The following is a 113072-nucleotide window of genomic DNA, read 5'->3' as shown; positions in this document are numbered from 1 at the left end:
TGACGGTGGAGTTGATCAACCCGATCGCGATGGATGAGGGGCTGCGGTTCGCCATCCGCGAGGGTGGCCGCACCGTCGGCGCCGGCCGCGTGACCAAGATCATCAAATGAGCTGCGGTGGTGTCCGCCGGGGGCTCAAGCCCTGAGCGCCTCTGGGTGCGCCCTCGGGCTCCGCAAAGACCAGTCGCCCTACGGGCGACACCCAGAAGGCCGACACCCAGAAGGCGGTGACGACCGCGGCCGCGCAGAATGGCGGACCGCAGGAGAGAAGAAGACAGATGGCAGAGCAGAAGATCAGGATCCGGCTGAAGGCCTACGACCACGAGGTCCTCGACCGCTCCGCGCGCGAGATCGTCGACACGGTGGAGGCGACCGGTGCCCACGTCACCGGACCGGTTCCGCTGCCGACCGAGCGCAACGTGTGGTGCGTGATCCGGTCGCCCCACAAGTACAAGGACTCACGCGAGCACTTCGAGATGCGCACCCACAAACGGCTGATCGACATCCACATGCCGACGCAGAAAACGATCGACAAGCTGATGGGCCTGTCGCTTCCGACGGGTGTGGACATCGAGATCAAGTTGTAGCTCGGTGACCCACCTCTGTACCGCAGACGTTGACAAGAGTAGGAAGAGGGCGAGACATGGCATCAAGAGGGATCTTGGGCAGCAAGCTGGGGATGACCCAGGTCTTCGACGATGACGGCCGTGTGACCCCCGTGACGGTGATCCAGGCCGGTCCGTGCACGGTGACGCAGGTCAAGACGGTCGAGACTGACGGCTACAACGCCCTGCAGCTGGCGTACGGCACGCGCCGGAAGGTCAACAAGCCACTCGCCGGTCACCTGGCCAAGGCCGGGGCCGACGGCGCACGCAGCATCGCGGAGATCCGGTTGGACGCCGCGCCGGACACCGACCTCGGCGCCACGGTCACCTGTGACGTGTTCGCCGCCGGTGACCTGGTCGACGTCACCGGTCACGGCAAGGGCAAGGGCTTCGCCGGCGTGATGAAGCGCCACAACTTCGCCGGCATGGGCGATGGCCACGGCGTCAAGAAGAAGAACCGCCACCCTGGCGCGATCGGAGCCTGCGCCACCCCATCGCGCACGTTCCCTGGCCAGCGGATGGCGGGCCGGACGGGGAACCAGCGGGTGACGATCCAGAGCCTGGAAGTGGCCGACGTCGACCCCGCCCGCAACCTGCTCCTGGTGAAGGGAGCCGTGCCCGGCGCCAACGGGTCCGTCGTCCTGATCCAGGACGCGGTGAAGGCGCCGGCGCGGACGGGAGCTGGGCGATGACCGGGCAACCGCACGTATCGTCGCTGACGGCTGACGTCAAGGACCTCTCGGGTGAGACGGTCGGGACAGTCGAGCTCCCCGCGCAGTGGTTCGACGGCCAGGTCAACGTGCCGCTGATGCACCAGGTCGTCACGGCACAGCTGGCCAACGCTCGCCAGGACTCGGCCAGGACCAAGACCCGCGGCGAGGTCCGTGGCGGTGGCCGCAAGCCGTGGCGCCAGAAGGGCACCGGACGGGCGCGGCACGGCTCCATCCGTTCCCCGCAGTGGGTCGGGGGTGGCGTCGCGCACGGCCGTACGGCGGACGAGAACCACAGCCAGCGCATCAACAAGAAGATGAAGCGCGTGGCGTTGAGCTCGGCCCTGACCGACCGCGCCAACGGTGGGGACGTGACGGTGATCCGTGGCCTGGCGATCGATCAGCCACGCACCAAAGAGGCGGTCGCGGCGCTCACCAGCTGGGGCCTCGACGACCGCAAGGTCCTGGTGGTGCTGGGCACGCTGCACCTTCCGACCTTCAAGTCCTTCCGGAACCTGCCAGAAGTCCATGTCCTCACGGTCGATCAGCTCAACACCTTCGACGTGCTCAAGAGCGACGTCGTGGTGTTCGAGGAGGCCGCCCTGCCGCTGATCGGGACGGGCCGGCGCACCGACACCGCCCCGTCCGCGGGGTCCGCTGCACCCGACACCGGCGGGGCCGAGGAGGTCACGGCGTGAAGGACCACCGTGACGTCATCATCCGGCCGGTTGTCTCCGAGAAGAGCTACGGCCTGCAGGATGACAACAAGTACACCTTCGTCGTCCACCCCTCGGCGAACAAGACCGAGATCAAGGTCGCCGTCGAGAAGATCTTCGATGTCAAGGTCGTCAGCGTCAACACGCTCAACCGGCGCGGCAAGCGCAAGCGCCGGGGATGGACCTGGGGGAAGCGCCCCGACGTCAAGCGGGCGATCGTGACCCTTGCGCCCGGTGACGAGATCGAGATCTTCGACGCCGGCGTGTGACGAACAAGGCGGGTGCCGGCACACGCGGCGCGCGCACCGAGGAGCAGATGATGCCGAACCGTAAGTACAAGCCGACGACCAACGCCCGCCGCGGCATGTCGGTGTCCGACTTCGGCTCGATCACCAAGACCGAGCCGGAGAAGTCCCTGCTGCGTCCGCTGCCCCGGACGTCGGGGCGGAACGTCCACGGCCGCATCACCAGCCGCCATCGCGGCGGGCGTCACAAGCGCCAGTACCGCCTGATCGATTTCCGCCGGGACAAGGACGGCGTCCCCGCGACCGTGGCCACGATCGAGTACGACCCCAACCGGTCCGCGCGGATCGCGCTGCTGCACTATCACGATGGCGAGAAGCGCTACATCCTCGCGCCCAAGGGGCTGGTCCCAGGGATGCGGGTCGAGTCGGGCGAGGGGGCCGACGTCCAACCTGGCAACGCGATGCCGCTGCGCAGCATCCCCCTGGGGACCACCGTCCACGCCGTCGAGCTCCGCCCCGGCGGGGGCGCGAAGCTTGGACGCTCGGCGGGGACCCAGATCCAGCTGTTGGCCAAGGAGGGCCGCAACGCCGCCCTGCGGCTGCCGTCGGGCGAGATCCGCCTGGTGGACAGCCGCTGCCGCGCGACCGTGGGCACGGTCGGGAACGAGGAGCACGAGTTGGTCAGCGCCGGCAAGGCCGGCCGGTCGCGCTGGAAGGGCCGCCGCCCGCAGACCCGCGGAGTGGCGATGAACCCGGTGGACCACCCGCTGGGCGGTGGCGAGGGCAAGTCGTCGGGCGGCCGGCACCCGACCGACCCGTGGGGCAACCCCCAGCGACGGACCCGCAAGAAGGGCAAGGCGTCCAACAAGCAGATCATCCGCCGACGCGGCGGCCGGCGACGCTAAGGAGGCTCGAGACACCATGCCACGCAGCCTGAAGAAGGGACCGTTCGTCGACGACCACCTGATGAGGAAGGTGGACGAGATGAACGCCAGAGGTGACAAGCGCGTGATCAAGACCTGGTCACGCCGCTCGACGATCTTCCCCGAGATGGTCGGACACACGATCGCGGTCCACGACGGCCGCAAGCACGTCCCGGTCTACATCTCGGAGAACATGGTCGGGCACAAGCTCGGTGAGTTCGCCCCGACCCGCGTGGTCAAGTGGAAGGGCGCCGGCGAGAAGTCGGCACAGACCCGTCGACGGTGACAGCCGGCGACGCCCGGCGGAGAGGATGACGGCGACCCATGGCACAGACCAAGGCGACGGCGAAGTACGTGCGTGTCTCGCCGACCAAGGTCCGGCAGCTGACGGACCTGGTCAAGGGCGAGCACGTCGAGGAGGCACGCCGTATCCTGGACTTCTCCGGGAAGGGCGCCGCCAGGCCCCTGCGGAAGGTCCTGGACTCCGCGATCGCCAACGCCGAGAACAACGACGGCCTCGACCCCGACGAGCTGTGGGTCATGAACGCCTACGCCGACGACGGACCGACCTTGCGTCGCTGGCAACCGCGGGCTCTGGGACGCGCCTACCGCATCCGCAAGCGGACGAGCCACATCACGGTCGTCGTGGGCACACGCGAGCCCGCCCGGCCTGCCGGCGCACCACAGGACTGAGCGCGCCCCGGACCACGAAGGAGAATTGAGAGTGGGACAGAAGGTACACCCGTACGGATTCCGGCTCGGTGTCACGACCGACTGGAGATCCAAGTGGTTCGCGGACAAGAAGTACGCGGACTACCTGCATGAGGACGCCCGGATCCGTGAGTACATCAAGGAACGGGTGCGGCATGCCGGGATCTCGCGGGTGGAGATCGTCCGGAGCGACGACCGGGTCGACATCAACGTCCACGCGGCCCGGCCGGGGATCGTGATCGGACGCCGGGGTAGTGAGGCCGACGCGATCCGTGGCGCGCTGGAGAAGATGACCGGCAAGCAGATCAAGCTGAACATCCTCGAGATCAAGAACCCGGAGCTCGACGCGCAGGTGCTGGCCTTCAACACCGCCGAACAGCTCCGCGGCCGGGTGTCGTTCCGGCGCGCGATGCGCCGCGCGGTGCAGTCGGCGCAGAAGGCCGGCGCCCAGGGGGTCCGCGTGCAGGTGTCGGGCCGGCTCGGTGGCTCCGAGATGAGCCGGTCGGAGTGGTACCGCGAGGGCCGGGTGCCGTTGCACACGCTACGTGCCGTGGTCGATTACGGCTTCGACGAGGCCCGCACCACGTACGGGCGCATCGGCGTGAAGGTGTGGATCTACAAGGGCGACCAGCTGCCGTCGGCCGAGGACATCGAGACCCAGCGCGCCATGCAGCGTGCCAAGGCGGCGGCTGAGGGACGCCCCACCGAAGACCGCCCCAGCCGCCGCAAGGCCGCCCGCAAGGCCGCCCGCGCTGCCGCCCGGGCCGCCGGTCTCGGCGACGAGCAGGCCGAACGGCGGGAGCACGCCCAGAGCACGTCGCCGGCCTCTCCACCCGATGAGGGAGCCGCCGAGCACGTGGCGAAGGAGACGCCCGCGGTCCCCGCGCCCGAGCAGCAGGACACCGCCACCCCGGCTCCTGACGTGGCGGCCGGGCACCGCGGCGGAGGGCAGGCCGCAGAGCCCCACCCGGTCACCGTGGACGAGCGCGGCAAGACCGCCAGGCACGACGTCGAGGAAGCCACGACCGACGCCGCCCCAGCGCAGTCGGGGCCGATGTCGGTCGCCGACGTGGCGCCAGACGCGGTACCGGAGCCGTCCGTGGAGGACACGGAGTTCGTCGAGACCAAACCGCACCGCGGCTCCACCGACGAACCCGAGGACCCGTCGAAGACGCCAAGGGAGGGTGGCTGATGCTCTCGCCCAAGCGTGTGAAGCACCGCAAGCAGCACCGCCCGAAGCCGCTACGCGGGCTGGCGAAGGGCCACACCGAGGTCCACGTCGGCGACTACGGCTTGAAGGCCACGACCCACGGGTGGATCACCGCCCGCCAGATCGAGGCCGCACGTGTGGCGATGACCCGCGCGATCCGCCGCGGAGGGAAGGTCCGGATCACGATCTTCCCCGACCGTCCGGTGACCAAGAAGCCGCTCGAGACCCGCATGGGATCCGGTAAGGGCTCGCCTGATCACTGGATCGCCGCTGTCCGTCCGGGTCGGGTGATGTTCGAGCTGTCGGGCGTGTCGGAGGAGCTTGCCCGCGAGGCCATGCGCCGCGCCAGCCACAAGCTGCCCGTCCAGACCAAGTTCGTGACGCGCGAGGAGATCTGACCGTGGACGCCACCGAACTGCGCGAGCTCCCCGAGGCTGAGCTACGACAGCAGCTGACCGAGCACAAGGACGAGCTGTTCAACCTGCGTTTCCAGCACGTCACCGGTCAGCTGGACAACCCGCGCCGCCTCAAGGAGGTCAAGCGCGAGATCGCCCGCTGCCTGACCGTGCTCCGCGAGCGCCAGCTGGCCGCGGACGCCGCCGAAACGCCGAGGTGACCGACGTGAGCGACACCACAGCAGCCGTCTCCGGCCGGGCCCGCCGCAAGGAACGGACGGGGTTGGTGGTCAGCGACGCCGCCGACAAGACGATCGTCGTCAGCGTCGACCGGCGAACCACCCATCCGCTGTACGGCAAAACGATGCAGCGCTCGTCGAAGCACCACGCCCACGACGAGCGCAACGAAGCAGCGATCGGCGACCGTGTCCGGATCGTGGAGACCCGGCCCCTGAGCAAGACGAAGCGTTGGAGGCTGGCGGAGATCGTCGAGCGGGCGAAGTAGCCGCTCGACGGGTGCCGTTGGTCGACCGCCCGATGACGGACCCGATGGCAGACCCGATGACAGAAATGACCCTGAGATGATCCAGCAAGAGTCACGCCTGCGCGTGGCCGACAACAGCGGGGCCCGGGAGGTGCTGTGCATCCGCGTCCTCGGAGGGTCGGGCCGGCGCTACGCGTCGATCGGTGACACGTTCATCGCCACGGTCAAGGACGCGATCCCGGCTTCCAACGTCCGCAAGGGCGACGTCGTCCGGTGCGTCGTGGTGCGCACCCAGAAGGAGAAGCGTCGTCCTGACGGGTCCTACATCAGGTTCGACGAGAACGCCTGCGTCGTGATCCGTCCTGACGGAACCCCCCGCGGCACGCGCATCTTCGGGCCGGTCGGCCGGGAGTTGCGGGATCAGCGGTTCATGCGGATCGTGTCGCTCGCCCCGGAGGTGCTGTGATGCAGCGTGTGCGCAAGGACGACCGCGTCCGGGTGATCGCCGGGAAGGACCGCGGCAAGGAGGGGCGGGTGATCCGCATCCTGCACGATCGCGGCCGGGTCCTGGTCGAAGGCGTCAACTTCGTCAGGAAGCACGAGCGCCTGCGGCAGACCGCACGCGGAGCGCAGGAAGGCGGCATCATCGAGACGGAGGCACCGGTCCACATCTCCAACGTCCAGCCGGTGTGCCCGTCGTGCGGGGAGGCGACCCGCGTGGGGTTCGCCCTGGCCGAAGACGGCGAGCGACGCAGCAAGGCGCGCGTCTGTCGGCGTTGCGGCGGAACCTTCTAAGACGAGGACCGATCATGAGCACCATCACCGACCGGTACGTCCCGCGGTTCAAGCGGCGGTACCACGACGAGATCATCCCCGCCCTGATGGAGCGGCTGGACGTCACCAATGTGATGGCCGTGCCCAGGCTGGAGAAGATCGTCGTCAACGTGGGGCTCGGGGAAGCCATCAACGACGCCAAGGCGCTGGAGGGCGCGATCAACGATCTGTCGGCGATCACCGGCCAGCGGCCGAAGGTCAACCGGGCGCGCAAGTCCATCGCCGCCTTCAAGCTGCGTGCCGGCATGGCGATCGGCGTGAAGGTGACGCTGCGCGGAGACCGGATGTGGGAGTTCGCCGAGAGACTGCTGACGATCGCGCTGCCGCGGGTCCGGGACTTCCGGGGGCTGAACCCGCGTTCGTTCGACGGCCGTGGTAACTACACGTTCGGCGTGACCGAGCAACTGATCTTCCCGGAGATCGACTACGACGACATCGACGCGGTACGCGGGATGGACATCACGTTCGTCACGACCGCGGATACCGACGAGGCCGGACAAGCGCTGCTCGAGGAGCTCGGCGTGCCGTTCGCCCGGCCCGCCACTTGAGCCACGTACGAACCGCTGGGCCCCAACAGGTGAAGAGCAACCCACGAGGAACGACCATGGCGAAGAAGTCGCTGATCGCGAAGGCGAAGCGCGAACCGAAGTTCTCGACGCAGAAGAACACCCGGTGTGCCCAATGCGGACGCTCACGGGCGGTGTTCCGTCACTTTATGCTGTGCCGGGTGTGCTTCCGTGAGATGGCACACCGCGGCGAGCTGCCGGGGATCCGCAAGGCCAGCTGGTAGCCATCTTTGACCGGCGGGTTCGCTGGCGCTCCCGACCACTTTCAGGAGATGCAACCGTGACGATGACCGATCCGGTCGCGGACATGCTCACGCGTCTGCGGAACGCCTCCATGGCGTACCATGACGAGGCCAGCATGCCGTCGTCCAAGATGAGGGCGTCGATCGCCGAGATCCTCGCACAAGAGGGCTACATCTCCGGCTACGAGGTCGAGCCGACCAGGCCCCAGGCCACCCTCCACGTGCGGATGAAGTACGGAGCCAACCGCGAGCGGGTGTTGACCGGGTTGCGGCGGATCAGCAAGCCCGGCTTGCGCGTGTACGTCAAGCGCTACGAGATCCCCCGGGTCCTGGGCGGGCTCGGCATCGTGATCCTGTCCACCAGTGCAGGGCTCATGAGCGACCGTGACGCCCGGCGGCAAGGACGCGGCGGCGAGATCGTCGCCTACGTCTGGTAGAGGAGTCCCAGCATGTCCCGTGTCGGCAAGTACCCGGTGCCCGTCCCCGACGGCGTGACGGTCGACATCGCCGATCTCACCGTGACGGTCCGCGGTCCCAAGGGCGAGCTCGTGCGCGAGATGCCGTCCGGGGTGACGATCTCCCGCGGCGACGACGGGGCCGTGATGGTGGCCCGCACCAGCGAGGAGCGTGCGAGCCGAGAGCGTCACGGGCTGGTCCGTTCCTTGATCGCGAACATGGTCCGGGGCGTGACCGAGGGCTACTCGAAGACGCTGGAGCTGGTGGGAGTGGGCTACCGGGCCGCAACCAGCGGCACCGGGGTCCAGCTTCAGGTGGGGTTCAGCCATCCGGTTACCGTGGAGGCTCCGGACGGCATCGAGCTGCAGGTCCCGGCCCCCAACCGCGTCGTGGTGAGCGGCATCGACAAGGTCCTGGTCGGCCAGACCGCTGCGAACATCCGAGCCGTCCGCGAACCCGAGCCGTACAAGGGCAAGGGGATCCGGTACGAAGGCGAGCAGGTCCGTCGCAAGGCGGGGAAGGCCGCCGGTCGCTGAAGCAGGAGCCACGATGGACACCAACGTCAAGCGCGCGGGGCGGCGTCGCCGGGCCGCCCGGATCGCCAAGCAGATCCGAGGCACGGCCGACAGGCCGCGCCTGTCGGTGTACCGCAGCAACAGCGCGATCTACGCGCAGGTCATCGACGACGACCGCGGCCACACCCTGGTGGCCGCTTCGTCGCTGGAACCACAGGCGGGCGACGCCGACGCTGGCAGCAAGAGCGATGTGGCCCGGCGTGTCGGCGAGGTCGTCGGCGAGCGCGCCAGGCAGGCTGGGATCACGCGGGTCGTGCTCGACCGTGGCGGCTTCCGCTACGCCGGCCGGGTCAAGGCGCTGGCCGATGGCGCCCGCGAGGCGGGACTGGACTTCTAGTTGACGACGAGCCCGGCTGCGCGCCAGCCGGACTGAGGAGCGGATACGACATGGCACGTCCCAGCAGGGGTCGCGGCCGCGGCCGCGACGACGCCCGTGAGCAGTACGACGAACGCGTCGTGGACATCAACCGCGTGGCCAAGGTGGTGAAGGGAGGCCGGCGGTTCCAGTTCACCGCGCTCGTCGTCGTGGGCGACGGCAAGGGGACCGTCGGGGTTGGCCACGGCAAAGCACGGGAGGTGCAGTCGGCGATCCAGAAGGGCGTGGAGGAGGCGAAGAAGAACTTCTTCGAGGTCCCGATGGTCGGACGGACCATCGTGCATCCCATGGTCGGCCACGCGGGAGCCGGGAAGGTGCTGCTCAAGCCAGCGGCACCCGGGACCGGCGTGATCGCGGGCGGTCCGGTCCGTGCGGTGGTCGAGGCCGCGGGGATCTCCGACGTCCTGGCGAAGTCGCTCGGCACGCAGAACCCGATCAACGTGATCCACGCCACGGTCGCCGCCCTACAAGGTCAAAGGCGCCCCGAAGAGGTCGCGCGGCTGCGTGACAAGTCGCTGGAAGAGGTCGCCCCCAAAGCGATGATCGAGACGCTCCGCGAGGGGGCGTGACGTGGCCGAGCCCAACGCTGCGCTGCGCATCACGCAGATCCGTTCGCTGATCGGCCGGCCCAGGGATCAGCGCGACACCGTGCGTACCCTCGGGCTGCGCCGCATCCGCCACACCGTGGTGCACCCCGACCGTCCCGAGATCCGCGGGATGATCCGCAAGGTCGCTCACCTCGTCGAGTTCGAGGTGGTGGAGGCCGATGCCCGCGCCAACGACAAGGACAGCTCATGAAGGTCCACCACCTCAAGCCCGCCGAGGGTGCGACCCGGTCCAAGCGGCGCGTCGGCCGCGGTGACCGCGGCAAGGGCGGCAAGACCGCAGGCCGGGGCACGAAAGGCACCGGCGCCCGCGGGACCGTCCCCGTCGGCTTCGAGGGCGGTCAGATGCCGTTGAAGCGTCGCCAGCCGAAGCTGCCCGGTTTCGGCACCCCGCGCAGCCGCGTGGAGTACGCGATCGTCAACGTCGCCAAGCTCGATGCTGCGTTCGCGGACGGTGACGAGGTCACCCCCGACACGCTCCGCGAGCGCGGACTGGTGGGCAAGAACAAGCATCCGGTCAAGGTGCTTGGCCACGGCGAAGTGTCCAAACAGCTGACCGTGCGTGTCGATCGCGTCTCGAGGTCAGCTCGCGACAAGCTCACGGCCGCGGGGGGATCCGTGGAGTCCGGCGAGAGCCGGTAGGCTCGCCACTCCTCCCGGCCGCTTGGAAGCGGTCGGTCGTCGAACGGGTCGGATCGGATGCTCAGGGCCTTCATCAACGCCTTCAAGGCGCCGGACCTGCGGCGCAAGATCCTGTTCACCGTGGCGATCATCGGGGTCTTCCGGCTGGGGTCCTGGATTCCGGTGCCGGGTGTGGATTTCGACCTGGTCCGCGCCGCCGCCGGTGACCAGTCGGGCCTGACCGCCCTGATCAACATGTTCTCCGGTGGGGCACTCGGCCAGATGGCGGTGTTCGCGCTGGGGATCATGCCCTACATCACCGCGAGCATCATCATGCAGCTGCTGGCCGTGGTGATCCCACGGCTCGAGCAGTGGCAGCGCGAGGGCGAGCAGGGACGCCGCAAGATCACGCAGTGGACCCGGTACGTCACGGTGGCGCTGGCACTGCTGCAGTCGAGCGGGCTGACCGTCCTGGCCCGCCAGTCGGGTCCCAACTCCCTGTTCGGTCAGAACGTCCTGCCGGACGCCGACGCCTGGACGATCGCGCTGATCGTCCTGACGCTGACCGCCGGCACGTCGTTCATCATGTGGCTCGGCGAGCTGATCACCCAGCGTGGGGTCGGCAACGGCATGTCGCTGTTGATCTACATCTCGATCATCGCGGCGATGCCCGCGCAGGGCGGTAACGTCCTGGCGACCCGCGGCGGGTTCGTGTTCACCATGGTGATGGTCCTGGGCATCTTCCTCACGATCGCGATCGTGTTCATGGAGCAGGGCCAGCGACGCATCCCGGTTCAGTACGCGCGGCGGCAGGTCGGTCGGCGGGTCTACGGTGGCCAGAGCACCTACATCCCGCTGAAGGTGAACCAGGCAGGCGTCATCCCGATCATCTTCGCGTCGTCGATGATGTACCTCCCGACGCTGGCCGCCTCGATCACGGCGTGGCAGCCCATGGTCGAGTTCAACGACCGCTACCTCGCCAACCCGAGCAGCTTCGTGTACATCGCGGTGTTCGCCGCGCTGAACATGTTCTTCACCTACTTCTACACGGCGATCGCGTTCAACCCGGTTGAGGTCGCCGACAACATCAAGCGCTACGGCGGCTTCATCCCCGGCATCCGGCCGGGTCGCGCCACCGCCGAGTACCTGGACCGGGTGCTGAGCCGGATCACGCTCCCCGGTTCGCTGTACCTCACCACCGTCGCGGTGATCCCCTTCGTGGCGTTGGCGCTGGCCAACGTGACATCGTTCCCGCTGGGAGGGATCTCGCTGCTGATCGTGGTCGGGGTCGCGCTCGAGACCATGAAGCAGATCGAAAGCCAGCTGCTGCAGCGCAACTACGAGGGCTTCCTGGCATGACTCAGGAGGTGGCGGAAGACGAGGCGTTGCGCGTCATCCTCCTCGGCCCGCCCGGGGCGGGGAAGGGCACTCAGGCCAGGCGTGTCGCCGACGTCTACGACATCCCCCACATCGCGACCGGTGACATCTTCCGTGCTCACGTGCGCAACGGCACGGAGCTGGGGCAGAAGGCCGAGGAGTACATGAGCTCCGGTGACCTCGTCCCCGACGACGTGGTGGTCGCCATGGTCCGCGACCGGCTCGACGAGGACGACGCCGCGAACGGGTTCGTGCTGGACGGTTTCCCGCGGACCGTCCCTCAGGCGCAGGCGCTCGAGGGGCTCCTAGCCGATCTGCGACAGCCGTTGGATTGCGTGCTGCGGTTCTCGATCGACGAGGATCAGGTGGTGCAGCGCATCACCGGCCGACGGGTGTGTGACAACTGTGGTCGCAACTACCACGTCGACTTCGATCCGCCGCCGGAGGACGACGCTTGTCCATGCGGCGGAGAGGTGGTCCACCGCAAGGACGATACGGAGGACGTCGTGCGCAACCGGCTCGACGTCTACCACCGTCAGACCGAGCCTTTGGAGTTCTTCTACTGGCAGCGCGGACTGCTCCGCGACGTCGACGCGGTCGGGTCGGTCCAGGACGTCCTCAAACGTGCGCTCGGGATCCTCGCCGAGTACGTCGCCCCGCCGGAAGCCCATCAATGATCATCCGGAAGTCCGCCGACGACATCGCCAAGATGGCCAAGGCCGGCCAGGTCGTTGCCCGCACGCTGGAACGGCTGATCGCCACCGTCGAGCCGGGTATGACCACACTCGACCTCGACCGGATCGCCGAGGAGGTCATCCGCGGACACGGCGCGGTGCCCTCCTTCAAGGGGTACCGCGGCTTCCCGGCATCGCTGTGCACGTCGGTCAACCACGAGATCGTGCACGGCATCCCGTCCAAGCAGGTGGTGCTGGCCGAAGGAGACCTGCTGTCGATCGACTGTGGTGCGATCGTGGACGGCTTCCACGGCGATTCGGCGATCACCATCCCGGTCGGCGGTCAGGAGAGCCTCAAACCGGAACTCCGCGATCTGCTGACGACCACCCGTCGGGGGCTGTGGGCGGGGTTGCAGCAGGCCGTCCACGGGCGGCGGCTGGGAGACATCGGCGCGGCCATCGAGTCGCACGCCGCCGAACACGGCTACGGCGTAGTTCGTGAATACGTCGGGCACGGCATCGGCCGGTCGCTGCACGAGGACCCGGCCGTCCCCAACTACGGCAGCGCCGGGCGGGGCCTGCGGCTGTCGCGCGGGTGGGTCCTCGCGATCGAACCGATGTTCAACCTGGTCGCCGCGCGGACCCGGACTCTGGAAGACGGCTGGACGGTGGTCACCGCCGACGGCCGCCCGTCCGTGCACTGGGAGCACACCGTGGCGATCACCGAGGACGGACCATGGGTGCTCACCGCGCGCGACGACGAGCCGGCGCGGCCGTTGGACGAGCCTCTACCCGACTGGTAGCCTCGGTCCGAGGCCCGGCCTGACCGGGCCATACTCTCGTTCCGACCCGACCGCGTACCGACGTGTTTGCGGCCGCGTCGGGCGGCAGGACCCGCACGACGTGAGGAACCCGGCTTTGGCGGAGAAGGAAGAGGCCATCCAGGTTGAGGGCACCGTCCTCGAACCGCTGCCCAATACCATGTTCCGCGTCGAGCTCGACAACGGGCACAAGGTGTTGGCCCACATCTCGGGGAAGATGCGGATGCACTACATCCGGATCCTCCCCGGCGACCGGGTGGTCGTCGAGCTCAGCCCCTACGACCTCACGCGTGGTCGCATCACCTACCGCTACAAGTAGCGGCCAGCCGGCGCGCCGGCCGTGAGAAGGACACGTCCGTGAAGGTTCACCCATCCGTGAAGCGGATCTGCGACAACTGCAAGATCATCCGCCGCAAGGGACGCGTGATGGTGATCTGCACCAACCCGCGCCACAAGCAACGCCAAGGCTGAGACGAAGGAGGACAGCGTGGCCCGTATCGCCGGTGTCGACCTTCCCCGCGACAAGCGGGTGACGGTGGCGCTCACCTACATCTACGGCGTCGGCGGGAGCACCGCCGAGGAGATCTGCGTCGCGGTCGGGTGCAACGGTGACACGCGCGTCCGTGACCTGACCGACGACGAGGTGCAGCGCATCCGACTGTACATCGACAACAACCTTCGGGTGGAGGGCGACCTGCGGCGTGAGGTCGCCAACAACATCAAGCGCAAGATCGAGATCGGCAGCTACCAGGGCATCCGCCACCGTCTCGGTCTGCCGGTTCGAGGTCAGCGCACCCACACCAACGCCCGCACCCGCAAGGGTCCGCGCCGCGCTGTCGGCGGCATCCGCAAGCATCAGCGCAAGACTTGAGGGAGCACTGATCATGGCAGCACCCAAGAAGGGACGCGCGAAGAAGCGCGAGCGGAAGAACGTCGCCCACGCCCAGGTCCACATCACGTCGAGCTTCAACAACACGATCATCACCTTCACCGATCCCCAGGGCAACGTGATCGCGTGGAGCTCCGGCGGGAACGCAGGCTTCAAAGGCAGCCGCAAGAGCACCCCGTTCGCGTCGCAGCTCGCCGCCGAGCAGGCCACCAAGGCCGCCTACGACCACGGCGTGCGGAAGGTCGACGTCCTGGTGAGGGGCCCGGGCGCCGGACGCGAGACCGCCATCCGGACGTTGGCGGCACAGGGACTCGAGGTGCTGTCGATCAAAGACATCACGCCCGTGCCGCACAACGGCTGCCGTCCGCCGAAGCGGCGGCGCGTGTGACCGCCCGGCGGACGACGAGGAACGACTGACACATGGCTCGATACACCGGCCCCGACTGCAAGCTGTGCCGCCGTGAGCGGCAGAAGCTGTACCTCAAGGGCACCAAGTGTGACTCGCCGAAGTGCCCGGTCGAGCTCCGCCCGTATCCGCCGGGCGAGCACGGCCGTGGCCGCATCAAGGAGAGCGAGTACCTGCTGCAGCTGCGCGAGAAGCAGAAGGCGCGTCGCATCTACGGCGTGCTCGAACGGCAGTTCCGCAACTACTACGAGGACGCCACCCGGATGGAGGGCCTCACGGGGGAGAACCTGCTGCGGCTCCTGGAACTCCGCCTCGACAACGTGGTGTTCCGCGGCGGTCTCGCGCGCTCGCGCGACGAAGCGCGCCAGGTGGTGCGCCACCGCCACGTGGCTCTCAACGGGCGCACCGTCAACATCCCGTCCTACCGGGTCAGGCCAGGCGACGTCGTCGAGTTCCGTGACCGTTCCAAGGACATCACTCCGGTGATCGGTGCGTTGGAGATCTTCGGACGCCACCCCGTCCCCGACTGGCTTCGGACCGACCCCGACGCGCGACGCATCGAGGTCGTCGGCCTGCCCGAGCGGCGCATGATCGACGTGCCCGTGCAGGAGCAACTGATCGTCGAGCTGTACTCGAAGTAGGCGTTGGGCGCCGCCGGCACCGCCGGGCGGCGCGACCGTTCACCAGCAGCGGTGGCTCCGATGGCCTGGACGGGGCCGCCCGAGCACGCGGGGCGCGTGCGCGAGAGACGAGGAGAAGTGCCAGATGTCCGATTTCGACTTCTACAACGACGAGATCTCGCTGGGCCGGACCACAGCCGGTTCGCCGTTCATCGCCTACCGGCCGCGGCTGGAGGAAGAGGTCGTCGAGGAGGGCACCCGGTCGCGGTTCGCGATCGAGCCGCTCGAGCCCGGCTTCGGGTACACCCTGGGCAACTCGCTGCGCCGCACGTTGCTGTCATCGGTCCCGGGCGCTGCGGTGACCAGCATCCGGTTCACCTCGGCCGAGTCCGCCGTGGGCGGTCAGGTCCTGCACGAGTTCGACTCGATCGAAGGTGTCAAGGAGGACGTCACCGACATCATCCTCAACATCAAGGAACTCGTCGTGCGCTCCACGTCCGACGAGCCGGTCGAGATCTTCCTCGGGGGCGACGGGCCGGGCGTGCTCACCGCCGAGAACATCTTCGCGCCGACGCAGGTCGAGGTGGTCAACGAAGGTCTCCACATCGCCACGCTCAACCAGAACGGCCACCTGGAGATGTACCTCACGGTCCAGCGTGGCCGTGGCTACCGCACCGCCGACGAGAACAAGCGCGGCACGGAGCCGATCGGCGTGATCCCGATCGACTCGATCTTCAGTCCGGTGCGTCGGGTCGCGTACAAGGTCGAGTCCACCCGTGTCGAGCAGATGACCAACTACGACAGGCTGGTGATCGACGTGGCGACCGACGGTGCCGTGTCACCCGGGGAGGCGCTGTCGTCTGCCGGTGAGACCCTCAAGGTCCTGTTCGAGCAGTTCGCAGCATTCGAGGTCGGCGGCCCGGGTGGCATCGTGGTCAGCCCCGAGGAGGCGTTCGAGGCGCTGTCCCCGGACCTGATGACGCCGATCGAGGATCTCGACCTGTCGGTGCGGTCGTACAACTGCCTCAAGCGCGAGGGCGTCAGCACAGTGGGAGAGCTGGTCTCCAAGACCGAGAACGATCTGCTCGAGATCCGCAACTTCGGGCAGAAGTCGGTGGACGAGGTCAAGGAGAAGCTGACCGAGATGGGCCTGTCCCTGGCCGAGTAGCAACAGCCCGGCCCGGTCCGCTGGTCGCCGATCTGCCTCGACCGAAGAAGGGAACGACATGCCCAAGCCCAAGCGCGGGCCGCGGTTGGGTGCCGGGCCGGCGCATCAGAGACTGCTGCTGGCCAACCAGGCCCAGGACCTGTTCCTGCACGGCCGCATCACGACCACCGAGGCGAAGGCCCGGACCCTGCGCCCGTACGCGGAGCGGCTGATCACCAAGGCGAAGCGCGGCGATCTTCACGCCCGCCGGCAGGTACTGGCACAGATCCGCGACCAGGACGTGGTCGCGTACCTGTTCGAGGAGATCGCGCCGCGGTTCGCCGACCGACCCGGCGGGTACACCCGAATGCTGAAGCTCGGGCCACGTCGCGGCGACCACGCCCCCATGGCGATCGTGGAGCTCGTCGAGCAGGCCCATGCGGCTCCCGAGGAGGTCATCGAGGAGGGTAAGGCCCGCCGTCGCCGCGGCCTGTTCCGCCGCCGTCGTCCCCCCGACCGCGCTGACGCGGCCGCAGAGCGGGACTTGGACTTCGAGGAGCAACCCGCGGGGCGCGAGCGCGAGGTCGAGGACGGCCTCGACGAGACGGTGTCACCCGAGGTGGTCGAGGAGGCGGAGGCCCCGCCCGACGTCGACACCAAGCCCGCCGCCAGCGACCGTGCCGCACAGCAGCGCGGCGATCAGATCCCCGAGCAGGAGGTCGGCCCGCCGACCGCCAAGGGCGAGGACCTGACGATCCCCGACGAGGACCGCGACACCCGCCCCGACGCCGGTGGCGCCACCGGAGGGTCTACCTGACGTCGGTCCGCGGTCGCGGCGCTGGCTGCGCCCGTGGGTCACGCCAGCGCGCGTGACTCTCCCACCATGAGGATCAGGGTCGACCTGGCCTACGACGGGGGGCCGTTCCACGGCTTCGCCCGGCAGCCGGAGCTCCGCACGGTGCAGGGCACCCTCGAGGATCGTCTGTCGCGCGTGCTCGGGCAGGACGTCGACACGATCGGCGCGGGGCGCACCGACCGTGGGGTGCATGCCAGCGGACAGGTCGTCCACGTCGACGTCGACGAGGGTGTGGCCGCGGCGGCACGGGCGTTGGCCGACCTTCCTGGCTTGCGTGGCCGGCTCGACCGGATGGTCGGCGAGGCCATCACGATCTGGCGGGTGGGGTCCGTGGACCCGGCGTTCGATGCGCGGTTCTCGGCGACCGAGCGCCGCTACCGCTACCGGCTCGCCGACGCACCGGCGCTGCATCCGCTGCGCCGGTTCAACGTCTTGCACGTCGGTGAGGCGCTGTCGGTGGACCGGATGCACGCCGCGTCCAGGCACCTGGTGGGCGAGCACGACTTCGCATCGCTGTGCCGCGCCGCAGAGGGCCGCAGCACCGTCCGGCGAGTGGACCACATCGAGATCGCCCGCGCGGATGGGCTGGTGGACGTCGCGGTCCGCGGACCGGCGTTCTGTCAGCAGCAGGTCCGCTCGATCGTCGGGATGCTGGTCGAGGTCGGTCGGGGTCGCCGCGACCCCGACTGGGCCCTCGACGTCTTGGCGGCTCGCGATCGGTCAGCCGCGCCGCGGGTCGCACCTGCGCACGGTCTGACGCTGGAGGCGGTGTCCTACGGTCGGCGGTGGCCGGCGGCGCCACCCAACGACGTGCTGGACGCGGTGTAACCACCGCCGCCAAACGACACGGCGACGTCAGCCGCGGCGACCGGGCGCCGGCGCACGGTTGCTGCCGGCGGGGGACGGCGGTAGTCTCGGCGTGCGGCCCGTAGCGGGCCGCTTTCCGTGGCCAGGCTGGCCGGTCTGTTCGAACCTCTTGAACGTCGCCGGTCCGCTTGGCCGACACCGTCCGAGCAGCGAGCCCGCGATGCCCACGTACACGCCGAGCGCTGACCAGATCGAGCGTGACTGGTACGTGGTGGACGCCCGGGGACAGGTGATGGGGCGGCTGGCGTCCCGGATCGCACACGTGCTACGTGGCAAGCACAAGCCGACCTTCGCGCCGCACCTCGACTGCGGCGACTACGTCATCGTGGTGAACGCCGCCGAGATCGAGCTGACCGGTGACAAGGCGTCCAAGAAGCTGTGGCACCGCCATTCGGGGTTCCCGGGCGGCCTGAAGTCGGTCCCGTTCGCCCGGCTGCTGGCAGAGACACCCGAACAGGCGGTCTACAAGGCCATCACCGGCATGCTCCCGAAGAACAAGCTCGGCCGGCAGATGGCCCGCAAGCTCAAGGTCTACGCCGGTCCGGACCATCCCCACGCCGCGCAGCAGCCCAGGCCGCTGCCTGACCACCTCACCTGACGCGCTCGCCCAGGAGTACCCCAGGAGTACCCATGGCTGACGAGATCTACGTTGGGCGCCGCAAGTCCGCGGTCGCCCGTGTCCGCCTCCGGCGGGGCAGCGGCGAGTTCGCGCTCAACGGTCGCACGCTGGAGGACTACTTCCGCACGGAGAAGCACCGCCATCACGCCGTCGAGCCCCTCGCTGTCGTCGAACAGCAGGGCCGCTGGGACGTCGTCGCCCACATCAACGGCGGCGGTATCACCGGTCAGGCCGGGGCGCTGCGGCTGGGCATCGCGCGGGCGCTCGCCGAGCACGACGACGACTGGCGGAAGCCCCTCAAGGAAGCGGGGTTGCTCACCCGCGATGCTCGTCGCGTCGAGCGCAAGAAGTACGGGCTGAAGAAGGCGCGCAAGGCCCCGCAGTTCTCCAAGCGGTAGGTCCCGCGTGGGCAAGCTCTTCGGGACCGACGGGATCCGCGGCGTCGCCAACAGCGAGCTGACGCCCGAGCTGGCCCTGTCGGTCGGGCGGGCGGTGGTGACCAAGCTCCGCGAGGACGGCGTGCGCCGCCCCGCGGTCCTCGTCGGGCGCGATCCGCGCTGGTCAGGAGAACTGCTCGAGGCGGCGCTCGTGGCGGGCATCGCAGCGGCGGGCGGCGATGCGATCACGGTCGGGGTCGTGCCGACCCCGGGGCTGGCGTACCTGACTCAGAGGTCCGACGTCGCCGCTGGTGCGATGATCAGCGCGTCGCACAACCCCGTCGGCGACAACGGGATCAAGGTCTTCGCCGGGGACGGCTACAAGCTCGCCGACGACGACGAGGACCGGCTCGAGCAGCTGATGGGTCGCGACGACCTGCCGCGTCCAACGGGGACGGCGGTCGGGCGCATCGTCGACGACCGCAGGCGCACCACCGCCTACGTCGAGCACCTCGTTCAGGCCGCCGAGGAGGACCTCACCGGGCTTCGGCTCGTCGTCGACGCCTCCAACGGCGCGGCAAGCACGATCGCCCCGCTCGTCTACAGCCGTCTGGGGGTGGACGTCGCCGCCGTCCACTGCACCCCCGACGGGGCGAACATCAACGCGGGGGTCGGCTCGACACATCCGGAGGTGATCACCGCGGCGGTCGGCGAACACCGCGCCGACGTCGGGCTCGCCCACGACGGCGACGCTGACCGGTTGATCGCCACAACCGCCCACGGCGACCTGGTCGACGGCGACATCATCCTCGCGATCCTCGCGCAAGCGCGGCAGAAGGCGGGGCGGCTGGGCGGCGACCGGGTCGTCACCACGGTGATGACCAATCTCGGGTTCAAGCGCTCGATGCAGCGCCTCGGGATCGACGTGATCGAGACCCGCGTCGGCGACCGGTACGTGCTCGAGGCGATGCGCCGGCACGATGTCGTGCTCGGCGGCGAACAGAGCGGGCACATCATCCAGCTGGACGAGGCCACCACTGGTGACGGCGTCCTGACCGCGGTCAAGCTGCTCAGCGCGATGCGACAGTCAGGACGGTCGCTCGCCGAGCTGGCCACCGTCATGGAGCGCCTGCCGCAGGTGCTGGTGAACGTGGCCGTGGCCGACAGGAGCGGGCTGGCCGACGCCGACGCCGTGTGGGAGACCGTCCGGTCCGAGGAGGAACGTCTCGGCGACGACGGGCGGGTCCTGGTGCGTCCGTCGGGGACCGAACCAGTGGTCCGGGTGATGGTCGAAGCCGAGACCGAGGACGACGCGCGAGCCGTCGCCGACCGGATCGCTGCCGTCGTGCGCTCGAGGCTCGGCGAGGAGTGACGGCCACCCGCGGGCTGGCGATCGGCGGCCCCTACCCCGTCCTGGTGCAGCTCGCCCGGGATGCCGAGCGGCGCGGCTTCGATGCGGTGTGGATATCGGAGACCACGAGCGATTCGATCGTGGCCGCCACGGTGCTGGCCCAGCACACCGAACGGATCCAGATCGGAACCAACGTCACGCTGGCGTTCCCCCGGTCGCCGACGATCACCGCGATGGCGGCGTGGGACCTGAACGAGCTGTCGGGTGACCGGTTCGTCCTCGGTCTGGGCAGCCAGGTCCGCCGCATCATCGAGGAGCGGTTCTCCGCGGCGTTCGACCAGCCGGCCGCCAGGATGGCCGAGTACGTCCAAGCGATGCGGACGGTGTGGCGCCAGCGCCGCGGCGAGGACGTGACGTTCGATGGGGACATCTACCGCGTGCTGCGTGGCCCGCTCGGCGGGGCGTCGCCCGCTGTGGATCGCGCCATGCCCCGGGTCTACGTCGCCGCGGTGGGACCCCTGATGACGGCGACAGCGGCCACGCACGCCGACGGGTGGCTCGGCCACCCCTTCACGTCGCTGGCGTTCGTGGACCTGCAGCGGCCGAGGATCGACGAGGCGCTCGCCGCAGCCGGCCGTCCCCGAGACAGCTTCACGGTGTGCACGTCGCTGATCGTCTGCATCAGCGATGACCGCGACACGGCGGTTCGTGAGGCCAAGGGCCAGATCGCCTTCTACGGCACCACTCCCAACTACCGCCGGGTGGTGGCTTCCGGCGGGGACGGCCACCTCACCGGGGAGCTGCGCCGGGTGTGGGCCACGACCGCCCATGATCTCGACGCGCTGATCGCTGCGGTCCCCGACGATGTGGTCGAGCGGTACGCGGTGGCCGGGACCCCCGATGAGGTTCGCGACCGTCTGGAGGCCTACGCGCACCGGGTCGATCACGTGATCCTCGGCGGTGCCTGGTACCGGGTGCCCGCGGGGCGGATCGCCGAGAACCTCTCCGCGATCATCGACACGTTCGGCCCCATCTGAGTGGCGACCGCCGGCCGTCCCGCGAAGGCGTCGCGTGAGCGCGGTGGAGTTGCTATGTTCGTCTATTGTTAGGCGTGGGGGCACGGAGGGCCGGGGAGGAACCAGATGATCACCGGGCTGATGCAGGCGGAACCGGTCCGCATCCGGCAGCGCCGCCGACGGCTGGAACGGCCGCTGGCGGCGGCCGTGGCGTTGGTGGTCGTCGCCGGGCTCGCGGCGGTCGCGGTGCAGCAGGCGCAACAGCCTGCTCCCAGCGACGCTCAGCTGGTCGACGCCCTGGTCGCCATCGAGGACCAGGTCGCTGACGTCCCGCTGCTGCCGGACGCCACCGTGTCACCCGACGCCACGTGGGGTGACATCACCGGCGACTTCGTCGGTGCGGCCATCCAGCTCGAGGAGATCGATCCCGAGCTACAGACGCTGGTCGCGCAGGCATCCGAGGCGCGGACCCCTGTGGCCGATGCCGTCGAGGCGGTCGCGTCCGCCTACCGCACCATGCGCGAGGGCTACACGTTCCTGTCCGCCTACGAGCAGGCCGGCCTGGTGGTCGCCCCGCTGCCTCCCCCGGCCGCGGCGGAGACCCCCGAGCTGGCCGCAGGAGCCGATGAACCACGTGGGCAGGCCCAGGTCGGGATGGTGCTGCTGCTCGAGGCGCTCGCAGGATTCCAGGAGGGGTACGCGGTCCTGCGCGACGCCGAGGCGGCGGGCGAGGCTCGCACCCTGTTCCAGAGCCGCTACATCGCGGTGCAGCAGGCGGCACAGACGGAGGCCGACGACGTCCGCGACGCGTTGTCGCTCCCGGCGACCGAGCGGCTGGTCCCGGTGACCCGCTTCGAACCGCGGTTCACCGGCGAGGAGCCCGAACGGATCGTGCGCTACGCGTGCGTGGACTGGGACGACTACGTCGAGGTCCGACCCGAAGGCCCGCACCCGTCCCTGTCGTTGCCGGAGGGCGACCAGGCTGACCTGCCGATCCCCGACTGCCCGGACGTGGACAACGGCAACGAGGTCCGGCTGCTCGAGCCGGGGACGCCCGCCTGAGGGACCGGCGTCGGGTAGCGTCGGGCCGTGGAGACCATCCCCAAACCCGACGAGCTGCTGGCGCTTCACGACGTCACGCAAGAGCTGTTCACCACGCTACGCGCATGGTTCGACGTCCCCCCGCGTGCGCTGATCGACCTGCGTGAGATCGATTCGGCCGTCGAGGAGCTGGGCGACCCGACGCTGATCGCCGCGATGGCGATGCGCAAGCTGCAGGCACTGCACCTGCTGTCCACGCCGGGCGTGGTGACCAGCACCGACGTCGTGATCACGATCGTGCAGGACCTCGACCGGGCTCTCCTCCAGGCTCCGACCATGCGACTGAAGGTCCAAGCAGAGGCCACGGACTGGGACGCGGCCCTGGCAGACCTCGCGGTCGACGACAGCGACGCTCCCAGCCAGGCCGACGACGTCGACGAGGAGGCGCTCCGGTTCCGCTCGTTGCACCGCAAGCTCCACGAGGCGGTCCACGCGGTGCTGCGCGCCTCCGAGGGCGAGATCCGCTACCTCGTCTGACGCCTTGACCGACCCGCAGCGCATGTCGCCTGACACCCCGCCCGACCACGAGCGGGCGATCCTGCCCAGCGCCATCCGGCCGAGCTGGTCGGAGTCGTCTCGGACGATGCCCACGGCGGTCGTCCAGCCCGTCCTGGCGTTCATGCGCACGGAGGCGTCCGGCGGGATCGTCATGCTCGTCGCCGCCGTCGCGGCGTTGATCTGGGCCAACTCCCCGTGGAGCGCGTCGTACGAGGCCCTGATCTCGACGCACCTCACCCTCGAGCTGGGGGGGATCGACGTCCTGGACCACACCGTCCAGGAGTGGGTCAACGACGCGTTGATGGTGATCTTCTTCTTCGTGGTCGGTCTAGAGATCAAACGCGAGCTCGTGGTCGGCGAGCTCCGCGACCCCCGCGCCGCCGCTCTCCCCGCGGTGGCGGCGTTGGGCGGGATGGTGGCCCCGGCGCTGATCTACCTCGCCTTCAACGCCGGCACCCCCGCCAGCCGGGGCTGGGGGATCCCGATGGCGACGGACATCGCGTTCGCGATCGGCGTGGTGTCGCTGGTCGGCACCCGGGTCCCCATCAGCGCCAAGCTGTTCCTGCTCGCGCTGGCCATCGTCGACGACCTCGGTGCGATCCTGGTCATCGCCGTGTTCTACACGGCCGACGTGTCGGTGGGCTGGCTGGCCGTCGCGGTCGCCGGGCTCCTGCTGGTCGTGGTCATGCAGCGCCTCCACGTCCGCGCTGAGCTGCTGTACCTCCTCGCCGGGACGGTGGTGTGGCTCGGGATGCTGGAGTCGGGCGTGCACGCCACCATCGCCGGTGTCGCGCTGGGGCTGCTCACGCCGACCGCGTCCTTCTACCGACCCGAGGAGTTCACGTCGGCTGCTCGCCGGCTCGTTGACCGCGTCGACGCGTACACCGGCCACCCCGGTGCACCCGAGGACGCTCGGACCACGGAACGCACGCAGGCGTTGTCCCGCGACGTCGAGCGCCTCGCTCACGAGTCGGTCTCACCACTGCACCGTCTGGAGCACAAGCTCGCGCCGTGGAGCAGCTTCCTCGTGGTGCCGATCTTCGCGTTCGCCAACGCCGGGGTGCGGATCTCGCAGGAGGAGCTTGCGGGGGCGGTCGGCGACTCCGTGGTCGTCGGGGTGTTCCTGGGTCTGCTGGTCGGGAAGGTGATCGGCGTCACCGGCGCGGCGTGGCTCGCCGTGCGACTGGGTGTGGCACGCCTGCCACACGGCACCGGATGGGGGCAGATGGCCGGCCTGGGGCTGCTGGCCGGCATCGGGTTCACCGTGGCGTTGTTCGTGACGGCGTTGGCGTTCGACGATCCCGACCTCGTCGCCAGCGCCAAGCTGGGGATCTTCGCGGCGTCGCTCGTGGCCGGTGCCGTGGGCTTCGCCTGGCTGCGCTTCGTGCCGCGCGAGCCTCGGGCGGGGACCCAGCCGGGAAGCTGACGTCTACCCGACCAGCGCCTGCGTCAACCGCTCCAGCCCTTCGATCAGTTCCTCGTCGCCGAGCGCGTAGCTGATCCTCAGGCACCCCGGGGCGCCGAACCCCTCGCCGGGGACGACCGCCACCTTGGCGACGTCCAGGAGGGCCTCGGCGAGCTCGACGGTGGAGTCAACACGACGGCCGCCGACCGCCATCCCCAGCAACCGCGAACAGTCGGGGAAGACGTAGAAGGCACCGTGGGGCTCGGGACAGACCACCCCGTCGATCGCCCGGAGCCGATCGACGGTCACGGTCCGCCGCCGGTCGAAGGCGGCGCGCATCTCGGCGACCCGGTCCTGGGGTCCGGTGAGCGCGGCGACGGCGGCAGCCTGGGCGACGTTCGCGACGTTGCTGGACAGGTGGCTCTGGACGGTGGCGGCCGCGTCGGCCACCTCGACCGGCGCGATGATCCAACCGACCCGCCACCCCGTCATCGCGTACGTCTTGGAGACGCCGTTGACCACCACGCAGTGGTCGGCCACCTCCGGGGCCACCACCGGCATGGACACGACGCGGGCGTCGCCGTAGACCAGATGCTCGTAGATCTCGTCGGTGACCACCCACAGGCCGCGCCCTGCCGCCCACCGACCGATCGCGGCGACCTCCTCGGGGGGGTAGACCGCGCCGGTGGGGTTGGATGGCGAGACGAACATCAACGCCTTGGTGCGGTCGGTGACGGCCGTGTCGAGCTGGCCGACCGAGGCCCGGTACCCGGAACCGGCGTCGGTGGGGACCACGACGGTCCGGCCTCCGGCGAGTGCGATCTGCTCGGGGTAGGTGACCCAGTACGGGGCCACCAGCAGGACCTCGTCCCCAGGGTCGAGCAGGACCTGGAACGTCTCGTACAGGGCCTGCTTCGCCCCGTTGGTCACGACCACCGCGGCCGGGGACACCTCCAGCCCCGAGTCCCGCGCCGTCTTCTCGGCGATGGCCTCGCGCAGGCTGGCCAGTCCCGGCGCAGCGCTGTAGTGGTGCATCGCCGGGTCGGCGCAGGCGCGCTGCGCCGCCTCGACGACGTGGTCGGGGCTGGGCAGATCCGGCTCTCCGGCACCGAAGCCGATCACCGGTTCGCCGGCGGCCTTCAGCGCCCGAGCCTTGGCCGTCACCGCGAGCGTGACAGAGTCCTCGATGCGACGGACACGTGCGGCCAGGGCGGTATCGGGCATCGCGATCCCTTGAAAGCAGGTCGCCGCAGGATAACCACCGGCCAGCTGGCCCCCGGCGGACGTCAGGTGGTTCACTTCAACGTCCTGCCCTCCCCGACCTCGCCGTGGCGCTCTCGCGTCGCGTCCTTCAAGCCCGCAGCGGAGTCGCCATGATCGACCTCACGATCCCCCCCGAGCTGCTCCCACGCGACGGTCGCTTCGGGAGCGGGCCGAGCAAGGTCCGACCCGAGGCGGTCGCTGCTCTGGCCGAACGCGGGGTCGCACTACTGGGCACGTCGCACCGGCAGGCCCCCGTCCGTGGCCTCGTGACGCGGTTGCAGGAGGGCCTGGCCAGCCTCTTCGATCTCCCGGACGGGTACGAGGTCGTGCTCGGGGTCGGCGGGGCGACCGCGCTGTTCGACGCCGCTGCGTTCGGTCTGGTGCGCCACCGCAGCCTGCACTACGTCTTCGGTGAGTTCTCGAGCAAGTTCGCCGCTGCGATCGAGGCTGCGCCTTGGCTCGACGATCCCGTGCGGGTCGCGGCGGACCCGGGCACCCGGCCGGACCTGATCGGCCACGACGGCGTCGACGTCCAGGTCCTCACCCACAACGAGACCTCCACCGGGGTCGCGATGGACGTGATCCGTCCCGACGGCGAGGCGCTCGTGGTGGTGGATGCGACCTCCGGCGCGGCGGGGCTCCCGGTCGACATCTCCGAGGCCGACGTGTACTCCTTCAGCCTGCAGAAGGGCTTCGGGTCGGAGGGGGGACTGTGGGTCGCGCTGGCTTCGCCCGCGGGACTGGCACGCATCGAGGAGCTTGGCGCCCAACGGTACGTCCCCGCGTTCCTCGACCTGCGAACGGCGGTCGACAACTCGCGCAAGCATCAGACGTACAACACGCCGGCCATCGCCACGGTCTTCCTCGCCGTTGAGCAGGTCGAGTGGTTGCTGGCGCGCGGAGGCCTGAACTGGGCGACCCAGCAGTGCGCCACGAAGGCGGAGCACCTGTACGGCTGGGCGGAGAAGGTCGACTACGCCACACCGTTCGTCGCCGACGCCGCCGCGCGCTCTGCCGTCGTGGGGACGATCGACCTCGCCGGAGTCGCGGCTGACGATGTCAACGGGGTCCTGCGCCGCAACGGCATCGTCGACACCGGCGCCTACCGCAAGCTCGGTCGCAACCAGCTGCGGGTCGCGATGTTCCCGTCCGTCACGCTGGAGGACGTCGTGGCGTACACCGCCTGCGTGGACTGGGTCGTCGAGCGGCTCGCGTGACGGGCCGAGCACGATGCACGTTCATCGTCGCTGGGTGTCGTGGGTCACGACGATCCTTCGGTGGGGGCCGCCTGCAGCAGCTCGGCGAGGCTGTCGGCGAGGTGCTCGCCCAGCCGGGACACGTCCGGGACGCTCTCGCGGCAGGTGACCAGCCCGAAGAACAGCCCGTCGCGATAGCTGACCACGCTGATGTTGAGCGCGCCCCCGTCGATGATCGGGCCCAGCGGGTGGTAGCTGAGCAGCTCGGCGCCGGCGAAGTACAGCGACCGTCGGGGCCCAGGGACGTTGGAGACGACGACGTTGTACAGAGGCCGGTGCCGTTCGGCCATCCCGGTGGCCGAGTACAGCCGGGCGGCCCGCGCGAACATCGCCGGCGCGGCGAACTCCGCCCAGTCGGTCAGCGTGGTGGCGCCGATTGCCAGGTGTTGCCGCTTGGCGTGCTGGGCGCTCCGCGACACCCGACGCAGACGCTCGGCCGGGTCCGCTGTGGCGGTGGCCAGCGAGGTGATCATCGCCGAGACCGCGTTGCGCTGGTCGTCGCCGCCGCCGGGGCGGACCGCGATCGGGACCCACGTGACCAGGTCGTCGGCGGGGAGCTCGCCGTGCTCGGCGAGGTAGCTGCGGAGAGCTCCGGCGCAGACCGCCAGCACCACGTCGTTGAACGAGACGTCGAACGCGCGCTTGACCTGCTTGACGTCGTCAAGTGCGAGCGAGACGAACGCGACCCGGCGGTGGGGTGTGATCGACGCGTTGAAACGCGTCCGCGGGGCGGTGAACGGTGCCGGCGGCCGGTCGCCGTTGGGCTGATCGCTGTCGTCTCGTCGGGCTTCGAACTCCAGAGCGCCCAGCTTCAACGCGCCTCGGACGGTGCGGTAGGCGGTCTCGGCCAGCTCGACGGGCAGACTGGCCCGGTCAGCGGCAGCACGCGCCAGCAGGCGCAGGTCCGACGGGATCGGCTCGGGATCGAACGTCCCCTGCGGGGCGCTGACCTCGGGATCCGGGTCGGTGTCCAGCAGCGTGGTCGCGATCTCGCGGCCAGAGACGCCGTCGATCGCGGCGTGGTGGATCTTGGTGACCACGGCGATGTGGCCGTCCTCGAGCCCATCGACGTACCACATCTCCCACAGCGGCCGGTCGCGATCCAAGGGCCGGCTGATCACGTCGGCCGCGAAGTCGGCCAGCTGGTCGAGGCCGCCGGGGCTGGGCAGCGTCGTGGACCGGATGTGGTACTCGAGGTCGAAGTCGGGGTCGTTCACCCACACCGGGTGATGCAGGTTGAACGGGACGAACACCAACCGCTGCCGGAACGTGGGGATCTCGTGCAGGTGGGCCTCGACCGTGTCGCGCACCCGCTGCAGGGAGTAGTCCACATCTGCCGTCGACGGATCGAACAGCATCGCGGACCCCACGTGCATGTGGGCGCTGGACGTTTCCCCGTACAGGAACGCAGCGTCGAGTCCGGACAGGCGCTCCATCGCGGCTCCCTTCACCGTCCACGGCTCACCGCGGTCAGGGGATCATCACGAGACTACAACCGCCAGGAGCGAGGTTGGCTGTCGTTCGCCGTCAGTTGCGCCCGTGATCGCGACGTCGCAGTTGGGCACGCAGCGACTGATTGTCATCGTCGAGCTCACGGATACGCACCCGAGCCGCCTCGAGGTGGCGCATCAGCTCGTAGTTCGCCGCCCTGATCCGGTCGATCACATCCTGTGCATGGGTCAGACGCGAGGAGAGATCCTCGACCGTCGCCTCGTGCACGTCGGCCGCGACCAACTCGCCCGCGTCGATCTTGGCCTCGATGGCGTCTTCAACAGCGTCGTGGTGGGATCTGCTGTGCTCGCGCGAAATGTTCACGCGAGCCACAGTACGGGTTGGAGTCGACTCCAAGGCCAACGTCGGCGGGGCGTCCGAACGTCCGCGTCTGCCGCCCGACCCGGTCAGACGCGGGCTGCGATGTGTGGGGCGACGTCGTCGGCGGCCTCCTGCCCGTACGCGCGTGCCAGGCGCTCCACGAACGCGTTGGGCTCGACCACGTACTGCTGGGTACCGAGCGACTCGAGGACGAGCGTCGCGAGCAGACTGCCGATCTGCGCCGAGCGTTTCGCGGTCAGGCCCCAGGCGTGGGCGGTCAGGAACCCCGCCCGGAAGCCGTCCCCGACGCCGGTGGGGTCCACGACCTCGTTCTCCGGGCACGCCGGCACGTGCAGTGCCTGCCCCCCGGCGGTCTCGATCTCGCAGCCGTTGGACCCGTGTGTGGTGACGCGGACCCCGACCCGTGCGAGGACCTCGGCGTGTGACCAGCCGGTCTTGGACTCCATGATCGTGCGTTCGTAGTCGTTGGTGATGAGGTACGCCGCGCCGTCGACGAGCCGGCGGATCTCGGGGCCCGCCATCCGGGCCAGCTGCTGGCTCGGGTCGGCCACGAACGCGATCCCGGCTCGGCGGGCCTCGTCGGTGTGGCGCAGCATGGCCTGGGGATCGTTGGGCGAGATCACCACCAGGTCGATCCCGCCGACGCGCTCGAGCACCGGTGCAAGCTCGATCAGCCGGGCTTCCTCCATCGCCCCGGCGTAGAAGGACGCGATCTGGCGGTTATCGATATCGGTCGTGCAGTGGAATCGCGCGGTGTGCTTGAGCTCGGAGATGTGCACGGAGTGTGCGTCCACGCCGTGTCGCTCCAGCCAGGCGCGGTAGTCGGCGAAGTCGTGCCCCGCGGCTCCGACCAGGACGGGGCGGAGACCGAGCTGTGCCATGCCGAAGCAGATGTTCGCCGCGACGCCGCCGCGCCGCACCTCGAGCTCGTCAACCAGGAAGCTGAGCGAGAGCCGGTCCAGCTGGTCGGCGAGGATGAGTTCGCTGAACCGCCCGGGGAACCGCATCAGGTAGTCGTTGGCGATCGAGCCGGTGACGGCGATCCGCATACTCTCCCCTGGATCGGTCCGCGGCACCGTAGCGCAGGGGTGCACTCGGCCGGTCGAGTGCCGGCGTTGCCTCATGACCGGGTGAGGACCCGATCGATGGCGTCGACTCCGACGCGGAGCTCGCCACCCTCGATCGTCAGCGGAGGACGGAAGCGCAAGCTGCGTTCACCGCAGCCGAGCATCATCACGCGTTCCTCGTCGAACAGCCGTTGGCGGACCGCGTCGCGGGTCGAGCGGTCCGGCAGGTCGAAGGCGCACATCAAGCCGCGCCCGCGGACGTTGCCGACCATGTGCGGGTGTTCCGCGGCCAGTTGCATGAGCAGCTCGACCAGGACCTTCCCGGACGCGGCCGCCCGCTCGGCCAGCCGGTCAGCGTCGAACAGCTCGAGGATCCGCGTGGCGCGGACCATGTCCGTGAGGTTCCCACCGAAGGTCGAGTTCAGCCGGGATGGCGTCCGCAAGGCGTTCGACGCGACGTCCTCGACGCGCCGCCCCGCCATGATCCCCCCGACGTGCACCTTCTTGCCGTAGGCGACGATGTCGGGCTCGAGGCCCAGCTGCTCGTAGCACCAGCGCGAACCGGTCAGACCGACGCCGGTCTGGACCTCGTCGAGGACGAACAGTGCATCGTGCTCATGGCACAGGTCCTGCATCCGCTGCAGGAACACGCCGCGCATGTGGTTGTCGCCACCCTCACCCTGGATCGGCTCGGCGATGAAGCACGCGATGTCGTGCGCGTACCGGGCGAACGCTGCGGCGGCTTGTTGAAGCGCTCGCTCCTCGGCGTGCTCGAGTTCGGCCAGGTGGTCCTCGAGCGGGAACCGCACCGCCGGGACCGGTACGCGTGGCCAGTCGAACCGGGGGAAACGGGCGGTTTTCATCGGCTCCGTGTCGGTGACCGACATGGTGTACCCGCTGCGGCCGTGGAACGCCCCCTGCAGGTGCAGCACCCGCGTCCCCAGGTCGGGTGACCGGCCGGCCTGCTCGTTGCGTTGTGACTTCCAGTCGAACGCGACCTTCAGTCCGTTCTCCACCGCCATGGCCCCGCCTTCGATGAAGAAGTACCGGGGCAGCGCCGGATCACCCAGGACGCGCTCGAACGTGTCGGTGAAGCGGGCGAGCTCCACGCTGTAGATATCCGAGTTCGACGGTTTGTGCAGCGCAACGTCCGCCAGCCGCTCACGGAACTCGTCATCGGCGACCAGGGCAGGGTGGTTCATCCCGAGCGTGTTCGAGGCGAAGAACGAGAACAGGTCGAGATGCTCACTGCCGTCACGGGCGTCCACAAGCCACACTCCGTGACTCGCCGTGGCATCCAGGACGAAGTCGAAGCTCTCGGTCAGCATGTGCCGACCCAGCGTGTGCAGCACGTCGCGAGGATCGACCCGCGGATCGACCATGGATCATCCCGTCGTCGCGGAACGTGCCGCCATGCCGCCCGCAGGGTAGGTCCGCCGACGTGGCGCTCGCCGGGCGCTCATCTGTGCCCAGCGGGATCAGTGGTCGTCAGGCTCGCTCTGGCGCCGCAGGAACTGCTCGAACTCCGCAGCGATCTCGTCGCCGCTGGGCAGCGGTCCGAAGCTGGCTTCGGCCTCGACATCGGCGTCGTAGGCGGCCTCCAACTGCTGGATGTGCGACGAGATCTCGTCGCTGCTCCGCGCCGCGAGGTCCAGCCGCTGACGGTGGGCGTCGGCGTCGGCGCGCACCTCCGACAGGTCCACGTCCGCCTCGACGATCGCGGCGAGCTCGTCGAGTAGCACCAACGCCCCGGCGGGGTACTCCCCGGCGACGTAGTGGGGGATGCGGGCCCACAGGCCCAACGTGCGCAGGCCTGCGTCGCGCAGGGCCGCTTCGATGATCACCTGGCAGGACGCCGGGACCGTCAACCGCTCGTGGGGGCGCCCGAACCGGTCGAGCAGCTCTTCGTCACTCCCGGTCGTGGTGAGCCGGGTCGGGCGGGTGTGGGGGACCGGTGCCGGGACCGCTCCCAACCCCACGTATCGCTGGGCACCGGTGTGGGCGGCGAGCTCGACGATGTCGGCGCACAGCTGCCGCCACGCGAAATCGGGCTCGCCGCCTTGCACCAGCAGCACGTCCTTGTCCCCCCCGGCGTGCAGGTGGAAGACATCGAGCGACGGCCACGTCGGCTCGCCGAGCAGCCCGCGATCGATGGACAGGATCGGACGCCGGTCGCGGTAGTCGTACAGGGCGTCGCCGTCGAAGGACGCCACGACCTGGGCGTGCCACTGCGCCTGCAGGCGCTCCGCCGCCACCGACCCGCACCTGCCCGCGTCGGTCCACCCGTCCAACGCCACGACCATGACCGGCTCGACCAGCGTCTCGTCGAGTGGCCCATCGAAGCGGAGCAGTTCCATGCGGATCCCATGGTAGGAACGGTGGGTCGCGACCGCTGCCGTGACCGGAGTGATCCCACCGGCCGACCGTCGATCGACGTGGCCGCGGGCCGACGTGCGTGAACATCAGGGCGGCGCAGTGCCTGATGTCACTTCGTCCGGTCTCGCCTCACAGGTCGTGCGGTCGGACGGTGCTGCGCTTGTTGGACCTCGCACGTTCCGCGGCCTGACTCAGCATGTTCTGGACCCGCCGGTTGACCTCGTGCGCGAGCTCGCTGTCCATGCGCATGTCGAGGTTGTTCAGCGTCTGCTTGACCCTACTGGTGACGACGACCGAGATGTCCTCGGCCGCGCCCCGGGCCTTGGCCGCCGCTGAACGCACCGACGGCTGCTTCGCCGCGCTCTTCTTGGCGGCCTTCTTGGCCGGCGCTCTCTTCGTCGCAGCCTTCTTGGCTGTGGCCTTCTTGGCTGTGGCTTTCTGGGCTGTGGCTTTCTGGGCGGCCGTCTTCTTGCCCGCGGACTTCCTCGGTGCTGCCATCGGTGCGTCGCCTCCATCTCGCCGGTTCGTCGCCGCCCGCGGCGGCACGCATGGGGCAGACTAGGCGACAACCCGCGCAAGTCGAGGGAACAGCTGCGTACAAGGCCGGTTGTGGCGGTCCGGTGAGCGGTTCGCTCCCGCCCGACGTCGCCCGTTGGGTCGCCGGTCCGCAGGGGTTGGCCGCGGTCGCGGACGCCACGGCACGACTCGACCGGGGCGAGGATCCTCTCCAGGTCGGGTCCGACCTGCGCGCAGATGGGCTGAGCCCGACCCGCGGCGCCGCTGTGATGGCATGCGCGGATGCGCGCCGCCGAGCCAGAGGCGTCCACCGCGACGCCGACGCCCTGCTGTTCACACCGGATGCGTTGGAACAGGCCAGCCACCCGGCCGTGTCGGCGTGGCGTGCGACGCGGTTCCGCGACGTCCCGTTCGTCGCGGACCTGTGCAGCGGCGTCGGCGGTGACGCCCTGGCGATCGCCCGCCAGGGCAGCGTGGTCGCTGCGGTCGATCGCGACGAGGCCCGCCTGGTCCTCGCCCGGCACAACGCCACGGTCCGGGCCGTTGCCGTCCGGCCGGTGGTGGGTGACGCGCGACGTCCTCCGACGCGACCTGGCGTCGTGGTGCACGTGGATCCCTCGCGGCGTGGCCCTCGTGGGCGGGCCCGACGACTGGCTGCGTACGACCCGCCGTTGGATGCGTTGCAGCCGGTGCTGGCGGCGGCACGCGGGTACGCCGTGGTGCTCTCGCCGGCCGTGTCGCTGGACGACCCCGATCTTCCACCGGGGGAGCTGGAGTTCATCCAGGTCGGTGCGGAACTGGTCGAAGCGGTGGTGTGGGGTCGTCTGCTGCGCCGCAACGGGCAGGTCGCCACCGCGACGCTGTTGCGTGCCGACGCCCCGCCGTTGACCTGCTCCCGCGACCGCGACGCCGAGCATCTACCGGTCCGGCCAGCCGGGGATTGGCTGGTCGAGTGCGCGCCCGCCGCGGTCCGCGCCCGCCTCCACGACGCGCTCGGCGCAGGTTTCGGCGGCTGGCGCATCGCCCGCCATCGGGCGCTGCTGTCGGTCGGCCAGCGGCCCGACCGGTCACCGTGGTGGCGGACGTGGGCGGTCGAAGCCGAGCTCCCGCTGCGCGCCCGCGCCGTCCGCGCGTGGCTGGCTGCGCACGGGGATGTCCCGGTCGAGATCCGCACCCACGGTGTCGACGTGGACGTGGAACGTTTCTGGCGCGACGTGGGACGCCCCCGACGCGGCCCACGGGGACGCACGCTGCACCTGGTCCGCCTCGATACGGGGGCGCGGGCGTACGTCTGTCGACGGGCATGATCCGTGACGCCGGGGGTTGCCTAGACTCGGTGACGCTCCCCGACCGCCACGCCCGGGACAGGGAACCTTCGTTCGAACGACCGGGACCCGACACGGAGGTCGCAGGTACGGTGAGCACATGAACGACACTGGCACGCTCGAGCGGACCGTCCCCGACCAGCGGCCCTGCACGCGTTGCGACGGGACGCAGTACCTCGTCGCGACCCAGCAGGGACTCGGCAAGTACCGCTGCGACCAGTGTGAGCTGGCCGTCGGGTTCGACCTCGAAGCGCAGCCGGTGGAGTTCCTCCTGCGCCGTGGGCTCCCCAGCCGTTACTCCAAGCAGTGGTTCGGCCAGCGCCTCGCCCCGCAGGAGCTGCGGCTCGACCGCGAGGTCGCCGCCGACCGTTCGTAACGCGTGCGACACGCGGCCGCCCCGGAGATCGGGGCGATCCTCGCACAGCAGTCCGGGACCGGGGATGTCCCGCTGTGGGCGTGGGTCGCGTTCATCGCCGCGACGGTGGCGTTCCTGCTGCTCGACCTGTTGGTGTTCCACCGCGAGGCACATCGGGTCACCACCCGCGAGGCCGCGGTGGCGTCCGCGGCGTGGATCGGGCTCGGACTGCTGTTCGCGGTCGTGGTCTGGATGTGGCTGGGTGGCCAGGCCACCCAAGAGTACCTCACCGGGTACCTGATCGAGAAGAGCCTGTCGGTCGACAACCTCTTCGTGTTCGTCCTGATCTTCAGCTACTTCCGCGTCCCCAACAAGTACCAGCACCGCGTGCTGTTCTATGGGATCCTCGGCGCGTTCGTCTTCCGGGGCCTGTTCATCGCGGTCGGCGCCGCCCTGCTGGCCAGGTTCTCGTGGGTGGCGTTCCTGTTCGGGGGCTTCCTGATCTACACCGCGTACAGGCTCGGCAGACACGAAGGGGTCGAGGTCGACCCGGCCGACAATCCGGTGCTGAACCTCGTCCGACGTGTGGTCCCCATGACCCACAGCTTCCACGGTCAGAAGCTGTTCGTGCGCGGGTCCGAGCTCACCGAGGAGGAGGCCGGGCGCCCCTCCAGCCGCCGAGCTGTGTGGGCCACGCCGCTGTTCGCGGTGCTGGTCGTGATCGAGACGACCGACATCATCTTCGCCGTCGACTCCATCCCGGCGATCTTCGGGATCACCCGCAACGCCTTCCTGGTGTTCTCGTCCAACGCCATGGCGCTGCTGGGACTGCGTGCCCTGTACTTCCTCCTGGCGGACCTGGTCGCGCGGTTCCGCTACCTCGATACCGGCCTGGCGCTGATCCTGGGGATCGTCGGGGTGAAGCTGATCTACGAGGAGCTGGTGCACCTCCAGGACGCGGGACGTGTCCACCTGCCGGAGTGGACGATCGTGCACATCCCCCCGTGGGCGCCGCTGGTTCTGGTCGCCGTCGTGCTGACGGTTGCGACCGTCATGTCGGTGCGCAACCCGCTCCCCGACGCGGAGATCGAGCGTCGGCTGCAGCAGGCGAGCCCGTCCGAGTCGCCGATCGAGAGCTCACCGCAGGAGGCGGGGGCGACACCGGGGGAGTAGAGCCGGGCAGCCGCCGACTGCTTACCCTGGCCGCATGTCCGAGTTGACCTGCGAACGCTGTGGCACGAACTTCTCGGTCCCCGACGACGTGCGCAGCCGGTACCCGGGCTGGACGCCGCGCCACTGCCGGTCGTGCCACCAGGATGTGTCCGGCGCTCCCGGGGGGCAGGCCAGAGGCGACAGGCCGGGACATGGTCTGCAGGAGAACCTCACGCTGGCCGAGGTGCTGTCGCGGTACAGCGGCGGGCCCGACAGCGGTGTCTTCACCGACGGCAGTGCCAACCCCAACCCGGGGCCGGGTGGTTGGGGGGCGGTGTACGTGGTGGACGGTGAGATCGTCGTGCAGAGCCACGGCCACGAGCCGCACACCACCAACAACCGGATGGAGTTGACGGCCGTGATCCGCGGCTGCGATCTCGTGCCCTCAGCGACGTCGGCGACGGTGTACACCGACAGTCGGCTGGTGCACGACACGATCACCAAGTGGGCCGCCGGCTGGGAGAGACGAGGCTGGACCCGCAAGACCGGCGAGGTCTCCAACCTGGATCTCGTCAAGGAGGCGTACCGCCGGTTCCAGGAGCGTCCCGAGCTGCGGATCGAATGGATCCCCGCCCACGCCGGGAACCGCTGGAACGAGTACGCCGACTCGTTGTCGACCGCCTACACCCGACAACAGCTGTGATCGCTCAACGGGGCTCGTTCGGCATGGCGATCCACAGGACCAGGTAGGCCACCAGGCCAGGGCCGAACGCGAATGCCCCGACGACGAACACCACCCGCACGATCGTGGAGTCGACGCCCAGATAGCGGGCGATGCCTCCACAGACCCCGGCGATCATGCGGTCGTCGCGGCTGCGGACGAGCCGGCGTCGCCGTGATGGCGCAGGGGGGCCGCCGCCCGCGGGCTGCTGCGTTGGAGCGGTCGAGGCGGCAGTGTCGTCGCCTGACGCTGGCGCCCCCCCGAAGGCGGCGGCCCCGGTGGGGCGCCGAAGCGGCTCGTCGTCGACGGCGTCTTGCAAACCGGTCGGTGTCAGCCGGTCACGCATCTGCTCGCGGTCGCTCATCGGATCGGCTCCTTGGGCGCCGGTGGCGGGAAGGCACGCGCGGTCGAGGTCACTGGTTCACGACTCGTCGGGGGCTTCGATGTGGTAGTAGACCTGCCAGAACCCGAGGTGTTCGGGTCCGCTCGCGTCCTGCGGCCCGTACCGTCCCAGCCACGACTGCGGGTCGCCCTCGAACTCGCGCGTGTAGGTGTCGACCGCCTCTGCGGGGCCGTCGGCATCGTGCGGCAGCGCAGCGATGCGGACGGCGAGGTGGTCCTCGATGTCACCCTCGAAGACGGGCTCCTCGATGCGGATCGAGTACAGCGACCGCGGTTTGTAGTACCGCTGGCGCGGCAGGCGGATGTGCTGCTCGACGCCGTCGTGGTTGCGGGTGTGCACCCGGACGTCGAGGTGGAGGCGCGTGTCCGCCGGGCGGGTCCCGCGGTCGGCCTCGCGGAGCCGCAACGGCTCCATCGCAGGATCGCGGTCGTTCATGATGCGCACGCTGTCCAACACCACGCGGAGCTTCATTGCCTCCCTCTCCTTTTGCGCCATGTTCCCATGGTCGTCATGAGATCGCAGGTCTGCTACCGCCAGACCTGGCCGACGCGACCGCCCGTCGCGACTCCCTCCGCCGCACGTGTCGTCTGGACGTCCCGGGTGGTGCGTGGATGTGTCCGGGATTGGAGGATGCGGCGAAGCGTCCCCGTGGCGGGGGTCGCCAGCCGCGTGTCGGATGCGAACGAGGAGGGATCGATGACGTTCTACGCCGAGCACGTGACGGTTCGCGTGCGACAGGTCGCTGGCGACGCCGCGGTCGCGCTGTGGGTCGTGGGCGTGGTGTGGATCGCGCGTGGCTTCCACCGCGTGGTGCGCCGCCTCGCGGAGCCCGGCGCGAGGATCGAGCGCACCGGTGCGCGGTTCGCGGACGGCTTCGACAGGATCGCCGACCAGATCAGGGAGCTGCCGCTGGCCGGGGCGCCGCTGCGCACGCCGTTCGCCGTGGTCGCCGACGCGGGACGCGGTCTCGAAGCGGCGGGGCGGAGCCACCAGGAAGCGGTGGCGACGCTGGCGATGGTGCTGGCGGTGGCCAGCGCCACGGTCTTGATCGTCGGCGTGCTGGCCTGGTACGTCCCGGGGCGGGTGCGGTGGGTCCGCGAGGCCACGGCCGCCGTGCTGCTCCGCGACGAGGGCGCCGATCTGCGGCTGTTCGCCTACCGGGCCGCGGCCAACCGCAGCCTCGCCGTGCTCCGTCGCGCGGTCGACGACCCCGGCGCAGCACTCGCCGCCGGCGACTACCGCGCGCTGGCAGCGCTGGAGCTCACAGCGCTCGGCCTGTACACCGACGGCAGACGCTGACCCCCGTGCGGGCCGACGCCTGCGTCACTGTGGGGGTGGTGCCTGCGGTTGTTCGGGGGGCGGAGCCGACGCGTCAGCGGCCGGCGGCGGGTCGTCGCCGGCCGGCTGCTCCGGGGCGGGAGCAGGCGGCGGGGCGGCGCGGTCGTTGCGCTCGACGATCTCCAGCGGCGCCTCGTAGCGGGTGAAGATCCGCTGCTCGGTGCTGCGACCGTCACGGTCGATGGTCCTGGTGACGGTCACATCGAAACCACGGCCGCCCGCCTGCACCCGCCGGGAGCTGCCCGGTCGCAGGCTCGGGTTGTCGCGGTAGACGGTGCGGTGGTCGCGCCAGTTCGTCGGCTGTCCGTGGACGGCCGTCACCCGGCGGCCACCGTTGTCACCGAACAGCGACACCGTGATCGACCTGTCGGTGTACGAGGTATGGATCAGGATCCCGTTGTCGCTGTCGTTGCGCAGCTTCAGGTCGACCCCCGGGTAGTACAGGGTCGCCTCGCGGCCCATCGGGTACCGCGAGATGAAGTAGCTGTGGGCCTTGTGCTCGACGATGTCGATCCCGGCGAAGAACGCCGCGTTGTACGCGGTCGTGGCGAACTGCGACACCCCACCCCCGACCTCGTTGACGTACTCGCCGCCCACGATCGTGCCGTCGGCCGCGAACCCCTTCGCGCGGGTGCGTTCCCCGACGTGGGCGTTGATCGAGAAGGTCTCGCCCGGCCGCAGCACCTTCCCGCGGATCAGATCCGCCATCCGCTGGATGTTACGGACGCGGTTCTTGCAGCACTCGTGGTAGGTGGTGAACGTCCCGATCAGCTTGGTGACGCCAAGCCCCCGGGCCTGTTCCGTCGTCAGGTCCGGCTCGACGACGACCAGGTCGAGGGCGGCTCGGCGGGTTCCGCTCGTCAGCAGCTCCGTGAGCTGGCGGGCGGTGCGCTCGGGGTCGAACTCGGCGCCGTCCGCGCTGGGGACGAGGCGGAGGTCCGCCGGCTTGGGCTCCCAGGTCGCGTCGTCCTTGTCGTCGAAGGCCACCAGGCCGCCGATGACCTCGAACGTCGCCGAGCGGGGCGCGACGTTGAGCCGGTCGAGGTAGGGCGCGAACGCGGAACGCACCGCGTCGACCGGCACGTGAAGGACGAACGCGCCGGACTCGTTGACGGTTGCCGCGATCAGCGGAGCGACGTCGCCGGGATCCAGCACCGCCACCGTGCTGCCGTGGGCGGTCAGCCTCAGCGGCTCGGCGAGCGCATGCCGCGCCTGCGCGGCGACACGGTCGACCTGCTCCGGGGCGATATCCACCGGCAGGACCTCGGCCGGCAGCGGCATGGACTGAGGCCCGGCCACACGGATCGCCGCCAGGAGCTGATCCAGCGCCTGTTCCTGCTTGACGCGGACGCCGTCGGCGGGCGGCTCGGCGGTCACGACGAGGGTGTCGGGATCGGCGGTGACCCGACCGACGAACGGTTCCCGGTCGACCTGCTCGGCCACGTCGGTGACGAACGCACGGGCACGTTCCTCGTTGGAACGGTCGACGAGGCTGACCTCGATCCGGCGGCCCGACAGCGACGCCACGTGCGTCCAGCTGTCGGCGAGCACGTTGCGGTCACGCCCGGGCGCCATCGCCCGGTCGACCGCTGCGGCCAGGTCGGCCCCGTACCCCTCGGTACCCGGGACGTAGGCGAACTCACGCCCCTCGAGGGTGAAGGTGACCGGGTCGCTCTGACGGGCCGCGACGAGCTGCATCAGCGCCGCGTGGGCATCCTGGCGGCCCAGGCCGCCGACCTCGACGCCGTCGACCACGACGCCGGGGAGGACCTCTCCGCGGTGGACCAGGCGGAGCGCCCCGACGAACGCGATCACGACGACCGCCAGCACCGCCGCGGCGACGATGACGCGGCGGCGGGCGAACGGCGGCGACGGTGGCGGGATCGCGTCCTGGTCCGACGTCGTGACGGCCGTCTCCGGTGAAGGAGGGCGGTGCATGGTGCTCATCGAGATCCCCGTGTCGGCGGGGGAAGCCGCACCACATCGCGCGACGTCCGAGCGCACACAACCTGCGCCGACCCGCAGATGTTCCCGCCGGATCCGCGGAGGATAACAGAGAGCCAGCGCGGTTCGTGATGTTCGCTCTCCAGCCAGCTGCGAGCCGTCAGCTGACACGCCGGGGATGTCCGGCGGCAACTGCCCGAGCACGTCGCAGAGCTCTCCCTCGCTGATCGCGGCCCGCACCGCTGTGCTCCCGCGGGCGACCGGGCTTGCTAGGGTCGCTGGCCGACCAGCGCCGCGGGGTGGCGGCGCCTGCACCCACCGCGAGGAGCAAGCGGTTGACGGCTGCCCGTCGCGTCCAGGCGTTCGCCGCCGCAGCGGTCGCCAGCCTCGTCGTCGCCCTCGCCCCGTCGGTTGCCTCCGCCCACGGCACCGGCCACGACCAGCGGGCTCTGGACGACGCCCGCCGGAAGGTGTCCGCGGTCGAAGCGCAGCTGAGAAGCGCCCGCGCGGAGCAGCGCGACGCGGACCAGGCGCTCCGCGACGCCGACGCCCGCTTGTCGCTCCTCGAGGAGGCCGTCAACGAGGCGGCCGCTGCCCTGGACCGTCAGCAGCTCGCGGTGGACGAGGCGGCGGGGCGGGTCGCTCAGCTACAGGACCAGATGGCCGCCCAGCGTGACGCGTTCGCCAGCCGCGCAGCGACGCTGTACAAGCGGGGTGCCGGCCTGCCCTTCGAGGCGGTACTGAGCGCCGGCTCGCTCGGCGAGGCGCTCGATCGCGGGGCGTACGTCCAGGCGCTGTCGTCGTCGGACCGGGCCGCCCTCGAAGGCCTCGTCGCCACCCGGACCGCCACCGATGCCGAGCGCGTCCGCCTGGCTGCCGAACGCGACCACCTGGCCGCGATGAAGGTCGAGCAGGAGCGGCTGCTGGCACAGGTCGCCGAACTGCGCCGAGACCGCGCCCTCCAGGCCGCTGCGGCCCGCGCCAACGTCGCTGGGCTCGAGGAGCAGCGCGAGGACCTGGAGGCGGAGTCGCGGCGCGTCGAGCAGCTGATCCGCCGAAAGGAGGCGGCCGCCCGCGCCGCGCGGTCCGCCGCCTCGGCCTCCTCCACCCGCTCCGCGCGGGGGGCCGTCCCCGCCGCCGTCGGCGTCGGCGGGTACGCGTGGCCACGCTGCGACCGGGTCACATCCGGGTTCGGCCGCCGCTGGGGACGGATGCACACCGGGATCGACATCGACGGCAACACCGGCGACCCGATCTTCGCTGCCAAGGCCGGGCAGGTCCTCTTCGTCGGTTGGCAGGGCGGGTACGGGCGCCTGACGCTGATCGCGCACGGCGACGGGGTCGTCACCGCCTACGCGCACCAAAGCGCGTTCGCCGTCGCGGACGGCCAGCGGGTCGCCCAGGGCCAGCGCATCGGCAGCGTCGGGAGCACCGGGTACTCGACCGGTTCGCACCTGCACTTCGAGACGCGTGTGAGCGGCACACCCGTCGATCCGCGTCGGTACCTGCCGGGCAGGTGCTGACGCTGGCCGTGCTCCTCGTGGCCGACCTGACCTGGCCGATCCTCGAGCGCATCCCGATCGCGGGAGACCTCGCCGTCTCCCCTCACGGCATCGGGACCGCCGCGGGGTTCCTGGTCGGGGCCGTCCTGCTGCTGCGCCGCACGGAGCGACGCGGGATCGCCGACGTCTACGTGCACGACATCCCCGCCGCGGTCAACGACCTGCTGGTCCGGGCGCTGATCGGTGCGGTGATCGGTGCGCGCGCGTTCTACGTCCTGACCCACTTCGACCAGTACGCCCGCGATCCGATCGCGATCCTGCGCGTGTGGGAAGGGGGCCTCACGCTCCTGGGCGGACTCGCCGGTGCCATCCTGGCCGCCCTCCCGCAGGTGCGCCGCGCCGGCTACCGCTTCGACCTGCTGATGGACTCGGCCGCCCCGGGGCTCGCGGCCGGGATCGCGATCGGGCGGTTGGGGGACCTGGCGATCGGCGACCACCTGGGTGACCCGGCAGGCGGGTGGCCACTGGCGTGGCGGTGTACCGGGAACTACTGGGATCGAGCCACCAACACGCTGCGGGCCTTCGGCGACCCTGTGCCCCCACAGGCCGGGCCGCCGTACGCCGGGCAGACCCAGGGCTGCTTCGACGTGGCGGTGCATCAGACGGCTCTCTACGACCTCGTTCAGGCCGGGCTGCTCCTGGCTCTCCTGCTGTGGTTGGAGCGCAAGCCCCGCTGGAACGGCTTCCTCATCACGGTCTTCGTGTACTGGTACGCCGCCGCCCGCTTCGTCTCGGACTTCCTGCGTCAGGACCGGCGCCTGCTGGGGCTGACCGGTTCGCAGTACGCTGCGCTGGCCGCGATCGCCGCCCTGACCGTGTTCCTGCGCTGGCGCCGGCCGTGGCAGCGGCGACCTTGGGTGTGGGACCCCCCCGACTTCCCGCACGCCCCGCCACGCCGCGACGATCACGCCGGCGACACGTGACACCCCCGCCGGATCACACCGGGCGCGCTGCGCGAACGGCGGCGACCGCCGGTGCCGTCAGCCGACCGCGCGGACCAGGATCGACGGGACCTGGTCGAGGGTGCAGGTGAGGACCACCTGTCCGGGCTCGACTTCCGCCCGGGGTGGGCATGGCACCAGCTCGTCGGGGATCGCGACCCGGACCGCCTCGCCCAGCCGGAGCTGGCGCCCCGCCACGTCCACCCGGTCGGGGATCTGCTCACCGGCGGGGCCGAGGTCCGAGGTGTCGATCTGTGCGGTCACGCGCCCGGTGTCCATGTCGGTCACCTCGACCTCGCCGCGGACGAGCGCAGCGCGGTCCAGCGACACGCCGTCCAGGTCGAAGCGGACCCGGGTGAAGGGCACCTCCTGGCGGACGACGTCGCGCAGGACCACCCGCACCTCGTCGACCTTCCCGGTGACCAGGTAACGGGTCACGACCGGGAAGTCGCCCAGACGGGCGTCGATGCCCGCCGCGTCGCGCACCCGCTCGCGAACGCCGGCCTCGATCCTGGCTGCGGCGAAGCGTGGGACGGCCAGCTCGACCAGCACGGCGAGGACCACCACCCCGAGCAGCATCCACTTGATGATCCGCACGTCGGCTCCTAGAAGCGTCGACCTCCGACGAGCGTAGGACGGTCACGCCCGTCCGTGGTCGGCGGTGGACTCCCACTCGTCGATCTCCGCCACCAACCGCGCACGCACGTCGCGGGGAGCGAACGCCGCCCGGGCGGCACGGCGCTGCAGCTCCGCCAGGTCGGAGGGCCGCAGGCCCGCCAGCCGGGTGGCGTGGCGCAGCTCGTCGGTCAGCGTTGTGGAGAACAACGGCGGGTCGTCGCTGTTGATGGTGACGTCGGCTCCGGCGTGCCACAGCTGCGGGAACGGGTGCTCGTCGAGTGATCCCACCACGCCCAGTGCCACGTTCGACGACGGGCACACCTCCAGCGGCACCTGGTCGCGGACAAGCCTGGCCAGGAGCGCGGGGTCGTGCACGGAGGCGATGCCGTGTCCGATGCGGTCGGCGCCGAGGTCGTCGAGGGCGTCGCGCACGTTGCCGGGGCTGCCGGTCTCGCCGGCGTGGACGGTCAGCCCCAGCTCCAGCCGGTCCGCCGCCCGGCGCAGGACGGCGAAGTCGCGCTCCGGGTAGGAACCCTCGACGCCGGTCAGACCGAGTCCGACCACCGGGGCGTCCGCCGACTCGACCAGCCCCACGGTCTCGTTGGCGTGGGCCACGCCCTCGTCACGTCTGGCATCGACGACCAGACGCAGATCGACGTCGCGCCCGCCGTCGGCGAGCCCGTCGCGCACCGCCGCCCACATCGCGCGGGGCGGCATGCCGTTGCGCACGTGGGTGACCGCGGTGAACGTCACCTCGGCGTACCGCACACCCTGGTCGGCCTGGTGCCGCGCGAACGCCGCTGCGACCGTCGCCAGGTCATCGGCACTGCGCAGCAGACGGCTGACGGCGAGGTACAGGTGCACGAACCGATCGAAGCCGTGGAACCGGCTGGGGTAGCGCCTGCCCACCAGCGGCAGGACCCGGTCGGGGTCCTCCCCGTGTCGCCGTGCCAGCTCGATGGCGGTGTCGACGGCGACGCTGCCCTCCAGGTGCACGTGCAGCTCGACCTTGGGCAGGGACCGCAGCGTGCGGGCACCGAGGGCAGCGTCCGGCCGCGTCACCGGCCTTCCGACCCCTCGCCACCGGTCCGGGCAGGGCAGGCCACCTCCCGGGTTCCGCGGCGCCACACGGCGTTCCTCGACCGCATCGCGCCGACCGTACCGCGGGAGGTCTAGGCCGTTCGGAGAACCGGCGCGTCAGGCCCGCGGTTATCCTGGAAGTCATGGCCGAGTCCCACCAGCGGTACGAGGACCTCGCCCTTGCTCACGTCCTGGGCGGCCTGGATTCGCAGGACTCCGCGGAGTTCCGCGCGCACCTGCTCAGCTGCCGCGACTGCCGGTTACGTGTCGCGGAGCTACGTGACCTGGCGGCCGAGCTGGCAGCCACCGAGCGCCAGGAGCGTCGCCGCGCCGCCGTCGCGACCGAGACGGTTCGGCGCGTCGATCACCACGACGCAGACGACCGCTCGCGGTGGGAACGCTGGTCGCGGCCGGCGCTCCGCGTCGGTGCCGTCCTGGCCACGATGGTCGTGCTGACGGTCCTGTTCTGGAACTACCACCTGCGTCGCGTCACCGGTAATTACGAGGCGGTGGTGGAGCGTCAGGCCGAGGTCCTGTCCATCCTCGCGTCCGGCGACCCGCTCGACGTGCGCACGTCGGCTGGTGTGACCGGTGCGGCGGCGGTGTCCGACGGTCACCTGGCCGTGAGCCTCGAGGCCTTCCCTGAGCTCGGTGAAGACGAGGTGGTGGTGCTCTGGCGGGTCGACGACGGCCGTGCCAGCGTGGTGGACGTGGGCCGCGCCCCGCAGGACGGCGCCGTCCCGTTCGCGATGCAGGTCGCGGACGCCGACGCGGTCGTGGTCACCGTCGAGTCGGCCAGCCAGCGTCCCACCGCGCCCGGCAACCGCCAGCTCGCCGAGGTCCGTCTCCCGCCCGGCGATTGACTGTCGCGCGTCGTCGCCGGCGCCGCCATGGGGTAGCCTCAACGGTTCCGGGCGCGTAGCTCAGTGGGATGAGCGCTCGCCTCACACGCGAGAGGCCGCTGGTTCGATCCCAGCCGCGCCCACCCGGCCCCCGCCGACGCGGGGCCAGCACCGTTCCCGCCGACCGCGACGCACGCGGGTGACGCGCTGGCATCCAAACGACCCTCGACGCGGTCGCGGCGGCCTTTCCTCACCAAGGACGACGGGCCCGCCGCCGAGGACGTGTTCCTGACGCTGGTCGCCGACGGGGGACGTCGCACCCGCTGGTTGGTCCCCTCTGACGCGCGGGAGGTCTTCGGCGTCCGGCTGCGCCGAGTTGCAGGCGGGATGGGCGCTTGCTCTGCACAGCGAGTGAGCCGCAGGCCGCCGGCCGACCTGCACAGCCGCCGCGGTTACCCTCGATGCCCGAGAGGAGGTGCCACGTGAGCGCTGACAGCCGACCCACCGCCCGAGAGCTCCTGGCCGAGCGCGGTCAGCTCCAGGGCCGGGTCGTTGCCGCCCTGGTCACCACCGGCTCCGGCCCGCCCGAGGACTGGGACCTCGACCGGCCTGTCCCCGACGACGCGCACGTGGAGCCCATCCAGGTCGGCACCGACCGCGGCCGGGCGATCCTGCGCCACTCCGTCGCGCACCTGATGGCCCAAGCGGTCACGCAGCTGTACCCCCACGCCAAGTTCGCGATCGGCCCGCCGATCGAGGACGGCTTCTACTACGACTTCGACGTCGACCAGCCGTTCACACCGGACGATCTCGAGCGCATCGAGGACCGGATGCGTGACCTCGTCCGCGAGAAGCAACGCTTCGAACGCGACGAGCTGTCCCGCGACGAGGCGCTGCGGCTTTTCGCCGACCAGCCGTACAAGCGCGAGATCATCGAGCGACTCGACCCATCGGAGGTCGAGGTCGTCACCGAGGACGGGCGTCGCGTCGGGCCCGCCGGCCACGGCCAGACCGGCGGAACCGTCACCGTCTACCGCAACGTCATCGAACAAGACGGTCAGGTCCGGGAGCGCTGGGCCGACCTGTGTCGCGGACCACACCTGCCCGACAGCGGCTGGGTGCCGGCGTTCAAGCTGCTACGCACCGCCGGGGCGTACTGGCGTGGCGACGAGTCACAACCGATGCTGCAGCGTATCTACGGCACCGCATGGGAGTCGCGGAGAGCCCTCGACGAGCACCTGCGCCGCCTGGACGAGGCCCGCAAGCGCGACCATCGCAAGCTCGGGCCGCAGCTGGAGCTGGTGCACTTCGCCGAGGAGCTCGGCCCTGGCATGACCATCTGGCTCCCCAAGGGGGCGATCGTCCGCAAACAGATGGAGGACTGGGCCCGCGAGGAGCACCTGCGACGCGGCTACCAGCCGGTGTACACGCCCCACGTCGCCAAGGGGATGCTGTGGGAGACCTCCGGCCACCTGGATTACTACCGCGAGAACATGTTCCCGGCGATGGAGCTCGAGAACCTCGAGTACTACGCCAAGCCGATGAACTGCCCGTTCCACATCCTGGCGTACCAGTCGAGGGTTCGCTCCTACCGGGAGCTCCCGCTGCGACTCGCGGAGCTCGGGACGGTCTACCGTTTCGAGAAGTCCGGTGTCGTGAACGCGATGCTCCGTGCCCGCGGGTTCACCCAGGACGACTCGCACATCTTCTGCACCCGCGACCAGGTGGTCGACGAGGTCGTCGCGGTGATCCGCTTCACCCTCGACCTCTACCGCGATTTCGGCTTCGGCCGCCCCTCACGGGTGGCGGTGTCGACCAGACCTGAGAAGGCGATCGGCCGCGACGAGGACTGGGACGTGGCCGAGAAGGCGCTGGTCGATGCGGTGCAGCGTGCCGGCCTCGACTATCAGCTCGACGCCGGAGAGGGCGCCTTCTACGGGCCGAAGATCGACATGCATGCCCGCGACGCGATCGGTCGCGAGTGGCAGCTCACCACCATCCAGGTGGACTTCAACCTCCCCGAGCGGTTCGACGTGACCTACGTCGGTGAGGACGGACAACACCACCGGCCGTTCATGATCCACCGGGCGCTGTTCGGTTCGATCGAGCGGTTCTTCGCCGTGATGCTCGAGTCGTTCAACGGGGCGTTCCCGCTGTGGCTGGCTCCGGTCCAGGTGGCGGTCGTCCCGGTGGCGGCCGACTTCGCCGGGTACGCCAACGCGGTCGCCGACGCCGTCCGCGACGCTGGCCTGCGGGTCGAGGTCGACGACTCCGACGACACCCTGGGCAACAAGATCCGCAAGGGGCAGATCGACAAGATCCCGTACCTGGCGGTGGTCGGGGGCCGCGAGGAGGAAGCCCGCACGGTGTCGGTCCGCCCCTACCAGGGCGATCAGCGCTCCGGGATCGGGCTCGCCGAGTGGGTCACCGAGCTGACCGCCGAGGTGCGCGAGCGTCGCGCCGGCGCCCCGTCGGGAGGCTGACGGTGGCCGACGTCAACCCCCCCGGCTCGGTCGGCGACGACCTCCAGGCCGTGCCCGAGGTCGAGGACACCCCGATGTGGGGTCGGGTGGTGCGCACGCCCGAGGCCGGTCAGCCCCCGCCTGTGGACGGGATCCAGCGGCTGTGGGCGCCGTGGCGGTTCGGGTACATCGCCGGTGGTGACCCGGTCGACGGTTGCCCGTTCTGCGTGCTGCCCGGCCGTGGACCCGACCGCGACCGCGAGAACCTGATCGTGTACCGCGGGGAGCGCTGCTACGTGATCTTCAACGCCTACCCCTACAACCCCGGTCACCTGATGGTGGTTCCGTTCGCCCACACCGCCAACCTCGAGGACCTCGATGAGCCCACCGCCGCGGAGCTGTGGGAGCTCGGGCGGCGCTGTGTCGCCGTGGTCAAGGATCGGCTCGACGCCGAGGGCGTCAACCTCGGCATGAACCTGGGAGCCGCTGCCGGGGCGGGCATCAGCGATCACCTCCACCTGCACGCGGTGCCGCGCTGGCTCGGCGACACCAACTTCGTGTCGGTGATCGGGGCGACCCGGATCCTGCCGCGGGCGCTCACCGAGCTGTACGACGAGCTGGCGCCCGCCTTCGGCTGATCCCGGCCCCGCTCGGCGTCAGTCCTGGCGGTCGCTGTCGGCCTGCGCGGCGATCCTCTGGGCGATGTGGTCGGGGACCTCCTGGTGGTGGTGGTACCGCATCGCCACCGTGCCGCGCCCGGACGTGAGCGCCCGCAGTTCCGCGACGTAGGTGAGCATCTCGGCCTCGGGCACCAGCGCGTGCACCATCTGCCGTGCCGGCCCGGCCGGGTCCGTGCCCTGGATACGTCCCCGTCGCGCCGACAGGTCGCCCATCACGTCCCCCGTCAGGTCGTCGGGGATCGAGACGTCCACCTCCAGCACCGGCTCGAGGAGCTTCACGCCCGCCTTGCCGGCGGCGTCCTTGAACGCGACGATCCCGGCCATCTGGAACGCCATGTCCGACGAGTCAACCGAGTGGTGCTTGCCGTCGAACAGGCGGACCTTGACGTCCACGACCGGGCAGCCGGCGAGCACCCCCCGCTGCATCGCCTCGAGCACCCCCTTCTCGACCGAGGCGATGAACTGGTTGGGGATCACTCCGCCCACGATGGCGTCCTCGAACACGAACCCCGCACCGCGCGGCAGCGGCTCCACCTCGACGTGTGCGATGCCGTACTGGCCGTGCCCACCGGTCTGCTTGACGTGGCGCCCCAGCCCCTGCGCGCGGCCCTTCAGCGTTTCGCGGTAGGCGATCTTCGGCGGGGACTGTTCCACCTCCACGCCGAACTTGCGCTGCAGGCGTCGGCGCGTCACGTCCACGTGCGTCGGTCCGTACGCGCGGAGCACCATCTGGTGGGTGACGGGGTCACGTTCGACCCGGAGGCTGGCGTCCTCCTCGACGATCCGCGCCAGGCCGGTGGACAGCTTGTCCTCGTCGCCGGCACTGTGAGGCGTGACCGCCACGCGGAAGTACGGCTCGGGCGCTTCGACCGCCGCGACCTGCGGAGGCGTGGCGCCTTTGGCGTGCAGGACGTCACCGGTGAGCACGTCGTCGAGCTTGGCGACCGCCACCAGGTCGCCGGCGGGCACCTGCGACACCGGGATCTGTTCCTTGCCGCGCAGCGTGAACAGCTGGTGCATGCGCAGCTCGCTCCCGGTACGCGCGTCGATCAGGTGGTCGTCCGCGGTGAGCATCCCCGACAGCACCCGCAACAGGTTGATGCGACCGACGTAGGGATCGGAGAACGTCTTGACGACCGTTGCGGTGGTGGCGCCGTCGGTGGTGGTGGCGACGGCGGCACGGTCGGTCGGCGACGGGCACTGATCGACCACGAAGTCCGCGAGGAGGTACACGCCGAGGGCCAGCTCCGCCGAGCCGCACAGCAACGGGTAGAACCCCGAGCGGGCCATCCCGCGGGCGAAGACCGCGCCGAGTTCCTTGGCGTCGGGGACGTCGCCTTCCAGGTAGCGTTCGAGCAGGTCGTCATCGTTCTCGACGATCGCCTCGACCAGGAACTCGCGGTTGGTCTCGGCCTGTGCGCGGCGCTCGGCCGGGACCTCCTGCTCGACCCGCTCGCCGTCCTTCAGCTGCACCGCGGTGAAGTGCAGCAGGTCGATCACACCGGTGAAGTCGGGCCCGATCCCGATCGGCATGTGCACTGGAGCCAACGCCCGGCCGTACCGCTGGCGGAGCTCATCGACGCTGCGTTGGAAACCGGCGGTGTCCTTGTCGAGCTTGTTGAGGAACACCACCCGCGGCAGCGACACCTCGTCGCAGGCCGCCCACAGCTCCTCGTGCTGCGGCTGGACGCCGGCGGTGGCGTCGACCACGAAGACCGCCACGTCGGCCGCGGCGAGCGCGGAGTAGGCGTCGCCGATGGCTTCGGCACCGCCTGGCGCGTCGAGCAGGTTCAGCTTGTAGCCACGCCAGGGGATCGCAGCCATCGCCAAGCCCAGCGTGTGGTGGCGGTCCTGCTCCTCAGGTTCGAAGTCGAGCGTTGCCGCGCCGTCGGCCGTACTTCCCCGGCGTCCGATCAGGCCGGCGGCCTCCAGAAGGGCCTCCGTCAAGGTGGTCTTGCCCGTCCCCGTGTGCCCGAGGAGCAGCACGTTGCGCAGCTTCTCGGTGGGGACGCTCAGATCCTTCGACATGTTGATGCCTTCCGCCCGCCCCGCCCTGTCGGCGGGGGGGCCATCGTAGAGTCGTTGCGGCGCCGGCGGGGGCCGGTCTGCGACCTTGCCCCCGCTGCCGGCCGTCCGTACCGTCGCCGCCGCTGACCCGCTCCACGGCAGGGGATGAAGTGGCTCTCGACGCCCACGGTCGCGACCTGTTGCGCCGCATCATCGACCCGGTCGGCGTGGGCCTGGCACGGCTGGGGATCACCGCCAACTGGGTGACCGCGGCAGGGCTGGTTCTCACCGCCGTGGCCGCCGGCCTGGTCGTGACCGGCCGGTTCGCGGCGGGCGGAGGTTTGCTGGTCGCCGGTGGCCTGGCGGACGCCGTCGACGGAGCGGTGGCTCGCGCAAGGGGAGCAGAGAGCCCCGCCGGTGGGTTCTTCGACTCGGTCGCCGACCGCATCTCCGACGGGGTGATGCTCGCGGCGATCGCCTGGGCCGTCCGTGATCAGCCGGCCACGTTCGCCGCTGCGGCGCTGGCGCTGGTCGCCGCGCAGGTCACCAGCTACGTCCGCGCCAAGGCGGAGTCGCTGGGCGCGAGCTGCACGGTCGGGATCGTCGAACGTGCCGAACGCGCCATCGCGATCATCGTGGCGCTCATCTTCCACCGCTGGCTGATGGTCCCGGTCCTGTGGCTGCTAGCGGTCGGAGGGACGGCCACTGTGGTGCAGCGCATCGTCCACGTCGTGCGCAAGCTCGACCGCCAACCCGCCGGGGCGCAGCGATGAACGACGACGAACCTCGGCAGCGGCGGGTCGCTGGTCTGGAGGGTCTCCCCCCGGCCCCGCCGATGTCCCCCCGGAAGTGGGCGACCTACCTGCAGTACCGGGCGGTGTGGGCGGCGGCAGCCCGGCTCCCGGACGCGCTCGCGTGGCGGGCCCCCGACCCCATCGGTGACGTGTGGTACCGGCTGGCGCCCCGCCGCCAGCGCAACCAGGTCCGCAGCAACCAGGCTCGCGCCGCAGGGCGCTCGCCCCGGCGGGAGCTGGATCGTCTGGTGCGCGACGCGTACCGCTCCTACGCCCGGTACTGGCTGGATTCCTTCCGGGTGCACACCCTGGACCCCGACGACGTGCTGGCACGCACTGAGGATGTCAACACCCGCATCCTCGACGAGGTCCGCTCGGATGGGCGCGGCGCCATCCTCGCGACCGGGCACCTCGGCTCCTGGGAGATCGGGGCGTTCTTCTCCACGCAGCGTGACTGGCGGTTGACCGTCGTGGCGGAGCTGCTCGAGCCACGCCGGCTGTTCGACCGGTTCGTGGAGCTTCGCCGCGCCCTGGGCCTGGAGGTGATCCCGCTGGTCCGTGGCGGCGACGCGGTGGGCCGCCTCGAGCAGGTGGTCCGCGACGGAGGGACGGCCACGCTCCTGGCCGACCGTGACCTCACCGGCACCGGCCCGATCGTGACGTTCTTCGGGGAGCCCTGCCGGATGCCGCCGGGCCCGGCGGCGCTGGCCCGCCGCACCGGCCGGCCGGTCGTGCCCGGCGCGTGCTTCACGACCCCGCGGGGATGGCGGGCGGTGGTGCACGAACCGCTCGACATCGCCCACCTCCCGGTCCTGGACGGCACCCAACAGATCGCGCAGGCGCTGGAGCGCCTGATCGGGCTCGCTCCCGAGCAGTGGCACGTGTTCGTGCCCAACTGGCTGGTGGATCGCGAGCCCGACCACTCGCTGCTGCGTGGCGGCGACGACCGCGAGCCGCCGATCAGCGGTGAGCCGCGGTGACGGTGCCACGATGAGGGTCGCGCTGGTCTGCCCCTACGACATCACCGTGCCCGGCGGCGTCCAGGCGCACGTGACACGCCTCGCTGAGCGGCTGAAGATCGGCGGCGACGATGTGCTGGTGGTCGCGCCGGCGCGCCACGACCCGCCCGACGACGTCCACGCCGTGGGAGGCTCGGTGGGGATCGCGTTCAACCGGTCGGTGGCGCCGATCGCGTACTCACCGCTGGCGATCCGCCGTGCGCTGGCGGCGCTGCGTGGCTTCGCGCCGGCCGTGGTGCACGTCCACGAGCCTGCTGCGCCGCTGCTGTCGCTGGCGATGTGCCTGGGGGCCCGACACCCGCTCGTCGGGACCTTCCACGCCTGGTCGGACCGCGACCGCCTGTACCGGGCGGCGCGGCCGCTGCTGCGGGCGGCGATCGGGCGCCTCGACGCCTGCATCGCCGTCAGCCGGCCCGCCCGCGACTACCACGCGGCGGCGTTGGGCCTGCCGGCGGGCTCGTTCCTGGAGATCCCCAACGGCGTCGAGTTCGATCGCTTCTCGGCAGCGGCCGCCGACGCCGACCGCGCCGCCGACGCCCCCACCGTGCTGTTCGTCGGACGCCTCGAGCGCCGCAAGGGTCTCGAACAGCTCGTCCGCGCGTTCATCCGCGTCAAGACCCAGCGGCCGTCGGCCCGCCTGGTCGTGGTCGGCGAGGGGCCTGAGCGTCGCCGTTGCGAGGCGATCATCCCCGAGCGGCTGCGGTCGCAGGTCACCTTCATGGGACGCAGCAGGCCCGACGACCTGCCCAGCCTGTACGCCGCCGCTGACGTCTTCGCGGCGCCGGCGCTCGGGGGCGAGTCGTTCGGGATCGTGCTGTTGGAGGCGATGGCCGCCGGAACGCCGGTGGTGGCCAGCGCCATCCCCGGCTACCGGACGCTGTTGCGTGACGGGGTGGAGGGGCGGCTGGTCCCGCCCGGCGACGTCGCGGCACTCGCTGAGGCGCTGGACACCCTCCTGGGCAACCCGTCGTTGCGCGAGGCCATGAGCCGGGCGGGGCGCGAAACGGCTCAGCGCTACGACTGGCCGGTCGTGGCCAGGCAGGTCCGCGACGTCTACGCCGACGTGATCGAGCGCGCCGGCGCATGACCGGTTCGCCTTCGCTGGACCAGGAGCACAACCGGCAGACGGTTTCATGCACGGCGGGCGGGCCGCGATGGGCAGCCGCCGGATCAGCTGGAGGTGTCTGACCGGCCGGCGTCGCTGTCTGGGCAGAGGCTGCGTGTGACGGTCGAACGGTGGCAGGAGGTCCGACGGGATCACCGGGTCGAGGAGACGGCGCTGATCGCGTTGGAGCAGCGCAACCGCAGGTATCTCGCCTCGGCGTGACCTAGGGTGACGGGACGCGCGAACCTGGGCGCACGAAGGGGCTTCATCATGGGCTGGAAGGACAAGGCGAGGGGATTCGTCCAGCACGGCATGGACAAGGCCAAGGACGCCGCCCAGGAAGCGATCGAGCAGAGGCGCACTGGCGTCGACGACGCTGAGGTCCAGGACAGGGGACGCGCTCGTGTCGGTCGAGTCACATGAGTCGGGGAAAAATTCGATCGTGTCGGTCTACCCCGATCGCATCGAACGGGTGAAGGCCCGGTCCATGGCGTCGCTGTCGCGGGCCAACCAGGAGACCGAGGTGATCCCCATCCGTCAGGTGTCCTCAGTGCAGGTGAAGAAGTCGGGGTTCCGTACCGATGTCGCGGTCTATGCGGCTGGGAACGACATCGTGTTCCGCTGTTCGCACAACCAGGCCCAGAAGCTCAAGAACGTCATCCAGCGGCTGATCCTCGACGCGGACATGGCACAGCCCCAAGCGGCTCCAGTGCAGGACGACGCGGAGCAGATCCGCAAGCTCGCCGAGCTGGGCAATCAGGGGATTCTCTCGGAGGACGAGTTCCAGGCGAAGAAGAAGCAGATCCTCGGGATCTGAGGTGGAGCGACAGCGACCCTACGCCTCGGAGTACCGCGACCAAGTCGTTGAGATTTCTCGGCTGGCGGTCAACGAATCAGTGCTAGAGGGCATCACTTTCGCGAACTGCACCATCGTGGGCCCGGCGGTACTCGTTCCCCTCGAAGGGGTGTCGATCGTTGGGGGCACTTGGGACGCCCCGAACTGGGAAGCGCTGTCCTGGATCATCCCGCGCAACCGGGACACCGTCATAGGTGCCATCGGGGTCAAGGACTGCACATTCTCAGCGTGCCGCTTCCAGAACGTCGGACTGGCAGTGCCAGAAGACGAGGAAGAGCGGTTCCGGGAGGGGTTCGGGGGATGACCCAGAGGGTGGCTAAGAGACCTCGACCCGCCGAGATCCGGGAGCGATCCGGACGCCGGAGGATCGGGCGCCCGACTTGATTGTGACTCCGCGGAGAACGACATTCCCATGAGCGGACTCACTTCTGACGTGCGTCAGCAACTCGGCCGCACGCTCCTGCTCTTCGAGGAGGTCCGACAGCTCCTCGCGGAGGTGTTCTTCGGACAGGTCAGCCGTCGAGGCCTCGTCGATGAGGTGGACTGCTCTTATCGCGAGCCGGTCCCGCGTAGGGTCGTCCCACGTCTGCTCGGTGAGCTCAGCGAGCAGTTCCTCAACCGAGATCTGCTCGTCGAGGTAGGACCTCAGCAGATGCTTCGTGGTCATCTCGGTCCGGTCTGTCGGCGGGTGACCGATTCAAGCGTACTCCGCCTGGGGGTAGCCCTCTATGGAGCAGAGGTACATCGACGAGTGGCAGCTCCGGCGCCTGTTCAACGAGGGCGAGTTCTACGAGCGGATGCTCGGTGGGGAGCTTTCGGCAATGAAGGTCGACGAGAACCGGCCGTCCAAGGCAGCGAATCAGCCGGCAGGGACGAGAAGCGAAGAGTGGTTGTACGACGAGGGGGCGACGGTGGTGGCTCGCGTGCACCAGTACGTCCTGCCCGACGGAACGATCGGCGCGTCAGGCAGACCGGACCGAAGGCTGTCGTCGTTGATGGGGTGAGGTACTTGCGGTACCCCGACCTCCGCAGAAGGAAGCCGCGGCGACGACGTCGATGAAAGGCTTGCCCGCCGCAAACTGGGCGAGCTCGCCGAGGCCGGCAAGGCGGGCCACCTGATGGGCGGGCTGTCCCGCCGCCGTGGAGACACGGACGTGAGACCCCACGGAGACGCCCGTGTTCGCGGCGTAGCCCCCCTTCGCGTAACCGTGGCTGAGGGGCGCCGCTTGGGTGGACGAGCGTGGCGTCGAACAACTCTCCGTACCGGGAGCCGCGTGAAGCGCTAACCAGGTGTAGCCATGGGAAGCCTGCTCAGCAATGCACAACATGCGCTGGTTGGAGCAATACTTCTTATCGGTCAGTCTGTTGGGCGGGCTCAGGTGCCTCGACAACCTCGGTCGAAGCACGACCCGGTCCAGCGCTCACGCCGACTCGGCTCGCTCCGGGTCGGTGGCTTCCTCGTGCGCCTTGACCTGTTGCTGTGACTCGACCGCTTCCCGGTGCGCGTGCTCGCCGCCGATCCCGGCCTGTCTGCGACTCAGCTCGGCCAGGGGATCGTCCCTGCCGTACATGATCACCGTGTCGCCTGGTCGCAGCCGCGTGTCGGCGCCTGGGACGCCGAGGAACTCCCCCGAAGAGCGCCGCACACCCAGCACCAGCACCCCTTCCTGCGCCAGATTGAGGTCCCGGAGTGATGTGTCAGCCAGCCAGTCGTCGGGGCTCGACGACGTCCTCCTGCACCGCGTACGGGCCCGAGACGTTGAGCGGGCGCGTGTCGTCACGGACGGAGACGCCACTCGCCCAGCGACGCAGCCCCCGCTCGATCGAGCGTCGCATCGCTCGCTCCAAAGGGTCGCTCGCCGTCAACAGCCACAGGATCGCGAGCCCGACCGCCAGCCCCGCGAGCCGCGCCGCTGCGACGCGGGCGCTGTCGGTGTCGACGAACCCGACCACCAGGGAGGCGATGACCGTCGCGATGCCGGCGTTGCTGAGCAGCATCAGGATGAGGATGATCCGGCGCCGGACCGGGTGGTTCGCGACCGTCTCGGATGTGGTGAACCCCACGCCGGTGAAGGCCGACCTGGCCTGGAAGGACGCCAGGTCATGTGACACGCCGGTCACCGTCAACGCGGCGGTCGCCACGCGCGTGACCACAACGGAGATGGCGACCACCACCAGGACCGACCCGATCGCGAAACATCCCTGCCTCCCGTCCCGACGTGGCGGAGCATGCCACCCCCCGTGGCGACGACGTCGGGTCGGTGGCGAGTCCGTAGGCTGCACCGGCGCCCCGAACCTCCCGCCAAGAGGACGCGCCGTGTCCCGCCTCAACCCCTTCGCTGCTGTGCTCCTGGCTGTCGCTGCGCTGCTGATGGCGTGCGCAACGGAGGGAGCAGCCCCACGCGATGCTGGCCCAGCTCCGACCGCCGACGATCTTCCGGTCGGAACCGCCGGTGCGGAGCAGATGACGGCGCCACTGACGGGAGAGTCGGTCGACGATGCGGAAGTCGCGAACCGCCCGGTCGTGGCGGTCAAGGTCGAGAACAGTCCCGCAGGACGACCACAGTCGGGGCTCGATGCCGCCGACGTCGTCTTCGAGGAGCTGACGGAGGGAGGGGTGACCCGCTTCGTTGCGCTGTTCCAGAGCCGCATCCCACAGCTGGTGGGGCCGATCCGCTCCGCTCGACCCGAGGACGCCGAGCTGGTGCCAGCCTACGACGCGATGCTGTTCATCTCGGGCGCGCGGCCGGATGTGCTGACGTCCCTGCGATCTGCCGGCGTCCCGTTCGTCACCGAGGACGGCGAGGTGCTGTGGCGCGACCGCAACCGGATGCGACCACACAACCTGTTCGCCCGCGGCGAGGCGCTGTTCGCCGCTGCGGCCGATGCCGTCCCGCCCGCCTCCCCGACCGGTTGGAGCTACGCGTCTGAGCCCCCGGACGGTGCGGTCCCGTGCGGTGAGGGCTGCACCCAGGACCCGGGCCTGTCGATCACCGTCGAGATGTCACACGCGTCGATGACCGGGTTCGCGTACGACGCGGACGCGGGCCTGCACCGGCGCCTGCAGGACGGCTCCCCGCACGTGATCACCGGCGACGACCGGATCGGCGCCGCCAACGTCGTCGTCCTCGCCGTCGAGATCGGCGACGGCGGGTGCTGCGACGCGTCGGGGAACCCGCTGACGCGGACCCGGACGGTCGGGACCGGCCGAGCCGTGATCCTGCGTGACGGGCAGCGCTACCCCGCGAGCTGGATGAAGCCGGGTCCCGACCGGCACTACCGGTTCACCGGCCCGGACGACCAGCCGTTCCCGCTCAAGCCGGGCCCGACGTGGCTCGTCCTCGCCCCCACCGCGGGGGTGCCGTGACGGTACGCTGCGACACGATCCGCCCCTGGCGCCGGGAAGCTCGATGTCTGACCACAGCAGCCCCATCACCGGGACCACACCGGTCAAGCGCGGCCTCGCCGACATGCTCAAGGGCGGCGTCATCATGGACGTCGTCGACGCCGACCAGGCACGCATCGCCGAGGCCGCGGGCGCGGTCGCGGTCATGGCGCTCGAGCGTGTTCCCTCCGATATCCGCGCGCAGGGCGGCGTGGCACGCATGTCGGACCCCGAGAAGATCACCGAGATCCAGGATGCGGTCACCATCCCGGTGATGGCCAAGGCCCGGATCGGCCACTTCGCCGAGGCGCAGGTGTTGCAGGCCCTCGGTGTCGACTACGTCGACGAGTCGGAGGTCCTGACCCCCGCCGACGAGCAGCACCACATCGACAAGTGGTCGTTCGACGTGCCGTTCGTGTGCGGGGCGACCAGCCTCGGAGAGGCCCTGCGACGGATGGCGGAGGGCGCCGCCATGATCCGTTCCAAGGGTGAGGCGGGGACCGGCAACATCGTCGAGGCCGTCCGCCACATCCGCGCCATCACCAGCGAGATCCGGCGGCTGGCCGGCCTGCGCGGCGAGGAGCTGTTCGCCGCCGCCAAGGACCTGCAGGCGCCCGAGGCGCTGGTGCGTGAGGTCGCCGAGGCGGGGCGCCTTCCCGTCGTGCTGTTCACCGCCGGCGGGGTCGCGACGCCCGCCGATGCCGCGCTGGTGATGCAGCTGGGGTCCGACGGGGTCTTCGTCGGGTCGGGGATCTTCAAGTCCGCCGATCCCCAGCGGCGCGCCCGCGCGATCGTGGAGGCGACCACCCACTTCGACGATCCCGAGGTGATCGCCAAGGTGTCTCATGGGTTGGGTGAGGCGATGCGTGGCATGGACGTCGCGACGCTCGCCGCTTCCGACCGACTGGCCAGCCGAGGCTGGTGACATGTCGGATTGGGTCCCGGGGGAGCGCCTCACCCGGACCCGCCCACCGGAGCCGGAGCTCCCCGACGACGCCCCGCTGATCGGCGTGTTGGCCCTGCAGGGCAACGTGCTCGAGCACCTGCGAGCTGTGCGCGAGGCCGGGGCTCACGCGGTCCGCGTGCGGCGCCCCGCGGACCTCGACGGCCTGGACGGGCTGATCATCCCCGGCGGAGAGTCCACCACGATCGGGCGGCTGATCTCGCACCTGGCGCTGGAGGAGCCGTTGCGGCAGCACATCGCCGCGGGCCTGCCGACGTTCGGGACGTGCGCCGGCATGATCCTGCTGTCCGACGAGCTCGCACAGGATCGGCCACAGACCCTGCTGGGAGGCCTCGACGTCACGACCCGGCGGAACGCCTTCGGCCGGCAGGTCGACTCGTTCGAGACCGATCTGGAGGTGCGCGGCGTCGACGGCGGGCCGGTGCACGCTGTGTTCATCCGTGCCCCGTGGATCGAACGGGTCGGCTCGGACGTGGAGGTCCTCGCCGAGGTGGCCGGTCACCCCGTGATGGTGCGGCAAGGCAACCTGCTCGCCGCCGCGTTCCATCCCGAACTGACCGTTGATCGGCGGGTCCACCGGCTGTTCGTCGCGCAGGTCCGGGAGGCACGTCGGTCGCTGCCAGGCGGAGCCGAGGAGCGCGGCGAGGCCGACCCGGGTCCCCAGTACCCTGACCGATGAAGCCACCGTAAGGGCGTTTCGATGTCCGGCCACAGCAAGTGGTCAACGATCAAGCGGAAGAAGGGCGCCGCGGACGCCAAGCGCGGCAGGATCTTCGCACGGCTCGTGCGTGCCATCGAAGTCGCGGCACGCGAGGGTGGCGGCGACCCCGACTACAACCCGACGCTCGCCGACGCCATCCAGGGCGCCAAGGACAACTCCGTCCCCAAGGACACGATCGAGCGCGCGGTCAAACGCGGGTCCGGCGAGCTCGAAGGGGTGTCCTACGAGCCGGTCCAGTACGAGGGTTACGCGGGGGGTGGCGTCGCCGTGCTGGTCGACTGCCTCACCGACAACCGCAACCGCACAGCGGCGGACGTCCGCGCGATCTTCACCAAGCACGGCGGCAGCCTCGCCGAACCCGGCTCGGTGGCGTACCTGTTCGACCGCCGCGGGATGGTCGTGGTCGGCTCCGACGGCGTCACCGAAGACGACGTGCTGGTCGCCGGCCTCGACGCCGGCTTGGAGGACATCGAGGACCAAGGGGACCAGTTCATCGCGTGGTGCGATCCCAGCGACGTGCGTGGCCTGCGGGGCGCGTTGCAGGACAAGGGCCTGCCGGTGAAGGAGGCGGTCTCGACGATGGTCCCCGCGAGCACCGTGCCGATCACCGACGTGCAGCAGGCCAAGAAGCTGATGCGCCTGCTGGACGCGATCGACGACAACGACGATGTCCAGGAGTTCTACGCCAACTACGACGTCGCCGACGAGCTGATGGAGCAGCTGGCGGAGGAATGACCGTCACGTCCTTCGGCACAACCACTCCTGCGTCGACGTCGGTGGATGCTCCCGACGGGTCGTAGCACGGGAGCGGTCGAGCGGTGGCGACGCCGCGACCATCACAGGTCGCCCGCGGCATGACCGTACGCGACGTTCAGGCGCACCGGCGGGCCAGCCGAGACGGCGGCGGTCCTCGTACTACGCGACGGTAGGATGACGGGCCAGCCGACCGTCGTCGCCGTATCCAGAGGTCGCGTGCTCGAAACCGTGCGTCGTGGCGTCCGCGTACGCACCGTGTTCGCTGCCCTGCTGGCCGCGGCGTGGCTCCTCGCCGTGGACATCTCCCCGGCGTGGGGTCACGCCGCGCTCGTCTCGTCGGAGCCGGAAGCCGGCACACAACTGGCGACCGCACCGGGGATCGTCACGGTGCGCTTCAGCGAGCCGCTGATCCTCGACCTGTCGTCGCTGCGGGTGACCGACCCCGACGGGCAGGTCTGGGAGCGGACCTCCGCCGGCGAGCGGACGATGGCCGCGAGCCTCGACACGACCGCGCAAGGCGTCTACCTCGTCGAGTGGAAGACGGTCTCGCCGCTGGACGGTCACACGCTGCGCGGGTCGTTCCGGTTCGGTGTGGGAGTCACCCCGACCGAGACCGCCCCGGCGACCACGGTCGAGCCAGGGACTGCCGACGTGGTACTGGCAGTCGGGCGTGCGGTGGAGTACGCGGCGCTGCTCACCGCCGTCGGCATGCTGCTCCTCTCACGGCTGGGGCGACGCGACCCGCCGCTGTCCTGGGTCCGGGTCCGGCTCGCCTGGACCCTGGGTGTGGCCCTGGCGGCCGGCGCGGCCGTGGTGGTCGGCGAGGCGCTGCTCGCCGCACCGACGCTGTCGCCGGCGTCGGTCGGCCGCTACCTGACCGCCGAACCGGGCGTCCCTCGGCTCGTGCGTCTGGCGGCGGAGGGGGTGGCCGTGCTGGCGGCGGCGGGCGGGCTCGGATGGGCGGCTGCGGTCGGGGCGGTCGCCGCGGTCGGGGCGCTGGCGGCGTCGGGTCACGCCGCGGCGGCCCAGCCCACGTGGTGGGCGGTCACGGTCGACGCGGCCCACCTGGTGTCGGCGGGTCTGTGGGCGGGTGGGATCCTGGCCCTCGCGATGCTCCGCCCGCCGGGGGGCTGGCAGGCTGGGGACGCGCGTGAGCTGCTGCGTCGGTTCTCCCCGGTCGCGATCCCGGCGTTCATCGCGACGGTGGCGTCCGGGAGCCTGCGTGGAACCCAGGAGCTCCTCGCCGTCCGGGATCTGTGGACCACCTCCTACGGGCAGGTGCTGGCCTTGAAGCTCACCGCGGTCGCGCTCATGGTGCCGCTGTCGTGGCGAGCCTGGCAGCGTCGCGTGGCACGTCCCCGTCGCGAGGCGGTGCTGTCGGTGATCGTGGTCGCGGCCGCTGCCCTGCTCGCCGCCTACCCGGTGCCGCCCCGCCGCGCCGCCGAGGATGCAGCCCAGGCCCACGGCACCGCGTCGCCGGCCTATCCCCGTGAGGACGACCTGACGCTGGCGGCGACCACCGGGGACGTGGTCGTCGGGCTGACGTTGCGCCCGGGCCGTCCCGGCCGCAACGACGTGCTCGTCCACCTGCTGCCGGGCGGCGGTCCGGAGAACGCCGAGGGCCGGCGCGCCATGCTGACCGTCGCTGGAAAGCAGCACACCCTCGAGTCGTGCGGCCTGGCGTGCCGCGAGACCGCACTGGTGCTCGACGGCGGCGAGACGATCGAGGTCACCATGGACGGCGTGAACGGTTCGCCCGCGAGGTTCCCGCTGCCCCCACTTCCCGCCCCCGACGGCACCGATCTGCTCGAGCGGATGGCGCGGGTCATGGGCGATCTGCGGTCGCTGCGCTACGAGGAGGTCTTCGGGCCCACCGATCCTCCGATCCGGTCCTCCGCAGCGATGGTCGCCCCCGACCGGCTGCGGTTCGAGGTCCACACCTACGACCGCGTCACGATCCGCGTCGGCGACGTCATCTGGCGCCGCAAGGAGGACCAGCCGTGGATGGTCAGCCGCGGGCCGTCCCTGCGCGTCCCGTCCTACATCTGGGACTACGAGGACAAGCGCGGCGTGCACGTCGTCGACGCGGAGGACATCGATGGCACTGGGACACAGATCCTGTCGTTCTTCGTCCTCGTGGGCGACCAGAGCCCGATCTGGTACCGGCTGTGGATCGATGACGGCGGGCTCGTCCGCCGTGCCGAGATGCGCGCCCAGGGACACTTCATGGATCACACCTACTTCGGCTTCGACGCACCGATCACCATCGGGCCCCCCGACGACGCCCCACCGCCTCCACAGGAGGACGACACGTGAGACACCGAACAACGGTCGCCGTGGCCGCCCCAGGCCCGTGACCGGCGTCGGGGTTGCCCAGCCGTCTCGCGCCGCGCTGCTATCGTGCCGTGAACACGTGTTCGGGGGAGAGGTGATGCGGCTGCGCGTCCTGGGGGTCGACCCGGGGCTGACCCGGTGTGGCCTGGGCGTCGTCGACGGACCACCGGCGGCGCCCTCGGCGATCGCGATGGACGTCGTCCGGACCGCCGCGGACCTGCCGATCGAGCGACGCCTGGCTGCACTGCACGTCGCGGTCGCCGACGCGATCGACCGTCACGGACCCGACGTCGTGGCGTGCGAGCGGGTGCTGTTCTCCGCCAACGCCCGCACCGCCATGGGCGTCGGACAGGCGGCCGGAGTGGCGCTGCTGGCGGCGGCTCAGGCGGGCTTGCCGGTGGCCAGCTACACCCCAACCGACGTCAAGTTGACGGTGGCTGGTCACGGCACCGCCGACAAGCAGGCGGTGGCCCGGATGGTGGCGGCCCAGCTGAGGCTCCCGCAGCGTCCCACGCCCGCGGATGTGTCCGACGCTCTGGCGGTCGCCCTGTGCCACCTGGCACGTGCCCGGCAGGTCGGTGATGCCGACGAGGCGAACGCCTCTGGCCGGCTGCGCAGCGCCGAAGCGGCGGCCGAGGCTGACGGTCCCAAGGACTGGGAGGCCGTCCTCGACCGGCCGCACGTCCGTGCGGTGGGCGGGACGCGAGGTGAGCGATGATCGCACAGCTGAGGGGCAGCGTCTCCGCTCGCGGCAGCTCCCCATCGGGTGACGCGGCCCAGGTCGTGGTGGACGTGGGCGGGGTCGGCTACCTGGTGGTGGTCCCCGCCGGGCTCGCCGGCCGGCTCCCGGGACCCGGCGGTGACGTCGAGCTGCACACGTCGCTCCAGGTCCGTGAGGACTCCATGACCCTGTACGGGTTCCCCACCGCGGAGGCGAGAGACCTGTTCGAGGCGCTGCTGACGGCGTCGGGGGTCGGGCCCAAGCTGGCGTTGGCGGCGCTGTCCACGCTCGCGCCCGACGCACTGCGACGGGCCGTGGGCGGCGGCGACGTCGATGCGCTCATGGTCGTGCCCGGCATCGGTCGCAAGAGCGCCCAGCGGCTGGTGCTCGAGCTGCGCGACAAGCTCGGCCCCGGCGGACAGGCGGACGTCGTGACCGTCGCCGCGGCTGGGGCGACTGCCCTGGGCGAGGTCCGCCTGGCCCTCCTGGAGCTCGGCTACAGCGCGGCGGAAGCGCAGCGAGCGGTCGAGCCGCTGCTCGACGACGGCGACGTCGGCGAGCTTCTGCGGGCGGCTCTGCGGTCTCTTGCCGGGGCGGGCCAGTGACCGAGCGCAGTGAGGTGCTGGACCTGGCGGGCCTACCGGAGGAGGACCGCGACGAGGCGTCGCTGCGGCCACGGCGGCTGGACGAGTTCGTCGGCCAGGACCGCATCAAGCGCCAGCTGGAGCTGGTCATCCGTGGGGCGCGGGGCCGGGGCCAACCCGCCGACCACGTCCTGCTGAGCGGGCCTCCGGGTCTCGGGAAGACGTCGCTGGCGGGCATCATCGCCGCGGAGCTCGACGCGCAACTGCGCGCGACCTCCGGCCCGGCACTGGAACGCCCCGGTGACGTCGCCGCCATCCTGACCAACCTCGAACCCGGTGACGTGCTCTTCGTCGACGAGATCCACCGCATGCCCCGGCAGGTCGAGGAGGTCCTGTACCCGGCGATGGAGGACTTCCAGATCGACATCGTGGTCGGGAAGGGTCCCGCAGCACGGTCGATCCGCCTGGACCTGCCCCGCTTCACGTTGGTGGGGGCCACCACGCGGACCGGGCTCATGACCTCACCGCTGCGCGACCGGTTCGGGTTCGCCGCCCACCTCGAGTTCTACGCAGCGGCGGAACTGCAGCGGATCGTGACCCGGTCCGCACGGTTGCTGTCGGTGGCGCTCGACGACGGTGGCGCCGGCGAGATCGCCCGCCGGTCGCGCGGCACGCCCCGCATCGCCAACCGGCTCCTGCGCCGGGTGCGTGACTACGCCCAGGTGGAGGCCGACGGCCGTATCGACGCCGACGTCGCCCGAGCCGCACTGGCCGTGTTCGAGGTCGACGAGGTCGGCCTGGACCGCCTGGATCTGCGCATCCTCGAAGCGGTCGTGCGCCGCTTCGGCGGTGGCCCCGTGGGCCTGACCACCCTGGCGACCGCGGTCGGGGAGGAGCCCGACACGATCGAGGACGTGGTGGAGCCGTTCCTGATCCAGCAGGGCCTCATCCAGCGCACGCCCCGCGGTCGCGTCGCCACGCCGGCCGCCCACGGTCACCTCGGCGTCCCCGCGCCCCGCCCCGACGGTGTCGACCCGACCCTGTTCGCGTAGACCGACCACACCGACGACCACCGCAGTCACCGCATCGTGCGGCCCCGCCCGCACGTGGGGGCGTTGATGACCGCTGGTACAGTGGCGGTCCACGCCCGCCGAGTCGGCGGGCGTCGTCGTGACGACCGGCGAGGTTCCCTCCGATGGATGCCTTCAGCGGACTTCTGATCCCGCTGCTGTTCCTGGCGGTGCTGTACTTCCTGTTGATCCGTCCCCAACAGAAACGACAGCGCCAGCACCGCGACCTGATCGCGTCCCTGCAGAAGGGCGACGACGTCGTCACGATCGGCGGCATGCACGGCCGCGTGCAGAGCGTGGCCGACGACTACGTCGACCTGGAGGTGACCGACGACACGGTGCTGCGCTTCCAGCGTCAGGCGGTCGCCCGCAAGGTCACGTACGGCGAGCAGGTCGAGGAGAGCTCGAAGGCGTGAGCGAAGCGGCCGAGGTCCGAACCTCCGAAGCGACCCCCGAGCACCCGCACCCGCGTGAGGTGCCGGCTCCCGCCACCCCTCCCGACCCCGCGACGATGCTCCGCCAGTCCCCCGAGCTGGCCCTTCTCCGCGGCGTCGACGCCCACGACACCGTCCGCGAGGCCGAGGAGATCGGCGAGGAAGCGGAGCGGCGCACCGGCGTGAGCGTGCCGCTGCTGGAGAAGATCGAGCAGGATCCCACCGTCACCGCGTTCATGAAGCTGGCCGATCAGTTCATGGCGGTGCAGGGGTTCACCGAGCACGGTTTCCGCCACGCCAGCCTCGTCGGCCGCATCGCCTACAACGTGCTGAAGTACCTGGGGGGTGACGAGGCGCTGTGCGAGCTGGCCGCGCTCGCCGGGTACCTCCACGATGTGGGCAACGTCGCCAGTCGGCTCAACCACGGCCTGACGTCGGCGTGGATCGCCCACGACGCGCTGCACCGCATCGGTGTGGACCCCTACCGCATCGGGATCGTGATGTCCGCGGTCGGCAACCACGAAGAGCAGTACGGGATGAGTGTGGGACCGGTCGCGGCCGCCGTGATCCTCGCCGACAAGTCCGACGTGCACCGCAGCCGCGTCCGTGCGAAGGCGGACACCGCCGCGGACATCCACGACCGGGTCAACTACGCGGTGACCCGCTCCTTCGTCCGCGTCGACGCTGAGGCTGCCACCATCACGCTGGAGCTGGATCTGGACGAGTCCATCAGCGGCTTGCTGGAGTACTTCGAGATCTTCCTCGACCGCATGATCATGTGCCGCCGTGCCGCACGGACGCTCGGCTGCGAGTTCCGGATCGCGGCCAACGGCACCCCCCTCGCCTGACGGAGAGCCCGACCGTGAACACCAGAGGATTGATCGGGTCGTTGATCGCCACCGCCGTGGTGGTGACCGCCATCCTGGTCTGGCTCCTCGCCTTCGGGGCCCGTCCCCGGCTGGGGCTGGATCTGCGTGGCGGGATCAGCGTCATCCTGACGCCGATCGCGGTGGAAGGGGCCGAGGTTCCCGACGACGTCCTGGACCAGACGATCGAGATCATCCGCAGCCGGGTGGACAGCCTGGGGGTGGCGGAGCCGGAGATCGCGCGCCAGGGCTCGGACATCCTGGTGCAGCTGCCGGGCATCGAGGACCGCGAACGGGCTCTGGAGATCATCGGCAAGACCGCCAAGCTCACCTTCCGCCCGGTCCAGGAGCTGTTCGCGCCCGGGACGCCGCAGTACGAGGCGGAGGGCCCCGACTGCACCGCGATCGACCCCCGCCCCGACGGGCCGGTCCCCGACGACGCGGAGGTGGTGGTCTGCGGTGAGTCTCCCCCCGACGACCCGGAGACGGCCGCCAACGAGGCCACCCAGCCGCCGCTGAAGTACCGGCTCGGCCCGGCCGCGCTGACCGGTGAGGGGGTCGCCGACGCGCTCGCCACGGTCGAGCAGACCGGGCAGGGGGCGTTCACCAACACCTGGATCGTCCAGCTCGACCTCACCAGCGACGGGGCACGGAAGTTCGCCGACATCACCGGCGAGCTCGCCTGCCAGCGTGACCAGGTGGGTCCCGATGCCGGCCGGCTGGCGATCGTCCTCGACGACGTGGTGCGCAGCGACCCCGGGATGAACCCCGGCGTCCAGTGTGGGGTGGGCATCACCGGCGGGGCAGCGATCATCACCGTCGGCGGAGGTGAGCAGGACGCCCGCGACCTGGCCCTGGTGCTGCGCACCGGCGCCCTGCCGATCACGCTGGAGCCATCGACCGCGTCGAACGTGTCACCCACGCTCGGTGCACAGTCGCTCCGCGCGGGGATCATCGCCGGGCTGATCGGGCTGGCGCTGGTCGCCGTGTTCATCACGTCGTTCTACCGCTGGCTCGGCGCGGTGGCGTTGACCGGGCTGATGGTCTTCGGGGTGATCCTCGTGGGGCTGATCACCCTGCTCGGTGAGATCGGGTTCACGCTCACCTTGGCGGGGATCGCCGGCGTGATCGTGTCGATCGGGATCGCGGCGGACTCGTCGATCCTGTACTTCGAGCGGCTCCGCGACGAGCTCGACACCGGCAAGACCGTGCGCACCTCGGTGGTGCGCGCCTTCCGCCCGGCCTTCCGCACCAACCTGACCGGGAACACCGTGACGATCGCTGCGGCGATCATCCTGTACTTCCTGGCGGTCGGGCCCGTGCGTGGCTTCGCGTTCACCCTGGGTGTGGCCACCGCCCTGGACCTGGTGATCCTGCTGGGGTTCACCCGGCCGGCCGTGCAGCTGCTGGGTCGGACACGGCTGATCTCGCGGAGCACCGTCCGCGCCGCAACCGAACCCCAGCTGGTGGGAGGTTCACGATGAGGAGACGGCCGTCGTTCGACTTCGTCGGTCGCAGCCGGCTGTGGTTCACCGTCTCCGGCGCGATCATGCTCCTGTCGGTGCTGGCTCTGGCGGTCCGTGGCCTGAACCTCTCGATCGAGTTCGTCGGTGGTTCGTCGTTCACGGTCAGCGGCATCGACGCGGACGTCACGTCGGATCAGCTCGAGGACGCCGCGGTCAGCGCCGGGGCGGCGATCCCCACCGCTCAGCTCGTCCGGGACGGGGCGCAGGTCAGCGGGGCCATCGTGCGCACGGCGGCGATCGAACCGGGGAGCGACGTCGAAAGCGCCGTCGCCGACGCGTTGCGCGAGGTCGGCCAGGCCGACAACGTCGAGGTCTCGTTCGTCGGGCCGACCTGGGGCGAGCGCATCTCGCGGAAGATGCTGGAGGCGTTGGTCGTCTTCCTGATCGTGGTCGTCGCGTACATCTCGGTGCGGCTGGAGTTCAAGATGTCCGTGGCGGCCCTCGTGGCCCTGTTCCACGACATCGTCCTCACCGCCGGCGTGTACTCGCTGTTCCAGTTCAACGTCAGTCCCGCGACCGTCATCGCGCTCCTGACCATCCTCGGGTACTCGCTGTACGACACCGCCATCGTGTTCGACCGCATCAAGGAGAACACCGCCCGGCTGGGCCGCCCGGGACTCCTCACCTACTCGGGGTCGGTCAACACGTCCATGAACGAGGTGCTGCAGCGGTCGATCAACACCACGATCACGTCGATCCTCCCGGTCGGGGCGCTTCTGTTCATCGGGGCGCAGGCGCTGGGTGCCACCACCTTGCAGGACCTGGCGATCGCCTTGTTCGTGGGGCTGGCGACCGGGGCGTACTCGTCGCTGTTCATCGCCGGGCCGTTCCTGGCGCGGTGGAAGGAGCACGAGCCGGAGATGCAGCGGCTGGCCCTACGCGCCGAACGCCGCGAGGAGCGCGCCGGCGACACGTCTGGCGACGGTGAAACCGAGCCGGCCGCGGCCGACCGCCACGAGCCGCTGGAACCCCGCGGGTACGTCCGCGGACCCGGCCGGAAACCGCGCTCGCAGCGGTAGCCCGTGACCCGGATCACGATCGACGCCGAGCCGCTCCGGGCGCTGATCCGCGACATCCCGGACTTCCCGCAGCGGGGAGTGACCTTCAAGGACGTCACCCCGCTCCTCCTCGATCACGTCGCGTTCTCCACGGTCGTGGACGCGATCGTGGTCAGCTTCGGGCGCGGCAACATCGACAAGGTCGTCGGGATCGAGGCGCGGGGGTTCATCATCGCCGCGCCGGTCGCCTACCACTTCGGCGCGGGCTTCGTCCCGCTGCGCAAGGCCGGGAAGCTCCCCGCCGCCACCCACGCGGTCACCTACGAGCTCGAGTACGGCACCGAGACCCTCGAGGTCCACGCCGACGCGATCCGCGACGGCGACCGCGTCCTGATCGTCGACGACGTCCTGGCGACCGGCGGCACATCCCGAGCCGCGGTCGAGCTGGTGGAGGGGCTGGGCGGGAAGGTGTCGGGCCTGGCGTTCATGATCGAGCTGGGGTTCCTCGGCGGCGCCGAGCGGTTGGTCGGGTACGAATACGTCAGCCTCCTGCGGTACTGACACGTCGGCACGGCAAGCCACCGGCGTTACCCTGTCAGCAGGAGGAACGCGGTGCCAGCCAGCGAGACCGAGGCCGAGCAGACGACGCCTGACACCGGCGACGTCGCCGTTGGCGCGCCCTCGGATGCTCCCGCGCCCTCGGATGCTCCCGCGCCCCACGCCCCGCCGCACCAGCGGCCACGCCCGTCGGGCGTGAAGGGCGTCCTGGCTCGCCTCCCGCGCCCGACCCGCGAGCTGGTGCCCAGCGCCATCACCGCGCTGTTGGCCGCGATCCGCGAGTCCAGCCCCAAGGTCGACGTCCGCGAGGTCGCGCGGGCGTTCGAGTACGCCGAGGCGGCGCACGACGGCCAGCGACGCTGGTCGGGCGAGGCCTACATCACCCATCCCGTCGCGGTCGCGGAGAAGCTCGCCCGCCTCGGTCTGGACACCGACACGATCGTCGCGGCGCTCCTGCACGACGTCGTCGAGGACACCCCGGCGTCACTGGGCCAGATCACCGACCTGTTCGGTGACGAGGTCGCCCGGCTGGTCGACGGCGTCACCAAGCTCGACCGGCTCAACGTCGACTCGAAGGAACAGCAGCAGGCCGAGACCCTGCGCAAGATGATCCTGGCGATGGCCAGCGACATCCGGGTGCTGCTGGTCAAGCTCGCCGACCGCCTGCACAACATGGAGACGATCGACGCCCTCCCGCGCGACAAGCAGAAGCGCATCGCGCAGGAGACCCTGGACATCTACGCCCCGCTGGCCCACCGGCTGGGGATCCAGCAGTTCAAGCTCACCCTGGAGGACCTGGCCTTCCAGACCCTGCACCCCAAGCGCTACGGCGAGATCGTCGCGATGGTCTCCGACCGCCAGCCGGAACGCGAGGTCCACCTCGAGGAGGTCATCGGTGAGGTCAAGGACAAGCTCCGCGAGCTGAAGCTCAAGGGGGAGGTCACCGGCCGCCCCAAGCACTTCTACTCGATCTACGAGAAGATGGTCGTCCGCGGCGTCGAGTTCGACGAGATCCACGACCTGGTCGGGATCCGGGTGATCGTGAACAACGTCCGCGACTGCTACGCGGTGCTGGGCCAGATCCACGCGACGTGGCGGCCGATCCCGGGGCGCTTCAAGGACTACGTCGCGATGCCCAAGTTCAACCTGTACCAGTCGCTGCACACGACCGTCGTGGGGCACAAGGGCCGGCCGCTGGAGATCCAGATCCGGACCAAGGCGATGCACCGCACCGCCGAGTACGGAGTGGCGGCCCACTGGAAGTACAAGGAGTCCAACCGCACCAAGCACAGCGATCTGCAGTGGCTGCAGCAGATGCTCGAGTGGCAGCAGGAGGTCCGCGAGCCGGCCGACTACCTCGACTCGCTCAGGATCGACCTGTACGCCGACGCGGTCTTCGTGTTCACCCCGGCCGGGGACGTCAAGGAACTGCCCGCCGGTGCCACCCCGATCGACTTCGCCTACGCCGTCCACACCGAGGTCGGTCACCGCTGCATCGGAGCGCGCATCAACGGGCGGTTGGTCCCGCTGGACTACGAACTGACCAACGGCGACGTCGTCGAGGTCCTGACCTCCAAGGCCGAGGACGCGGGACCGTCACGCGACTGGCTCAAGAACGCGGTTTCGCCGCGCGCCAAGAGCAAGATCCGGGCGTACTTCAACCGTGAACGCCGCGAGGACGCGATCGAGCGCGGGCGCGAAGCCCTGATCCGGGCGCTGCGCAAGAGGGGCCTGTCGTACGACCGCGTCGCCAGCGCCGGGCACCTCGCCGCGGTGGCGAGCGACCTGTCGTACAAGGACGTCGACGCGCTGCTGCGTGCCATCGGCGGGAACCACCTGGCGGTCGGGACCGTCACCCAGCAGCTGACCGGCCGGGTCGCCGGTGAGCTGCCCAAGGCCGAACCACCGGTGTTGCTGCCGCGGCGCCGTGCCCACCAGGACGTCGCCACCAGCGACGGCGTCCGAGTCCACGGCGCGGAGGGCCTGCTGAGCAAGCTCGCCCGGTGCTGCACCCCCGTCCCGGGCGATGCGATCACCGGGTTCGTCACCCGCGGGCGGGGCGTGTCGGTTCACCGCCAGGACTGTCCCAACCTGACCGATCTGGCCGAACATCAGCAGGATCGGCTGGTGTCGGTGTCGTGGAACGCCCACGCCGCCTCGACCTTCCTGGTCTCCATCCAGGTCGAGGCGATCGACCGCAAGCACTTGCTCCGCGACATCACCGCGGTCCTCGGCGACCTGCACATCAACATCCTGTCGGCGCAGGTGACGACGCGCCGCGACCGCGTCGCGGTGCTGCGGTTCTCGTTCGAGCTCGCCGACCCCGCCCACCTGGAGTACATCCTGCGGTCCGTCAAGCGCGTCGAGGGCGTGTACGACGCGTACCGCCTGATCCCGCAGCGCCGCGACGAGGCCGCCCCGGCGGGGCGCTGACGTGACCGACGAGCGCGACCGCTTCGTGACCGGCGTCAGCCTCGGGCGCTGGCAGACCAACTGCTACGTGATCGGCGACCGCGGACGGGCCGCGGCGTTCGTCGTGGACCCCGGCGAGAACGGCGCCACGGAAGTGCCGCGCGTGCTCGACGAGCACGGCGCGACCTGCGAGGCGATCCTGCTCACCCACGGTCACCTCGACCACCTGTGGGCCGTCCCGGCCCTGGCCGAGGAGCTCGACGTGCCGGTGTTCCTCCACCCCGGCGACCGCTGGCTGTGGGACGACCCATTCTCCGGGTTCGGGATGGACATCTCACCCGACGACGCCGCGCAGTTCCTCGGCGCCCCGTGGCAGCCCCCCACCGAGCGCGTACAGGACCTGTCCGACGACCAGCGGCTGACGTTCGCCGGCATCGAGATCCGCGCCAACCACACCCCCGGCCACACCCCCGGACACGTCACCTTCCTCGCCGCCGGGCTGAGCGGGGCGCAGGTCCACCTCGACGAGCCGGTCGACGTCGCCCGGTCGGGGATCCTCGTCTCAGGCGACCTGCTGTTCCGCGGGTCGGTGGGGCGGACGGATTTCCCGCGCGGCTCGTGGGAGGAGCAGATGGAGTCGCTGGCGCGCGTTGTGGTCCCGCTGGACGACGGCGTGGTCCTGCCCGGTCACGGGCCCGCCACGACCGTCGAGCGGGAGCGCGACAGCAACCCGTTCCTGGCCGAGGTCGTCAGCGGCCGTTGATGGGACGGCGGGTCCCGGAAGGTCGCCGGACTCGCGGACGACACGCTGCACGGGCGGAGCCGGCACACCGAGCCGGTACGGTCGCATGCGATGTCGACCGACACCAACCCGCCGTCCGGGACACGCGATTTCCTCGCCGCGGAGCTCACCCGGCGCGAACGTGCCTTCGCCACCGTCCGTCGCGTGTTCGCCCGGCACGGCTTCGAACCGCTCGACACGCCCGCGTTCGAGCGGCTCGACGTGCTGCTGGGCAAATACGGCGAGGAGGGCGACCAGCTGATCTTCAAGATCCTCCGCCGCGGCGAGCACGAGGACACCGGCGAGGCCGATCTGGCGCTGCGCTACGACCTGACCGTTCCGCTGGCCAGGGTGGTCGCCCAGCACTCCGACCAGATCGTCGAGCCGTACAAGCGCTACCACATCGCGCCGGTGTGGCGCGCCGACCGGCCCGGCCGCGGCCGCTACCGCGAGTTCGTCCAGTGCGACATCGACGTCGTCGGCAGCGACTCGCGGCTCGCCGACGCGGAGGTGATCCTGACCGTCGCCGAGGCGCTCGCCGCGCTGGGCCTCGACCGCTTCGAGGTGCAGGTGAACTCCCGCCACGCCCTGCGCGGGTTGATCGAGGCGTACGGCATCCCGGTCGAACTGGAGGACACCGCCCTGGTCGCCCTCGACAAACTCGACAAGGTCGGCGCGGATGGGGTGGAGCGCGAGCTGCGCGACCGTGGCATCCCCGACGATGCGGTCAAGCGGCTCGCCGCCGACCTGCGCGAACCCGACGCCGCGCAGCGGCTCGCCGCCCAGGCGGCGACGACCGACCGTGGCCAGGCGGGGCGCGCCGAGATCGGCGAGGTCTTGGCCCTGGTCGAGCCCAACCTGACCGCGGGACGGGTCCGCCACCAGCCGCTCCTGGCGCGCGGGCTGTCGTACTACACCGGCCCGATCTTCGAGTTCGTGGCTGACGGCGTGCCGGGGAGCATCGCGGCCGGCGGTCGCTACGACCAGCTGGTCGGGATGTTCACCAACCGCGAGATCCCGGCCTGCGGGTGCTCGATCGGCCTGGAACGGGTCCTGCTGCTGTTGGACGGCCGCGACGCCACGGGCCACGCGCCCGACGTGCTGGTGACGGTCTTCGGTGCTGGCGACCGCGCGGACGCGGTCGCCACGGCGGGGCGGCTTCGGGCCGGCGGTCTCGCGACCGACCTGTACGTGGGGTCCGGTCGGATCGGGAAGCAGCTGCGCTACGCCGACCGGCGCGGCATCCGCTACTGCGTGCTGCGTGGCAGCGACGAGCAGGCCGCCGGGACCGCTTCCGTCAAGGACCTGGTCACCGGTGAGCAGGTCACGGTCGGGGTGGACGGTCTGGTCGACCATCTGAGCGAACGGCTCGGCGCGGACCAGCGCGCGCAGGAGGTGGCTCGGTGATCACGCCGTACGGCGCGATGCGCACACACGGCGCCGGGACGCTCCGCGCCGATCACGACGGCGAGAAGGTCACGGTCGCGGGATGGGTCGACACCCGTCGCGACCACGGAGGCGTGGTGTTCATCGATCTACGCGATCGCAGCGGGACGGTGCAGGTGGTGGTCGACCCGCAGAGCGGCGCGGCCCACCAGGAGCGATCGGCGGCGCGTGAGGTCCCCGCAGGGGGGACCACGTCACCGGCCGGGGACGGTGCGGCGCCCGTGGATGGATCGGCGGCGGGTGAGGCCCCCGCGGGGGATACCACGGCGGCGGCCGGGGACGGTGAGGCGCCCGTGGATGGGTCGGCGGCGGGTGAGGCCCCCGCGGGGGATACTGCGGCGGCGGCCGGGGACGGTGAGGCCACGGCGGGTCGGTCGTCGCTGCAGGCGGCCCACCGCGTGCGGTCACAGGATGTCCTGTTGGTCACCGGGCAGGTTCGGCGTCGCCCCTCTGGCATGGAGAACCCCGACCTGGTGACCGGCCAGATCGAGGTCCACGCCGACGAGCTCGGCGTCCTCGCCCCGTCGGAGACCCCGCCGTTCCCCGTCGAGGACGACATCGAGGTCGACGAGACACTGCGGCTCAAGCACCGCTACGTCGATCTGCGCAGGCCCCAGATGCAGCTGATCCTCCGGCGACGGGCGGAGACGAACTCGACGATCCGGCAGGTGATGGAACGGCACGGCTTCGTCGAGGTCGAGACGCCGATGCTGACCCGCGCAACCCCCGAGGGTGCTCGCGACTTCCTGGTCCCGTCGCGGCTGCAACCGGGCCATACCTACGCCTTGCCGCAGTCACCGCAGCTGTTCAAGCAGTTGCTGCAGGTGGCCGGCATCGAACGCTACTACCAGATCGTGCGCTGCTTCCGTGACGAGGATCTGCGCGCCGACCGTCAACCGGAGTTCACCCAGCTGGATGTCGAACTGTCCTTCGGTGACGAGGAGGACGTGATCGCCCTCAGCGAGGAGCTGTTCGCCGAGGTCTGGCGAGAGGTCGCCGGGGAGGACATCGCCACTCCGTTCCCGCGGATCCACCACGCCGAGGCGATGCGCCGGTACGGCACCGACAAGCCGGATCTGCGCTTCGAGATGGAGCTGGCCGACCTGAGCGACGTGTTCGCCGCCACCCAGGTCGGTGTGTTCCGCGGCGTGCTGGAGGCTGGGGGGGCGCTGGTCGCCGTGACCGTCTCCGAGGGTGGACAGCTGTCGCGGAGGGAGTTCGACGAGTGGATCGAATGGGCCAAGCGGCGGGGCGCCGGAGGGCTGGCTTGGGCGGTGGTCGAGGCCGACGGGGCGCTGCGTTCTCCGCTGGCGAAGTTCATGTCCGACGAGGAGATCTCCGGGCTCGAGCGCGAGACCGGGGCGCAGCCGGGTGATGCCGTGTTCATCGGCGCCGGCCCCGATCCGTGGGTACGGGAACTGATGGGGGCGTTGCGGGTCGCGCTCGCCCGCGACCGCCACGTCGTGGCCGAAGGCGGGTGGGAGTTCCTGTGGATCGTCCGACCGCCCCTGTTCGAACGGGGCGAGGACGGCAGGTGGACCCCGACGCACCACCCGTTCACCGCCCCGACCCCCGAGTGGGTCGAGGCGTTCGAGGACGATCCGGGGCGCGCCACCGCCCAGGCGTACGACCTGGTGCTCAACGGCTACGAGCTCGGCGGCGGGTCGATGCGGATCCACGACGCCGAGCTGCAGCGCCGGGTGTTCCGGTTCCTCGGCATCGCTGACGAGGAGGCCGAGACGAAGTTCGGGTTCCTGCTCCGTGGTCTGTCGTACGGCGTGCCCCCGCACGGGGGCATCGCGTTCGGTCTGGACCGTGTGGTGATGCTGCTCACCGGTCGCGACCACATCCGTGACGTGATCGCGTTCCCCAAGACGCAGTCCGGCTGGGATCCGCTCACGGACGCCCCGGCGCCCTACGAGCAGGTGTCGCTGACCGAGCTCGGCCTGCAGGTCGCCCCACGCCCCAAGCGCCAGGTCAGTCCGCCCAGCTGACCCGCTCGACACTGGTGGATGTGGGTAGTTGTTCCCGCCGGCGGGACCGGGGTGGGACAGCGACGTGGGTGCCTGGTGGATGTGGGTAGTTGTTCCCGCCGGCGGGACCGGGGTGGGACACCGACGTGGGTGCCTGGTGGATGTGGGTAGTTGTTCCCGCCGGCGGGACCGGGGTGGGACACCGACGTGGGTGCCTGGTGGATGTGGGTAGTTGTTCCCGTCCGCGGGACCGGGGTGGGACACCGACGTGGCTGCCTGGTCGATATGGGTAGTTGTTCCCGCCGGCGGGACCAGGCGGCTACACCTCAGCGACACCGTCCCTGCGCACCTGGATGGCCGAGCCGGATCAACTCGGCGCGCACCCGCGCCACGACCCCCGCGGGATCACGCCGGAGCTGATCGGTGGTGACGCGGAGGAACGACCATCCCTCGGCCTCCAGCTCTCGTTGGCGCGTCGCGTCAGCGAGCCGGTCGGGCCTGATGCCGTGGAAGGTCCGGCTGTCCGCCTCGATCGCGAGCCGGACCTCGGGGTAGGCCAGGTCGAGGATGTACCGCAGCACCCCCACCGCGTCGAAGAGCTCGAAGTTGACCTTGGGTGGCGGGAAGCCGGCGTCATGCAGCAGGCAGTAGAGGTCGATCTCGGCAACGGAGCGCGTCCGTACCAAGCCCGGTTCAGCCTCGCGCAGGACCTGCCTCAGCGGGGCGGCACCCCGGACCCGGCCGAGCGCCGCCAGACAGCTGTCGATGGCCTGCGGGGTCGTCCGCCCGCGTCGCCACGCGTCGTACACGATCCGACGCAGCGCGGAGGCAGCGACCACGCCGGCGAGATCGCAGATGGTTCGCTCCAGCGACGTGACCAGGAAGGGTTCGGCCCAGCTCCGATCCGTTCGGGGCAACCACGTGGAGGTGTGGATCCGCGCTCCCCGCGCGGTGACCCTCGTCCCTCTGGGGACCACCAGCTCGATCGAGTCGGGGCGCTGCAGGTCGCACAGCCGATGCAGGTAACCGGCGGAACGGTGCGACAGCACGGCACGGCGGCGGCTGACGAGCTGGGCAGCCAACGCCCGTCGCTCCCACGAATCCGGCGTCCCGGCCAGCGCGTAGACCGAACGGTGCCAGCGCTCCAGCAGGCCGGTGGCGACCTTGCGGCAGAGATCGTTCTGGTCAACCCCGACTGCAGCGGCCTGGGCGTACAGGAACAGCCCCGACTGCCGCCGGCTGATGCGGCAGAGCTCCGCCCAAGCAGTCGTCTCCATTCGCCGCGAGCCTCACGCTCCCCGCCCCGCCCGTCACGCGCCTCGGCGAGGCCGCTGGGGATATCCATCTGGACGCGCCGGACGGGGACGACGCGCCGTCGTGTGGTTTGTTCCCGTCGGCGGGAATAGGTGGGGACACCGACGGCGGGCTCGGCGGTACCGTCGCGTGCGATGGACCGCCTGTTCGACGACGCCCCGCACCGCGACGCCCCGCCGGAGCGGCGCCGGGCGACCGTGCTCCCGCCTGCGTCGGCGCCACTGGCCGCCCGCATGCGTCCGCGGACCCTCGACGAGTACGTCGGCCAGCACCACGTGGTGGGTGCCGGCTCCACGCTGCGGGCCCTCCTCGAACGCGACGAGCTGGGTTCGGTCGTGCTGTGGGGTCCGCCCGGCAGCGGGAAGACATCGCTGGCCGCGGTGATCGCCGCGACCACCGACGCGGCGTGGGAGGAGCTGTCGGCGGTCAGCGCCGGCGTGAAGGACGTCCGGGCGGTGATCGACCGGGCCCGCACGCGGCTGCAAGCCGCGACCCGCAACGGTCGGGGGCGGCGGACCGTGCTGTTCCTCGACGAGATCCACCGCTTCAACAAGGCCCAGCAGGACGCCTTGCTCCCGGCGGTGGAGCACGGATGGTTCACGCTGGTCGGTGCCACCACCGAGAACCCGTTCTTCGAGCTGACCGCCCCGCTGCTGTCACGCTGTCAGCTGGTGCGCCTCGAGCCACTCGACGCCGAGGCGATCTGCACCATCGTGCGGCGGGCGGTGAGCGACCCCGATCGCGGCTACGGCGGGCGGGTGACGCTCGGCGAGGACGCACGACACCACCTGGTGGCCGCGGCGGACGGTGACGCCCGCGTCGCGCTGGTCACCTTGGAGGCGGCCGTTGAGGCCGCCAGCGGAGACGCCTCTGACGGGGTGGTCTCGGTCACGCTCGACGACGTGGTCGCTGCGCTCGCCTCCAAGCGGCTGCGCTACGACAAGGACGGCGACCAGCACTACGACCAGACCTCGGCGTTCATCAAGTCGCTGCGCGGCAGCGACCCCGACGCGGCCGTGTACTGGCTGGTGCGGATGCTCGACGCCGGGGAGGATCCGCGCTTCCTCGCCCGTCGCATGGTCATCTTCGCCAGCGAGGACGTCGGATTGGCCGACCGTGACGCCTTGGGCCTCGCAGTCGCCGCGTTCGAGGCGCTGGACCGGGTCGGCCTTCCCGAGGCCCGCTTCAACCTCGTCCACGCCGCGATCGCGCTGGCCACCGCACCCAAGTCCGACTCGGTGAAGCAGGCGCTCGGGGCGGCGGACGCTGCCGTGTCGGAGGCCGGGAACGCCGCAGTGCCCCCACACCTGCGTGACGCGCACTACCGTGGCGCGCGCCGGCTCGGTCACGGTGTCGGGTACCGGTCCCCACACGATTACGCTGGCGCCCACGTCGGGCAGCAGTACCTGCCCGACGAGTTGGTGGGTCAGGTGCTGTACCGCCCGACCGAGAACGGCGACGAGGCGCAGATCGCCCGCCGGGTCGCGCGGTGGCGGTCTCAGGTGACACGGTCGGGCGCGAACACGACCGTCGACGCGGGCGCGGACACGACCGTCGACGCGGGACGGTCGGAGACGACCGCGACGGACGACGGAAGGAGCGGCGCATCGTGAGCGGGACCGAGTGGGCCGCGCTCGTCGCGGCCGCCTTCTTCGCGCTGGCGGTCCTGGTGCTCTGCGTGGTCCTCCTCAACGTGTTCCGGCTGATCAGCGAGCTCGGGAACCTGGTGCGGGGCATCACCGAGGAGACCGTGCCGCTGATCGGGGGCGTCGGTGAGACGGTCAGCGGGGTCAACGTCGAGCTGGCCCGCGTCGACGCGGTCGTCGCCGGCGTACAGCGCATCACCGACCGCGCCGACGCGACCATGGCGGTGATCCAGGCGACGATCGTCGGCCCGCTGATCAAGGTGGCTGCGTACGGCAGCGGGGTGGCCGCAGCCTGGCGCGCCGCCGTGTCCGCGCAGCGACGATCGTGACCTGGGGACCACGATCGAGGCCACGGCGCGCGAGTAGAGACTGAACACAGCTGACCAGGAGCGACATGCGCAAGCTGCTGCTCGTCATCTTCCTCACCCTCTTCGGGCTCGGCATCGGGATCGTGGTGGGCGCGATCGTCATGCGCCGCGTCGATCGTGCAGCCGCCCGCGTCTCACCACGGGCGATGTCCCAGCGAGCCGGCGACGCGACCAGCGCGTGGCGCCGCCGGCTGCGCACCGCGATCGCTGCCGGTGCTGCGGCGGCGACGGAGAAGGAAGCTGAGCTGCGCCACCGGTACGGCGTCCTGACCGTGGACGAGGCGCGCACGCTCCACCGCTCCGGCGAGCACTGAGGTGGACGCCTTCGAGATCCGCGAGGCGTTCCTGGAGTTCTTCGAGGAACGCGGTCACCGACGCTACGAGTCGGCGTCGCTGATCCCCAACGACCCGACGCTGTTGCTCACCAATGCCGGTATGGTGCCGTTCAAGCCGTACTTCCTCGGCGACGCACAGCCGGAGACGCCCCGCGCCACCAGCTTCCAGAAGTGCGCCCGCACGGTCGACATCGAGAACGTGGGCCGCACCAGCCGTCACTTCACGCTGTTCGAGATGCTCGGCAACTTCTCGTTCGGCGACTACTTCAAGCGCGACGCGATCCGGTGGGCGTGGGAGCTGTCGATCGGCCCACTGGGCCTGGAACCCGACCGGATCTGGGTCACCGTCTTCAAGGACGACGACGAAGCCGCCGACCTGTGGGAGTCGGAGACCGACGTGCCCCGCGCGCGCATCCAGGCCATGGGCGAGGCCGACAACTTCTGGTCGATGGGGGTCGCCGGCCCGTGCGGACCGTGTTCGGAGCTGTACTACGACCGCGGCCCACAGTACGGACCCGAGGGGGGTCCCGCCGCCGACCCCGAGCGGTACTTCGAGTACTACAACCTCGTGTTCATGCAGTACCTGCGTGACGACCCCGGGAACATCATCGGGGACCTGCCGGCGCAGAACGTGGACACGGGGCTCGGGCTCGAGCGGATCGCGATGCTCAAGCAGGAGGTTCCGACCGCCTACGACATCGACACCCACCGGCCGATCATCGCCCGGGCCGAGGAACTGACCGGCGTGACCTACGGACGGGGACGCGAGTCCGACGTGTCGCTGCGGGTGGTCGCCGAGCACTCCCGCGCTGCGGCGTTCCTGATCGCCGACGGTGTGCTGCCGTCCAAGGAGGGACGCGGGTACATCCTGCGGCGGTTGCTGCGCCGTGCGGTCCGCCACGCCCGCGGGCTGGGCACCGAGGCGCCGGTCCTCCCCGCGATGGCCGACGCGGTGATCGCCACCATGGCGCCGGGCTACCCCGATCTGCAGGCGCAACGCGAGCTGGTCACCCGCGTGGTCGGGGCGGAGGAGGCCGAGTTCGCCCGGACGCTGCGCCAGGGGTTGACCATCCTCGAGGATGCTGTGGCCGAGGCCGAGCAGGTGGGGCGTCGCACGCTCCCCGGCGACACGGCCTTCAAGCTGCACGACACCTACGGCTTCCCGGTGGACCTGACCGTGGAGATCGTCCAGGAGTCGGGCCTGGACCTCGACCGCGCCGAGTTCGAGCGGCTGATGGAGGCGCAGAGGGAACGGGCCCGGGGCGCGTTGAAGCGCGGCGACGACGGTGTCCCCGCTCACGTCTACCGCGACGCCGCCGGACGGGTCGGCGGCGTGGAGTTCGTCGGGTACGACCGGGTGGAGTCGGAGTCGGCGCTGGGGGCTGTGGTCACGCCCGGGGGCGTGGTGGCTGCGGCTGCTGAGGGCGACGACGTCGAGGTCGTCCTGCCGGTCACGCCTTTCTACGCCGAAGGCGGCGGTCAGGTCGGCGACACCGGGCTGCTCGAGACCGACACGGGGCGTCTCGAGGTTGTCGATACCCAGTCACCGATCGAGGGCCTGATCGTCCATCGGGTGCGGGTGGTCGCCGGCGAGGTGGCCGAGGGCCAGCCCGTGCGCGCCCGGGTGGACGCCGACCGCCGCCACGCCACCGAACGCAGCCACTCGGCCACGCACATCCTGCACGCCACCGTCCGGGAGGTGCTCGGCCAGCACGCGCAGCAGGCCGGGTCCCTGGTCGAGGCGGGGCGGCTGCGGTTCGACTTCCCGCACTTCGAGCAGGTCGGGCGTGACCAGCTCGAGATGATCGAGGCCCGCGTCAACCAGCGCTTGCTGGCCGACCACGGGGTCCGCACCCAGATCATGCCGTTGAACGAGGCTCGGGCAGCCGGGGCCATCGCGCTCTTCGGTGAGCAGTACGGGGAGGTGGTCCGGGTCGTGGCGATCGGCGACTTCTCCAAGGAGCTGTGCGGCGGCACCCACGTCCGGTCGGCCGCCCGTGTGGGGGGGCTGGTGCTGGTTCGCGAGGAGTCGATCGGCGCCAACCAGCGCCGCATCGAGGCGTTCACCGGCTTCGACGCCTACCGACACGCGGCGCGCGAGCGGCTGGTCGCCGAGGAGGTCGCGCGCCTCCTCGACGTCGCCCCCGACGACGCGGTGGCGCGCGTCGAGCAGCTCCTGGAGCGCCTGCGCGATGCCGAGCGCCAGCTGGCACGGGCCCGCGCCGCGACCCTCGCCCAGGACGCGCGCGCCATCGCCGCCAGCGCCCAGCGTGCCGACGGGCTGGCGGTGGTCACCCACGAGGCCGTCGACGTCAACACCGACGAGCTGCGCCAGCTCGCTCTGGAGATCCGCAACCACCTCGGTCAGCGGGGCGTGGTGGTGGTCGGGACGACCACCGCCGAAGGCAAGGCGCAGCTGGTTGGCGTGGTCACAACTGACCTCGTCGACGCCGGTGTGGAGGCGCGGCCGATCCTGCACGCCGCGGCGCAGGTCGTCGGCGGCGGTGCCGGTGGGAAGGCTGACCTCGCCCAGGCCGGCGGTCGTGAAGGCGCCCGGCTCGGCGAGGCTCTCCGCGTCGCTGCCGACGAGGCGCGCCGGGCGGTGGGCTGATCGGCGGACGTGTCCTGGCCGTCGACCTCGGCGACGTCCGCATCGGCCTGGCGCTCAGCGACCCGTCGGCGACGGTCGCCACGCCCCTGACCACGCTCACGGTCGACGACGCCGATGACCTCGACGCGATCGCGGCCTCGATCACCGAGGTCGCCCGCGACCGGCAGGCGGACACGGTGGTGGTCGGGCTGCCCCGTGCCCTGTCAGGACGGGAGGGACACGCCGCCCAGCGCGCCCGCGCCGTCGCCGATCGGGTCCGCGAGCACGGTCTCGTGGTGGCGCTGTGGGACGAACGGTTCACCACCGTGGAGGCCGAACGCGCGATGCTCGCCCAGGACGCCAGCCGCCGCGAGCGACGCCAGGCCCTGGATCGGGTCGCGGCTACGCTCCTGCTCCAGGCCTACCTGGACCACGCCAGACGCGGCGTATGAGAGGGGTGACCGATGGCGCTGAGCCGCGGTGCGATGTGGGTGCTGGTCATCCTCGTCGCGGGCGTCGTGGCCGTCGGCGGCGGTCTGGCGTACGTCGCGTGGAGCCTCGGCGGTGAGCCCGGCGAAGGAGCACCCGTCTCGGTCGAGATCGCGGAAGGGTCCAACGCCGCCACGGTCGCACAGGAACTCGAAGACAAGGATGTGGTGCGTTCGGCGATGGCTTTCCGGTTGAAGGCCCGCAGCCGTGGTCTCGACCGTGAACTGCAGGCCGGCACCTACGACTTCGAAACCGGCATGAGCGTCGACCAGGCGATCGACCGCTTCCTCGCCGGACCGCGCAGCCCGGCGTCGTTCCGGTTCACCATCCCCGAGGGCTGGACCGTGGACCAGATCCTGGCCAGGCTGGCCGAGGAGTCGCCGTTCAGCGTCGACGAGTACCGGGCGGTCCTCGACGATCGCCAGCTGTCCGTGCCGGACTGGGTCCCGCCGCTGCAGGATTTCCCGGCGGGCGTGCGCAGCCCCTACGAGGGCCTGTTGTTCCCCGAGACATACGAGTTCTCCACGAAGCGAGCGACCCCACAGGCGGTCCTGCAGCGCATGGTGGACGAGCTCACCTCGGTGGTCGATTCCGTCCCCGACACCTCGATCGAGGCGGCTGCGTCGCGCGGCTACGACCGCTACGAGGTGCTGGTCATCGCGAGCCTGATCGAAGAGGAGGTCAGGGTCGCGGAGGAACGCGCGCTGGTCTCGGGGGTCATCCACAACCGTCTTGAGGCGGGACAGCCGCTGCAGGTCGACGCTGCGAACATCTACGCGGTGGGGGAGCACACCGACCGGGTCGCCGGCGAGTACCTGACGGTCGATTCGCCGTACAACCTCTACCAGCGGGCCGGCCTGCCACCCACCCCGATCGCGTCGCCGGGCAGCGCCGCGATCGAAGCCGCCTTCTCTCCCGCCGACACCGACTACCTGTACTACGTGATCAAGGACGAGGAGGGCCGCCACGCCTTCGCCGAGACGTTTCAGGAGCACCAGCGCAACAAGGCCGAGTACGAGAGGCTGCGCGAACGCCCACGACCGGGACCGACGGCGGCGACACCGAGCCCGGACGGGTCGTGAACGCCCGCTGGCCAGCGGCCTCCACCCGGCTCGTGGCCTTGCTCGGTTGGCCGGTACGTCACTCGCTGTCGCCGGTGATGCACAACAGCGCGTTCCGTGAGCAGGGGCTGGACCTCGTCTACGTCGTGCTGCCCACATCCCCGGACGCGCTCGCCACGGTCGTCGAGGCGCTTGGGGCTGTCGAGGCGATCGGCGCCAACGTCACCGTCCCGCACAAGGAGAACGTCACCCGCCTGTGCGATCGGCTCACAGAGGAAGCGCGTCTCGTCGGCGCCGTCAATACGCTGGTGTGGGGCCCGGACGGGCTGGTCGGGGACAACACCGACGCGGTGGGCGTGGGAAGGGTCCTGCAGGAGGATCTCAACCTGCCGCCCGGCGCTCCGACGGTGGTGCTCGGGACCGGCGGGGCGGCCCGGGCCTGCGTGGTGGCGTTGGGCCGCGTCGGGGCGCCGGTCACCGTCATCGGGCGTCGACGCGACGCCGCGGAGGACCTGGTGGGACTGGCGGAGCGATGCGGGGCGCCGCAGGCGCGCGCGATCGGCCTGGACGAGGACGCGTGGGTGGAGGAGGCGGTCGCCGAGTCGGCGCTCGCGATCAACGCCACCCCACTGGGGATGGCCGGTGAGCCGCTGCCCGACCCGTTCCACCAGCTCCGCGCGGACCAGATGGCGCTCGACCTGGTCTACCGACCGGCCGAGACGCCGTTCCTCGAGGCGGCGCGTGCGTCCGGAGCCGACGCCCACCACGGCCTGGGGATGCTGGTCGCGCAGGCGGCGGCGAGCTACCGCCGCTGGACCGGGCAGGACGCGCCGATCGGGATCATGTCCGCGGCCGCGGTCGCGAAGCTGACCGTCCCGAGCGGACGCTGAGAGGAGCGCTCGGCGTCCGTTGATAGCGTCTCACCAGCCGCCCCGCGCCGGCATGCCGGCTATTACCCTCTGCCTGGAGGGACGGGCGCTCGCCACGTCCGGGCGACCTCAAGTCGGTCTGCGATCCTGCCGACTTCTGGTGCGTGGGGGTGCAGCGCTACGGCCACGCGCCACCCGCGACCGCGGGGGCTGACCGAGGAGGGTCACGATGGCTGATTCCAAGGCACAGCGCCTCGCCGCGGCGCTCGACGACTTCATCCAGAGCTCCCCGGACGTGGAGGCTGCCGCCGTCGTGTCGTTCGACGGCCTCCCCATGGCCAGCGCGCTGCCCGCGGAGATGGAGGAGGACCGCCTCGGCGCGATGAGCGCCGCGTTGCTGTCGTTGGGCGAGCAGGCAGCACTGGGTCTCGGTCGCGGCCAGCTCAACCAGATCTTCGTCGAGGGCGAGCAGGGCTTCGTGTTCCTGATGTCCGCCAAGGACCAGGCCGTGCTGACCGCGGTGGCGCGTCGCACGGCCAAGATCGGTTTCATGCTCTTCGAGATGCGGCGCGCAGCCGCCCGGGTCGGTGACGTGCTCCTGGAGGGTCGCGAGGACGAGGACCCTTACGCGGCGGTCATCGCCGGCCCCGGCGCCCCGCAGAGCGAGCCCCCCGCTCAAGAAGCGGCGTGGCGATGACGAGGACCCGACCGACGTCGGGTTAAGAGAGGATCTCGGTCGATGCTCGAGGGCACCCTCGACAGCTTCAGCCTGCCGGACATCTTCCAGCTGCTGGCGCTGACCAAGAAGTCCGGTCGGCTCGACCTGCACAGCGACCGTGGTCAGGGCAAGGTCTGGTTCAGAGACGGTCAGGTCTACTACGCGCTGGCCAGCGGTGGCCGGCTGGCGTTGGGCAAGCGGCTCGCCGCCGCCGGGCGGGTCACCGCCGAGCAGGTCCAGCAGGCCTTGGAGCAGCAGCGCGAGCTCGGTGGTCCGCGGTTGGGGACCATCCTCGTCGAGCAGCGCGTGATCGACGATGCCACGCTCGAGACGTTCGTCCGCGAGCAGATCCAGGACGCGGTCTTCGACCTGATGCGCTGGAGCGACGGCCAGTTCGCGTTCGAGTCGGCCCTGGACCTCGCCGAGCCGATCGGGCTCACCGTCACGGTCGAGAACCTGATCATGGAGGGCTCTCGGCGCCTGCAGGAGTGGGACGCCGTCCGCAAGAAGATCCCCGGCCTGGAGGCGGTCGTGGCGATGGCCCCGGCGCCCGACGATGCCGGTGTCGAGGTCAACCTCAAGCCCGAGGAGTGGCGGCTGCTGACGATGGTCGACGGCCGGCGCACGATCGGGGACCTCGTCGAGCTCAGCGGCAAGGGTGAGTTCGCCGTCTGCAAGCTGCTGTACGGGATGGTCGGCGCCGGTGTGCTGGAGGTCCGCGACGTCGACGTCCAGGGCCCCTCGTCGGTCGCGGCGATCCTGGACGAGGTCGAACTGATCCGCCAGCTCGAGGAGGGCGCAGCAGCCTTCGAGCCGGCGCCCCAGCGCCGCCTCGCCTCAGCCCCGCGCGCGCCCGACGAGCCGTCGCGCCCCGCGACCCCTCTCCGCCCGGCCGAGGCCTCTCCGCGTGCCGCCGGCACCTCACCGCGACCAGCTGGCACGTTCACGCCCCCGGCCGAGGCGCCGCCGCGCGCCCCCGGACCGCTCCAGGCGCGCCCCACGGCGGTCCCATCGGCGTCCGAGTCGGCTGATGTCGGCGGCTCGACCGGCCCGACCAGCCCGAAGCGGTTCGCCCCAGCAACCGAACGACGGATCACGACCGATCCGGACCTGGACGAGGAAACGTTGGACCGCCTCATCGCGGGCGTGAAGGCGCTGTAGATGATCCGCCGCGACCGCGCACGAGGAGGCAAGGGCCGGACGCTGAAGATCGTCGTCGCCGGCCCGTTCGCCGCGGGGAAGACCACCCTGATCCGGACGATCTCCGAGATCACGGTGCTGTCCACCGAGCGCGAAATCAGCGACCACACCCGGGCGCTGAAGTCCGAGACGACCGTCGCCATGGACTTCGGGCGGATCACCGTGGGCGGCGACCTGGCGCTGTACCTGTTCGGCACGCCCGGACAGGAGCGCTTCGACTTCATGTGGGAGATCCTCGCCGAGGGGATGCTCGGTTTCGTCCTCGTGGTCGACGCCCAGCGGGACGCATCCCTGGACGAAGGCGCCCGCATCCTGAAGTTCTTCCTCGACGTGGCCGATGTTCCCTACGTGGTCGCGGTCAACAAGGTGCCCGCGGGTGACGACGCCGACGCGTACGCCGCCCGTGTGCGCGAACGGCTGCGGCTGCCGTCGGACGTGCGGGTGGTGGCGTCCGACGTCCGCGAGCGCGACAGCGTGAAGGAGGTCGTGGTGGCCCTGCTCGAGACCGTCCGCGAGGTCGTGCGGTCCTCGGGACCGACGCTCGTCGGTGAGGCGGGACAGCGATGAGGCAGCTCGGACAGGTCCTGCTGGGCGAGGGGCTGATCTCTCCCGAGCAGCTGCGCGACGCCGAGGAAGACCAGCGGCGACTCGGGAAGTCGCTGGGCCGGATCCTGATCGACCGCAAGCTGGTCACCGAACAGGACCTGGTCAGCGCGCTGTCCAAGCAGATCGGGATGGAGTTCGTCGACCTCGCCGCGATCGACGTCGATCCAAGCGCGGTGTCGCTGATCAGCGACGCGGTGGCCAAGCGGTACAACGCCCTGCCCATCGGCTTCGAGGACGGCAAGCTCGTCGTGGCGATGAGCGATCCCTCCAACGTCTTCGCCATCGACGACATCCGCACGGCCACCGGCTACGACATCCGCCCGATCGTGGCGACCCGCCAGGACATCGCCCAGGCCATCAGCCGCTACCACCGGATGAGCGACGACATCGGCGACGTCCTCGCCGCCGACCTGAATGCTGCCCCCGAGGAAGAGCAGCAGGACCTCTCCCAGGTCACTGCCGTCGTCGAAGACGCCCCGATCGTCAAGTTCGTCAACCTGCTGATCACCCAGGCGGTGCAGGACCGGGCGTCCGACATCCACATCGAGCCGGGCGAGAAGGAGATCCGGGTCCGCTACCGCATCGACGGCGTCCTCCACGAGGTCATGCGCAGCCCGCGCAGCATCCAGTCGGGGGTGATCTCCCGTCTGAAGATCATGGCCGAGATGGACATCGCCGAACGGCGCATCCCCCAGGACGGGCGCATCGGTCTGGTGATCGGCGGCAAGGCCATCGACCTGCGTGTCTCGACCCTGCCGACCGTGTACGGCGAGAAGGTCGTGATGCGGATCCTGGACAAGTCCTCTGTCCTGCTGGAGCTGAAGGACCTCGGCTTCCTCCCGGAGAACTACGAGCGCTACGAGACGTCGTTCCGCAAGCCCTACGGGATGATGCTGGTGACCGGCCCGACCGGGTCCGGGAAATCCACCACCCTCTACGCGACGCTGAACATCCTCAACCGGCCCGAGGTGAACATCATCACCACCGAGGACCCGGTCGAGTACCGGCTCGGCGGGATCAACCAGGTCCAGGTCAACGTCAAAGCCGGACTGACGTTCGCGTCGGCGCTGCGGTCGATCCTGCGTCAGGACCCCGACATCGTCCTGGTCGGCGAGACCCGTGACCGCGAGACCGCCCAGATCGCCGTCGAGGCGTCCCTGACCGGCCACCTCGTCCTCACCACGCTGCACACCAACGACGCCCCGTCGGCGATCGTGCGGCTCACCGAGATGGGGATCGAGCCGTTCCTGGTGGGCTCCGCGGTCGACTGCGTGCTCGCGCAGCGGCTGGCGCGGCGCCTGTGCAACGGCTGCAAGGAGCCCTACACCCCCACGCCGGCGACGCTGAAGGAGGCCGGCTTCCCCGAGGACGTGGTCGAAGCCAGGCCCGAGGTCTTCCGCGCCGCGGGGTGCAGCCGCTGCGGCAAGACCGGGTACCGCGGTCGTCTGGCCGTGCACGAGGTCATGGCGGTGACCGAGGAGATCGAGCGGCTCTGCGTCGAGCGCGCCTCGTCGGACGAGATCATGCGGGTCGCGGTGAGCCAGGGCATGGCCAGGCTCCGCCAGGATGGCCTGGCGAAGATCATGCAGGGCGACACCACCATCGAGGAGATCGGTCGGGTCGTCGTCTGACGGCGCCCTTCAGAAGCCCTCCGCAACGTCCGAGAACCCCCCTGGAACGGTCCACTACGAGGCCCGCGCTCGCGGGGCGATGGACAGGAGTCGTGATGGCCAAGGCGCTCGGAGAGATCCTGCTGGATCAGGGCGTCATCGACGCCGCTCAGCTCGATCGCGCGGAGCAGCACCGCCGTGACCGTGGCACCAGCCTCGGCAAGTCGCTGGTGCAGCTCGGTTTCGTCTCCGAGATTCACCTGGTCCGCGCCCTCGCCCAGCAGCTTGGCTTGGGGTTCGTGGACCTCGACCGCGACGGCCTCGACCCGCTGGCAGCCGAGATGGTCTCGCGCGCCGTCGCGGAGGAGGTCCTCGCTGTTCCCGTGTCTTTCGGCGACGGTGACGAGTTGGTCGTCGCCGTCGCCGACCCAAACAACGGCGCCGCCCGCGAACGCATCCAGGCGGAGACCGGCATGCGCGTGCAGCTGGCGCTGTCGACCCGCCGGGCGATCCTCGCCGCGATCGCGCACCTGCCGGTCGGCCAGGCCGGCGCGCAGGACGCGGCGGTCGCGGTCGGCGACGACCGAGGAGGCACCGTCTCCAACGTCGGGGCGCCACCGGTGGTGCGCCTGGTCGAGTCCGAGGAGACGACGGCCTTGGACCTCGACGAGCTCCTCACGGTGCTCGTCGACTCGGGTGGCTCGGACCTGCACCTGACCGCCGGCATCCCGCCGACCATCCGGTTGCACGGCGAGCTTTCCCCGCTGGAGGGCTACCCGAGGCTCGAGCCCACCGAGCTGCGCAAGCTGCTCTACGCGATCCTCACGCACAAGCAGCGTGAGACGTTCGAGAACAACCTCGAGCTCGACCTGTCGTACTCGGTCCCGGGCAAGGCGCGCTTCCGCGTGAACATCTTCCAGCAGCGCGACGCCCTCGGCTCGGTGATGCGGGTGATCCCCTTCGAGATCAAGCCGCTCGAGAACCTCGGGGTGCCGACGCAGGTCGCGAACTTCGCCTACCTGCCCCGCGGCTTCGTGCTGGTCACCGGCCCGACCGGGTCGGGCAAGTCCACCACGCTCGCGTCGATGATCGATCTGATCAACATCAACCGAGCGGTGCACATCATGACCGTGGAGGACCCGATCGAGTTCCTCCACAGGCACAAGAAGTCGGTGATCAACCAGCGTGAGGTCGGGACCGACACCCACGGGTTCAACCACGCCCTCAAGCACGTGCTGCGCCAGGACCCCGACGTGATCCTGGTCGGGGAGATGCGCGACCTGGAGACGATCCAGATCGCGCTCACCGCAGCGGAGACCGGCCACCTGGTGTTCGCGACCCTGCACACCCAGGACGCACCCCAGACCGTGGACCGCGTGATCGACGTGTTCCCGCCGCACCAGCAGGAACAGATCCGGGTGCAGCTGGCCGGGGCGTTGCAGGGGGTGGTCTCACAGCAGCTGCTCAAGACCTCGGACGGGCAAGGCCGCGCGGTCGCCTGCGAGGTCATGATGGCGACCCCGGCGGTGCGCAACCTGATCCGCGAGGGCAAGACCCACCAGATCTACTCCTCGATCCAGGCCGGCATCCAGCACGGCATGGTCGCGATGGACCAGTCGCTGGCCACGCTCGTGAAGAATGGCAAGGTCACCTACGAAGAAGCGCTCTCCAAGTGCAGCCAAGTGCAGGAGTTCAACCGCCTGGCCGGCCGCGGCTGACAGGCAAGGAGTCAACCACCATGGCGACCGCCACCGCACAGTACACCTACCAGGTCCGCGACCGGGCCGGGAAGCTGATCAGCGGCCAACTCGAGGCCGACAGCTCCGGGGCGGTCGTCGCGCGCCTGCGTCAGATGGGCTACACGCCCGTCAACGTCGAGCAGGTCAAGACCTCGGGCATGCAGACCGAGATCAAGATCCCCGGGATCGGGAACAAGGTCAAGCTGAAGGACCTCGCGATCTTCAGCCGCCAGTTCGCCACCATGATCAACTCCGGTCTGTCGCTGATCCGTGCGCTGTCGATCCTGGCCGAGCAGACCGAGAGCAAGAGGCTCGCGGAGATCGTCCGTGAGATCCGGCAGGAGGTCGAGGCCGGCAAGTCGCTGTCGGGCGCGCTCGCCGAGCACGACAAGGTCTTCCCGCGCCTGTACATCGCGATGGTCCGGGCGGGCGAGACCGCCGGGATGCTCGACCAGGTCCTGCTGCGCATCGCCGAGGCTCTGGAGAAGGAGGTCGCGCTGCGCAGCAAGGTCAAGTCGGCGATGACCTACCCGGTGATCGTCTTGATCATGGCCATCCTGCTCACCGGTGTGATGCTCGCGTTCATCGTGCCCGTGTTCGCCGGCATGTTCGAGGACCTCGGCGGTGAGCTCCCGACACCGACGAAGATCCTGATGATGGCGTCGAACTTCGTGTCCAGCTTGGCGGGGCTGGTGACCTTCATCGTGGCTCCGGCCGGTTTCTGGTTCGCGTTCAAGCGGATCCGCGCGACCGAACAGGGTCGGTACCAGCTGGACCGCCTCAAGCTCAAGGTGCCCGTGTTCGGCCCGCTGTTCCACAAGATCGCGCTGTCGCGGTTCGCCCGCAACCTCTCGGTGCTGCTGCGTGCGGGCGTCCCGATCCTCCAGGCGCTGGAGATCACCGCCGAGACCGTGAACAACGGTGTCATCGGCAACGCCGTCAAGGACGTGCAGGAGTCGGTCCGGGAGGGTGAGTCCATCGCCGCTCCGCTCGCCAACCACGACACGTTCCCGCCGATGGTCGTGCAGATGATCGCGGTGGGCGAGGAGACCGGCGCGGTCGACACGATGCTCGAGAAGGTCTCGGACTTCTACGACCAGGAGATCGAGTCGACGACCGAGTCGCTGACGGCGCTGATGGAGCCGATCATGATCGCGGTGCTCGGCGGGATCGTTGGGAGCATGGTGATCGCGCTGTACATGCCGATCTTCAAGGTGATCGACCTCGTCGAGTAGCGGCACCGCTCTCGTCGCGCACTGTGGGTGGCGGCCCCTGTCAGGGGCCGCCACTCCTGCGTCCGGCCCTCGTGCCGCTGGTGTGGCCAGACGTCCGGCTCCCTGCCCGTGGCACGGCCGGTCGCTGGTCTGGAACGACAGCCCAGATCGCGAACTTGTGGTGATCCACCGCTAAAGCTGCCCGCCGTCACGGCCGAACATGTACGTGACGAGCCGCAGTGCGAGTCTCAAGGCAAACCCGCCGGGAGGTGGGGACGCAAAGCCACGGGGCCCACACGGCGGAAGCCGGGAAGGTCAGCCGGGCTGCCTCGCACAGGACCGCGGGAGCGGATCTTGTGGGGGCACGGGAAGTTCGTTCCGGCGGTTCGTCACAGGAGCGAACAACAACAACCGAAAGGTAGTCGCATGATCCGCAAGATCCACGAGGCCCGCGAGGAAGAGGGCTTCACCCTGATCGAGCTGCTGGTCGTCGTCATCATCATCGGCATCCTGGCGGCCATCGCGATCCCCACGTTCCTCAACCAGCGTGAGAAGGCGTGGCAGAGCGCCGCGAAGTCCGACCTCCGCAACTCTGCGGTGGTCATGGAGGAACACTTCAACGACACCGGCTCGTACGCCAACTACGCCGGTACGTTCAAGACCTCCGACGGCGTCACCGTGACCATTGCCGCGACCCCGGCCGCGAGCACGACGGTCTACTGCCTCAACGCCGACCACGCCAAGCTCGGCGCCGCAGGTAGCGTCGACTTCCACCTCAACAGCACGGTCGGCAAGCCGGCCGCAAACGCTTGCGCGTAGCTCTACCAAGCAACTCCTCGCTCTACGCAAGCAACTCCTCGCGGGGCGGCCCTTGAAGGGCCGCCCCGCTTGGCGTTCCCGACGGATGGCACACTTACACTCGTCCTCATGAACGTCGCTGGCTGGCCGGTTGTCGCGCTATCCGGCCTGTTCGGTCTCCTCCTCGGGTCCTTCGCGAACGTCGCGATCCACCGATGGCCCCGGAAAGGATCCGTCCTCCGTCCGGCCACCTCGCGGTGCCCTGCATGCGGCACGGACATCAAGCCCTACGACAACATCCCGGTCGTCTCGTGGCTGGCCCTGCGCGGCCGCTGTCGCAACTGTGGTGAGCCGATCTCGTGGCGCTACCCGGTGGTCGAGCTCCTGGTCGGCGTCATCTGGGCGCTTCTCGCCGCCGTCCACGGCCTGACGTGGGCGCTACCGGCGTTCCTGGTGATCGGGTGGGCACTGGTCGTTGCCACGGTCATCGACCTCGAGCACCGCATCATCCCCAACAAGCTCACGTACCGTCTGACACCGGTGATCCTGGCGCTTCTGGTTGCAGCTGCGGCGCTCAGCGGACAGTGGAGCGATCTGCGCCGTGCGGTCCTCGTCGGGCTCGCGCTCCCTGGGGGGATGTTCCTCCTCAGCGAGATCTTCCGGACGTTGCGAGGCCAGGCGGGCATGGGGATGGGCGACGTCAAGCTGGCCTTCTCGCTGGGCTTGGTCCTCGGCTGGCTCGGCGGGTGGCAGGTCGCGATCGGCCTGTACGCCACCGTCATCGCCGCCGTCGTCGTGGCCGCGATCCTGATGGCCGCCGGCCGGGCGCGGCTGGCCAGCCGCATCCCGTTCGGCCCCTACCTCGCCATCGGCACCCTCGTCGCGATGCTCGCCGGCGACCCTCTGGCCGCGGTGTTGCGGACCTGGCTCGGCCTCGCCTGACACCCTAAATGACCGTGGTGTAATTCAAGAGTTGAGCACTCATGTGTCGAAAGTTCCCCTTGACTGTTGTTGTTGATGGTGTTACAGGTGTCAAGTGCCGTTAGAGATGAGGCACGCGAACGGCGGAGAGCACGTAGGCGGCGACGCTGCGGACGGCTATCCAGGTCGGCCGCGCACGGGACGCCGTCGACCGTCCGGGCGTGGCCGGTAGGGGGACGAGGGAACCGATGGGGCAGCGGAGCCGGGGTGACGAGCGTGAGCGTCTACTCACCGTGAGCGAGGTCGCGGCCGAGCTGAGGGTGTCGAACATGACCGTGTACCGGTTGATCCGCCGCGGCCAGCTGTCGGCCCTGCGGGTGGGCAAGAACTACCGGGTCCGCCAACAGGACCTCGCGGCCTACCTCAAGGCTGGCTCCGTGCAGGCTGAGCAGGGGTAGGACGGTGGCCAGGAGAGGAGCGATCGGCCTGGATATCGGCACCCACGCCGTCCACGTGGCGCAGGTGTCGCGTGAACGTGGCCAGCCGGTGACGACCAACTTCGGGGGTGTGACGCTGCCCAGGGGGGCCGTCCGCGAGGCAGAGATCGTGGAGCGCGACACGGTCACCGCGGCCGTCCGGCAGCTGTGGTCGGACGCCGGGCTCCGCGAGAAACGGGTCCACCTCGGCGTCTCGAACCAGCGGGTCGTGGTCCGCCAGATCGACCTGCCCTACATGGAGGAGCGCGAGCTGCGATCGGCGCTGCGCTTCCAGGTGCAGGAGTACATCCCGATCCCCGTCGAGGAAGCCGAGCTGGATTTCCAGCGCCTCGAGGAGTTCACCGGCGAGGGCGGAGCGCGGATGATGCGCATCCTGCTCGTCGCGGCTCAGCGTGAGTCGATCGGCGACCACGTCGCGGTCGTCGAGGGCGCCGGACTCCGCCCGGTCGGTGTGGACCTCAACGCCTTCGCGGTGCTCCGTGCCGTGGTCCCGGATCCCGAGACCGCCACCGGCGCGGAGATGGTGGTCGATATCGGTGCCGGTGTCACGAACATCATCGTCCACGAGCGCGGCATCCCCCGTTTCGTGCGGATCCTGGTGCTCGGCGGGGGCGACATCACCGACGCGCTCGGCACCTCCCTGGGGGTCTCGACCGAGGACGCTGAGGCCACCAAGATGCAGGCCGGCCTGACCGGCGGTGACGCCACAGCGGTGCAGGTGATCGAGGACCGCGTCAACCAGTTCGTCGACGAGGTCCGTGGCTCGCTCGACTACTTCCTGGCCCAGACGGGAGCGGCCCAGGTGACCCGGGTGATGATCTCCGGTGGGGGCTCGAAGCTCCCCGGACTGGCCGACCGGCTGTCCACCGCGCTGCGCGTGCCGGTGGATCGCGGCAGACCGTTCGAGGCCGCTCCCGCCCGTGGCAGCGCCTACGGGCCCGACCAGTTGCGCGAGGTCGAGCCGCTCCTGGCCACAGCGATCGGGCTCGGGCTGGGGGGTCTGGAGTGAGCTCGCGCGTCAACCTCCTCCCACGCGAGGCCGAAGACCGCGAACGCGCTCGGCGTGCGCGGTTCCTGCTGGTCCTCGCGGGGATCGCGTTCCTGGTCGTCCTGGGGCTGTTGTACGCACTGCAGGTCGCTCGTCTCAACGCCGCCAGAGGAGAGCTCGAAGCGGCCGAAGCGGAGCGCGACGAGCTCCAGGCCGAGGTGACAGAGTTGAGCGCCTACGCGGAGCTCGACCAGCGACGCACCCAGACGATCGAGCTCCTCACCGCCGTGATGGCGCCGGAGACCTCGCTGGGCGGGATCCTCCAGGACGTGGCCGCCGTCATGCCCACCGACTCCGCGTTGACGTCGCTGACCGTGACGATCCCGCAGGAAGCGTTGGAGCAGGGACCGTTCGACTTCGGCGGGCCATCCTTCGGCACGCTGGCCGCAGCCGGCGAGACCCTCCGCGGTCACGCGCCCGGCGTGGAACGGCTGCTGCTGGAGTTCGACAAGATCGCGGCGTTCTTCAACGTGTTCGTCACAGGCTCTGAGATCGACGAGGAGGGCATCACGGTCTTCACGGTGGAATCCGATCTCGGGCCGGAGATCTTCACCGGGCGGTACGTGGAGGGGCTACCGGAGGAGCTGCGATGACCCGCGGCACGGCGCTGGTGGGCGCTCTGATCGCGCTCGTCGTCCTGGTGGCCTTCTACTTCCTGCTGTGGAGGCCGAAGAGCGACGAGATCCAGGCCGCCCGTGAGCAGCAGGAGCAGGTCGAGGCCGAGGCTCAGCAACTGCGTGCGCGCATCGCCGGTCTGGAGGAGATCCGCCGCAACGCCCCGGAGGTGGAGGCCGCCATCGTCGCTGCGGAGTCCGTCGTCCCCCGCGATCTGGCCGTACCGGCGGCGCTGCGGCAACTGGTGCTGGCGGCAGACGAGTCTGGCACCACCCTCGTCGCGGTCAACCCCACGCGACCGGAACAGGTGGAGGACGCCGAACCGGGTCTGGCTGCGATCACCTTCGCGATGCAGGCGTCAGGCGGGTACTACCAGCTGGTCGATTTCCTGCGGCGGATCGAGGACCCGGCGATCTCCCCCCGCGGTGTCATCTGGACGTCCCTGAACGTCGCCGAAGCTGAAGAAGAGGGCTATCCGACCCTGACCGCGACGATCACCGGGACGATGTACGCGCTGCTGCCGGTCCCGCCGGAGCCGGCCCCGACTCCAACTCCGAGTCCCGGTGGCGAAGATGGGGAGGCGGACGGCGAGCCGGCGGCCGACGAGACGCCGGGGGAGGGAGCGGCCGCATGAGCGAGCCGGTCGTCGTCGAGCGTCGCCGCAGCACTGTCGTCGCCATCCTCGCCGTGGTGGCCGCGGTGGTGGTCCTCGCGCTGCTGTGGTTCTTCGTGGTGTCGCCGCTGCTCGGCGGGGACGAGGAAGAGGAGGAGCCGGTCGTGCCGGTGGCAGGCCCGCAGACCACGCCATCCCCGGACGGTCAGCCAGAAGTCCCCGCGGGGACGCCGTCGCCGCAGATCACCGAGCCAGAGCAGGGCGAGGCCCTGCCCATCGAGACCTTCGAGCTCGTCCTGTCACGGGACCCGTTCCGACCCGTCCGCCCGGCGGTTGCACCCCCTCCGGGGGCGCCTGGTCCGGGCGCCCCCGGTCCCGGAGCGCCTGGAGCTCCGGGCGCGCCAGGCGCTCCGGGGGCGCCCGGTGCGCCGACACCGACACCGACCGGGACGCTCGCGCCGACCGACGGTGCTCCCGCAGACGGGGACGGAGACCGCGCCCGAGTCGAGGGCCGCGACGTCGTGCTCATCGACGTGTTCGCGGAGGACGGCCGGGAGCGAGCCGTCGTGCAGGTCGACGGCCGGGCCTTCGAGGTCGGGGAGGGCGACACCTTCGCCGACAACTTCCGGGTGCTGAGCATCGACCCGCCGTGCATCACGTTGCTGTTCGGCGACGACGCGTTCACGCTGTGCGAGGGCGAGCGTGTCCTGAAGTAGCACCAGCGCAGCAACCCAAGACTCAACTCCCGGTGCCGGGTAGCCGAGAACTGACCCAGGGTCCAGTGCACCTCGAGTTGGAGTCAGCATGCTCGCGACGATCCGTGAGCGCACGTCGCCTGAAGACGGCGTGACGCTCGTCGAACTGCTCTGGGCGACGGTCATCCTGGCTGTTGTCCTGGCGGCCATGGCCGCGTCCAGCGTCGCCAGCATCGCGGGCACCACCAGCGCCAACGGTCAGGTCGCGGCTAACCAGTTCGCGAACGAGGTCGTCGAGCGGATCCGCGACGAGCGGTGGACCACCCTGGTGCCCACCGGAACGCCGGTCAACCCGAGCTACCCGGCCGTCGTGCGCAAGGGCGTGACCTACACCCCCACGGTCGCACTGACCTGGGTGAACGATCCCTGCAACGGCAGTGCCATCACAGCCACGACCGACGGCACGAAGGACTACCTGCGCGTCGACGTCACGGTGACCTGGGTGATCAAGGACAAGACCAGGACACTGAACGTCCAGACCTTCCGCACACCGACTCCCGCTGAGCTCAAGCCACACCGTGTGGAGGTCCTGACATGCGCGTGAGGACGGGGCCCGTGATCGGGCGGAGCACCACGGATCGACAGGCCGGCATCACCTTCATCGAGGTCATCGTCACGGTCGCCATCCTCGGCATCGTGGGTGCCGTGGCAGCCAGTGGCCTGATCTCGGGCTACCGCAGCACCGACTTCGTGAACGACCAGACGCACACGACCGCCGCGCTGAAGGTCGCGGCCGAGCGGATGGGGCGTGAGATCCGTGCTGCTGATCCCATCGAGGGCAACGCCACCGCCGGCGAACGTCGGCTACAGGTCCGCATCTACCGCAACGGCGTCTGTACCCGGTACATCTACCGCATCGAGGGCGGCAACCTGGTGCAGTACACGCAGGGACCCCTGACGCCGGCGCCGGCACCGTTGGGATCGTCCACCATCCCCAACGCCTGCACGTCGCCTGCCGCGTCCGAGCCGCCCCCGGCAGCGCTTCCCCGTACGGTCCTCGTCGAAGGTGCCTCGCCGACCGCGGTGATGTTCCGCTACTTCGACGCGGCGGGGACCGAGGTGCCACCGCCAACCAACGTCGCGAGCGCCGAGAAGGTCACACGGGTGCGTGTGACGTTGACCCGCCCCCAGACGGGGCGGAAGAAGGACCTCGTGGTCTCCACAGTGGTCGATCTCCGCAACGCCGAGAGGACGAAAGCGTGAACCGCCGAACCCTGCGCAGCACGTGGGCGCACCGCGGCGACGAGTCCGGGTCGATGCCGTTGGCTCTCCTGGCCTCCATCGTGGTGGCTGCCCTGATCACCATCGTGACGTCGACCACGATCGCGGGTCAGCGCAGCGCCCGAGCCGACCGCGACTGGACAGCGGTGATCCAGGCCGCCGATGCCGGCGTCCAGCAGGCGCTGTACCAGCTCAACGCCTCGTTCCGGCCTGATGGCGACCGGTTGCCGGCAACAGGGGACGTGGCCGGAACGCTCGGCGCCGCATCCTTCACGTGGTACGCCGAGCGGATCGGCGACACCCGCGAGTGGGAGGTGTACGCCGAGGGGACGCTGAACGGCAAGTCCCGCCGTGTCGTCGCCACGGTCGAGGAGAACCGGCGCTTCTTCGCGAGCGCCTTCGGCAACCTCCTCGCGGGGTTCTCCAACAACAACGTGTCCGACACCTTCAACAGCGGCGCCGACGGCAACCCGACGCACTGGCCGCGCCCCGGGCGGCTGGGGCTCGTGGGCTCCAACAACGTGATCGACACCGGTGGTAGCTCCAGCACGCTGGACGGCATCCAGCTGTGGGACTGGAAGCCCGACCAGGACCACGCCACCCAGTTCACTGCGCGCTGCAAGGGCAACGGGGTGATCGGTCTGACCCGCACGAGTGCCAGCGCCGTCCCCGGCTACGACCCTCCCGAGCTGCGGGGTTGTGCGTCCGAGGCGCTGGTGCGTCCAGCCAACAGCTTCTACGGTCCGTACACGCAGACGATCAACGAGAAACGGGTCCTCAGCCCCACCGCCGAGGCACTACGCGAGAAGTTGGCGGCCTGCGGCGACGCGCGGCCCCTGCCCAACTTCGACAACACGACCTCGGGGCCCACGGAGCTGTCACCCGTGACGGCTACTGTCGCCACGACGACGGGGAACACCCTGAACCAGCCCAGGGTCGTGCCGCCGCAGGGCAGCCATGTGGACAACACGTTCGAACCGGGGTACTACTGCTACAACAACGTGACCTTCGGGCGGGACACGACCCTGGCCCCCGGGTCCGACGCGACGGACATGGTCAACAACCCGGTCGTGATCGTGGCGACGGGGAGGGTCGAGCTGGCGGGTTCGGGTGCGTCGTCGGCGCGGAAGGTCAACTGCTCTGCGCTGCCCTCACCGAACCTGCTCGGTCTCGGTGACTGCCCCGGCACCTCGGGCAATCCCCCGATCGCCGGTGCGCTCCAGATCTACCTCGTCAAGGACCACAAGGTGGCGTCGCCGGCCACACCCGAGTTCCAGCAGAACGCTCCCAGCTCCTACTTCGGTGGTGCTGTCTACGGGGTTGACGCTCACTGCGGGAACCCCGGTTCGGCCCAGGCGGAGGTGTACGGATCGCTGATCTGTGACCAGATCAACAACGTGGGTGGATGGAAGTTCCACTTCGACGCGTCGCTGGAGACGCTGGGTAACAGCGTCTTCACGCTGAAGCGCTGGCAGGAACGCTGACCGAACGCCAGGTCCGCCGCCGCTACCCTCGCCCCGTCGGTCAGCGGGAGGCGGTGTGCGGCGGCTGCGGTACCTCACGGCAGGCGAATCGCACGGACCGGCGCTGGTCACGATCTGTGAAGGTCTGCCCGCCGGTCTGACGGTCAGCCGCGACGCGCTCACCCGCGAGCTGACCCGCCGGCGGATGGGCTACGGCCGCAGCCCACGGATGGGCTTCGAGGAGGACCGCCTCGAGATCCTCGGCGGGATCCGCCACGGCCGCACGCTCGGATCCCCGGTCGCGGTCGTGATCCGCAACACCGAGTGGCCCAAGTGGGCCGAGGCCATGTCGCCCGACCCCCCCGACGACCCCGACGCGCTCGCCGACACCGGCCGTGGCCGCAGGCTCACCCGCCCGCGCCCCGGCCACGCCGACCTCGTCGGAACGCTCAAGTACGGCTACGACGACGTCCGCGACGCCCTGGAGCGGGCCAGCGCCCGCGAGACCGCGGCACGCACCGTGGTCGGCACGCTCGCCAAGCTGCTCCTGGCCGAGGTCGGCGTCACGGTGATCTCCCACGTGGTCGACATCGGCGGCGAGTCGGTGACCGACGACGCCCCGGTCCCCGGCCCGGGTGACCTCGACCGGGTCGACGCGAGCGCGGTGCGCACCTTCGACCCCGACGCCGAGCCGCGCATGACCGCGCGGATCGACCGCGCGGTCGACGAGCGCTCCTCGGTCGGCGGCATCGTCGAGGTCATCGCCTACGGGCTCCCGGTGGGCCTGGGCAGCCACGTGCACTGGGACCGCAAGCTCGACACGCGCCTGGCTGCGGCGTGCCTGTCGGTGCAGGCCATGAAGGGGGTCGGGGTCGGGCTCGGCTTCGACGTCGCCGCCACGGCCGGCCACGAGGCCCACGACGAGATCGTCCGCGACGGCGACGGCCGCTACCGGCGCACCACCAACCGCGCCGGCGGGCTGGAGGCCGGGACCACCACGGGTGAACCGGTGGTGCTCCGCGTCGCGATGAAGCCGCTGTCGTCGCTGGCCCGGCCCCTGGCCACCGTCGACGTCGACACCGGGGAGGCGGCGGAAGCCATCACCCAGCGCTCGGACGTCTGCGCCGTGCCCAGAGCCGGTGTGGTCCTGGAGGCCGTGGTCGCGATCGAGTTCGCCGACGCGCTGCTGGAGAAGACCGGCGGCGACACGGTCGAGGAGGTCCGGCGCAACCTGTCCGCCTACCTCGACGACCTCGCGCGGCGATGATCTGTCCCGGGCACCTGACGCGCCGCGGCCAGCGATGACCCGCGCTCACAGGCGATGACCCGCAACCTCGTGCTCTTCGGGATGATGGGCGCCGGGAAATCCACCGTTGCCCGGCTGGTCGCCGCCCGCCTGGGGCGGGCCATGGTCGAGACCGACGCCCACGTCGAGCGCGCCGCCGGACGGCCGATCGCTGAGATCTTCGCCACCGCCGGCGAGGCCGCCTTCCGCCGTCTCGAACGCGACGCGGTCGCGGGAGCGGCTCGCCGCACCGACCAGGTCGTCAGCGTCGGTGGGGGAGCGGTCCTCGACGACACCAACGTCGCCACGCTCCGCGCCACCGGCGTGCTGGTGCTCCTCGACACCCCGCCCGACACGCTCACCGCCCGCCTGATCCGCGACGCCGATCACCGGCCGCTGCTGCACACCCCCGACCTGGCCGGGCGGGTGGCCGAGCTGGCCGCAGCCCGCGGCCCGCGCTACGCCCACGTCGCCGACCACGTCGTCGACGCCACCGCCGCGCCCGCCGACGTCGCCGCCGCCGTCGTCGCCTGGGCGGCCGACCAGCCCGACGTCCTCGCCGACCACGAGCGCGCCAAGGCCACCCCGTGACGGCCACCGTCCGCGTCGACCTCGGGGCGCGCGGCTACGACGTGTCGGTCGGCCGCGCGATCCTGCACGAGGTCGGGGCGGTCGCCACCGGGCTGGACGGCGCCCGCCGCGCCGTGATCGTCACCCAACCCCGCGTCGCCCGCCACTACGCCGACCCGGTCCGTGCGGCGCTGGCCGGCGCCGGGCTGGAGGTCCACACGGCCGTCGTCGACGACGGCGAGCAGGCCAAGTCGCTGGCCACGCTCGGCCGGCTGTACACAGAGCTCGCCCGTCTGCCGCTGGGTCGCCGCGACGTGGTCGTCGCGCTGGGCGGCGGCGTGGTCGGTGACCTCGCCGGGTTCCTGGCTGCGACCTGGCACCGCGGCGTCGCGGTGATCCAGGTCCCCACCACGCTGCTCGCGCAGGTCGACGCGGCCGTCGGCGGGAAGACCGCCATCAACCTCACCGAAGGCAAGAACCTGGTCGGCGCGTTCCACCAGCCGGTCGCGGTCGTCGCGGACGTCGCCACCCTGGCGACGCTGCCCCCGCGGGAGCTGGCGGCCGGCCTGGCCGAGGTGGCCAAGTACGGGCTGATCCGCGACCCCACCATCCTCGAGCTCCTCGAAGCCGACCCCGACGCTGCCCTGGCCGGGGACCCCGACCTGCTGGGCGAACTCGTCCGCCGCTCCGTCGCGGTGAAGGCTGCCGTGGTCGCCGCCGACGAACGCGAGGCCGACGAACGCGCCCACCTCAACCTCGGCCACACCTACGGTCACGCGGTCGAGGCGGTCACCGGCTACCGCCGCTACCTGCACGGCGAGGCGGTGGCGCTGGGGACCTGCGTTGCGCTGCGCCTCGGGTGCCTGCTCGACCTCACCCCGCGCCAGCTCGTCGACCGCGCCGAGGCGGTCCTGGACCGCCTGGGCCTGCCGACGCGCGCCCCGCAGCTGGACCGCGCCGCGGTGTGGGCGGCGATGGGACGCGACAAGAAAGCGGTCGGCGGTCCCCGCCTCGACGAGATCGTCGGGGACGCGGCCCAAGAGGGCCGCGGCGGGGTCACCTTCGTCCTGCTGGAGGGGCTGGCCCGCTGCACCTTGCGGACGCCACCCGCCGGGGCGGTCGACGCCGCCATCGACGAGATCGAGGCGCGCCGGACGTGACGTTCGCATCATGAATCTGTGCAGGGCGTACACGGATAGCCGACGTGGCAGGTGGCTACCGCGACCTGTCAGCGCATGACCTCATCCATGTGGCCACCTGCCAGGAAGAGGGGATGGCGGGCCGCTGGTCGCCGGCGGCGTGCACGGGGCGGCGCCGTCGGTGACACTGTCGACGTGCGGCGGTCGCTGAAGCCGCCGCCCGTGCCGCCACATCGAGGAAGGAAGCGCCCCGCGTGAGCGAACTGCGGATCCTGCTGCTGCACGGACCGAACCTGTCGCAGCTGGCCCGGCGTGATCCCCACCACTACGGCGACCTGGGCCTACCCGCGCTGGTCGATCTGGCCGAGGAGGAAGCCGCCGCGTTCGACGCCGAGCTCGCCCACGAACAGCACGAGGCGGAAGGCGCCCTGGTCGCCCGCGTCCACGCCGCCATCAGCGACGGCACCAGCGCGCTGATCATCAACCCGGGCGCGCTGACCCACTACAGCTACGCGCTCCGCGACGCGCTGGAGCTGCTGTCGATCCCGACGATCGAGCTGCACCTGTCCAACGTCCACGCCCGCGAGCGCTTCCGGCAGCGGTCGGTGATCGCCGCCGCCTGCGATGGGAGCATCGCGGGGCTGGGCTCGCTCGGCTACCGCCTCGCCGTCCGCGCCGCCGTCGAGCTCGCCGCACAGCAGGCGGTCGCAGCCAGCTCGGCGCCCGCAGCCAGCTCGGCGCCCGCAGCGGTGGACGGGCCACGAACGTCCACCGGGGGGGCCCCACGGTGAGCCTGGACCTCACCGCCCCGGATCTCCCCGACGCCACCCTCCCCGACGTCGACCACCGCGCACGCCGCGACCGGCTACGCGCCCGCCTCGCCGCTGACGACGTCGACGCTCTGTACGTCACACACCTGCCCAACGTGCGCTGGCTCACCGGGTTCACCGGTTCCAGCGCGGCGGTGCTGGTCGCCGTCGACCCGGCGCTGGACCTGTTGGTCACCGACGGTCGGTACGTCACCCAGGCGGCGGTCGAGGTCCCCGAACTGGAGCGCGCCGTCGTGCGCGCCGGCGGGCACCAACGGGCGGTGCAACGGCTGGCCGAGGCGGGCGCCGCGAACGTTGCCTTCGAGGCGTCCCGGCTGGCGTGGGACCGCGGCGAACGGGTCCGCCAGGAGGCCGCCATGCACCATCTCGAGCCGCTCCCGCGCCGCGAGAATGTCGAGAGGCTGCGGGCGGTGAAGGATCCGGCGGAGCTGCGGGCCCTGCGGGCAGCCTGTGCCATCACCGACGCCGCGTTCGTCGCCATCCTCGACACGCTGCGCCCCGGGACGGCCGAGCGGCAGGTCGCCACCGTCCTGGAACGGACGATGGTGGACCTCGGCGCGCACCGACCATCGTTCGACTCGATCGTCGCGTCCGGCCCCAACGCCGCCGTGCCCCACCACCGCCCGACCGACCGGCGGCTCGAACCAGGAGATCTCGTCAAGATCGACTTCGGCGCGGCCTACGCCGGGTACCACGCCGACATGACCCGCACGATCGCGCTGGGCGACCCCCACCCGCGACTGCGCGACCTGCACGAGCGGGTCCGCGAGGCACAAGCCGCGGGTGTGGCCGCAGCCACCGCACAGGCCGAGGTCGGGGCGGTCGACCGCGCGTGCCGGGATCCGATCACCGCCGCCGGGTACGGGGAGCAGTTCGTGCACCCATCCGGCCACGGCGTCGGCTTGGAGATCCACGAATGGCCCACCCTGGTCGCCGACGGCCGCGCGCTCCTGCAGGCCGGGATGACCGTCACGGTGGAACCGGGCGTTTACCTCGCCGGGATCGGCGGCGTGAGGATCGAGGACACCGTCGCGATCAGCGCCGAGGGCCCACCGGAGGTGCTCACCCGCTCGCCCCGCGAACTCCTGGTGCTGTGAGACATCCTTGGTGAGCGCCCCGTCCGACGTGCCGACCGCGACCGGGAAGCCCACGGGAGCCGGTGCTAGCCTCGGCCAGGATCCCCCTCCAGACCTCGAGCAACGACGTCTCGACACGTCCTTCCGCAGCCTCCCCATCCTCCGCAGGAGCCGACATGGTCTCCACCAACAACCTGAAGAACGGCATGACGCTGATCATCGACGACAAGCTGGTGCAGGTGGTGGATTTCCAGCACGTCAAGCCGGGCAAGGGCGGGGCGTTCGTGCGCACGAGACTGAAGAACGTCGAGACCGGCCGGGTGCTCGACAAGACTTTCCGCGCCGGCGAGGACGTCGAGCAGGCGATCATCCAGAAGCGCGAGCTGCAGTTCCTGTACCGCGACGGCGACCTGTTCATGTTCATGGACACCACCACCTTCGAACAGCAGGCCGTCCCCCTGGACGCCATCGGCGAGGCTGCCAACTGGTTCACCGAGGGCGACACCATCGCCGTCCTCGACTACGAGGGCCGCATCGTTGGTGTCGAACTGTCCGCCTCGGTCGAACTGGAGGTCACCGACACCGAACCTGGCGTCGCCGGGAACACCGTGCAGAACGCCACCAAAGCCGCCACACTGGAGACCGGGGTCGAGGTCCAGGTTCCGCTGTTCATCGACGTGGGCGACCGCATCAAGGTCGACACCCGTACCGGCGAGTACCTGTCGCGGTCCTGACGTGGCGCATGACCGCCGCCCGACCCTCTCCCGGCACGAGGCTCGTCGCCGCGCCGTCGAGGTCCTCTACGAAGCCGACGTGCTGCGGCGCAGCATCCCCGAGACGCTCCAGCGCGCCGCACGCGACCCGCACGCCGGGCCATTGGACGTCTTCGCCCGCGAGCTGGTCACCGGCGTCGCCGAGCACCTGCCCGACATCGACGCGGTGATCGGCCGCCACGCGCGGGGCTGGACGGTGGCGCGCATGCCGGTCGTCGACCGCAACATCCTGCGTCTCGGTGTCCACGAGCTTCTCGACCGCGACGACACCCCGCCGGCGGTCGTGATCGACGAGGCGGTGGAGCTGGCCAAGTCGCTGTCGACGGACGACTCGCCGCGGTACGTCAACGGCGTCCTGTCGGCCGTGCTGCGAGAGGTCGGTGGCGACGACCGGGGGTGACGACACCGTTGGCTGGTGGTCGGTCGCGCTCCCGTTCGGCGCCGCGGGCCGATCCGGGACGGACGTGGGTCCGTGTCGCCGGTCGAATGGGGGCCCAGGCGCGCGCTACACAGGAGTGGACGCACATCCAGGAGGAACGATATGGCAGAGCTCGTGACCGTCAGCCAGGTGAGGGACGTCATCGGGGGGAACGACATGCGCACCGACAGTGGGCTGCCCGACTCCCTCGACGAGCGCGTGCGCGACCTGCTGGACGGGGCGATCGACCGGGCCCAGGAGAACGGGCGCGCCACGGTCCGCCCGGAGGATCTTGCCGGATCGCAGGTCGACGAGCCCGCCAGCCTGACCGTCGCCAGCCGGGTCAAGGACCACGTCAAGAGCGCCGACCTGCGCAGCGACGGCAACTTGCCCGACGCCGTCAACGGCCACGTGCAGGCCATCCTGGTGGAAGCGATCGAGCGGGCCAGAGCCAACGGCCGCTCCACCGTCCGCCCCTACGACCTGCCGGTGATCCGCTAGCCGGCCCGCGTGAAGCTCACTGCGGTCGAGCTGCGCCGTGTTCGGATGCCGCTGGTCGCGCCGTTCCGGACATCGTTCGGGACCCAGACCGAGCGGGACGTGCTACTGGTCCGGGCGTTCGGCGACGACGGCGAAGAGGGGTGGGGTGAGTGCATCGCCCCGTCGGCTCCCGTCTACTCCAGCGAGTACGTCGACGGCGCCGCCGAAGTGATCCGCCGGTTCCTGCTCCCTCCGCTGTTCGACCTCGCCGAGCTGACCGCTGCGCAGGTGGCCCCCGCGGTCGGTGCCACCGTCGGCCACCAGATGGCCAAAGCCGCGCTCGAGATGGCCGTGCTCGACGCCGAAGTGCGCGCCGCCGGGAGATCGTTCGCCGACGCGCTCGGGGCCGTCCGCGACGCCGTCGAGTGCGGTGTGGCCGTCGGGATCATGCCGTCGATGCCCGCACTCCTCGACGCGGTCGACGACTACCTGGCACGCGGCTACCGGCGCATCAAGCTCAAGATCACACCCGGGTGGGACGTCGAGCCGGTCGCTGCGGTCCGCGAGCGCTTCGGCGACGACGTGCCGTTGCAGGTCGACGCCAACAGCGCCTACAGCCTGGTCGACATCGCGCGGCTGGAGGAACTCGACCGCTTCGGCCTGCTGCTGATCGAGCAACCGTTCGGACAGGAGCAGCTGCGCGCCCACGCGGAGCTCGCGCGCCGTATCCGCACGCCAGTGTGCCTGGACGAGTCGGTGACCTCCGCCCAGGCTGCGGTGGAAGCCATCGCGCTCGGCGCCTGCCAGGTCGTCAACGTGAAAGCTGGCCGTGTCGGTGGCTACCTCGAGGCCCGGCGCGTGCACAACGTCTGCGCGGCGGCGGGCGTGCCGGTGTGGTGCGGGGGCATGCTCGAGACCGGGCTGGGGCGGGCGGCGAACGTCGCGCTCGCGGCCCTGCCGAACTTCACGCTCCCCGGTGACACTTCTGCCTCGGACCGCTATTTCCACGAGGACCTCACCGAACCGTTCGTCCTCCAGGACGGCTGCCTGCGCGTCCCCACAGGGCCCGGGCTGGGCGTGGCCCCACTCCCGGAGCGCCTGGCGGCGACGACCACGGCCGTGGAGACGATCCGCTCCTGCTAGAGGCCCACCGACTCCGCCGCCGACCTACAGCGCGCCCCGCGCCCACGGCCCCCAGATCGCGTAGGTCCGGCCGATGTTGGCCGGACCGGCCGGTATCGGCCCTCTCGTGGTCCCCTGGGTGTTGACGAACAGGATCCGCCCGTCAGGACTGAACGTCGCGCCGGCCCACTCGCTGCCGTCGACGAGGTTGACCGCGAGGTCGAAGATCCGCCCGTCGCGGGTCAGGCCGCGCAGGTACTGGTCCCCGCCGCCGTCCTCGCACAGCACGATCCCGCCACGCGGGCTGACGGTGATGTTGTCGGGGCTGTCGAGTACCGCCGCGCCGGGGGACTCGAACAGCAGGGTGAGCTGGCCGTCCGAGCCGCCGGCCGGACGGTAAGCCCAGACCTGCCCGTTGTCGGCCTCGCCGCCGCTGGTGGAGTTGAAGTAGATCTCGCCGTTGCCCCACCAGGCGCCCTCGAGCCGGGCGAACGCGGCCCCGCCGAGCTCCCAGCCCTGGTTGAAGACGCTCTCGCTGTCGGCGTTGTCAGGGGCGGGGTCCTCAACCGGCACCCAGGCGACCGTCAGGGACCGGCCGACCTTCTGGCCGCGGTAGGTGGCGTACTTGGGGCGACCCTTCACGGCGAGCATCTCCAGGCGGCCGCCCGGCCGGGTGTAATCACCGCCGAGGGGGGCGACGTAGCGGTAGAAGCCCGACGTCTTGCCCGAGTCCTCGGTCAGGTGAATGATCCCGGTGCGGGGGTCGAACGCCACCGCCTCGTGCACGAACCGGCCGAGGTGGGTCAGCGGGGTGGGGTCGGTGGGCCGGTTGGCGCCGGATGGAACACGGAACGCGTACCCGTGCGGCTCGACGCCTTCGGCGACGGTCTCCTCGCAGCTGACCCAGGCGCCGTCGGGCGCCGGCCCGCCGGCGCAGTTGACGTAGGTGCCGCTGAGGCTTACCCAGTCGCGCTCGAGGCGCGGGATCTCGCGGCTGACGTCGATCTCGAGGGTGGTCGTGCCGGACGGGGCGGTCGGGTCGTAGGCGTTGTCGCCGATGGGGGGCAGACTCCCGAGGGGGTCGCGGACTTCATGGTTGCGGACGAGCCGCACCTTGCCGCGGCCGGCGGGGAACGCCGCCATCCCGTCGTGGGCCTTCGGCGTCGGGTTGTGGTCGGACAACGCATCGCCGGCGAGACCGAAGACGACGTACTGGAAGCCGTCCGGCAGCGCGAGCCAGTTCACGCGGGGGTAGCGCTGGACGGGCATCTCGGGTGCCGTCGGGCGCAGCCGGCCGTAGCCGCCGGACGTGGGGCCGGCGGCGCGGACGGGCCGGCCGTCAGCTGCGAGCGCCGCTCGGGCCATCAGGCCTTGGAGGAGGCTGCCAGCCATCGCGGTCGAGCCGACGGCGAGGGCACTGGTCTTGAGGAAGCTGCGGCGATCGATCTGCCCCCCGGTGGGGGCGGGTCGCGACGAGGTGTCGGTCATGCGTCGAGCTCCGGGTCGGGATCTTCGGACGTCGTGGAAGGTAGGCATGGCAGGTGAACGGTCCGCGACGTCTCTCCGACGCTGGGGAGAACCTTGGGCGACGTCTCGTGTCCGCCCGCGCTGCTCGACCTGGATCACGAAGATCTCCGAGACGACCTGACCGAACTCGTCCCCGGCTGCCCCCACCGGGCGACCTCGTTCATGCACCACAAGCGCATCATGGGAATCATTGCGAAACAGCGTGCCCGACGACCGGTGAAGGAGTTCGTTCGTCCTTCACTTTCCGTTCACCGGGGCGTGGGGGTCTGTCCATCTTGACTCCGTAGCTTGTGGTCGGCGCTGGAAGGGCCCAGCCGCTCACCCTTCGCCGAGGGGCACCCGATTCCGAACATCGTCAAGGAGGAGACGTGAGAAGTTGGCGTATGGCAGCAGTGCTGGCCGTGGTGGCGCTCTTCGCGGCCGCCTGTGGCAACCCACGCGACGGCGTCTCATCCGGTCGCGCAGACGGCGCGAACAGTGGCGATGACGCAGACAGGGCCAACGGTGGTGGCAACGGGCTTTCGGGATCCATCGAGATCGACGGCTCCTCGACCGTCGGCCCGTTGACCGACGCGATAGCGGAGGAGTACGCACAGCAGGAGCCCGACGTCACCGTGAACCTGTCGATCTCGGGCAGCGGTGGAGGGTTCGAACGCTTCTGCAACGTGGGGGATACCCAGATCTCGAACGCCTCTCGTCCCATCAAGCAGGAGGAGGCCGACGCCTGCGCGGAGAACGGCATCGAGTTCATCGAGGTCCGTGTGGGCACTGACGCCCTGACTATGGTCACCAACAACGAGACCGACTGGCTCGAGTGCCTCACGACCGACGAGATCGTGACCTTCTGGGGGCCGGAGGCGGCGGACAACTGGAGCGACGTCAACCGGGAGTTCCCGGACCAGGACATCACCATCTTCGCGCCGGGGACCGATTCGGGGACCTACGACTTCTTCAACGAGACCGTGCTCGAGCCCAACGACATCGCCGAGCCCCGGCAGGACTTCAACGCCTCCGAGGACGACAACATCATCGTCCAGGGGGTGCAGGGGACGCCAGGGTCGTGGGGGTTCTTCGGGTTCGCCTACTTCCAGCAGAATGAGGACGCCGTCCGAGCGATCGCGTACGACGCCGGTGACGGGTGTGTGCAGCCGAGCATGGAGACCGCTCAGGACGACTCCTACAAGCTGACCCGGCCACTGTTCATCTACGTCAAGGAATCGGCGTTGGACGACGAGCACGTCGCGGACTTCGTCACCTTCTACCTCGACACGGTGAACGAGGTCATCGAGGACGTCGGTTACATCCCCGCGCCGGAGGAGGTGATCGCCGACGCGAAGCAGAAGGTGGAGGAGGCCATCGCCTCGGCTGGCTGAGCATCCCTGGTTCCGCTGGGCGAGGCCGTGTCCACCACGGCCCCGCCCCGTTGGCTGACCGCGACGTCGCACGGTGGTCAGGGAACGACCGCATGCCTCAAACCCAACCGCAGGCGTCTGCCGCTGACGTGGCCCCGGACGAGGGACGCCGTCAGCCGTCGCCACTCGTTCGCTCGCGGAAGCGGAACGGGGAGCGGGTGATCCTTGGGGCCCTGTGGCTCTGTGCGGCGATCTCGGTGGTCACGACGCTCGCGATCGTGGTCGTGCTGGCCGTCGAGGCCAGTGTGTTCTTCCGAAGCGTCGCGGTGGTCGAGTTCCTCACCGATACACGATGGACGCCGTTCGGTAACCCTGGCAGTCCGTCGTTCCGCGTCGGGGTCCTACCGTTGGTGAACGGCACGCTGCTCGTGACCGGTATCGCCCTGTCGGTCGCGGTGCCGCTGGGACTGGGCGCAGCGGCGTACCTGTCGGAGTACGCGCGCCGCGGGGTCCGCAAAACGCTCAAACCGTTCCTCGAGGTTCTGGCGGGTGTTCCGACCGTGGTCCTCGGGTACTTCGCGCTGACGTTCGTCACCCCGCAGCTGCGATCCATCTTCGGGTCGGACACGGTTCAGGTCTTCAACGCCGCCAGCGCGGGCATCGTGATGGGGATCATGATCATCCCGACGGTGGCGTCGCTGTCCGAAGATGCGATGAGTGCGGTGCCAGGCGACCTGCGGCAAGCGGCCTACGGGCTGGGTGCCACCAGGCGGCACGTCGTCGTCAAGGTCGTGTTCCCCGCCGCGCTGTCGGGCATCGTCTCCGCGGTGATCCTCGCGATGGGCCGTGCGATCGGCGAGACGATGATCGTGGCCATCGCCGCCGGGAACCTTCCCACCATGACGATCGATCCGTTCGACCAGATACAGACCATGACGGCCTACATCGTGCAGGCCGTGACCGGCGAGGCGCCGCGGGGCAGTCTCACCTACCAGTCGATCTTTGCGGTAGGAGGTCTGCTGTTCGTGCTCACGTTCGCGCTGAACCTCGTCGCCCAGCGGATCGTGACCCGCTTCCGTGAGGCGTACTGATGGGCCTGTCCACACCGGGTCGAACGGCTGCCGGAGCGGTGCAGGATCTTCGACGACCGCGCGGGCGCACCTTGAAGGAGCAGGTGTTCCATGTGGTGCTGTCCGGGGCGACGATCGTCGGTCTGGTGGTGCTGACGGTGTTGCTGGTGGACGTGTTCGCCGACGGCTTCGGGCGGCTTCGTCTCGACTTCCTCACGAGCTACTCGAGCCGTCATCCGGAACGGACCGGCATCCGGACAGGACTGACCGGCACGCTGTCGCTGATGGTGCTGACCGCGGTGATCGCCTTCCCGATCGGGGTGGGGGCGGCGATCTACCTGGAGGAGTTCGCGCCGGACAACTGGTTCACGCGGGTGATGCAGGTCAACATCGCCAACTTGGCTGGCGTCCCGTCGATCGTCTACGGGCTGTTGGCGGCGGCGGTGTTCGTGTACCTGCTGGAGTTCGGACGCAGCCTCTTGAGCGGCGCCATGGCGCTGTCGCTGCTGATCCTGCCGGTCATCATCGTGGCTGGGCGGGAGGCGATCCGTGCGGTGCCCAGGACGATCCGAGAGGCGGGCCTCGCGTTGGGAGCGACACCGTGGCAGGTGACCTACAGGCAGGTGCTGCCGGTCGCCCTCCCCGGAATCCTGACGGGGACCATCCTCGCACTGTCCCGCGCCATCGGTGAGGCGGCCCCGATCCTGGTAGCCGGCGCGGTCTTCAGCCGCCGTGCGGACAACGAGCCCTGGAATCTCCTGGAACCCTTCGGGGCGCTCCCGATCCAGATCTTCGACTTCGTGAAGCGACCCCAGGCGGGGTTCGAGATCGAGGCCGCGGCTGCCGGGATCATCGTGCTGCTGACGGCGCTGTTGCTGATGAACGCGGTCGCCATCGTCCTCCGCAACCGTTACTCGAGCCAGCTGTGACCACGCGAGCCCATGCGACCTCATCCGACCCGTCGCCGACCACGGAGCTGTGCACGTGAACGCACCGGACACCAGAACGGGACACTCCCGCGAGCGCAGCTCCCCGCCGGTCGACGACAGCCATCAGAACAGCCGGATTGCCGTAGAGCGACCCCAACGGGCGCTCAGCGCCTCGAGCGTCGCGCAGCAGATACGTGACCCGGTGTTCCGGCTGAAGGGTCTCTCGGTCCACTACGGCGACTTCCTCGCCGTCAAGGACATCACCCTTGACATCCCACGCAACGAGATCGTCGCGCTCATCGGGCCGAGCGGCTGCGGCAAGTCGACGGTGCTGCGGTCCCTGAACCGGATGAACGACCTGGTTCCCGACGCCAGGGTCGGCGGCAAAGTGATCTATAACGGCAACGACGTCTACGACGATCATGTGGACCCGGTGGAGGTTCGCCGCCGCATCGGGATGGTGTTCCAGAAGCCCAACCCCTTCCCGAAATCGATCTACGACAACATCGCATTCGGACCAAGGATCAACGGGTTCCGGGGTGACCTCAACGAACTGGTCGAGCGCTCGCTGCGGGATGCAGCGCTGTGGGACGAGGTCAAGGGCAAGCTGAACGCCACTGCACTGTCGCTGTCGGGCGGCCAGCAACAGCGGCTGTGCATCGCCCGGGCCATCGCGGTCGCCCCAGAGGTGATCCTGATGGACGAACCCGCCTCCTCCCTCGACCCGGTCGCCACGCTGAAGATCGAAGACCTGATGCGCGAACTGCGCGAGCAGTACACCATCGTGGTCGTCACGCACAACATGCACCAGGCGGCGCGGGTGTCGGATCGCACGGCGTTCTTCACGCTCGAGGTCGATGAGGCGCGTGACGAGCGCACCGGGATGATGGTCGAGTACGACCGCACAGAGACGATCTTCACCCAGGCGTCAGACGAGCGCACCGAGGCCTACATCACCGGCCGCTTCGGCTGACGTCGACTACCGGTTGGTGCCTCCGGCGGGTGCCGTGACGCCTTCGTGTGCCGTGGCGTCCGAGCGCGGTCGCCGTCTCGCAGGGACGTGCGACGTCGGCTGCGAAGCCAGCGCGTCGAAGGCGTCCATCACCCCGGCCCGGTACGCCGCCGGGTCGTCGAACAGGAACGCGTTGTCCAGGAGCCGTGCTCGTAGCCCGTCCAGCAGTTCGGTCACCGCTGCCTCCTTCCGGTGGCGGCGACGTTGCCACGGCGACGTTGCCGGAAGGTTCCGACCGTGGGAACACCTAGTGTCCTGTCCGATTGAAGCGCTGCATTATTGTTCGGTGCCGGTTGCTTGGAGTATGTCGCCGCAGTAGCGGCCGATCGACCCCAGGATCTCTTCGCTGGTCTTGGTCCACACGAACGGTTTGGGGTCGTCGTTCCAGACCTGGATCCAGCCGAGGATGTCGGTGGCGAGCTCTTTCACCGAGCGGTGCGCGGAGCGTTGCAGCTTCT

General features: G+C 70.4%; 130 protein-coding genes, 1 tRNA gene, 1 pseudogene and 1 riboswitch. Of the genes and pseudogenes, 112 read left to right on the top strand and 20 right to left on the bottom strand.

Annotation, left to right across the window (positions count from 1 at the left end):
• The 40 genes from KY462_11795 to nhaA all read left to right on the top strand — a co-directional run.
• The coding region (locus KY462_11795) for a hypothetical protein (GenBank protein MBW3578399.1) at positions 1 to 110 on the top strand (110 nt) is incomplete at its 5' end.
• A 167-nt stretch (positions 111 to 277) separates the two neighbouring features.
• Positions 278 to 586, top strand: coding sequence for a 30S ribosomal protein S10 (gene rpsJ / locus KY462_11790; GenBank protein ID MBW3578398.1), 309 nt, complete (start codon positions 278 to 280; stop codon positions 584 to 586).
• 56 nt (positions 587 to 642) lie between these two features.
• Positions 643 to 1296, top strand: coding sequence for a 50S ribosomal protein L3 (gene rplC / locus KY462_11785; protein MBW3578397.1), 654 nt, complete (start codon positions 643 to 645; stop codon positions 1294 to 1296).
• Positions 1293 to 2012, top strand: coding sequence for a 50S ribosomal protein L4 (gene rplD, locus KY462_11780; protein MBW3578396.1), 720 nt, complete (start codon positions 1293 to 1295; stop codon positions 2010 to 2012). The genes rplC and rplD overlap by 4 nt, the downstream gene beginning before the upstream one ends.
• A complete protein-coding gene (gene rplW, locus KY462_11775; protein ID MBW3578395.1) occupies positions 2009 to 2299 on the top strand; it encodes a 50S ribosomal protein L23 in 291 nt (96 codons plus the stop codon). The genes rplD and rplW overlap by 4 nt, the downstream gene beginning before the upstream one ends.
• Before the next feature lie 50 nt (positions 2300 to 2349).
• Positions 2350 to 3180, top strand: a complete 831-nt coding sequence (rplB, locus tag KY462_11770; GenBank protein MBW3578394.1) for a 50S ribosomal protein L2 — start codon at positions 2350 to 2352, stop codon at positions 3178 to 3180.
• A 16-nt stretch (positions 3181 to 3196) separates the two neighbouring features.
• Positions 3197 to 3484, top strand: a complete 288-nt coding sequence (gene rpsS / locus KY462_11765; GenBank protein MBW3578393.1) for a 30S ribosomal protein S19 — start codon at positions 3197 to 3199, stop codon at positions 3482 to 3484.
• Positions 3485 to 3522: 38 nt separating this feature from the next.
• Complete coding sequence (gene rplV, locus KY462_11760) at positions 3523 to 3891, top strand: 50S ribosomal protein L22 (GenBank protein MBW3578392.1); 369 nt, start codon at positions 3523 to 3525, stop codon at positions 3889 to 3891.
• A 31-nt stretch (positions 3892 to 3922) separates the two neighbouring features.
• On the top strand, positions 3923 to 5101 hold the full coding sequence (gene rpsC / locus KY462_11755) for a 30S ribosomal protein S3 (GenBank protein MBW3578391.1): 1179 nt from the start codon (positions 3923 to 3925) through the stop codon (positions 5099 to 5101).
• A complete protein-coding gene (rplP, locus tag KY462_11750) occupies positions 5101 to 5517 on the top strand; it encodes a 50S ribosomal protein L16 (GenBank protein ID MBW3578390.1) in 417 nt (138 codons plus the stop codon). Before rpsC ends, rplP begins: the two co-directional genes overlap by 1 nt.
• A gap of 2 nt (positions 5518 to 5519) precedes the next feature.
• A complete protein-coding gene (gene rpmC, locus KY462_11745; protein ID MBW3578389.1) occupies positions 5520 to 5735 on the top strand; it encodes a 50S ribosomal protein L29 in 216 nt (71 codons plus the stop codon).
• A 5-nt stretch (positions 5736 to 5740) separates the two neighbouring features.
• Positions 5741 to 6019, top strand: coding sequence for a 30S ribosomal protein S17 (gene rpsQ / locus KY462_11740; protein ID MBW3578388.1), 279 nt, complete (start codon positions 5741 to 5743; stop codon positions 6017 to 6019).
• Positions 6020 to 6095: 76 nt separating this feature from the next.
• Positions 6096 to 6464, top strand: coding sequence for a 50S ribosomal protein L14 (gene rplN, locus KY462_11735; protein MBW3578387.1), 369 nt, complete (start codon positions 6096 to 6098; stop codon positions 6462 to 6464).
• The gene (gene rplX, locus KY462_11730) at positions 6464 to 6793 is read left to right on the top strand and encodes a 50S ribosomal protein L24 (GenBank protein ID MBW3578386.1); all 330 of its coding nucleotides are present in this window, start codon (positions 6464 to 6466) and stop codon (positions 6791 to 6793) included. The genes rplN and rplX overlap by 1 nt, the downstream gene beginning before the upstream one ends.
• A 14-nt stretch (positions 6794 to 6807) precedes the next feature.
• Positions 6808 to 7380, top strand: a complete 573-nt coding sequence (gene rplE, locus KY462_11725; protein ID MBW3578385.1) for a 50S ribosomal protein L5 — start codon at positions 6808 to 6810, stop codon at positions 7378 to 7380.
• A gap of 56 nt (positions 7381 to 7436) precedes the next feature.
• A complete protein-coding gene (locus KY462_11720) occupies positions 7437 to 7622 on the top strand; it encodes a type Z 30S ribosomal protein S14 (protein ID MBW3578384.1) in 186 nt (61 codons plus the stop codon).
• Between the two features lie 56 nt (positions 7623 to 7678).
• Positions 7679 to 8077: a 30S ribosomal protein S8 gene (gene rpsH / locus KY462_11715; protein MBW3578383.1), complete on the top strand. Its 399-nt coding sequence runs from the start codon at positions 7679 to 7681 to the stop codon at positions 8075 to 8077.
• 12 nt (positions 8078 to 8089) lie between these two features.
• The gene (gene rplF, locus KY462_11710; GenBank protein MBW3578382.1) at positions 8090 to 8632 is read left to right on the top strand and encodes a 50S ribosomal protein L6; all 543 of its coding nucleotides are present in this window, start codon (positions 8090 to 8092) and stop codon (positions 8630 to 8632) included.
• Positions 8633 to 8645: 13 nt separating this feature from the next.
• Positions 8646 to 9008: a 50S ribosomal protein L18 gene (gene rplR, locus KY462_11705; GenBank protein ID MBW3578381.1), complete on the top strand. Its 363-nt coding sequence runs from the start codon at positions 8646 to 8648 to the stop codon at positions 9006 to 9008.
• Positions 9009 to 9058: 50 nt separating this feature from the next.
• Entirely contained in the window at positions 9059 to 9616 is a 558-nt protein-coding gene (gene rpsE, locus KY462_11700) for a 30S ribosomal protein S5 (protein ID MBW3578380.1), read from the top strand.
• Position 9617: 1 nt separating this feature from the next.
• Positions 9618 to 9845 carry a 50S ribosomal protein L30 gene (gene rpmD, locus KY462_11695; protein ID MBW3578379.1) on the top strand — a complete coding sequence of 76 codons (228 nt, stop codon included), beginning with the start codon at positions 9618 to 9620 and terminating at the stop codon, positions 9843 to 9845.
• A complete protein-coding gene (gene rplO / locus KY462_11690; GenBank protein MBW3578378.1) occupies positions 9842 to 10294 on the top strand; it encodes a 50S ribosomal protein L15 in 453 nt (150 codons plus the stop codon). Before rpmD ends, rplO begins: the two co-directional genes overlap by 4 nt.
• A gap of 57 nt (positions 10295 to 10351) precedes the next feature.
• Positions 10352 to 11632 carry a preprotein translocase subunit SecY gene (secY, locus tag KY462_11685; GenBank protein MBW3578377.1) on the top strand — a complete coding sequence of 427 codons (1281 nt, stop codon included), beginning with the start codon at positions 10352 to 10354 and terminating at the stop codon, positions 11630 to 11632.
• Between the two features lie 26 nt (positions 11633 to 11658).
• Positions 11659 to 12327 (top strand): adenylate kinase, encoded by a 669-nt coding sequence (locus KY462_11680; protein ID MBW3578376.1) that lies wholly within the window; start codon positions 11659 to 11661, stop codon positions 12325 to 12327.
• Positions 12324 to 13127 (top strand): type I methionyl aminopeptidase, encoded by an 804-nt coding sequence (map, locus tag KY462_11675; GenBank protein MBW3578375.1) that lies wholly within the window; start codon positions 12324 to 12326, stop codon positions 13125 to 13127. Before KY462_11680 ends, map begins: the two co-directional genes overlap by 4 nt.
• Positions 13128 to 13242: 115 nt before the next feature.
• Complete coding sequence (infA, locus tag KY462_11670; GenBank protein ID MBW3578374.1) at positions 13243 to 13464, top strand: translation initiation factor IF-1; 222 nt, start codon at positions 13243 to 13245, stop codon at positions 13462 to 13464.
• Between the two features lie 38 nt (positions 13465 to 13502).
• Complete coding sequence (gene rpmJ / locus KY462_11665; protein MBW3578373.1) at positions 13503 to 13616, top strand: 50S ribosomal protein L36; 114 nt, start codon at positions 13503 to 13505, stop codon at positions 13614 to 13616.
• A gap of 16 nt (positions 13617 to 13632) precedes the next feature.
• Positions 13633 to 14016 carry a 30S ribosomal protein S13 gene (gene rpsM, locus KY462_11660; protein MBW3578372.1) on the top strand — a complete coding sequence of 128 codons (384 nt, stop codon included), beginning with the start codon at positions 13633 to 13635 and terminating at the stop codon, positions 14014 to 14016.
• A 13-nt stretch (positions 14017 to 14029) separates the two neighbouring features.
• Entirely contained in the window at positions 14030 to 14422 is a 393-nt protein-coding gene (gene rpsK / locus KY462_11655) for a 30S ribosomal protein S11 (protein MBW3578371.1), read from the top strand.
• 32 nt (positions 14423 to 14454) lie between these two features.
• Entirely contained in the window at positions 14455 to 15081 is a 627-nt protein-coding gene (gene rpsD / locus KY462_11650; GenBank protein ID MBW3578370.1) for a 30S ribosomal protein S4, read from the top strand.
• Positions 15082 to 15205: 124 nt separating this feature from the next.
• A complete protein-coding gene (locus KY462_11645) occupies positions 15206 to 16228 on the top strand; it encodes a DNA-directed RNA polymerase subunit alpha (protein ID MBW3578369.1) in 1023 nt (340 codons plus the stop codon).
• Between the two features lie 58 nt (positions 16229 to 16286).
• On the top strand, positions 16287 to 17024 hold the full coding sequence (gene rplQ / locus KY462_11640) for a 50S ribosomal protein L17 (protein MBW3578368.1): 738 nt from the start codon (positions 16287 to 16289) through the stop codon (positions 17022 to 17024).
• 66 nt (positions 17025 to 17090) lie between these two features.
• Positions 17091 to 17891 (top strand): tRNA pseudouridine(38-40) synthase TruA, encoded by an 801-nt coding sequence (gene truA / locus KY462_11635; GenBank protein MBW3578367.1) that lies wholly within the window; start codon positions 17091 to 17093, stop codon positions 17889 to 17891.
• A 199-nt stretch (positions 17892 to 18090) separates the two neighbouring features.
• Complete coding sequence (gene rplM, locus KY462_11630; GenBank protein MBW3578366.1) at positions 18091 to 18528, top strand: 50S ribosomal protein L13; 438 nt, start codon at positions 18091 to 18093, stop codon at positions 18526 to 18528.
• A gap of 32 nt (positions 18529 to 18560) precedes the next feature.
• A complete protein-coding gene (rpsI, locus tag KY462_11625) occupies positions 18561 to 18947 on the top strand; it encodes a 30S ribosomal protein S9 (GenBank protein MBW3578365.1) in 387 nt (128 codons plus the stop codon).
• 7 nt (positions 18948 to 18954) lie between these two features.
• Positions 18955 to 20298 (top strand): phosphoglucosamine mutase, encoded by a 1344-nt coding sequence (glmM, locus tag KY462_11620; protein MBW3578364.1) that lies wholly within the window; start codon positions 18955 to 18957, stop codon positions 20296 to 20298.
• Positions 20295 to 21314 carry an LLM class flavin-dependent oxidoreductase gene (locus KY462_11615; GenBank protein MBW3578363.1) on the top strand — a complete coding sequence of 340 codons (1020 nt, stop codon included), beginning with the start codon at positions 20295 to 20297 and terminating at the stop codon, positions 21312 to 21314. The genes glmM and KY462_11615 overlap by 4 nt, the downstream gene beginning before the upstream one ends.
• A 105-nt stretch (positions 21315 to 21419) precedes the next feature.
• The gene (locus KY462_11610; GenBank protein MBW3578362.1) at positions 21420 to 22355 is read left to right on the top strand and encodes a hypothetical protein; all 936 of its coding nucleotides are present in this window, start codon (positions 21420 to 21422) and stop codon (positions 22353 to 22355) included.
• A 27-nt stretch (positions 22356 to 22382) separates the two neighbouring features.
• Complete coding sequence (locus KY462_11605; protein ID MBW3578361.1) at positions 22383 to 22871, top strand: hypothetical protein; 489 nt, start codon at positions 22383 to 22385, stop codon at positions 22869 to 22871.
• A 106-nt stretch (positions 22872 to 22977) separates the two neighbouring features.
• Positions 22978 to 24318, top strand: a complete 1341-nt coding sequence (nhaA, locus tag KY462_11600; GenBank protein MBW3578360.1) for a Na+/H+ antiporter NhaA — start codon at positions 22978 to 22980, stop codon at positions 24316 to 24318.
• 3 nt (positions 24319 to 24321) lie between these two features.
• On the opposite strand, the gene KY462_11595 is transcribed toward nhaA, so the two are convergent.
• Entirely contained in the window at positions 24322 to 25521 is a 1200-nt protein-coding gene (locus tag KY462_11595) for a pyridoxal phosphate-dependent aminotransferase (GenBank protein MBW3578359.1), read from the bottom strand.
• Between the two features lie 149 nt (positions 25522 to 25670).
• Between KY462_11595 and serC the strand changes: the two genes are divergently transcribed.
• Positions 25671 to 26777 (top strand): phosphoserine transaminase, encoded by a 1107-nt coding sequence (gene serC, locus KY462_11590; GenBank protein MBW3578358.1) that lies wholly within the window; start codon positions 25671 to 25673, stop codon positions 26775 to 26777.
• 44 nt (positions 26778 to 26821) lie between these two features.
• On the opposite strand, the gene KY462_11585 is transcribed toward serC, so the two are convergent.
• From KY462_11585 to KY462_11560, 6 genes are all read right to left on the bottom strand, one after another.
• On the bottom strand, positions 26822 to 28252 hold the full coding sequence (locus KY462_11585) for a wax ester/triacylglycerol synthase family O-acyltransferase (GenBank protein MBW3578357.1): 1431 nt from the start codon (positions 28250 to 28252) through the stop codon (positions 26822 to 26824).
• Between the two features lie 91 nt (positions 28253 to 28343).
• Entirely contained in the window at positions 28344 to 28631 is a 288-nt protein-coding gene (locus tag KY462_11580; protein MBW3578356.1) for a hypothetical protein, read from the bottom strand.
• Positions 28632 to 28714: 83 nt separating this feature from the next.
• The gene (locus KY462_11575) at positions 28715 to 29698 is read right to left on the bottom strand and encodes a carbohydrate kinase family protein (GenBank protein ID MBW3578355.1); all 984 of its coding nucleotides are present in this window, start codon (positions 29696 to 29698) and stop codon (positions 28715 to 28717) included.
• A gap of 71 nt (positions 29699 to 29769) precedes the next feature.
• Positions 29770 to 31098, bottom strand: a complete 1329-nt coding sequence (gene lat, locus KY462_11570) for an L-lysine 6-transaminase (protein MBW3578354.1) — start codon at positions 31096 to 31098, stop codon at positions 29770 to 29772.
• Between the two features lie 96 nt (positions 31099 to 31194).
• Positions 31195 to 32073, bottom strand: coding sequence for a PAC2 family protein (locus KY462_11565; protein ID MBW3578353.1), 879 nt, complete (start codon positions 32071 to 32073; stop codon positions 31195 to 31197).
• 148 nt (positions 32074 to 32221) lie between these two features.
• Entirely contained in the window at positions 32222 to 32590 is a 369-nt protein-coding gene (locus tag KY462_11560; GenBank protein ID MBW3578352.1) for a hypothetical protein, read from the bottom strand.
• A 122-nt stretch (positions 32591 to 32712) separates the two neighbouring features.
• On the opposite strand from KY462_11560, the gene KY462_11555 reads away from it, so the two are divergent.
• The 4 genes from KY462_11555 (at position 32713) to KY462_11540 (ending at position 36143) form a co-directional block, all read left to right on the top strand.
• Complete coding sequence (locus KY462_11555; GenBank protein MBW3578351.1) at positions 32713 to 33915, top strand: hypothetical protein; 1203 nt, start codon at positions 32713 to 32715, stop codon at positions 33913 to 33915.
• 118 nt (positions 33916 to 34033) lie between these two features.
• A complete protein-coding gene (locus tag KY462_11550; GenBank protein MBW3578350.1) occupies positions 34034 to 34309 on the top strand; it encodes a hypothetical protein in 276 nt (91 codons plus the stop codon).
• Positions 34310 to 34381: 72 nt separating this feature from the next.
• Entirely contained in the window at positions 34382 to 35461 is a 1080-nt protein-coding gene (locus tag KY462_11545; GenBank protein MBW3578349.1) for a TerC family protein, read from the top strand.
• A 34-nt stretch (positions 35462 to 35495) separates the two neighbouring features.
• On the top strand, positions 35496 to 36143 hold the full coding sequence (locus KY462_11540) for a ribonuclease HI (protein ID MBW3578348.1): 648 nt from the start codon (positions 35496 to 35498) through the stop codon (positions 36141 to 36143).
• A 4-nt stretch (positions 36144 to 36147) separates the two neighbouring features.
• Here the strand turns inward: KY462_11540 and KY462_11535 are convergent, their stop codons facing one another.
• Entirely contained in the window at positions 36148 to 36507 is a 360-nt protein-coding gene (locus KY462_11535; GenBank protein MBW3578347.1) for a PspC domain-containing protein, read from the bottom strand.
• 75 nt (positions 36508 to 36582) lie between these two features.
• On the bottom strand, positions 36583 to 37035 hold the full coding sequence (locus KY462_11530) for a hypothetical protein (protein ID MBW3578346.1): 453 nt from the start codon (positions 37033 to 37035) through the stop codon (positions 36583 to 36585).
• Between the two features lie 225 nt (positions 37036 to 37260).
• Here KY462_11530 and KY462_11525 point away from each other — a divergent pair, with 225 nt between their 5' ends.
• Complete coding sequence (locus tag KY462_11525) at positions 37261 to 37863, top strand: hypothetical protein (GenBank protein MBW3578345.1); 603 nt, start codon at positions 37261 to 37263, stop codon at positions 37861 to 37863.
• Positions 37864 to 37887: 24 nt separating this feature from the next.
• On the opposite strand, the gene KY462_11520 is transcribed toward KY462_11525, so the two are convergent.
• On the bottom strand, positions 37888 to 39849 hold the full coding sequence (locus tag KY462_11520; GenBank protein MBW3578344.1) for a VanW family protein: 1962 nt from the start codon (positions 39847 to 39849) through the stop codon (positions 37888 to 37890).
• A 332-nt stretch (positions 39850 to 40181) separates the two neighbouring features.
• Here KY462_11520 and KY462_11515 point away from each other — a divergent pair, with 332 nt between their 5' ends.
• Together KY462_11515 and KY462_11510 are read left to right on the top strand one after the other, a co-directional pair.
• The gene (locus KY462_11515) at positions 40182 to 41369 is read left to right on the top strand and encodes a peptidoglycan DD-metalloendopeptidase family protein (GenBank protein ID MBW3578343.1); all 1188 of its coding nucleotides are present in this window, start codon (positions 40182 to 40184) and stop codon (positions 41367 to 41369) included.
• Positions 41363 to 42331: a prolipoprotein diacylglyceryl transferase gene (locus tag KY462_11510; GenBank protein ID MBW3578342.1), complete on the top strand. Its 969-nt coding sequence runs from the start codon at positions 41363 to 41365 to the stop codon at positions 42329 to 42331. The genes KY462_11515 and KY462_11510 overlap by 7 nt, the downstream gene beginning before the upstream one ends.
• A 57-nt stretch (positions 42332 to 42388) precedes the next feature.
• Here the strand turns inward: KY462_11510 and KY462_11505 are convergent, their stop codons facing one another.
• Entirely contained in the window at positions 42389 to 42946 is a 558-nt protein-coding gene (locus tag KY462_11505) for a DUF2993 domain-containing protein (GenBank protein MBW3578341.1), read from the bottom strand.
• Positions 42947 to 42988: 42 nt separating this feature from the next.
• Positions 42989 to 44029, bottom strand: a complete 1041-nt coding sequence (add, locus tag KY462_11500) for an adenosine deaminase (protein ID MBW3578340.1) — start codon at positions 44027 to 44029, stop codon at positions 42989 to 42991.
• A 161-nt stretch (positions 44030 to 44190) separates the two neighbouring features.
• Here add and KY462_11495 point away from each other — a divergent pair, with 161 nt between their 5' ends.
• The 4 genes from KY462_11495 to KY462_11480 all read left to right on the top strand — a co-directional run bounded on the left by KY462_11495 (position 44191) and on the right by KY462_11480 (position 47989).
• Positions 44191 to 44910, top strand: a complete 720-nt coding sequence (locus KY462_11495) for an anti-sigma factor (protein MBW3578339.1) — start codon at positions 44191 to 44193, stop codon at positions 44908 to 44910.
• Positions 44911 to 44959: 49 nt separating this feature from the next.
• Positions 44960 to 45032, top strand: a tRNA-Val gene (locus KY462_11490).
• A 318-nt stretch (positions 45033 to 45350) separates the two neighbouring features.
• On the top strand, positions 45351 to 47372 hold the full coding sequence (thrS, locus tag KY462_11485) for a threonine--tRNA ligase (protein ID MBW3578338.1): 2022 nt from the start codon (positions 45351 to 45353) through the stop codon (positions 47370 to 47372).
• A 74-nt stretch (positions 47373 to 47446) separates the two neighbouring features.
• On the top strand, positions 47447 to 47989 hold the full coding sequence (locus KY462_11480; GenBank protein MBW3578337.1) for an HIT domain-containing protein: 543 nt from the start codon (positions 47447 to 47449) through the stop codon (positions 47987 to 47989).
• A gap of 18 nt (positions 47990 to 48007) precedes the next feature.
• Here KY462_11480 and KY462_11475 read toward each other — a convergent pair whose 3' ends face one another.
• Positions 48008 to 50059 carry an elongation factor G gene (locus tag KY462_11475; GenBank protein ID MBW3578336.1) on the bottom strand — a complete coding sequence of 684 codons (2052 nt, stop codon included), beginning with the start codon at positions 50057 to 50059 and terminating at the stop codon, positions 48008 to 48010.
• Positions 50060 to 50208: 149 nt separating this feature from the next.
• Here KY462_11475 and KY462_11470 point away from each other — a divergent pair, with 149 nt between their 5' ends.
• From KY462_11470 to KY462_11445, 6 genes are all read left to right on the top strand, one after another.
• On the top strand, positions 50209 to 50811 hold the full coding sequence (locus tag KY462_11470) for a CDP-alcohol phosphatidyltransferase family protein (protein ID MBW3578335.1): 603 nt from the start codon (positions 50209 to 50211) through the stop codon (positions 50809 to 50811).
• Entirely contained in the window at positions 50808 to 51812 is a 1005-nt protein-coding gene (locus KY462_11465; GenBank protein MBW3578334.1) for a phosphatidylinositol mannoside acyltransferase, read from the top strand. Before KY462_11470 ends, KY462_11465 begins: the two co-directional genes overlap by 4 nt.
• A gap of 10 nt (positions 51813 to 51822) precedes the next feature.
• Positions 51823 to 52938 (top strand): glycosyltransferase family 4 protein, encoded by a 1116-nt coding sequence (locus KY462_11460; GenBank protein MBW3578333.1) that lies wholly within the window; start codon positions 51823 to 51825, stop codon positions 52936 to 52938.
• Between the two features lie 93 nt (positions 52939 to 53031).
• Positions 53032 to 53178, top strand: a complete 147-nt coding sequence (locus KY462_11455) for a hypothetical protein (GenBank protein MBW3578332.1) — start codon at positions 53032 to 53034, stop codon at positions 53176 to 53178.
• A gap of 265 nt (positions 53179 to 53443) precedes the next feature.
• A complete protein-coding gene (locus tag KY462_11450; GenBank protein MBW3578331.1) occupies positions 53444 to 53773 on the top strand; it encodes an SHOCT domain-containing protein in 330 nt (109 codons plus the stop codon).
• 1 nt (position 53774) lies between these two features.
• Entirely contained in the window at positions 53775 to 54116 is a 342-nt protein-coding gene (locus KY462_11445; protein ID MBW3578330.1) for a hypothetical protein, read from the top strand.
• Between the two features lie 12 nt (positions 54117 to 54128).
• On the opposite strand, the gene KY462_11440 is transcribed toward KY462_11445, so the two are convergent.
• Positions 54129 to 54479 carry a hypothetical protein gene (locus KY462_11440; GenBank protein MBW3578329.1) on the bottom strand — a complete coding sequence of 117 codons (351 nt, stop codon included), beginning with the start codon at positions 54477 to 54479 and terminating at the stop codon, positions 54129 to 54131.
• 61 nt (positions 54480 to 54540) lie between these two features.
• Between KY462_11440 and KY462_11435 the strand changes: the two genes are divergently transcribed.
• Positions 54541 to 54816 (top strand): hypothetical protein, encoded by a 276-nt coding sequence (locus KY462_11435; protein MBW3578328.1) that lies wholly within the window; start codon positions 54541 to 54543, stop codon positions 54814 to 54816.
• 417 nt (positions 54817 to 55233) lie between these two features.
• Here the strand turns inward: KY462_11435 and KY462_11430 are convergent, their stop codons facing one another.
• Both KY462_11430 and KY462_11425 read right to left on the bottom strand, forming a co-directional pair.
• The gene (locus tag KY462_11430) at positions 55234 to 55593 is read right to left on the bottom strand and encodes a TrkA C-terminal domain-containing protein (GenBank protein MBW3578327.1); all 360 of its coding nucleotides are present in this window, start codon (positions 55591 to 55593) and stop codon (positions 55234 to 55236) included.
• On the bottom strand, positions 55511 to 55987 hold the full coding sequence (locus tag KY462_11425) for a hypothetical protein (protein MBW3578326.1): 477 nt from the start codon (positions 55985 to 55987) through the stop codon (positions 55511 to 55513). Before KY462_11425 ends, KY462_11430 begins: the two co-directional genes overlap by 83 nt.
• Before the next feature lie 142 nt (positions 55988 to 56129).
• On the opposite strand from KY462_11425, the gene KY462_11420 reads away from it, so the two are divergent.
• The 17 genes from KY462_11420 (at position 56130) to aspS (ending at position 75362) form a co-directional block, all read left to right on the top strand.
• The gene (locus KY462_11420) at positions 56130 to 57179 is read left to right on the top strand and encodes a DUF3048 domain-containing protein (protein MBW3578325.1); all 1050 of its coding nucleotides are present in this window, start codon (positions 56130 to 56132) and stop codon (positions 57177 to 57179) included.
• Between the two features lie 43 nt (positions 57180 to 57222).
• A complete protein-coding gene (gene pdxS, locus KY462_11415; protein ID MBW3578324.1) occupies positions 57223 to 58122 on the top strand; it encodes a pyridoxal 5'-phosphate synthase lyase subunit PdxS in 900 nt (299 codons plus the stop codon).
• Between the two features lies 1 nt (position 58123).
• On the top strand, positions 58124 to 58840 hold the full coding sequence (gene pdxT / locus KY462_11410; GenBank protein MBW3578323.1) for a pyridoxal 5'-phosphate synthase glutaminase subunit PdxT: 717 nt from the start codon (positions 58124 to 58126) through the stop codon (positions 58838 to 58840).
• Between the two features lie 21 nt (positions 58841 to 58861).
• On the top strand, positions 58862 to 59617 hold the full coding sequence (locus tag KY462_11405; GenBank protein MBW3578322.1) for a YebC/PmpR family DNA-binding transcriptional regulator: 756 nt from the start codon (positions 58862 to 58864) through the stop codon (positions 59615 to 59617).
• Positions 59618 to 59854: 237 nt separating this feature from the next.
• On the top strand, positions 59855 to 61954 hold the full coding sequence (locus tag KY462_11400) for a copper resistance protein CopC/CopD (GenBank protein ID MBW3578321.1): 2100 nt from the start codon (positions 59855 to 59857) through the stop codon (positions 61952 to 61954).
• A gap of 121 nt (positions 61955 to 62075) precedes the next feature.
• Positions 62076 to 62690 carry a crossover junction endodeoxyribonuclease RuvC gene (ruvC, locus tag KY462_11395; GenBank protein MBW3578320.1) on the top strand — a complete coding sequence of 205 codons (615 nt, stop codon included), beginning with the start codon at positions 62076 to 62078 and terminating at the stop codon, positions 62688 to 62690.
• A complete protein-coding gene (ruvA, locus tag KY462_11390; GenBank protein MBW3578319.1) occupies positions 62687 to 63298 on the top strand; it encodes a Holliday junction branch migration protein RuvA in 612 nt (203 codons plus the stop codon). Before ruvC ends, ruvA begins: the two co-directional genes overlap by 4 nt.
• On the top strand, positions 63295 to 64329 hold the full coding sequence (gene ruvB, locus KY462_11385) for a Holliday junction branch migration DNA helicase RuvB (GenBank protein ID MBW3578318.1): 1035 nt from the start codon (positions 63295 to 63297) through the stop codon (positions 64327 to 64329). Before ruvA ends, ruvB begins: the two co-directional genes overlap by 4 nt.
• A gap of 143 nt (positions 64330 to 64472) precedes the next feature.
• The gene (gene yajC, locus KY462_11380) at positions 64473 to 64763 is read left to right on the top strand and encodes a preprotein translocase subunit YajC (GenBank protein MBW3578317.1); all 291 of its coding nucleotides are present in this window, start codon (positions 64473 to 64475) and stop codon (positions 64761 to 64763) included.
• Between the two features lie 200 nt (positions 64764 to 64963).
• The gene (locus KY462_11375; protein MBW3578316.1) at positions 64964 to 65629 is read left to right on the top strand and encodes a phosphohydrolase; all 666 of its coding nucleotides are present in this window, start codon (positions 64964 to 64966) and stop codon (positions 65627 to 65629) included.
• Positions 65630 to 65643: 14 nt separating this feature from the next.
• Positions 65644 to 67131 (top strand): protein translocase subunit SecD, encoded by a 1488-nt coding sequence (gene secD, locus KY462_11370; protein ID MBW3578315.1) that lies wholly within the window; start codon positions 65644 to 65646, stop codon positions 67129 to 67131.
• The gene (gene secF / locus KY462_11365; protein ID MBW3578314.1) at positions 67128 to 68192 is read left to right on the top strand and encodes a protein translocase subunit SecF; all 1065 of its coding nucleotides are present in this window, start codon (positions 67128 to 67130) and stop codon (positions 68190 to 68192) included. The genes secD and secF overlap by 4 nt, the downstream gene beginning before the upstream one ends.
• An 18-nt stretch (positions 68193 to 68210) precedes the next feature.
• Positions 68211 to 68732, top strand: a complete 522-nt coding sequence (locus KY462_11360) for an adenine phosphoribosyltransferase (GenBank protein MBW3578313.1) — start codon at positions 68211 to 68213, stop codon at positions 68730 to 68732.
• 51 nt (positions 68733 to 68783) lie between these two features.
• Positions 68784 to 71162, top strand: coding sequence for a bifunctional (p)ppGpp synthetase/guanosine-3',5'-bis(diphosphate) 3'-pyrophosphohydrolase (locus KY462_11355; protein ID MBW3578312.1), 2379 nt, complete (start codon positions 68784 to 68786; stop codon positions 71160 to 71162).
• A 1-nt stretch (position 71163) separates the two neighbouring features.
• A complete protein-coding gene (locus KY462_11350; GenBank protein ID MBW3578311.1) occupies positions 71164 to 71904 on the top strand; it encodes an MBL fold metallo-hydrolase in 741 nt (246 codons plus the stop codon).
• A gap of 90 nt (positions 71905 to 71994) precedes the next feature.
• Positions 71995 to 73329 carry a histidine--tRNA ligase gene (gene hisS, locus KY462_11345; GenBank protein MBW3578310.1) on the top strand — a complete coding sequence of 445 codons (1335 nt, stop codon included), beginning with the start codon at positions 71995 to 71997 and terminating at the stop codon, positions 73327 to 73329.
• Positions 73326 to 75362, top strand: a complete 2037-nt coding sequence (gene aspS, locus KY462_11340) for an aspartate--tRNA ligase (protein ID MBW3578309.1) — start codon at positions 73326 to 73328, stop codon at positions 75360 to 75362. The genes hisS and aspS overlap by 4 nt, the downstream gene beginning before the upstream one ends.
• 305 nt (positions 75363 to 75667) lie before the next feature.
• Here aspS and KY462_11335 read toward each other — a convergent pair whose 3' ends face one another.
• Complete coding sequence (locus KY462_11335; protein MBW3578308.1) at positions 75668 to 76618, bottom strand: DUF559 domain-containing protein; 951 nt, start codon at positions 76616 to 76618, stop codon at positions 75668 to 75670.
• Between the two features lie 171 nt (positions 76619 to 76789).
• On the opposite strand from KY462_11335, the gene KY462_11330 reads away from it, so the two are divergent.
• The 32 genes and pseudogenes from KY462_11330 (at position 76790) to menC (ending at position 106745) form a co-directional block, all read left to right on the top strand.
• The gene (locus KY462_11330) at positions 76790 to 78268 is read left to right on the top strand and encodes a replication-associated recombination protein A (protein MBW3578307.1); all 1479 of its coding nucleotides are present in this window, start codon (positions 76790 to 76792) and stop codon (positions 78266 to 78268) included.
• A complete protein-coding gene (locus KY462_11325) occupies positions 78265 to 78630 on the top strand; it encodes a DUF948 domain-containing protein (protein MBW3578306.1) in 366 nt (121 codons plus the stop codon). The genes KY462_11330 and KY462_11325 overlap by 4 nt, the downstream gene beginning before the upstream one ends.
• Positions 78631 to 78695: 65 nt before the next feature.
• On the top strand, positions 78696 to 78983 hold the full coding sequence (locus KY462_11320; GenBank protein MBW3578305.1) for a hypothetical protein: 288 nt from the start codon (positions 78696 to 78698) through the stop codon (positions 78981 to 78983).
• A gap of 1 nt (position 78984) precedes the next feature.
• Entirely contained in the window at positions 78985 to 81615 is a 2631-nt protein-coding gene (alaS, locus tag KY462_11315) for an alanine--tRNA ligase (protein ID MBW3578304.1), read from the top strand.
• On the top strand, positions 81612 to 82046 hold the full coding sequence (gene ruvX, locus KY462_11310) for a Holliday junction resolvase RuvX (protein ID MBW3578303.1): 435 nt from the start codon (positions 81612 to 81614) through the stop codon (positions 82044 to 82046). Before alaS ends, ruvX begins: the two co-directional genes overlap by 4 nt.
• Positions 82047 to 82058: 12 nt before the next feature.
• Positions 82059 to 83165 carry an endolytic transglycosylase MltG gene (mltG, locus tag KY462_11305; protein ID MBW3578302.1) on the top strand — a complete coding sequence of 369 codons (1107 nt, stop codon included), beginning with the start codon at positions 82059 to 82061 and terminating at the stop codon, positions 83163 to 83165.
• Positions 83162 to 84034, top strand: a complete 873-nt coding sequence (gene aroE / locus KY462_11300) for a shikimate dehydrogenase (GenBank protein MBW3578301.1) — start codon at positions 83162 to 83164, stop codon at positions 84032 to 84034. Before mltG ends, aroE begins: the two co-directional genes overlap by 4 nt.
• Before the next feature lie 208 nt (positions 84035 to 84242).
• Positions 84243 to 84710 (top strand): roadblock/LC7 domain-containing protein, encoded by a 468-nt coding sequence (locus KY462_11295; protein MBW3578300.1) that lies wholly within the window; start codon positions 84243 to 84245, stop codon positions 84708 to 84710.
• 42 nt (positions 84711 to 84752) lie between these two features.
• Positions 84753 to 85892: a DUF4388 domain-containing protein gene (locus KY462_11290; GenBank protein ID MBW3578299.1), complete on the top strand. Its 1140-nt coding sequence runs from the start codon at positions 84753 to 84755 to the stop codon at positions 85890 to 85892.
• The gene (locus KY462_11285; GenBank protein ID MBW3578298.1) at positions 85893 to 86498 is read left to right on the top strand and encodes an ATP/GTP-binding protein; all 606 of its coding nucleotides are present in this window, start codon (positions 85893 to 85895) and stop codon (positions 86496 to 86498) included.
• Positions 86495 to 88168, top strand: coding sequence for a type IV-A pilus assembly ATPase PilB (gene pilB, locus KY462_11280; GenBank protein ID MBW3578297.1), 1674 nt, complete (start codon positions 86495 to 86497; stop codon positions 88166 to 88168). Before KY462_11285 ends, pilB begins: the two co-directional genes overlap by 4 nt.
• 452 nt (positions 88169 to 88620) lie before the next feature.
• Positions 88621 to 89865, top strand: a complete 1245-nt coding sequence (locus KY462_11275) for a type IV pilus twitching motility protein PilT (GenBank protein ID MBW3578296.1) — start codon at positions 88621 to 88623, stop codon at positions 89863 to 89865.
• 20 nt (positions 89866 to 89885) lie between these two features.
• Positions 89886 to 91121, top strand: coding sequence for a type II secretion system F family protein (locus tag KY462_11270; GenBank protein MBW3578295.1), 1236 nt, complete (start codon positions 89886 to 89888; stop codon positions 91119 to 91121).
• 221 nt (positions 91122 to 91342) lie between these two features.
• Positions 91343 to 91432: riboswitch (cyclic di-GMP riboswitch) on the top strand.
• Between the two features lie 94 nt (positions 91433 to 91526).
• Positions 91527 to 91919: a prepilin-type N-terminal cleavage/methylation domain-containing protein gene (locus KY462_11265; GenBank protein ID MBW3578294.1), complete on the top strand. Its 393-nt coding sequence runs from the start codon at positions 91527 to 91529 to the stop codon at positions 91917 to 91919.
• 108 nt (positions 91920 to 92027) lie between these two features.
• Positions 92028 to 92840 carry a prepilin peptidase gene (locus tag KY462_11260; protein ID MBW3578293.1) on the top strand — a complete coding sequence of 271 codons (813 nt, stop codon included), beginning with the start codon at positions 92028 to 92030 and terminating at the stop codon, positions 92838 to 92840.
• 227 nt (positions 92841 to 93067) lie between these two features.
• Positions 93068 to 93277, top strand: a complete 210-nt coding sequence (locus tag KY462_11255) for a helix-turn-helix domain-containing protein (protein ID MBW3578292.1) — start codon at positions 93068 to 93070, stop codon at positions 93275 to 93277.
• A gap of 4 nt (positions 93278 to 93281) precedes the next feature.
• Positions 93282 to 94325: a type IV pilus assembly protein PilM gene (gene pilM / locus KY462_11250; GenBank protein MBW3578291.1), complete on the top strand. Its 1044-nt coding sequence runs from the start codon at positions 93282 to 93284 to the stop codon at positions 94323 to 94325.
• The gene (locus KY462_11245) at positions 94322 to 94957 is read left to right on the top strand and encodes a hypothetical protein (GenBank protein MBW3578290.1); all 636 of its coding nucleotides are present in this window, start codon (positions 94322 to 94324) and stop codon (positions 94955 to 94957) included. Before pilM ends, KY462_11245 begins: the two co-directional genes overlap by 4 nt.
• Positions 94954 to 95613, top strand: a complete 660-nt coding sequence (gene pilO / locus KY462_11240; protein MBW3578289.1) for a type 4a pilus biogenesis protein PilO — start codon at positions 94954 to 94956, stop codon at positions 95611 to 95613. The genes KY462_11245 and pilO overlap by 4 nt, the downstream gene beginning before the upstream one ends.
• 332 nt (positions 95614 to 95945) lie before the next feature.
• Positions 95946 to 96026, top strand: a pseudogene (locus KY462_11235) (YbaB/EbfC family nucleoid-associated protein).
• A gap of 370 nt (positions 96027 to 96396) precedes the next feature.
• Entirely contained in the window at positions 96397 to 96891 is a 495-nt protein-coding gene (locus tag KY462_11230; GenBank protein ID MBW3578288.1) for a hypothetical protein, read from the top strand.
• A gap of 11 nt (positions 96892 to 96902) precedes the next feature.
• Complete coding sequence (locus KY462_11225) at positions 96903 to 97550, top strand: prepilin-type N-terminal cleavage/methylation domain-containing protein (GenBank protein ID MBW3578287.1); 648 nt, start codon at positions 96903 to 96905, stop codon at positions 97548 to 97550.
• The gene (locus KY462_11220) at positions 97547 to 99052 is read left to right on the top strand and encodes a hypothetical protein (GenBank protein MBW3578286.1); all 1506 of its coding nucleotides are present in this window, start codon (positions 97547 to 97549) and stop codon (positions 99050 to 99052) included. The genes KY462_11225 and KY462_11220 overlap by 4 nt, the downstream gene beginning before the upstream one ends.
• Before the next feature lie 55 nt (positions 99053 to 99107).
• Positions 99108 to 100298, top strand: coding sequence for a chorismate synthase (aroC, locus tag KY462_11215; GenBank protein MBW3578285.1), 1191 nt, complete (start codon positions 99108 to 99110; stop codon positions 100296 to 100298).
• Between the two features lie 54 nt (positions 100299 to 100352).
• Positions 100353 to 100907: a shikimate kinase gene (locus tag KY462_11210; GenBank protein MBW3578284.1), complete on the top strand. Its 555-nt coding sequence runs from the start codon at positions 100353 to 100355 to the stop codon at positions 100905 to 100907.
• Positions 100904 to 102046, top strand: coding sequence for a 3-dehydroquinate synthase (gene aroB / locus KY462_11205; protein ID MBW3578283.1), 1143 nt, complete (start codon positions 100904 to 100906; stop codon positions 102044 to 102046). Before KY462_11210 ends, aroB begins: the two co-directional genes overlap by 4 nt.
• Positions 102047 to 102288: 242 nt before the next feature.
• Positions 102289 to 102816 carry a type II 3-dehydroquinate dehydratase gene (locus tag KY462_11200; protein ID MBW3578282.1) on the top strand — a complete coding sequence of 176 codons (528 nt, stop codon included), beginning with the start codon at positions 102289 to 102291 and terminating at the stop codon, positions 102814 to 102816.
• 2 nt (positions 102817 to 102818) lie between these two features.
• Positions 102819 to 103952 (top strand): Xaa-Pro peptidase family protein, encoded by a 1134-nt coding sequence (locus KY462_11195; protein MBW3578281.1) that lies wholly within the window; start codon positions 102819 to 102821, stop codon positions 103950 to 103952.
• Between the two features lie 155 nt (positions 103953 to 104107).
• On the top strand, positions 104108 to 104665 hold the full coding sequence (efp, locus tag KY462_11190) for an elongation factor P (GenBank protein MBW3578280.1): 558 nt from the start codon (positions 104108 to 104110) through the stop codon (positions 104663 to 104665).
• Position 104666: 1 nt separating this feature from the next.
• Positions 104667 to 105104, top strand: a complete 438-nt coding sequence (nusB, locus tag KY462_11185) for a transcription antitermination factor NusB (GenBank protein ID MBW3578279.1) — start codon at positions 104667 to 104669, stop codon at positions 105102 to 105104.
• A 342-nt stretch (positions 105105 to 105446) separates the two neighbouring features.
• A complete protein-coding gene (locus tag KY462_11180) occupies positions 105447 to 105623 on the top strand; it encodes a DUF1931 family protein (protein MBW3578278.1) in 177 nt (58 codons plus the stop codon).
• 9 nt (positions 105624 to 105632) lie between these two features.
• Positions 105633 to 106745, top strand: coding sequence for an o-succinylbenzoate synthase (gene menC / locus KY462_11175; GenBank protein MBW3578277.1), 1113 nt, complete (start codon positions 105633 to 105635; stop codon positions 106743 to 106745).
• A gap of 24 nt (positions 106746 to 106769) precedes the next feature.
• Here menC and KY462_11170 read toward each other — a convergent pair whose 3' ends face one another.
• Complete coding sequence (locus tag KY462_11170; protein ID MBW3578276.1) at positions 106770 to 108212, bottom strand: PhoX family protein; 1443 nt, start codon at positions 108210 to 108212, stop codon at positions 106770 to 106772.
• Between the two features lie 407 nt (positions 108213 to 108619).
• On the opposite strand from KY462_11170, the gene KY462_11165 reads away from it, so the two are divergent.
• The 4 genes from KY462_11165 (at position 108620) to pstB (ending at position 112575) form a co-directional block, all read left to right on the top strand.
• Entirely contained in the window at positions 108620 to 109624 is a 1005-nt protein-coding gene (locus KY462_11165; GenBank protein ID MBW3578275.1) for a PstS family phosphate ABC transporter substrate-binding protein, read from the top strand.
• A 92-nt stretch (positions 109625 to 109716) separates the two neighbouring features.
• On the top strand, positions 109717 to 110694 hold the full coding sequence (gene pstC, locus KY462_11160; GenBank protein MBW3578274.1) for a phosphate ABC transporter permease subunit PstC: 978 nt from the start codon (positions 109717 to 109719) through the stop codon (positions 110692 to 110694).
• Positions 110694 to 111602 carry a phosphate ABC transporter permease PstA gene (gene pstA, locus KY462_11155; GenBank protein MBW3578273.1) on the top strand — a complete coding sequence of 303 codons (909 nt, stop codon included), beginning with the start codon at positions 110694 to 110696 and terminating at the stop codon, positions 111600 to 111602. The genes pstC and pstA overlap by 1 nt, the downstream gene beginning before the upstream one ends.
• 136 nt (positions 111603 to 111738) lie before the next feature.
• Positions 111739 to 112575 carry a phosphate ABC transporter ATP-binding protein PstB gene (gene pstB, locus KY462_11150; GenBank protein MBW3578272.1) on the top strand — a complete coding sequence of 279 codons (837 nt, stop codon included), beginning with the start codon at positions 111739 to 111741 and terminating at the stop codon, positions 112573 to 112575.
• A gap of 6 nt (positions 112576 to 112581) precedes the next feature.
• On the opposite strand, the gene KY462_11145 is transcribed toward pstB, so the two are convergent.
• Both KY462_11145 and KY462_11140 read right to left on the bottom strand, forming a co-directional pair.
• On the bottom strand, positions 112582 to 112791 hold the full coding sequence (locus KY462_11145; protein ID MBW3578271.1) for a hypothetical protein: 210 nt from the start codon (positions 112789 to 112791) through the stop codon (positions 112582 to 112584).
• A gap of 99 nt (positions 112792 to 112890) precedes the next feature.
• The coding region (locus tag KY462_11140) for an IS630 family transposase (protein MBW3578270.1) at positions 112891 to 113072 on the bottom strand (182 nt) is incomplete at its 5' end.

This window comes from Actinomycetota bacterium, assembly GCA_019347675.1.
Taxonomy (GTDB): domain Bacteria; phylum Actinomycetota; class Nitriliruptoria; order Nitriliruptorales; family JAHWKO01; genus JAHWKW01.
This window is presented reverse-complemented; position numbering and strand designations above follow the sequence as displayed.

Coding starts and splice junctions, on each gene's coding strand:
- mltG (MBW3578302.1), top strand. CDS start 82,059: ATGGCGCTGAGCCGCGGTGCGATGTGGGTGCTGGTCATCCTCGTCGCG.
- rplM (MBW3578366.1), top strand. CDS start 18,091: ATGCCCACGTACACGCCGAGCGCTGACCAGATCGAGCGTGACTGGTAC.
- pilB (MBW3578297.1), top strand. CDS start 86,495: ATGAGGCAGCTCGGACAGGTCCTGCTGGGCGAGGGGCTGATCTCTCCC.
- KY462_11230 (MBW3578288.1), top strand. CDS start 96,397: ATGCTCGCGACGATCCGTGAGCGCACGTCGCCTGAAGACGGCGTGACG.
- KY462_11270 (MBW3578295.1), top strand. CDS start 89,886: ATGGCGACCGCCACCGCACAGTACACCTACCAGGTCCGCGACCGGGCC.
- KY462_11260 (MBW3578293.1), top strand. CDS start 92,028: ATGAACGTCGCTGGCTGGCCGGTTGTCGCGCTATCCGGCCTGTTCGGT.
- KY462_11585 (MBW3578357.1), bottom strand. CDS start 28,252: ATGGAGCGCCTGTCCGGACTCGACGCTGCGTTCCTGTACGGGGAAACG.
- rpsJ (MBW3578398.1), top strand. CDS start 278: ATGGCAGAGCAGAAGATCAGGATCCGGCTGAAGGCCTACGACCACGAG.
- secY (MBW3578377.1), top strand. CDS start 10,352: ATGCTCAGGGCCTTCATCAACGCCTTCAAGGCGCCGGACCTGCGGCGC.
- efp (MBW3578280.1), top strand. CDS start 104,108: ATGGTCTCCACCAACAACCTGAAGAACGGCATGACGCTGATCATCGAC.
- KY462_11335 (MBW3578308.1), bottom strand. CDS start 76,618: ATGGAGACGACTGCTTGGGCGGAGCTCTGCCGCATCAGCCGGCGGCAG.
- KY462_11405 (MBW3578322.1), top strand. CDS start 58,862: ATGTCCGGCCACAGCAAGTGGTCAACGATCAAGCGGAAGAAGGGCGCC.
- KY462_11520 (MBW3578344.1), bottom strand. CDS start 39,849: ATGAGCACCATGCACCGCCCTCCTTCACCGGAGACGGCCGTCACGACG.
- KY462_11295 (MBW3578300.1), top strand. CDS start 84,243: ATGGCTGATTCCAAGGCACAGCGCCTCGCCGCGGCGCTCGACGACTTC.
- KY462_11275 (MBW3578296.1), top strand. CDS start 88,621: ATGCGCGTGCAGCTGGCGCTGTCGACCCGCCGGGCGATCCTCGCCGCG.
- KY462_11265 (MBW3578294.1), top strand. CDS start 91,527: ATGATCCGCAAGATCCACGAGGCCCGCGAGGAAGAGGGCTTCACCCTG.
- KY462_11440 (MBW3578329.1), bottom strand. CDS start 54,479: ATGACCACGAAGCATCTGCTGAGGTCCTACCTCGACGAGCAGATCTCG.
- KY462_11170 (MBW3578276.1), bottom strand. CDS start 108,212: ATGACCGACACCTCGTCGCGACCCGCCCCCACCGGGGGGCAGATCGAT.
- rpsI (MBW3578365.1), top strand. CDS start 18,561: ATGGCTGACGAGATCTACGTTGGGCGCCGCAAGTCCGCGGTCGCCCGT.
- KY462_11565 (MBW3578353.1), bottom strand. CDS start 32,073: ATGGAACTGCTCCGCTTCGATGGGCCACTCGACGAGACGCTGGTCGAG.
- rplC (MBW3578397.1), top strand. CDS start 643: ATGGCATCAAGAGGGATCTTGGGCAGCAAGCTGGGGATGACCCAGGTC.
- KY462_11435 (MBW3578328.1), top strand. CDS start 54,541: ATGGAGCAGAGGTACATCGACGAGTGGCAGCTCCGGCGCCTGTTCAAC.
- rplX (MBW3578386.1), top strand. CDS start 6,464: ATGCAGCGTGTGCGCAAGGACGACCGCGTCCGGGTGATCGCCGGGAAG.
- KY462_11530 (MBW3578346.1), bottom strand. CDS start 37,035: ATGAAGCTCCGCGTGGTGTTGGACAGCGTGCGCATCATGAACGACCGC.
- secF (MBW3578314.1), top strand. CDS start 67,128: ATGAGGAGACGGCCGTCGTTCGACTTCGTCGGTCGCAGCCGGCTGTGG.
- KY462_11720 (MBW3578384.1), top strand. CDS start 7,437: ATGGCGAAGAAGTCGCTGATCGCGAAGGCGAAGCGCGAACCGAAGTTC.
- KY462_11535 (MBW3578347.1), bottom strand. CDS start 36,507: ATGCGTGACCGGCTGACACCGACCGGTTTGCAAGACGCCGTCGACGAC.
- KY462_11460 (MBW3578333.1), top strand. CDS start 51,823: ATGAGGGTCGCGCTGGTCTGCCCCTACGACATCACCGTGCCCGGCGGC.
- rpsD (MBW3578370.1), top strand. CDS start 14,455: ATGGCTCGATACACCGGCCCCGACTGCAAGCTGTGCCGCCGTGAGCGG.
- KY462_11210 (MBW3578284.1), top strand. CDS start 100,353: ATGACCCGCAACCTCGTGCTCTTCGGGATGATGGGCGCCGGGAAATCC.
- KY462_11575 (MBW3578355.1), bottom strand. CDS start 29,698: ATGCGGATCGCCGTCACCGGCTCGATCGCCAACGACTACCTGATGCGG.
- lat (MBW3578354.1), bottom strand. CDS start 31,098: ATGGTCGATCCGCGGGTCGATCCTCGCGACGTGCTGCACACGCTGGGT.
- pstC (MBW3578274.1), top strand. CDS start 109,717: ATGCCTCAAACCCAACCGCAGGCGTCTGCCGCTGACGTGGCCCCGGAC.
- serC (MBW3578358.1), top strand. CDS start 25,671: ATGATCGACCTCACGATCCCCCCCGAGCTGCTCCCACGCGACGGTCGC.
- pdxS (MBW3578324.1), top strand. CDS start 57,223: ATGTCTGACCACAGCAGCCCCATCACCGGGACCACACCGGTCAAGCGC.
- rplR (MBW3578381.1), top strand. CDS start 8,646: ATGGACACCAACGTCAAGCGCGCGGGGCGGCGTCGCCGGGCCGCCCGG.
- KY462_11330 (MBW3578307.1), top strand. CDS start 76,790: ATGGACCGCCTGTTCGACGACGCCCCGCACCGCGACGCCCCGCCGGAG.
- rplD (MBW3578396.1), top strand. CDS start 1,293: ATGACCGGGCAACCGCACGTATCGTCGCTGACGGCTGACGTCAAGGAC.
- nhaA (MBW3578360.1), top strand. CDS start 22,978: ATGCCCACGGCGGTCGTCCAGCCCGTCCTGGCGTTCATGCGCACGGAG.
- ruvA (MBW3578319.1), top strand. CDS start 62,687: ATGATCGCACAGCTGAGGGGCAGCGTCTCCGCTCGCGGCAGCTCCCCA.
- pdxT (MBW3578323.1), top strand. CDS start 58,124: ATGTCGGATTGGGTCCCGGGGGAGCGCCTCACCCGGACCCGCCCACCG.
- KY462_11610 (MBW3578362.1), top strand. CDS start 21,420: ATGATCACCGGGCTGATGCAGGCGGAACCGGTCCGCATCCGGCAGCGC.
- KY462_11285 (MBW3578298.1), top strand. CDS start 85,893: ATGATCCGCCGCGACCGCGCACGAGGAGGCAAGGGCCGGACGCTGAAG.
- KY462_11255 (MBW3578292.1), top strand. CDS start 93,068: ATGGGGCAGCGGAGCCGGGGTGACGAGCGTGAGCGTCTACTCACCGTG.
- pilO (MBW3578289.1), top strand. CDS start 94,954: ATGACCCGCGGCACGGCGCTGGTGGGCGCTCTGATCGCGCTCGTCGTC.
- yajC (MBW3578317.1), top strand. CDS start 64,473: ATGGATGCCTTCAGCGGACTTCTGATCCCGCTGCTGTTCCTGGCGGTG.
- pstA (MBW3578273.1), top strand. CDS start 110,694: ATGGGCCTGTCCACACCGGGTCGAACGGCTGCCGGAGCGGTGCAGGAT.
- rplP (MBW3578390.1), top strand. CDS start 5,101: ATGCTCTCGCCCAAGCGTGTGAAGCACCGCAAGCAGCACCGCCCGAAG.
- KY462_11525 (MBW3578345.1), top strand. CDS start 37,261: ATGACGTTCTACGCCGAGCACGTGACGGTTCGCGTGCGACAGGTCGCT.
- KY462_11290 (MBW3578299.1), top strand. CDS start 84,753: ATGCTCGAGGGCACCCTCGACAGCTTCAGCCTGCCGGACATCTTCCAG.
- KY462_11645 (MBW3578369.1), top strand. CDS start 15,206: ATGTCCGATTTCGACTTCTACAACGACGAGATCTCGCTGGGCCGGACC.
- KY462_11595 (MBW3578359.1), bottom strand. CDS start 25,521: ATGCCCGATACCGCCCTGGCCGCACGTGTCCGTCGCATCGAGGACTCT.
- rpsS (MBW3578393.1), top strand. CDS start 3,197: ATGCCACGCAGCCTGAAGAAGGGACCGTTCGTCGACGACCACCTGATG.
- KY462_11480 (MBW3578337.1), top strand. CDS start 47,447: ATGTGGGGTCGGGTGGTGCGCACGCCCGAGGCCGGTCAGCCCCCGCCT.
- rpsE (MBW3578380.1), top strand. CDS start 9,059: ATGGCACGTCCCAGCAGGGGTCGCGGCCGCGGCCGCGACGACGCCCGT.
- KY462_11475 (MBW3578336.1), bottom strand. CDS start 50,059: ATGTCGAAGGATCTGAGCGTCCCCACCGAGAAGCTGCGCAACGTGCTG.
- KY462_11450 (MBW3578331.1), top strand. CDS start 53,444: ATGGCGTCGCTGTCGCGGGCCAACCAGGAGACCGAGGTGATCCCCATC.
- KY462_11320 (MBW3578305.1), top strand. CDS start 78,696: ATGCGCAAGCTGCTGCTCGTCATCTTCCTCACCCTCTTCGGGCTCGGC.
- rpsK (MBW3578371.1), top strand. CDS start 14,030: ATGGCAGCACCCAAGAAGGGACGCGCGAAGAAGCGCGAGCGGAAGAAC.
- rplV (MBW3578392.1), top strand. CDS start 3,523: ATGGCACAGACCAAGGCGACGGCGAAGTACGTGCGTGTCTCGCCGACC.
- map (MBW3578375.1), top strand. CDS start 12,324: ATGATCATCCGGAAGTCCGCCGACGACATCGCCAAGATGGCCAAGGCC.
- rplO (MBW3578378.1), top strand. CDS start 9,842: ATGAAGGTCCACCACCTCAAGCCCGCCGAGGGTGCGACCCGGTCCAAG.
- KY462_11560 (MBW3578352.1), bottom strand. CDS start 32,590: ATGGCAGCACCGAGGAAGTCCGCGGGCAAGAAGACGGCCGCCCAGAAA.
- hisS (MBW3578310.1), top strand. CDS start 71,995: ATGTCGACCGACACCAACCCGCCGTCCGGGACACGCGATTTCCTCGCC.
- rplQ (MBW3578368.1), top strand. CDS start 16,287: ATGCCCAAGCCCAAGCGCGGGCCGCGGTTGGGTGCCGGGCCGGCGCAT.
- KY462_11465 (MBW3578334.1), top strand. CDS start 50,808: ATGAACGACGACGAACCTCGGCAGCGGCGGGTCGCTGGTCTGGAGGGT.
- rplB (MBW3578394.1), top strand. CDS start 2,350: ATGCCGAACCGTAAGTACAAGCCGACGACCAACGCCCGCCGCGGCATG.
- thrS (MBW3578338.1), top strand. CDS start 45,351: ATGCCCGAGAGGAGGTGCCACGTGAGCGCTGACAGCCGACCCACCGCC.
- rplF (MBW3578382.1), top strand. CDS start 8,090: ATGTCCCGTGTCGGCAAGTACCCGGTGCCCGTCCCCGACGGCGTGACG.
- KY462_11495 (MBW3578339.1), top strand. CDS start 44,191: ATGGCCGAGTCCCACCAGCGGTACGAGGACCTCGCCCTTGCTCACGTC.
- rplN (MBW3578387.1), top strand. CDS start 6,096: ATGATCCAGCAAGAGTCACGCCTGCGCGTGGCCGACAACAGCGGGGCC.
- rplE (MBW3578385.1), top strand. CDS start 6,808: ATGAGCACCATCACCGACCGGTACGTCCCGCGGTTCAAGCGGCGGTAC.
- KY462_11540 (MBW3578348.1), top strand. CDS start 35,496: ATGTCCGAGTTGACCTGCGAACGCTGTGGCACGAACTTCTCGGTCCCC.
- truA (MBW3578367.1), top strand. CDS start 17,091: ATGAGGATCAGGGTCGACCTGGCCTACGACGGGGGGCCGTTCCACGGC.
- KY462_11550 (MBW3578350.1), top strand. CDS start 34,034: ATGAACGACACTGGCACGCTCGAGCGGACCGTCCCCGACCAGCGGCCC.